Annotated in this window: 105 protein-coding genes and 2 tRNA genes (2 of these 107 running past the window's edge); 77 read left to right on the top strand and 30 right to left on the bottom strand. The window is 73.0% G+C overall.

Features of this window, described 5'->3' with window-relative positions; all coding sequences use genetic code 11:
- The 5 genes from ACFO9I_RS03390 to ACFO9I_RS03370 all read left to right on the top strand — a co-directional run.
- On the top strand, positions 1 to 377 hold the 3' portion of the coding sequence (locus tag ACFO9I_RS03390) for a hypothetical protein (protein ID WP_379177791.1). The gene continues 355 nt to the left of window position 1, outside the view; the window shows 377 of its 732 coding nt (coding positions 356–732); its start codon lies off the left edge, out of view; its stop codon occupies positions 375 to 377.
- 112 nt (positions 378 to 489) lie between these two features.
- Positions 490 to 2,583: a sensor histidine kinase gene (locus ACFO9I_RS03385; protein WP_379177789.1), complete on the top strand. Its 2,094-nt coding sequence runs from the start codon at positions 490 to 492 to the stop codon at positions 2,581 to 2,583.
- A complete protein-coding gene (locus ACFO9I_RS03380) occupies positions 2,580 to 3,230 on the top strand; it encodes a response regulator (protein ID WP_379177787.1) in 651 nt (216 codons plus the stop codon). Before ACFO9I_RS03385 ends, ACFO9I_RS03380 begins: the two co-directional genes overlap by 4 nt.
- Positions 3,231 to 3,250: 20 nt before the next feature.
- Positions 3,251 to 3,964 carry a hydrogen peroxide-dependent heme synthase gene (gene hemQ, locus ACFO9I_RS03375; protein ID WP_379177785.1) on the top strand — a complete coding sequence of 238 codons (714 nt, stop codon included), beginning with the start codon at positions 3,251 to 3,253 and terminating at the stop codon, positions 3,962 to 3,964.
- Between the two features lie 47 nt (positions 3,965 to 4,011).
- On the top strand, positions 4,012 to 4,659 hold the full coding sequence (locus ACFO9I_RS03370; RefSeq protein WP_379177783.1) for a hypothetical protein: 648 nt from the start codon (positions 4,012 to 4,014) through the stop codon (positions 4,657 to 4,659).
- Here ACFO9I_RS03370 and ACFO9I_RS03365 read toward each other — a convergent pair.
- Positions 4,652 to 6,403, bottom strand: coding sequence for an FAD-binding oxidoreductase (locus tag ACFO9I_RS03365; protein ID WP_379177781.1), 1,752 nt, complete (start codon positions 6,401 to 6,403; stop codon positions 4,652 to 4,654). The two genes, ACFO9I_RS03370 and ACFO9I_RS03365, sit on opposite strands and share 8 nt — an antisense overlap.
- Before the next feature lie 138 nt (positions 6,404 to 6,541).
- Between ACFO9I_RS03365 and ACFO9I_RS03360 the strand changes: the two genes are divergently transcribed.
- On the top strand, positions 6,542 to 7,669 hold the full coding sequence (locus tag ACFO9I_RS03360; protein ID WP_379177779.1) for a helix-turn-helix transcriptional regulator: 1,128 nt from the start codon (positions 6,542 to 6,544) through the stop codon (positions 7,667 to 7,669).
- 24 nt (positions 7,670 to 7,693) lie between these two features.
- On the opposite strand, the gene msrB is transcribed toward ACFO9I_RS03360, so the two are convergent.
- A complete protein-coding gene (gene msrB / locus ACFO9I_RS03355; protein ID WP_379177777.1) occupies positions 7,694 to 8,095 on the bottom strand; it encodes a peptide-methionine (R)-S-oxide reductase MsrB in 402 nt (133 codons plus the stop codon).
- Between the two features lie 132 nt (positions 8,096 to 8,227).
- Here msrB and ACFO9I_RS03350 point away from each other — a divergent pair, with 132 nt between their 5' ends.
- From ACFO9I_RS03350 to ACFO9I_RS03340, 3 genes are read left to right on the top strand one after another with little or no spacing between them, the layout of a single operon-like run.
- Positions 8,228 to 9,334 carry a ferredoxin reductase gene (locus tag ACFO9I_RS03350; RefSeq protein WP_379177775.1) on the top strand — a complete coding sequence of 369 codons (1,107 nt, stop codon included), beginning with the start codon at positions 8,228 to 8,230 and terminating at the stop codon, positions 9,332 to 9,334.
- Positions 9,335 to 9,363: 29 nt separating this feature from the next.
- Positions 9,364 to 10,605, top strand: coding sequence for a fatty acid desaturase family protein (locus tag ACFO9I_RS03345; RefSeq protein ID WP_379177773.1), 1,242 nt, complete (start codon positions 9,364 to 9,366; stop codon positions 10,603 to 10,605).
- The gene (locus ACFO9I_RS03340) at positions 10,605 to 11,063 is read left to right on the top strand and encodes a hypothetical protein (protein ID WP_379177771.1); all 459 of its coding nucleotides are present in this window, start codon (positions 10,605 to 10,607) and stop codon (positions 11,061 to 11,063) included. The genes ACFO9I_RS03345 and ACFO9I_RS03340 overlap by 1 nt, the downstream gene beginning before the upstream one ends.
- A 45-nt stretch (positions 11,064 to 11,108) precedes the next feature.
- On the opposite strand, the gene ACFO9I_RS03335 is transcribed toward ACFO9I_RS03340, so the two are convergent.
- A complete protein-coding gene (locus ACFO9I_RS03335; protein ID WP_379177769.1) occupies positions 11,109 to 11,786 on the bottom strand; it encodes a hypothetical protein in 678 nt (225 codons plus the stop codon).
- A gap of 34 nt (positions 11,787 to 11,820) precedes the next feature.
- Here ACFO9I_RS03335 and ACFO9I_RS03330 point away from each other — a divergent pair, with 34 nt between their 5' ends.
- A complete protein-coding gene (locus ACFO9I_RS03330) occupies positions 11,821 to 12,906 on the top strand; it encodes a DNA polymerase domain-containing protein (RefSeq protein WP_379177768.1) in 1,086 nt (361 codons plus the stop codon).
- Positions 12,903 to 13,421, top strand: a complete 519-nt coding sequence (locus ACFO9I_RS03325; protein WP_379177766.1) for a DUF664 domain-containing protein — start codon at positions 12,903 to 12,905, stop codon at positions 13,419 to 13,421. Before ACFO9I_RS03330 ends, ACFO9I_RS03325 begins: the two co-directional genes overlap by 4 nt.
- 6 nt (positions 13,422 to 13,427) lie before the next feature.
- Here ACFO9I_RS03325 and ACFO9I_RS03320 read toward each other — a convergent pair whose 3' ends face one another.
- Positions 13,428 to 13,985: a hypothetical protein gene (locus tag ACFO9I_RS03320; protein ID WP_379177765.1), complete on the bottom strand. Its 558-nt coding sequence runs from the start codon at positions 13,983 to 13,985 to the stop codon at positions 13,428 to 13,430.
- Positions 13,978 to 15,114, bottom strand: a complete 1,137-nt coding sequence (locus ACFO9I_RS03315; RefSeq protein WP_379177763.1) for an ATP-dependent DNA ligase — start codon at positions 15,112 to 15,114, stop codon at positions 13,978 to 13,980. Before ACFO9I_RS03315 ends, ACFO9I_RS03320 begins: the two co-directional genes overlap by 8 nt.
- A gap of 115 nt (positions 15,115 to 15,229) precedes the next feature.
- Here ACFO9I_RS03315 and ACFO9I_RS03310 point away from each other — a divergent pair, with 115 nt between their 5' ends.
- The 7 genes from ACFO9I_RS03310 to ACFO9I_RS03280 all read left to right on the top strand — a co-directional run bounded on the left by ACFO9I_RS03310 (position 15,230) and on the right by ACFO9I_RS03280 (position 21,585).
- Positions 15,230 to 15,652 (top strand): adenylyltransferase/cytidyltransferase family protein, encoded by a 423-nt coding sequence (locus tag ACFO9I_RS03310; protein ID WP_379177761.1) that lies wholly within the window; start codon positions 15,230 to 15,232, stop codon positions 15,650 to 15,652.
- Positions 15,649 to 17,268 carry a class I SAM-dependent methyltransferase gene (locus ACFO9I_RS03305; RefSeq protein WP_379177759.1) on the top strand — a complete coding sequence of 540 codons (1,620 nt, stop codon included), beginning with the start codon at positions 15,649 to 15,651 and terminating at the stop codon, positions 17,266 to 17,268. The genes ACFO9I_RS03310 and ACFO9I_RS03305 overlap by 4 nt, the downstream gene beginning before the upstream one ends.
- Positions 17,265 to 17,519, top strand: a complete 255-nt coding sequence (locus ACFO9I_RS03300) for a DUF6752 domain-containing protein (protein WP_379177757.1) — start codon at positions 17,265 to 17,267, stop codon at positions 17,517 to 17,519. Before ACFO9I_RS03305 ends, ACFO9I_RS03300 begins: the two co-directional genes overlap by 4 nt.
- Before the next feature lie 95 nt (positions 17,520 to 17,614).
- Positions 17,615 to 17,693 (top strand) — tRNA-Gln (locus tag ACFO9I_RS03295).
- Between the two features lies 1 nt (position 17,694).
- On the top strand, positions 17,695 to 19,215 hold the full coding sequence (gene glmU / locus ACFO9I_RS03290) for a bifunctional UDP-N-acetylglucosamine diphosphorylase/glucosamine-1-phosphate N-acetyltransferase GlmU (RefSeq protein ID WP_379177755.1): 1,521 nt from the start codon (positions 17,695 to 17,697) through the stop codon (positions 19,213 to 19,215).
- Positions 19,216 to 19,258: 43 nt separating this feature from the next.
- Positions 19,259 to 20,230, top strand: coding sequence for a ribose-phosphate diphosphokinase (locus ACFO9I_RS03285; protein WP_379177928.1), 972 nt, complete (start codon positions 19,259 to 19,261; stop codon positions 20,228 to 20,230).
- A gap of 5 nt (positions 20,231 to 20,235) precedes the next feature.
- On the top strand, positions 20,236 to 21,585 hold the full coding sequence (locus ACFO9I_RS03280) for a hypothetical protein (protein ID WP_379177753.1): 1,350 nt from the start codon (positions 20,236 to 20,238) through the stop codon (positions 21,583 to 21,585).
- Positions 21,586 to 21,597: 12 nt separating this feature from the next.
- On the opposite strand, the gene pepN is transcribed toward ACFO9I_RS03280, so the two are convergent.
- Positions 21,598 to 24,024 carry an aminopeptidase N gene (pepN, locus tag ACFO9I_RS03275; RefSeq protein ID WP_379177751.1) on the bottom strand — a complete coding sequence of 809 codons (2,427 nt, stop codon included), beginning with the start codon at positions 24,022 to 24,024 and terminating at the stop codon, positions 21,598 to 21,600.
- Between the two features lie 270 nt (positions 24,025 to 24,294).
- Here pepN and ACFO9I_RS03270 point away from each other — a divergent pair, with 270 nt between their 5' ends.
- From ACFO9I_RS03270 to ACFO9I_RS03250, 5 genes are read left to right on the top strand one after another with little or no spacing between them, the layout of a single operon-like run.
- Positions 24,295 to 24,969 carry a 50S ribosomal protein L25/general stress protein Ctc gene (locus ACFO9I_RS03270; protein WP_379177749.1) on the top strand — a complete coding sequence of 225 codons (675 nt, stop codon included), beginning with the start codon at positions 24,295 to 24,297 and terminating at the stop codon, positions 24,967 to 24,969.
- A 54-nt stretch (positions 24,970 to 25,023) separates the two neighbouring features.
- The gene (pth, locus tag ACFO9I_RS03265) at positions 25,024 to 25,617 is read left to right on the top strand and encodes an aminoacyl-tRNA hydrolase (protein WP_379177747.1); all 594 of its coding nucleotides are present in this window, start codon (positions 25,024 to 25,026) and stop codon (positions 25,615 to 25,617) included.
- Between the two features lie 24 nt (positions 25,618 to 25,641).
- Positions 25,642 to 26,421 carry a 3'(2'),5'-bisphosphate nucleotidase CysQ gene (locus tag ACFO9I_RS03260; RefSeq protein WP_379177745.1) on the top strand — a complete coding sequence of 260 codons (780 nt, stop codon included), beginning with the start codon at positions 25,642 to 25,644 and terminating at the stop codon, positions 26,419 to 26,421.
- A gap of 20 nt (positions 26,422 to 26,441) precedes the next feature.
- The gene (locus ACFO9I_RS03255; protein WP_379177743.1) at positions 26,442 to 27,050 is read left to right on the top strand and encodes an HAD family hydrolase; all 609 of its coding nucleotides are present in this window, start codon (positions 26,442 to 26,444) and stop codon (positions 27,048 to 27,050) included.
- A 57-nt stretch (positions 27,051 to 27,107) separates the two neighbouring features.
- Entirely contained in the window at positions 27,108 to 27,821 is a 714-nt protein-coding gene (locus tag ACFO9I_RS03250; RefSeq protein WP_379177741.1) for a lytic murein transglycosylase, read from the top strand.
- Positions 27,822 to 27,876: 55 nt separating this feature from the next.
- Here the strand turns inward: ACFO9I_RS03250 and ACFO9I_RS03245 are convergent, their stop codons facing one another.
- Positions 27,877 to 28,854 carry a type II CAAX prenyl endopeptidase Rce1 family protein gene (locus tag ACFO9I_RS03245; RefSeq protein WP_379177739.1) on the bottom strand — a complete coding sequence of 326 codons (978 nt, stop codon included), beginning with the start codon at positions 28,852 to 28,854 and terminating at the stop codon, positions 27,877 to 27,879.
- A 393-nt stretch (positions 28,855 to 29,247) separates the two neighbouring features.
- On the opposite strand from ACFO9I_RS03245, the gene ACFO9I_RS03240 reads away from it, so the two are divergent.
- From ACFO9I_RS03240 to ACFO9I_RS03170, 15 genes are all read left to right on the top strand, one after another.
- Positions 29,248 to 30,687: an exopolysaccharide biosynthesis polyprenyl glycosylphosphotransferase gene (locus ACFO9I_RS03240; protein WP_379177737.1), complete on the top strand. Its 1,440-nt coding sequence runs from the start codon at positions 29,248 to 29,250 to the stop codon at positions 30,685 to 30,687.
- Entirely contained in the window at positions 30,687 to 31,142 is a 456-nt protein-coding gene (locus ACFO9I_RS03235) for a UDP-N-acetylglucosamine--LPS N-acetylglucosamine transferase (RefSeq protein WP_379177735.1), read from the top strand. The genes ACFO9I_RS03240 and ACFO9I_RS03235 overlap by 1 nt, the downstream gene beginning before the upstream one ends.
- Complete coding sequence (locus ACFO9I_RS03230; RefSeq protein WP_379177733.1) at positions 31,139 to 31,708, top strand: glycosyltransferase; 570 nt, start codon at positions 31,139 to 31,141, stop codon at positions 31,706 to 31,708. The genes ACFO9I_RS03235 and ACFO9I_RS03230 overlap by 4 nt, the downstream gene beginning before the upstream one ends.
- Before the next feature lie 137 nt (positions 31,709 to 31,845).
- Positions 31,846 to 36,450, top strand: coding sequence for a PKD domain-containing protein (locus tag ACFO9I_RS03225; RefSeq protein ID WP_379177731.1), 4,605 nt, complete (start codon positions 31,846 to 31,848; stop codon positions 36,448 to 36,450).
- A 66-nt stretch (positions 36,451 to 36,516) separates the two neighbouring features.
- On the top strand, positions 36,517 to 38,076 hold the full coding sequence (locus ACFO9I_RS03220; protein WP_379177729.1) for a Wzz/FepE/Etk N-terminal domain-containing protein: 1,560 nt from the start codon (positions 36,517 to 36,519) through the stop codon (positions 38,074 to 38,076).
- 20 nt (positions 38,077 to 38,096) lie between these two features.
- The gene (locus ACFO9I_RS03215) at positions 38,097 to 39,836 is read left to right on the top strand and encodes a sulfotransferase (protein ID WP_379177727.1); all 1,740 of its coding nucleotides are present in this window, start codon (positions 38,097 to 38,099) and stop codon (positions 39,834 to 39,836) included.
- A 7-nt stretch (positions 39,837 to 39,843) separates the two neighbouring features.
- Positions 39,844 to 41,301 (top strand): O-antigen ligase family protein, encoded by a 1,458-nt coding sequence (locus ACFO9I_RS03210; protein ID WP_379177725.1) that lies wholly within the window; start codon positions 39,844 to 39,846, stop codon positions 41,299 to 41,301.
- A complete protein-coding gene (locus ACFO9I_RS03205) occupies positions 41,298 to 42,506 on the top strand; it encodes a hypothetical protein (RefSeq protein ID WP_379177723.1) in 1,209 nt (402 codons plus the stop codon). Before ACFO9I_RS03210 ends, ACFO9I_RS03205 begins: the two co-directional genes overlap by 4 nt.
- Positions 42,503 to 43,372, top strand: coding sequence for a beta-1,6-N-acetylglucosaminyltransferase (locus ACFO9I_RS03200; RefSeq protein WP_379177721.1), 870 nt, complete (start codon positions 42,503 to 42,505; stop codon positions 43,370 to 43,372). The genes ACFO9I_RS03205 and ACFO9I_RS03200 overlap by 4 nt, the downstream gene beginning before the upstream one ends.
- Before the next feature lie 34 nt (positions 43,373 to 43,406).
- On the top strand, positions 43,407 to 44,327 hold the full coding sequence (locus tag ACFO9I_RS03195) for a hypothetical protein (RefSeq protein WP_379177719.1): 921 nt from the start codon (positions 43,407 to 43,409) through the stop codon (positions 44,325 to 44,327).
- A complete protein-coding gene (locus ACFO9I_RS03190) occupies positions 44,324 to 45,295 on the top strand; it encodes a sulfotransferase family protein (protein ID WP_379177717.1) in 972 nt (323 codons plus the stop codon). Before ACFO9I_RS03195 ends, ACFO9I_RS03190 begins: the two co-directional genes overlap by 4 nt.
- Before the next feature lie 300 nt (positions 45,296 to 45,595).
- Positions 45,596 to 46,477, top strand: coding sequence for a glycosyl hydrolase (locus ACFO9I_RS03185; protein ID WP_379177715.1), 882 nt, complete (start codon positions 45,596 to 45,598; stop codon positions 46,475 to 46,477).
- Between the two features lie 158 nt (positions 46,478 to 46,635).
- Positions 46,636 to 48,618 carry a phytase gene (locus ACFO9I_RS03180; protein WP_379177713.1) on the top strand — a complete coding sequence of 661 codons (1,983 nt, stop codon included), beginning with the start codon at positions 46,636 to 46,638 and terminating at the stop codon, positions 48,616 to 48,618.
- A gap of 22 nt (positions 48,619 to 48,640) precedes the next feature.
- Entirely contained in the window at positions 48,641 to 49,531 is an 891-nt protein-coding gene (locus ACFO9I_RS03175) for a sulfotransferase domain-containing protein (RefSeq protein ID WP_379177711.1), read from the top strand.
- A gap of 176 nt (positions 49,532 to 49,707) precedes the next feature.
- Complete coding sequence (locus ACFO9I_RS03170) at positions 49,708 to 50,397, top strand: hypothetical protein (protein ID WP_379177709.1); 690 nt, start codon at positions 49,708 to 49,710, stop codon at positions 50,395 to 50,397.
- A 28-nt stretch (positions 50,398 to 50,425) separates the two neighbouring features.
- Here the strand turns inward: ACFO9I_RS03170 and ACFO9I_RS03165 are convergent, their stop codons facing one another.
- The gene (locus ACFO9I_RS03165) at positions 50,426 to 51,355 is read right to left on the bottom strand and encodes a glycosyltransferase family 2 protein (protein ID WP_379177707.1); all 930 of its coding nucleotides are present in this window, start codon (positions 51,353 to 51,355) and stop codon (positions 50,426 to 50,428) included.
- 149 nt (positions 51,356 to 51,504) lie between these two features.
- Here ACFO9I_RS03165 and ACFO9I_RS03160 point away from each other — a divergent pair, with 149 nt between their 5' ends.
- Entirely contained in the window at positions 51,505 to 52,227 is a 723-nt protein-coding gene (locus tag ACFO9I_RS03160; RefSeq protein ID WP_379177705.1) for a LamG domain-containing protein, read from the top strand.
- A gap of 72 nt (positions 52,228 to 52,299) precedes the next feature.
- Complete coding sequence (locus ACFO9I_RS03155) at positions 52,300 to 53,871, top strand: lipopolysaccharide biosynthesis protein (protein ID WP_379177703.1); 1,572 nt, start codon at positions 52,300 to 52,302, stop codon at positions 53,869 to 53,871.
- Positions 53,872 to 53,970: 99 nt separating this feature from the next.
- On the opposite strand, the gene ACFO9I_RS03150 is transcribed toward ACFO9I_RS03155, so the two are convergent.
- The 4 genes from ACFO9I_RS03150 to ACFO9I_RS03135 form a co-directional block, all read right to left on the bottom strand.
- Entirely contained in the window at positions 53,971 to 55,356 is a 1,386-nt protein-coding gene (locus ACFO9I_RS03150; RefSeq protein WP_379177701.1) for an HNH endonuclease signature motif containing protein, read from the bottom strand.
- Positions 55,357 to 55,589: 233 nt separating this feature from the next.
- Complete coding sequence (locus ACFO9I_RS03145) at positions 55,590 to 55,898, bottom strand: hypothetical protein (protein WP_379177699.1); 309 nt, start codon at positions 55,896 to 55,898, stop codon at positions 55,590 to 55,592.
- A complete protein-coding gene (locus ACFO9I_RS03140; protein WP_379177697.1) occupies positions 55,895 to 56,950 on the bottom strand; it encodes a S66 family peptidase in 1,056 nt (351 codons plus the stop codon). The genes ACFO9I_RS03145 and ACFO9I_RS03140 overlap by 4 nt, the downstream gene beginning before the upstream one ends.
- A 91-nt stretch (positions 56,951 to 57,041) precedes the next feature.
- Positions 57,042 to 58,004, bottom strand: coding sequence for a hypothetical protein (locus ACFO9I_RS03135; RefSeq protein ID WP_379177695.1), 963 nt, complete (start codon positions 58,002 to 58,004; stop codon positions 57,042 to 57,044).
- A 161-nt stretch (positions 58,005 to 58,165) separates the two neighbouring features.
- Between ACFO9I_RS03135 and ACFO9I_RS03130 the strand changes: the two genes are divergently transcribed.
- The 5 genes from ACFO9I_RS03130 to ACFO9I_RS03110 all read left to right on the top strand — a co-directional run bounded on the left by ACFO9I_RS03130 (position 58,166) and on the right by ACFO9I_RS03110 (position 65,128).
- Positions 58,166 to 58,897, top strand: a complete 732-nt coding sequence (locus ACFO9I_RS03130; protein WP_379177693.1) for a LamG domain-containing protein — start codon at positions 58,166 to 58,168, stop codon at positions 58,895 to 58,897.
- Positions 58,898 to 58,957: 60 nt separating this feature from the next.
- Positions 58,958 to 59,800, top strand: a complete 843-nt coding sequence (locus tag ACFO9I_RS03125) for a LamG domain-containing protein (RefSeq protein ID WP_379177692.1) — start codon at positions 58,958 to 58,960, stop codon at positions 59,798 to 59,800.
- A gap of 336 nt (positions 59,801 to 60,136) precedes the next feature.
- Positions 60,137 to 63,736 (top strand): transcription-repair coupling factor, encoded by a 3,600-nt coding sequence (gene mfd / locus ACFO9I_RS03120; RefSeq protein ID WP_379177690.1) that lies wholly within the window; start codon positions 60,137 to 60,139, stop codon positions 63,734 to 63,736.
- Between the two features lie 16 nt (positions 63,737 to 63,752).
- Positions 63,753 to 64,436, top strand: coding sequence for a hypothetical protein (locus ACFO9I_RS03115; protein ID WP_379177688.1), 684 nt, complete (start codon positions 63,753 to 63,755; stop codon positions 64,434 to 64,436).
- A gap of 5 nt (positions 64,437 to 64,441) precedes the next feature.
- The gene (locus tag ACFO9I_RS03110; protein ID WP_379177686.1) at positions 64,442 to 65,128 is read left to right on the top strand and encodes a MazG nucleotide pyrophosphohydrolase domain-containing protein; all 687 of its coding nucleotides are present in this window, start codon (positions 64,442 to 64,444) and stop codon (positions 65,126 to 65,128) included.
- Between the two features lie 117 nt (positions 65,129 to 65,245).
- Here ACFO9I_RS03110 and ACFO9I_RS03105 read toward each other — a convergent pair whose 3' ends face one another.
- Positions 65,246 to 66,070: a class I SAM-dependent methyltransferase gene (locus ACFO9I_RS03105; protein ID WP_379177684.1), complete on the bottom strand. Its 825-nt coding sequence runs from the start codon at positions 66,068 to 66,070 to the stop codon at positions 65,246 to 65,248.
- 152 nt (positions 66,071 to 66,222) lie between these two features.
- Here ACFO9I_RS03105 and eno point away from each other — a divergent pair, with 152 nt between their 5' ends.
- From eno to ACFO9I_RS03060, 9 genes are all read left to right on the top strand, one after another.
- Positions 66,223 to 67,500 carry a phosphopyruvate hydratase gene (eno, locus tag ACFO9I_RS03100; protein ID WP_379177682.1) on the top strand — a complete coding sequence of 426 codons (1,278 nt, stop codon included), beginning with the start codon at positions 66,223 to 66,225 and terminating at the stop codon, positions 67,498 to 67,500.
- Between the two features lie 19 nt (positions 67,501 to 67,519).
- Positions 67,520 to 68,107, top strand: coding sequence for an FtsB family cell division protein (locus tag ACFO9I_RS03095; protein WP_379177681.1), 588 nt, complete (start codon positions 67,520 to 67,522; stop codon positions 68,105 to 68,107).
- Positions 68,104 to 68,631, top strand: a complete 528-nt coding sequence (locus ACFO9I_RS03090) for a DUF501 domain-containing protein (RefSeq protein WP_379177679.1) — start codon at positions 68,104 to 68,106, stop codon at positions 68,629 to 68,631. The genes ACFO9I_RS03095 and ACFO9I_RS03090 overlap by 4 nt, the downstream gene beginning before the upstream one ends.
- Positions 68,628 to 69,545 (top strand): exopolyphosphatase, encoded by a 918-nt coding sequence (locus ACFO9I_RS03085; RefSeq protein ID WP_379177677.1) that lies wholly within the window; start codon positions 68,628 to 68,630, stop codon positions 69,543 to 69,545. The genes ACFO9I_RS03090 and ACFO9I_RS03085 overlap by 4 nt, the downstream gene beginning before the upstream one ends.
- A gap of 104 nt (positions 69,546 to 69,649) precedes the next feature.
- Positions 69,650 to 70,054, top strand: coding sequence for a phage holin family protein (locus tag ACFO9I_RS03080; RefSeq protein WP_379177675.1), 405 nt, complete (start codon positions 69,650 to 69,652; stop codon positions 70,052 to 70,054).
- Positions 70,051 to 70,296: a DUF3618 domain-containing protein gene (locus tag ACFO9I_RS03075; protein WP_379177673.1), complete on the top strand. Its 246-nt coding sequence runs from the start codon at positions 70,051 to 70,053 to the stop codon at positions 70,294 to 70,296. The genes ACFO9I_RS03080 and ACFO9I_RS03075 overlap by 4 nt, the downstream gene beginning before the upstream one ends.
- 22 nt (positions 70,297 to 70,318) lie before the next feature.
- A complete protein-coding gene (locus ACFO9I_RS03070) occupies positions 70,319 to 70,627 on the top strand; it encodes a hypothetical protein (protein WP_379177671.1) in 309 nt (102 codons plus the stop codon).
- A gap of 65 nt (positions 70,628 to 70,692) precedes the next feature.
- Positions 70,693 to 71,538, top strand: a complete 846-nt coding sequence (locus ACFO9I_RS03065) for a uracil-DNA glycosylase (RefSeq protein WP_379177669.1) — start codon at positions 70,693 to 70,695, stop codon at positions 71,536 to 71,538.
- Positions 71,539 to 71,548: 10 nt separating this feature from the next.
- Positions 71,549 to 71,625, top strand: a tRNA-Leu gene (locus ACFO9I_RS03060).
- A 3-nt stretch (positions 71,626 to 71,628) separates the two neighbouring features.
- Here the strand turns inward: ACFO9I_RS03060 and ACFO9I_RS03055 are convergent.
- On the bottom strand, positions 71,629 to 72,714 hold the full coding sequence (locus ACFO9I_RS03055; RefSeq protein WP_379177668.1) for a hypothetical protein: 1,086 nt from the start codon (positions 72,712 to 72,714) through the stop codon (positions 71,629 to 71,631).
- A 111-nt stretch (positions 72,715 to 72,825) separates the two neighbouring features.
- Here ACFO9I_RS03055 and ACFO9I_RS03050 point away from each other — a divergent pair, with 111 nt between their 5' ends.
- Positions 72,826 to 73,749, top strand: coding sequence for a Bax inhibitor-1/YccA family membrane protein (locus tag ACFO9I_RS03050; RefSeq protein WP_379177666.1), 924 nt, complete (start codon positions 72,826 to 72,828; stop codon positions 73,747 to 73,749).
- Positions 73,750 to 73,852: 103 nt separating this feature from the next.
- Here ACFO9I_RS03050 and ACFO9I_RS03045 read toward each other — a convergent pair whose 3' ends face one another.
- Positions 73,853 to 74,914, bottom strand: a complete 1,062-nt coding sequence (locus ACFO9I_RS03045; protein WP_379177664.1) for an SGNH/GDSL hydrolase family protein — start codon at positions 74,912 to 74,914, stop codon at positions 73,853 to 73,855.
- 97 nt (positions 74,915 to 75,011) lie between these two features.
- On the opposite strand from ACFO9I_RS03045, the gene ACFO9I_RS03040 reads away from it, so the two are divergent.
- The 6 genes from ACFO9I_RS03040 (at position 75,012) to ACFO9I_RS03015 (ending at position 84,100) form a co-directional block, all read left to right on the top strand.
- Positions 75,012 to 76,439: a cystathionine beta-synthase gene (locus ACFO9I_RS03040; RefSeq protein ID WP_379177662.1), complete on the top strand. Its 1,428-nt coding sequence runs from the start codon at positions 75,012 to 75,014 to the stop codon at positions 76,437 to 76,439.
- A gap of 266 nt (positions 76,440 to 76,705) precedes the next feature.
- Entirely contained in the window at positions 76,706 to 78,142 is a 1,437-nt protein-coding gene (locus ACFO9I_RS03035) for a cytochrome ubiquinol oxidase subunit I (protein ID WP_379177660.1), read from the top strand.
- A 12-nt stretch (positions 78,143 to 78,154) separates the two neighbouring features.
- Positions 78,155 to 79,174: a cytochrome d ubiquinol oxidase subunit II gene (gene cydB / locus ACFO9I_RS03030; RefSeq protein ID WP_379177658.1), complete on the top strand. Its 1,020-nt coding sequence runs from the start codon at positions 78,155 to 78,157 to the stop codon at positions 79,172 to 79,174.
- Positions 79,171 to 82,539: a thiol reductant ABC exporter subunit CydD gene (gene cydD, locus ACFO9I_RS03025; protein ID WP_379177656.1), complete on the top strand. Its 3,369-nt coding sequence runs from the start codon at positions 79,171 to 79,173 to the stop codon at positions 82,537 to 82,539. The genes cydB and cydD overlap by 4 nt, the downstream gene beginning before the upstream one ends.
- A gap of 11 nt (positions 82,540 to 82,550) precedes the next feature.
- On the top strand, positions 82,551 to 83,216 hold the full coding sequence (locus tag ACFO9I_RS03020; RefSeq protein ID WP_379177654.1) for a response regulator: 666 nt from the start codon (positions 82,551 to 82,553) through the stop codon (positions 83,214 to 83,216).
- Between the two features lie 278 nt (positions 83,217 to 83,494).
- Positions 83,495 to 84,100: a hypothetical protein gene (locus ACFO9I_RS03015; RefSeq protein WP_379177652.1), complete on the top strand. Its 606-nt coding sequence runs from the start codon at positions 83,495 to 83,497 to the stop codon at positions 84,098 to 84,100.
- A 100-nt stretch (positions 84,101 to 84,200) separates the two neighbouring features.
- On the opposite strand, the gene ACFO9I_RS03010 is transcribed toward ACFO9I_RS03015, so the two are convergent.
- Both ACFO9I_RS03010 and ACFO9I_RS03005 read right to left on the bottom strand, forming a co-directional pair.
- The gene (locus ACFO9I_RS03010; RefSeq protein WP_379177650.1) at positions 84,201 to 85,796 is read right to left on the bottom strand and encodes a GAF domain-containing protein; all 1,596 of its coding nucleotides are present in this window, start codon (positions 85,794 to 85,796) and stop codon (positions 84,201 to 84,203) included.
- Complete coding sequence (locus ACFO9I_RS03005; RefSeq protein WP_379177648.1) at positions 85,793 to 88,543, bottom strand: GNAT family N-acetyltransferase; 2,751 nt, start codon at positions 88,541 to 88,543, stop codon at positions 85,793 to 85,795. The genes ACFO9I_RS03010 and ACFO9I_RS03005 overlap by 4 nt, the downstream gene beginning before the upstream one ends.
- Positions 88,544 to 88,714: 171 nt before the next feature.
- On the opposite strand from ACFO9I_RS03005, the gene ACFO9I_RS03000 reads away from it, so the two are divergent.
- The gene (locus ACFO9I_RS03000) at positions 88,715 to 89,320 is read left to right on the top strand and encodes an HPP family protein (RefSeq protein WP_379177646.1); all 606 of its coding nucleotides are present in this window, start codon (positions 88,715 to 88,717) and stop codon (positions 89,318 to 89,320) included.
- Between the two features lie 38 nt (positions 89,321 to 89,358).
- Here ACFO9I_RS03000 and ACFO9I_RS02995 read toward each other — a convergent pair whose 3' ends face one another.
- Positions 89,359 to 89,799 (bottom strand): pyridoxamine 5'-phosphate oxidase family protein, encoded by a 441-nt coding sequence (locus ACFO9I_RS02995; protein WP_379177644.1) that lies wholly within the window; start codon positions 89,797 to 89,799, stop codon positions 89,359 to 89,361.
- Between the two features lie 154 nt (positions 89,800 to 89,953).
- On the opposite strand from ACFO9I_RS02995, the gene ACFO9I_RS02990 reads away from it, so the two are divergent.
- Positions 89,954 to 90,889, top strand: coding sequence for a universal stress protein (locus ACFO9I_RS02990; RefSeq protein ID WP_379177643.1), 936 nt, complete (start codon positions 89,954 to 89,956; stop codon positions 90,887 to 90,889).
- 13 nt (positions 90,890 to 90,902) lie between these two features.
- Here ACFO9I_RS02990 and ACFO9I_RS02985 read toward each other — a convergent pair whose 3' ends face one another.
- Together ACFO9I_RS02985 and ACFO9I_RS02980 are read right to left on the bottom strand one after the other, a co-directional pair.
- On the bottom strand, positions 90,903 to 91,349 hold the full coding sequence (locus tag ACFO9I_RS02985) for an HPP family protein (RefSeq protein ID WP_379177641.1): 447 nt from the start codon (positions 91,347 to 91,349) through the stop codon (positions 90,903 to 90,905).
- Positions 91,350 to 91,405: 56 nt separating this feature from the next.
- The gene (locus ACFO9I_RS02980; RefSeq protein ID WP_379177639.1) at positions 91,406 to 91,816 is read right to left on the bottom strand and encodes a YchJ family protein; all 411 of its coding nucleotides are present in this window, start codon (positions 91,814 to 91,816) and stop codon (positions 91,406 to 91,408) included.
- Between the two features lie 58 nt (positions 91,817 to 91,874).
- Between ACFO9I_RS02980 and ACFO9I_RS02975 the strand changes: the two genes are divergently transcribed.
- Together ACFO9I_RS02975 and ACFO9I_RS02970 are read left to right on the top strand one after the other, a co-directional pair.
- On the top strand, positions 91,875 to 93,263 hold the full coding sequence (locus ACFO9I_RS02975; protein ID WP_379177637.1) for a magnesium chelatase: 1,389 nt from the start codon (positions 91,875 to 91,877) through the stop codon (positions 93,261 to 93,263).
- Positions 93,256 to 95,295, top strand: a complete 2,040-nt coding sequence (locus tag ACFO9I_RS02970) for a hypothetical protein (protein ID WP_379177635.1) — start codon at positions 93,256 to 93,258, stop codon at positions 95,293 to 95,295. Before ACFO9I_RS02975 ends, ACFO9I_RS02970 begins: the two co-directional genes overlap by 8 nt.
- Before the next feature lie 108 nt (positions 95,296 to 95,403).
- On the opposite strand, the gene ACFO9I_RS02965 is transcribed toward ACFO9I_RS02970, so the two are convergent.
- The gene (locus ACFO9I_RS02965; RefSeq protein WP_379177633.1) at positions 95,404 to 96,249 is read right to left on the bottom strand and encodes an ABC transporter substrate-binding protein; all 846 of its coding nucleotides are present in this window, start codon (positions 96,247 to 96,249) and stop codon (positions 95,404 to 95,406) included.
- An 84-nt stretch (positions 96,250 to 96,333) separates the two neighbouring features.
- Here ACFO9I_RS02965 and ACFO9I_RS02960 point away from each other — a divergent pair, with 84 nt between their 5' ends.
- The 5 genes from ACFO9I_RS02960 to ACFO9I_RS02940 all read left to right on the top strand — a co-directional run bounded on the left by ACFO9I_RS02960 (position 96,334) and on the right by ACFO9I_RS02940 (position 99,452).
- Positions 96,334 to 97,113 carry a TSUP family transporter gene (locus ACFO9I_RS02960; RefSeq protein ID WP_379177631.1) on the top strand — a complete coding sequence of 260 codons (780 nt, stop codon included), beginning with the start codon at positions 96,334 to 96,336 and terminating at the stop codon, positions 97,111 to 97,113.
- Positions 97,110 to 97,745 carry a YigZ family protein gene (locus tag ACFO9I_RS02955; protein WP_379177629.1) on the top strand — a complete coding sequence of 212 codons (636 nt, stop codon included), beginning with the start codon at positions 97,110 to 97,112 and terminating at the stop codon, positions 97,743 to 97,745. The genes ACFO9I_RS02960 and ACFO9I_RS02955 overlap by 4 nt, the downstream gene beginning before the upstream one ends.
- Positions 97,742 to 98,119: a pyridoxamine 5'-phosphate oxidase gene (locus ACFO9I_RS02950; RefSeq protein WP_379177627.1), complete on the top strand. Its 378-nt coding sequence runs from the start codon at positions 97,742 to 97,744 to the stop codon at positions 98,117 to 98,119. Before ACFO9I_RS02955 ends, ACFO9I_RS02950 begins: the two co-directional genes overlap by 4 nt.
- A gap of 156 nt (positions 98,120 to 98,275) precedes the next feature.
- Positions 98,276 to 98,650 (top strand): PH domain-containing protein, encoded by a 375-nt coding sequence (locus ACFO9I_RS02945; protein ID WP_379177625.1) that lies wholly within the window; start codon positions 98,276 to 98,278, stop codon positions 98,648 to 98,650.
- Positions 98,640 to 99,452: a VOC family protein gene (locus ACFO9I_RS02940; RefSeq protein WP_379177926.1), complete on the top strand. Its 813-nt coding sequence runs from the start codon at positions 98,640 to 98,642 to the stop codon at positions 99,450 to 99,452. Before ACFO9I_RS02945 ends, ACFO9I_RS02940 begins: the two co-directional genes overlap by 11 nt.
- On the opposite strand, the gene ACFO9I_RS02935 is transcribed toward ACFO9I_RS02940, so the two are convergent.
- Positions 99,416 to 100,270: a hypothetical protein gene (locus tag ACFO9I_RS02935; RefSeq protein WP_379177623.1), complete on the bottom strand. Its 855-nt coding sequence runs from the start codon at positions 100,268 to 100,270 to the stop codon at positions 99,416 to 99,418. The two genes, ACFO9I_RS02940 and ACFO9I_RS02935, sit on opposite strands and share 37 nt — an antisense overlap.
- A 114-nt stretch (positions 100,271 to 100,384) precedes the next feature.
- Between ACFO9I_RS02935 and ACFO9I_RS02930 the strand changes: the two genes are divergently transcribed.
- A complete protein-coding gene (locus ACFO9I_RS02930) occupies positions 100,385 to 100,918 on the top strand; it encodes a DinB family protein (RefSeq protein ID WP_379177621.1) in 534 nt (177 codons plus the stop codon).
- Positions 100,915 to 101,412: a GNAT family N-acetyltransferase gene (locus tag ACFO9I_RS02925; protein ID WP_379177619.1), complete on the top strand. Its 498-nt coding sequence runs from the start codon at positions 100,915 to 100,917 to the stop codon at positions 101,410 to 101,412. The genes ACFO9I_RS02930 and ACFO9I_RS02925 overlap by 4 nt, the downstream gene beginning before the upstream one ends.
- Positions 101,413 to 101,466: 54 nt before the next feature.
- Here ACFO9I_RS02925 and ACFO9I_RS02920 read toward each other — a convergent pair whose 3' ends face one another.
- From ACFO9I_RS02920 to msrA, 6 genes are all read right to left on the bottom strand, one after another.
- Positions 101,467 to 102,807 carry an ABC1 kinase family protein gene (locus ACFO9I_RS02920; protein ID WP_379177617.1) on the bottom strand — a complete coding sequence of 447 codons (1,341 nt, stop codon included), beginning with the start codon at positions 102,805 to 102,807 and terminating at the stop codon, positions 101,467 to 101,469.
- Positions 102,808 to 102,878: 71 nt separating this feature from the next.
- Entirely contained in the window at positions 102,879 to 103,277 is a 399-nt protein-coding gene (locus ACFO9I_RS02915) for a hypothetical protein (protein WP_379177615.1), read from the bottom strand.
- A 216-nt stretch (positions 103,278 to 103,493) separates the two neighbouring features.
- Positions 103,494 to 104,582 carry a ScyD/ScyE family protein gene (locus tag ACFO9I_RS02910; protein ID WP_379177613.1) on the bottom strand — a complete coding sequence of 363 codons (1,089 nt, stop codon included), beginning with the start codon at positions 104,580 to 104,582 and terminating at the stop codon, positions 103,494 to 103,496.
- A gap of 172 nt (positions 104,583 to 104,754) precedes the next feature.
- The gene (locus ACFO9I_RS02905; protein WP_379177611.1) at positions 104,755 to 105,114 is read right to left on the bottom strand and encodes a YciI family protein; all 360 of its coding nucleotides are present in this window, start codon (positions 105,112 to 105,114) and stop codon (positions 104,755 to 104,757) included.
- A gap of 130 nt (positions 105,115 to 105,244) precedes the next feature.
- Entirely contained in the window at positions 105,245 to 106,060 is an 816-nt protein-coding gene (locus ACFO9I_RS02900; protein WP_379177609.1) for a hypothetical protein, read from the bottom strand.
- 81 nt (positions 106,061 to 106,141) lie between these two features.
- On the bottom strand, positions 106,142 to 106,786 hold the full coding sequence (gene msrA / locus ACFO9I_RS02895) for a peptide-methionine (S)-S-oxide reductase MsrA (protein ID WP_379177924.1): 645 nt from the start codon (positions 106,784 to 106,786) through the stop codon (positions 106,142 to 106,144).
- Positions 106,787 to 106,920: 134 nt separating this feature from the next.
- On the opposite strand from msrA, the gene ACFO9I_RS02890 reads away from it, so the two are divergent.
- From ACFO9I_RS02890 to ilvA, 4 genes are read left to right on the top strand one after another with little or no spacing between them, the layout of a single operon-like run.
- The gene (locus tag ACFO9I_RS02890; RefSeq protein ID WP_379177607.1) at positions 106,921 to 108,084 is read left to right on the top strand and encodes a cystathionine gamma-synthase; all 1,164 of its coding nucleotides are present in this window, start codon (positions 106,921 to 106,923) and stop codon (positions 108,082 to 108,084) included.
- Positions 108,071 to 109,477: a glutamate mutase L gene (locus tag ACFO9I_RS02885; protein WP_379177605.1), complete on the top strand. Its 1,407-nt coding sequence runs from the start codon at positions 108,071 to 108,073 to the stop codon at positions 109,475 to 109,477. The genes ACFO9I_RS02890 and ACFO9I_RS02885 overlap by 14 nt, the downstream gene beginning before the upstream one ends.
- Before the next feature lie 9 nt (positions 109,478 to 109,486).
- Positions 109,487 to 110,851 (top strand): AI-2E family transporter, encoded by a 1,365-nt coding sequence (locus ACFO9I_RS02880; protein WP_379177603.1) that lies wholly within the window; start codon positions 109,487 to 109,489, stop codon positions 110,849 to 110,851.
- On the top strand, positions 110,844 to 112,058 hold the full coding sequence (ilvA, locus tag ACFO9I_RS02875) for a threonine ammonia-lyase (protein ID WP_379177601.1): 1,215 nt from the start codon (positions 110,844 to 110,846) through the stop codon (positions 112,056 to 112,058). The genes ACFO9I_RS02880 and ilvA overlap by 8 nt, the downstream gene beginning before the upstream one ends.
- A 210-nt stretch (positions 112,059 to 112,268) precedes the next feature.
- Here ilvA and greA read toward each other — a convergent pair whose 3' ends face one another.
- A complete protein-coding gene (gene greA, locus ACFO9I_RS02870; protein ID WP_379177599.1) occupies positions 112,269 to 112,778 on the bottom strand; it encodes a transcription elongation factor GreA in 510 nt (169 codons plus the stop codon).
- Positions 112,779 to 112,964: 186 nt separating this feature from the next.
- Positions 112,965 to 113,372, bottom strand: a complete 408-nt coding sequence (locus ACFO9I_RS02865; RefSeq protein WP_379177597.1) for a DUF4307 domain-containing protein — start codon at positions 113,370 to 113,372, stop codon at positions 112,965 to 112,967.
- Between the two features lie 71 nt (positions 113,373 to 113,443).
- On the opposite strand from ACFO9I_RS02865, the gene mca reads away from it, so the two are divergent.
- Positions 113,444 to 114,132 carry the 5' portion of a mycothiol conjugate amidase Mca gene (gene mca, locus ACFO9I_RS02860; RefSeq protein WP_379177595.1) on the top strand. The gene runs 208 nt beyond the window's last position, so the window shows 689 of its 897 coding nt (coding positions 1–689); it begins with the start codon at positions 113,444 to 113,446; its stop codon lies off the right edge, out of view.

Here is a 114,132-nt window from a genome sequence, read left to right as displayed (position 1 = left end):
CCTTCGCCGGGCTCGCGGGCACCGCCGTCGTCTCGGTGCTGGGCGCCGGTCTCGACACCGAGTTCATGATGGCCTTCGGCCAGGGTGACGGCATCGTCGACGACGCGAACGCGGCGATGTACAACCACTGGATCGGCACCATCCCGTGGCTGTGGGTGCTGGCCGGCCTCGCCGGGCTCGCGCTGTCCTCGGCGGCCCGCCAGGGCGTCGTGCCCCGCTGGATCGGCCGGGTCGGCCTCGTCCTCGGCGGCCTCACCGTCCTGCTGGGCGTCTCGCCGCTGGAGTACATGTCCGGCGTCACCGGCGTCCTGTGGCTGCTGACCACCGCCCTCGGCTTCACCCTGGGCGACCGCCTGCACCGCACCGCCACCCGCTGACCGGTCGTCACCCACGGTCTGCGCAGCGGCAGTCATCGGCATGGTCGACACGACTCGGGCAACCTCGGCCGGTCCGGCCCCCTCGGGGCCGGGCCGGCCCCACAATGTCCCGGTGAGCAGGGACGGTACGACGACAGCTCGGCGCGGCGCGTGGACCGTGCTCGCCCTGCCCCTGGTGACCGCCGCCTGCTTCGTCGCCACCGTCGCGCTGGACCTGGCGACCCCGGCGTCCGGGCCGGGGATCGAGCTGGCTCCGGGCTACGGATGGAGCTATGCGCTGCTCGGGCCGCTCCTGTGCGGCCTCGCCACCGTGATCCTGGTCCGTGACGTGCGCCAGGGCTGGGGCTGGGCGCTGGCGTGGCTCGGCGTCTTCTGGGCCACCGACGGGCTCGCCCAGGCCTACGTGCGCTTCGGCATCCGCGCCGACCACGCCCTGCCGGGGGAGAACCTCGCGCTGTGGAACCTCAACCGGCTCGGGGCGTTCCTGCCGGTCACCGTGGCCGTCCTGCTGATGATCTTCCCGACCGGCCGTTTCCTGGAGGGACGCTGGGGCCGTGTCTGCCAGGCGGGCCTGGCCCTCATGGTGGTCTCGGTGCTGGCGGCGATCCTGGCCCCGAACGGCTCGTCGGCGTCCGACGTGGCGCTCCCTCCCGGCGTCGACCTCGACGCCTACACGCTGCCGCTGCCCGAGCAGGTGGCCGACCGGGCGCTCCCGGTCGTCGTGGCCATCACCATCCTCGGAGTGCTGCTGTCCATGGCCTCGGTCGTGGTGCGCTACCGCAGGTCGCGGGGGCTCGAGCGTGAGCGGATGCGGTGGCTGCTCTGGTCGGTCCTCGTGATGGCGGTCGTGATCAGCCTCGGGGTCGTCGTCGACGTGCAGTCGGTCAACGACGTGGTCGTGTTCGTCCTCGCCGCGCTGCCACCGATCGCGATGACCGTCGGCATCGTCAGTCCCACCGTGGTGCCGGTCCAGGACCTCCTCGGCCGCACCGCCGTCTACGGCGTGCTGTGGCTGGTCCTCGTCCTCGTCGACCTCGCCGTCCTCGCCACGCTCACCGCGGTGCTCGGCGACAGCCTCGACCAGCGCCAGGTCGTGGTGACGGTGCTGCTCCTCACCGCGGTGCTCTACGCCCCGCTGCGCACCCGCCTCTCGGGGTGGGTGCGCCGGCTGCTGCTGGGCGACCGCGACAACCCCTACGACCTGGTGTCGGGCCTGGCCTCCAGCCTCGAGAGCGCCGACGAGGGTCCCGAGCAGCTCGCCGAGGTCGCTCGCGCGGTCGGCGCGGCCTTCGGGGTCGGCTACGTCAGCGTGGAGGTCGACCGCAGCGGCGGGGAGCGGCTCGTGGCGACGTACGGCGACCGGCCGGCCGAGACCCGCACGCTGCCGATCAGCTACCGCGACGTGGAGGTGGGGCGGCTGGTGCTGCCCGCCCGCGGCCTGCGCAGCCGGCTGAGCCGCCGCGACGAGCAGCTGCTCGGCGACCTGGTCCGCCAGGCGGCCACCGCGGCCCGGTCGAGCCGGATGGCCGACGAGCTCCAGGAGAGCCGCGAACGCCTGGTCGTCGCCCGCGAGGAGGAGCGCCGGCGGATCCGCCGCGACCTGCACGACGGCCTGGGCCCGGCACTGAGCGGGGTGGTGTTCCGGCTCGAGTCGGCGCGGCTGCTGGTCGACCGCGACCCGGAGGCCGCCAAGGGCCACCTCGCCGCCACCAGCGAGCACGTCCAGGAGGTGGTCGCGGACGTGCGCCGGCTCGTGCACGACCTGCGACCGCCGGCCCTGGACGACCTCGGCCTGGTCGGCGCCCTGCGCCAGCAGGCCGAGCGGCTCTCCGCCGACGGCCTGGACGCGCGCGTGGAGGCCGACGACCTCGGTGCGCTGCCCGCGGCCGTCGAGGTGGCGGCGTACCGGATCGCGGCCGAGGCCCTCACCAACGTCGCCCGGCACGCGGGTGCGCGCAGCTGCACGGTCCGGCTGGCGCGCGACGGGCGGCACCTGGTCGTGGAGGTCGTCGACGACGGGGCCGGCATCGCCGCCGACGCCCAGGCCGGCGTCGGCCTGCTCTCGCTGCGGGAGCGGGCCGCCGAGCTCGGCGGCCGCAGCGAGGTGACCTGCCCGGAGAGCGGTGGCACGGTGGTGCGGGCCTGGCTCCCGACGAGGGGAACGACGACACGGCCGGCGCCGGTGCCGGCGGGGGAGACGACATGAGCGACACCATCCGCGTCGTGGTCGCCGACGACCACCAGATCGTCCGCGACGGGCTGGTGGCCCTGCTCGGGGCCCTGGACGGCGTCGAGGTCGTGGGCACGGCCGCCGACGGGCGCGACGCCCTGCACGTGGTCGACGAGACCGGCCCCGACGTCGTGGTGATGGACATCCAGATGCCGCAGCTCGACGGGATCGAGGCGACCCGACGGATCACCGCGCGGCAGCCGGACGTGCGGGTGGTCATGCTCACCATGAACGAGGACGACGACACGGTGCTCGCGGCGATCCGTGCGGGTGCCTCGGGCTACCTGCTCAAGGGCTCGGGCGCCGAGGAGGTGCTCAACGCCGTCCGCGCGGCGCACGCGGGCGGCATGGTCTTCGGGGCCAGCCTCGCCGGCCGGGTGGCGGCCCTCTTCGCGGCCGGCCCGAAGCAGGAGCCGGTGGCGTTCCCCGAGCTCACCGACCGCGAGCGCACGGTGCTGGACCTGCTCGCGGCCGGCCGCTCCAACGACGCCATCGCGCGCGAGGTCTTCGTGTCCGGGAAGACCGTGCGCAACATCGTCTCCTCGATCTACACCAAGCTCCACGCACCCGACCGCGCGGCGGCGATCATCAAGGCGCGGGAGGCCGGGTTCGGCCGGTCTTGAGCGCGGGGGACAATGGGGGCATGAACGACAAGCCGGTGTCCAAGGCAGCCCGGGTCCGCGAGATCAACGACTCGATCCGTTACACGATGTGGTCGGTCTTCCGGCTGGCCGACCTGCTGGGCGACGATGCCGACCGGGCCGCCGAGGGAGCCGAGGTCGAGAAGCTGTTCGCCGACCTCGCCGAGTCCGACGTGGTCGTCCGCGGCGTCTACGACGTCAGCGGGCTGCGCGCCGACGCCGACGTGATGGTCTGGTGGCACGCGGCCACCTCCGAGGAGCTGCAGGCCGCCTACCACCGCTTCCGGCGTACGGCGTTCGGCCGCCGCCTCGAGCCGGTCTGGTCGCAGATGGCGCTGCACCGGCCGGCGGAGTTCAACAAGAGCCACGTGCCGGCGTTCCTGGACGACGAGGAGCCGAAGGCGCACGTGTGCGTCTACCCGTTCGTGCGGTCCTACGAGTGGTACCTCCTCGAGGACGCCGAGCGCCGCCGGATGCTCGCCGAGCACGGCCAGATGGCCCGCGGCTACCCCGACGTGCGTGCCAACACGGTGGCCAGCTTCGCGCTCGGCGACTACGAGTGGATCCTCGCCTTCGAGGCCGACGAGCTCTACCGGATCGTCGACCTGATGCGGCACCTGCGCGCCTCCGACGCCCGGCGCCACGTGCGCGAGGAGGTCCCGTTCTACACGGGCTCCCGCGTCGGGATCGCCGAGCTGGTCGAGCGCCTGCCCTGAGCCGCACGTCGCGGAACCGCAGGCCGGCGCCGCGCGTCCCACAGGGCATGAGGCTCGCACCCGTCCTGCTCGCGCTGCTGCTGACGGCCGCCTGCGGCACCGACACCGGCGACGACGGCGGGACGGCCACCGACCCCGGCTCGTCGGCCAGGACCGGCCCGGCCTCCGGCTCCCCGTCGAGCGCCGGCGTCCCCGCCGCCGACCGGCCGGTGACCACCCGCCGCGTCGCCACGGTGATGGACACCGGCCGCCCCGAGCTGTGCCTGGGGCCGGTCGCGGAGTCCTACCCGCCCCAGTGCCGCGGGATCCCGCTGGCCGGCTGGGACTGGTCGCGCCACCCGGGCAGCTACGAGACGGCCGGCGACGTCCGGTGGGGCGGGTACGTCGTCACCGGCACCTTCGACGGGACCACGCTGACGGTGACCCGGGCCGTCCCCGAGGACGACCAGCAGCCGACGGCGACCGACGAGCTGAGCCCCACCGGCGACGCCGGCTCCTTCACCCCCGGGCAGCAGCAGCTGGTGCAGGAGAAGCTGGCGGCGCACCCGGTCCCGGGGACGCTCACGGTCTTCGCCACCCCCATGGCCGTCGTCGTCGAGGTGGTGCACGACGACGGGTCCCTGCAGGCCGCCGCCGACTCGGCGTACGGCGCCGGCGTCGTGCAGGTCCGATCCATGCTGGTGCCGGTCAGTTGAGCGGGTGGTTGGCCAGGAGCACCCCGGTCGGGTCGTACGCGTCGCGCACGCGGCACAGCCGGGCCCAGGCCTCCCCGTCGTAGCCGCTGCTGGCGTCCACCGCCCGCTCGGTGAAGTTGAGCACCCGGCTCGCGACCGACCAGGGCGCCAGGGCGGCGACCACGCGAGCAGCCGCGGCGAGCCCGGCGGCCGCCGCCTCCGGGACCGGGGCGACCGCCACGCAGAACAGCGCGTAGGCGGCCGGGAGGTGGTCGAGCACCCCGCCGCCCGGCGCCGGACGTCCGAGGGCGCCGCCGAGGTGGCGGACCTCGGCGAACAGCAGCGGCGTGGTCGTGCCGGGGCCGACCTCGGCCAGCAGCGCTGCCACCGCCTCCTCGCCGAACCGGCCGAGCATCGCGTGGTCGGAGACCGCGGGAGTGGGGCCCGGAGGGTCCATGTGGATCTCCGGCAGGCCGGCGGCGGGCATCCGGCCGAAGGTGTCCATCTCCGGGGCGAGCGCCCGCAGCGGGGCGAGCAGCTCGACCGCGCGCTCGTCGCCCTCGAGGACGGCGCCGTCGACGACCACCAGCTGGCGGCCGCTCAGGAACGGCGGCAGGTCGGGCAGCGGCGGGAAGCTCATCACCCGCAGCGACGTGGTGACCGACTCGGGCAGGTCGCGCGTCCAGGCGGCCCAGGTGCGCACCACCTCGGGAGCACGCTCGCGGTCCCACAGCAGCATGCCGGCGTAGACGTCGGGGACGGGGAGCAGCCGCAGCTCGATCGCGGTGACGACCCCGAGGTTGCCCCCGCCGCCGCGCAGCGCCCAGAACAGGTCGACGTGGTGCTCCGCGTCGGCGCGCACCAGGGTTCCGTCGGCGGTGACCACCTCGACGGCGGTGAGGCTGTCGGCGGCGAGGCCGTGCCGGCGTGCGTACCACGACAGCCCGCCGCCGAGCACGTAGCCGGCGACCGCGACGTCGGGGGAGCTGCCGTGCATGGCGGCCAGGCCGTACGGCGCCGCCGCGGCCACGACGTCGCGCCACAGGGTCCCGCCCACCACCCGTGCGGTACGTGCCTCGGGATCGATGCTGACACCGGTCATCTCGTGCAGCCGCACGAGCACGACGTCGTCGAGGCCGTGCTCCGCGAGGGGGGCGGCGTTGTGCCCGCTGCTCTGCGGGGCCACCCGCAGGCCGGCCGCGGCGGCGGCGCGGACGACCTCGGCCACCTCCGCCGGGGTGTGCGGCACGGCGACCGCGGCCGGCCGCTGGTCGACGGCGACGTTCCACGGCACCCGGGCGACGTCGTACGCCGGGTCGCCGGGCAGGTGGACGCGGCCGCCGCAGAGGCCGCGAAGGGACTCGGCGGGGGAGCCGGTGGCGCTGTCGAGGGTGGTCTCGAGGGACATGCTGCTTCCTTCTGGGACGGGGTGGATGGAGCTCGTCGTGCCCCCGAGGACGACGAAGAGGCCGGGATCGCCGAGGTCCTCGACCTCGGTCACGGTGATGCGCGGGTGGCCGCCGGTCGCGTCCAGCCGCTCGGTCAGCACGTCGCACACCTCGGCGAGGAGGCGGGCGTCGGTCGTGCGCACCTCGACCTCGACCAGGTCCGCCGGCGTCTGGCCGGCGACGGCCAGCAGCGACTCGAGGTTGGCCAGGCAGAGCGCGAGCTGTGCGGCGGCGTCCCCCTCGTGGAGCAGGCGGCCGCGCTCGTCGACGGGTGCCTGGGCCGGGAACGACCGGGCGGCGGACGGGGTCGTGGTCATGGGGACGAGCCTCCCGGTCCCACCACGGCCGCGACCATCCCGTGCGCGGGGGAACTTCTCGCCCGACACCTCTGGGTGGTCTGAACCACCCAGAAATGTGGGATGTCACGGATCTGCGCGGTCCCGGACACTGGGAGCGTGACGACGGGACTGGCGGCCGAGCGCGTGCGCGGGGACGTCGAGGTGCTGTCCCGGGCAGGACTGGACCTCGAGACGTTCCTCGCCGAGGCGACCGAGTCGGTCGGGCGCGCGGTCCCCTGGGTCGCGGCCTGCCTCGGCACTCACGACCCGGGCACCCGGATGCTGACCAGCGCCCGGAAGTACGGCCACCTGCGGGCGGTCAACAGCCACGACTACGAGTTCGGGCTGCTGGAGTACGGCACGGTCGAGCCGACCACCTTCACCGAGCTCGCCTCCGCGGACCTGCCCGCCGCGAGCGTCGCGCTCGTCCACCACGGGGAGGTCGAGCGATCGGGCCGGATGGCGACGTTCATGCGCCCCCACTTCGGGTTCGGCGACGAGGCCCGGCTGGTCTTCCGCGACGGCGACAAGGCCTGGGGGGCGATGGCGCTCTTCCGCGGCACCGACGACCCGGCCTTCACCCACGAGAACGTCGACTTCCTCGCGTCGCTCTCGACGTACTTCGCGCGCGGGGTGCGGTCGGGCATGCTCGCCCGGCTAGCGGGCGCCCCGGCGGTCGCGCCGAGCGGCCCGGTCGTGGTGATCGTCGGTGCCGACGGGCAGATCCTCCAGATGAGCCTCGGCGCCGAGGAGCGGCTGGCGCAGCTGGTCGGTGGTGACGCCGCCGCGGACCCGATGAGCCCGGTCTCGGCGCTGGTCGGAGCCGCCCGTCGCTACGCGGGTGGTGAGTCGACGGCGCCGCCCCGGGCCCGCATCCGCGCGGTCGACGGCACGTGGCTGGTGATGCACGCCTCCCCGCTCTCGGGCGGCGACGGCCGGGTGGGTGAGGTCGTCGTGACCATCGAGGAGGCCCGGCCGCCGGAGATCGTGGCCCTGGTGGTCGCGGCCTTCGACCTGACCCAGCGCGAGCGAGACGTCACCCAGCTGGTCCTGCAGGGCGTGGACACCAAGGAGATCGCGGCGACGCTGCACCTGTCGGCGTACACGGTCCAGGACCACCTGAAGTCGGTCTTCGACAAGGCCGACGTCCGGTCCCGGCGCGAGCTGATCTCGCGGATCTACTTCGACCAGTACGTCCCGCGGATGGGTGGCGAGCTCAGCCCGTCCGGGTGGTTCGCGGGCTGACGAGGTCTCCGCGGGGGTGCGGAGTCAGGAGTCCTTCGGCTCCAGCGTCAGGCTGATCGAGTTGATGCAGTAGCGGTCCCCGGTGGGGGTGCCGTAGCCGTCGGGGAAGACGTGCCCGAGGTGGGAGCCGCAGTTCGCGCAGCGGACCTCCACCCGCTTCATGCCGTGCGAGCTGTCCTCGAGGTACTCGATCGTGTCACTGATCGGTTGGTAGAACGACGGCCAGCCGCAGCCGGAGTGGAACTTCGTGTCGGACTCGAAGAGCTTGGCCTGGCAGGCCTTGCAGCGGTAGACACCGGTGGTCTCGGTGTCGGTGTACTCACCGGTGAACGCGCGCTCCGTCCCGGCCTGCCGCAGCACGGCGTACTCCTCGGGCGAGAGCTCCTCGCGCCACTGCTCGTCGGTCTTCTCCACCTGGTAGCCCATGCCTCCCACCGTAGGGGCGAGGACAAGAGATGTGTCTTACACAACCGTGACGTTTCACCCCTGCGGACGGTTGACTGGGTCAGAGAACATCTGTTCACTGAAGTCTTCGCAGAATCGTCCGTAGGGGGATGCATGGCGTCAGGCAGCACCATCTCGTGGGACCGCGTCCGCGAGGCCGGCTCGAAGCTCACCACACCGCTTCACCCCGACGACTACCTGAGGCTGCTCAACCCGTTGTGGAGCGCCCGGGAGCTGCGCGGCCGCGTCGAGCGGGTCGTGCCCGAGACCGACGACGCCGCGACCCTGGTGATCCGGCCGGGCTGGGGCTGGCGCTACGACCACCGGCCGGGGCAGTACGTCGGCATCGGCGTGCAGGTCGACGGCAAGTTCCAGTGGCGGTCCTACTCCGTCAGCTCGCCGCCCCGGCGCCGGGGCCGGACCATCTCGATCACCGTCCGTGCCATGCCGGAGGGGCTGCTGTCGGCCCACCTGGTCAAGGGGCTCGAGCCCGGCACGATCGTGCGGCTGGCGCTGCCCGAGGGCGACTTCGTGCTCCCGGACCCGCCGCCGGCCAAGCTGCTCTTCCTGGTCGGCGGGAGTGGCGTCACCCCGGTGATGGCCATGCTGCGCACCCTGGACCGGCGCTCCCGGGCAGACGGCAGGGCGATGCCCGACGTGGTCATGCACTACTCGTCACCGACGCCGGAGCGGATGATCTTCCGCGAGGAGCTGGCCGCGCTCGAGGAGCAGCACGACTCGTTGACCGTGCACCGGCTGCACACCGACCTCGACGGGATGCTCGACCTCGCCCACCCGACGAAGGGGCTCGACGGGATCTGCCCGGACTGGCGCGAGCGCGAGACCTGGGCCTGCGGACCCGGGCCGATGCTCGACGCCATCAGCGCGCACTTCGAGCAGGCGGGCCTCGAGGACCACCTCCACCTCGAGCGGTTCTCGCTCGAGCTCGGCGGGGACGGCGGCGAGGGCGGGACCATCACCTTCCGCAACTCGAGCAAGACCGTGGAGGTGGACGGTGCGACCACCGTCCTCGAGGCCGGAGAGCAGGCCGGCGTCGGCATGCCCTACGGCTGCCGGATGGGCATCTGCCACACCTGCACGCTGACGCTCGTCTCCGGCAAGGTGCGCGACCTGCGCAACGGGGACGAGTTCGGCCAGCCCAACGAGCCCGTGCAGACCTGCGTCACCGCCGCGGTCGGCGACTGCACGCTCGACATCTGATCCCGCACGACCAACGAAGGGGGAGGCCGATGGCCATCTCGGACGTCCAGGAGTACACCCACCTCACCGACGAGGAGGTGGAGCAGATCGGGCGCGAGCTCGACGCGATCCGCGCCGAGGTCGAGGAGTCGCGCGGCGCGTCGGACGCGGCGTACATCAACCGGCTGATCAAGGTGCAGCGCGGCCTCGCCGCGGCCGGCCGCGTGACGCTGGCCGTCGGCACGCAGTCGAGGCGGACCCGCAAGCCCGCGTGGGTCGCGGGGGCGGCCCTGCTCGGCCTGGCCAAGATCCTCGAGAACATGGAGATCGGCCACAACGTCATGCACGGCCAGTGGGACTGGATGAATGACCCGGAGATCCACTCCTCCAACTGGGAGTGGGACACCGCGCAGCCGGCCGAGCAGTGGAAGCACTCGCACAACTACATCCACCACCAGTTCACCAACGTCCTCGGCTACGACAACGACATCGGCTACGGCATCCTGCGGATGGCGCGCGAGCAGAAGTGGCACCCCGCCAACCTCGGCCAGCCGGTCTACAACGCGATGCTGGCCACGCTGTTCCAGTGGGGTGTCGCCCTCCACGACCTCGACATCGAGCGGATCCGCAAGGGCGAGAAGGACCCCAAGGAGATGAAGCGCCAGCTGCGCCAGATCCTCCGCAAGGGGCGCAACCAGGTCCTCAAGGACTACGTCGTCTACCCGGCGCTGTCCGGCCGGCAGTGGAGGACCACGCTCACCGCCAACATGACGGCCAACCTCACCCGCAACCTGTGGTCCTACGTGATCATCTTCTGCGGGCACTTCCCGGACGGCGCGATGCACTTCACCGAGGAGGAGATCGAGGACGAGACCCGCGCGGAGTGGTACCTCCGCCAGATCCTCGGCGCGGCGAACTTCAACGGCGGGCCGATGCTCCACATCCTCTCCGGGAACCTCGGCTTCCAGATCGAGCACCACCTGTTCCCGGACCTGCCGTCCAACCGGTACGCCGAGATCGGCGTCAAGGTCCGCGCCCTGTGCGAGAAGTACGACATCCCCTACACGACCGGGCCGCTGCACCGGCAGTACGGCCAGGCGCTGCGCACGATCATCAAGCTCTCGGTGCCGAACGGTTGGACCGCCAGCAACGACCCGGCCCCACCGGAGCGGCCGGACACCGCCGACGAGCCGTCCCGCGACCGCAAGCGCAGGTCGGACGACGAGCGGCCCCCGCGACGCGCCGAGCTGGGGGCCTGGACGCGCAGCCCGCAGGAGCGGAGGGACGACTGATGGATCCCGCACCCCGGGCGTTCTCCGACCTGCCCCGCGACCCCGAGCTGGGGTTGCCGGTGCCCTTCGCCTGCGGCACCGATGGGTACGGCGGGCGGCGGGACGGCTCCGCGCCCTCGGCCCGCTCGCTGGACGGCCGGCGCGTCACGCAGTGCGCCCTGTCGCGGGTGTGCGGGGTCTGCGGTGCCGGCCTGGGCCGCCCGATCGCGTTCCTCGGCAGCAAGGCGGAGTCCGGCCGCAACGCCTTCCACTTCCCTCCCGCCCACGTGGCGTGCGCCGAGGCGCTGCTGGCGGCGTACGCCGGCATCACGCTGCCCGTGCTCGGTCAGGGCGAGCCGGTGCGGTCCTGGGTGGTGGTGACCACGGCCGGGTTCGAGTTCGTGCGACCCGCCACCGATGACCTCGACCGGCGCCCGACGTTCCAGCCGAACTCCATCCTCAGCGAGTCGTGTGCCTGAGAAGGCGGCCCGTTGCGTTCTCAGGCACACGGCCCCGGTCGGAGCTCAGCGGATCCAGACGCGCTGAGGTCCCAGCGGGGTGAAGCCGGACTCCAGCATCGCGTCGAGGTCCCTGCCGGACGCGTAGTCGGTGAGGGCGCGGCCGGGCTGCAACGCGTGCGCGGCCGCCACCAAATCGTCGTACCGCACCTCGCTGCCCTCGGCGGCCCAGGCGTTGGAGAGCCCGACCACGCCGGAGCACCGGTGGAGCACCGCGCCGCCGACGAGGACGTCCTCGTCGTGACGGGCGAGGACCTGGAACCGGGAACGGTCGAGCACGTCCGGCAGCAGCACGCCGGTGTAGTCGTGGGCGGCGCTCCACTGCGCGAGGGACTCCGCCGTCGTGACCACCGACCAGCCCTCCGGGAGCCCGTCCGGTCGGGCCTCGAGAGCCGGGTGGTGCAGCCAGGTCGCCTCGACGAGCAGGTCGAAGCCGTGCCGCTCCAGGTCGAGGTCGCCGAAGGAGTCGGCCACGGCGCAGTGCTCGTGGGCCTCCACCGCCCGGAGCACGCGCTCCGTGCTGATGCCGGGCTCCACGGACTTCGCGGCGGAGTGCCACGGTGGCGGGGTGCCCAGGGCGGTCCACAGTCCGTCGTCCACCCGGGTCGCGATGCGGTGCAGCGCGAAGACGTCGTCGTACCAGCAGAGGCTCGCGTCGACCGCGGCCCTCAGTCGTGTGTCCACCGGGGCAGTCTGGCGGAAGGCTAGGTTGGGGCTTATGTCGAAAACGCCCGCCGCCGAGGTCGAGGCCGGGGGACGCGTCGTACGCGTCTCGAGCCCGGACCGGGTGATCTACGAAGCCACCGACCGCACGCCCGAGGTCACCAAGCTGATGGTGGCGGAGTACTTCGCCAGCGTCGGTGACGGGCTGATGCGGGCGCTGCGGGACCGGCCGACCGCGCTTGAGAGATGGACCTCCGGGGTGCGCGAGGGCATGCGGCTGGCCACCGGCCCCCAGGACAGGAACGCCGACGCGTTCTACCAGAAGCGGGTGCCCAAGGGGGCGCCCGACTACCTCGAGAGCGTGGAGGTCGCCTTCCCGTCGGGCCGGACCGCCGACGAGATCTGCCCGACCGAGATCGCGGTCCCGGTCTGGTGCGCCCACATGGGCACCCTGACCTTCCACCCCTGGCCGGTCCGCCGGGCCGACGTGGACCGGCCCGACGAGCTGCGCATCGACCTCGACCCGCAGCCCGGCACCACGTTCCGCGACGCCGTGCGGGTCGCCGGCGTGGCCCGCGAGCTGCTCGAGGAGCTCGGCATCCGCGGCTACCCCAAGACCTCGGGCAACCGGGGCGTGCACGTGTTCGTCCGGATCGAGCCGCGCTGGGACTTCACCGACGTCCGGCACGCCGCGATCGGCTTCGGCCGCGCGCTCGAGAAGCGTGACGACGGGGTGACCACGAAGTGGTGGAAGGAGGAGCGCGGCGAGCGCGTCTTCGTCGACTTCAACCAGAACTGCCGCGACCGCACGATCGCGTCGGCCTACTCCCTGCGCCCGATCGCGGGCGCGCCGGTCTCCACGCCGATGACGTGGGAGGAGCTCGCGACGACCACCGACCCGCGGGAGCACAACCTGTTCACGGTGCCGGAGCGGCTGGCCGACGGCGGCGACCCGTGGGCGTCGATCGACGAGGTCCACCACGACCTGACCCCGTTGCTGGAGCTGTGGGAGAGCTCGGACGGCGGGGAGATGAACTACCCGCCCGACTACCCCAAGATGCCGGGCGAGCCGCCGCGGGTGCAGCCGAGCAAGAAGGTCGAGGCGCACTGGGACGCCGACGGGAACCGGGTCGAGCCGTGAGGGCCGAACCGCAGCACGGGCTGGGTGGCGACGCCGCGCACCACGCGGCGTACCTCGACTTCTACCGCGCGACCTGCATCGAGAAGTGCCGGTCGTTGTCCGAGGACGACCTCACCGCCAGCCGGCTCCCCTCGGGCTGGACCCCGCTGGAGCTGCTGCACCACGTCGCGCACATGGAGCGGCGCTGGCTCACCTGGGGCTTCCTCGGCGAGCAGGTCGACGCGCCCTGGGGTGACTCCGGCGGCGCCGGCGACGAGCCCTGGCAGGTGCCGGCCGGCGTCGCGCTGGAGGACGTCGTGGGGATGCTCGAGCGCCAGGGGGCCCGCACCCGGCAGGTGCTGGCCGGGCACGCGCTGGACGAGGTGGCGTCCGCGGACGGCCGCTTCGCCGACGCCGGGCCGGAGGGGCGTCCGGACCTGCGGTGGATCTGCTTCCACGTGCTGCAGGAGTACGCCCGGCACGCCGGCCACCTCGACGTCGCGGTCGAGCTCGCGGGCGGTCCGGTGGGGGAGTGACCCGGCTCAGAAGCCGGTGACGCCCTCGGAGCCGTAGCCCTCGGCCTGCTCGTCGAAGTTCTCGTGCTCGAGCAGGTGCAGCACGGGCACACCGATCTTGCGGCGGGCCTTGGAGGTCCAGTCGACGTGGAAGAACTCGGCCACCACGTGGGGGCGGGTGAGGATGATCGCCTCGCCGGCTTCGACCCGGGAGACCTCGGCGGCCAGCGCGTCGATGGGGGCCTCGCCGCAGACCCGGCCCTCGACGGTGGCGCCGGTGGCGCGCAGGGAGGCGAGGGTCTGGGCGAGGTCGGAACCCGAGCGCTCCTCGCAGTCCTTGCGGACCGCCTCGAGGTCGACGTCGTTCATCGCCATGGTCGGCGAGGTCATCACCTCGCCGCCGGAGAGCGAGCCCATCGCGGACTCGATGCGGGCGGCGGCGTCCTCGAGGGGCAGCAGCACGTGGTAGACGACCGGCTGGTCGAGGCCCTCGTGGAGGGAGCGGACCTGCGCGGCGTCGGCCGGGGTCAGTGCCTGCTCCACGAGCAGGACCACGTGGTAGGCCTCGGTGTTGGTCTCACTCATGGCGATCGCCTCCCGGCATGTCGTTGACACCCAAAATCCTAGCGAGGTCGTAGCTGACCGGCTCCTCGAGCTGCTCGTAGCCGCACGACTCCGGGTCGCGATCGGTGCGCCAGCGCTTGAACTGGGCGGTGTGCCGGAAGCGCCGGCCCTCCATGTGGTCGTACTTCACCTCGAGCACCAGCTCGGGCCGCAGCGGCGTGAACGACAGGTCCTTGCCCGCGCTCCACCGGCTCTGGGTGCCCGGGACACGGTCGGGGTTGGCCACCAGGCCAGGGCCAGGCCCTTGCCACTCGCCCCAGGGGTGCTCCTCGATCGGGCACACCAGCGGCTGCAGCTCCGCGATCAGCTCGGCGCGCCGCTTCTCGGTGAAGCTGGCGCTGACACCGACGTGCTGCAGCTTGCCATCGGCGTACAGCCCCAGCAGCAGGCTGCCGAGCAGCGGCCGCTCGGGGGTGCTCGTCTTGTGCTCGCGGTAGCCGGCGACGACCACGTCGGCCGTGCGCTCGTGCTTGATCTTGAGCATGGTCCGGGCGTTCTGCTGGTACGGCGCGTCCAGCGGCTTGGCGACCACGCCGTCGAGGCCGGCGCCCTCGAAGTGGTGGAACCACTCCTCGGCCTCGCCCGCGTCGGTGGTGGTCCGGGTCAGGTAGCAGGGCCCGTCCAGCCCGGCGAGGGCCTCCTCCATCGCCGCGCGGCGCTCGGCGAACGGCTGGTCGACGTACGACGTGTCGCCCAGCGCGAGGAGGTCGAAGGCGACGAAACCGGCCGGCGTCTTCTCGGCCAGCATGTCGACGCGCGACTTCGCGGGGTGGATGCGCTCCTGGAGGGTCTCGAACTCCAGCCGCTCCCCGCCGTCCCCGGTCGGCAGGGCGACGAAGAGCTCGCCGTCGAGCACGCAGCGGTCCGGCAGCTGCTCGCGCACCGCAGCGACCACCTCCGGGAAGTAGCGGGTCAGCGGCTTGGTGTTGCGGCTGGTCAGCTCGACCTCGTCGCCGTCCTTGAAGACGATGCAGCGGAAGCCGTCCCACTTGGGCTCGAAGCTCAGCCCGCCCACCTTCCCCGGGTCCGGGACGCCCTTGACCGCCTTGGCGAGCATCGGCTGCACAGGAGGCATGACGGGAAGGTCCACGCCGCCGACAGTAACGGTGCCGCGCGCCGCACGGTGGTTGTGGCGCGGGAAGGCGACCACGTGTACTAAAGTGCAGTAAATCAGTTGAGAAACAATCAAGAGAGCGGGGTCGTCCGTGACGGGTCCCACGGTCGGGTACGTGCCCGGGGTCTTCGACCTGTTCCACGTCGGGCACCTCAACCTCCTGCTGCAGGCGCGGCACCACTGCGACGTCCTTGTGGCCGGGGTGGTGTCGGACGAGATGTGCGAGGCGGCCAAGGGTTTCCGCCCCTACGTCCCGCTCGAGGAGCGGCTGGCCATCGTCGACAGCCTGCGCATCGTCGACGCGACGTACGCCGAGACGACGCCCGACAAGCTGGACGCCTGGGAGCAGGTCGGCTTCCAGCGCCTGTTCAAGGGCGACGACTGGCGCGGGACGCCGCGGGGGGTCGCCCTCGAGGAGCGGCTGGCGACCGTCGGCGCCGAGGTCGTCTACTTCCCCTACACCGCCCACACCTCGAGCACCGCGCTGCGGCGGGCCATCGAGCGCGCGTCGTGACCGCGACGACCCACGCCCGCCCCGCCACGGGCGGGCGCGTGACCGACGCCGGGATCCACCTCACGGTGGCCGGCACCGAGCCGCTGCTGCTCATGCTGGACGGTCGCTACGTCTGGTCGTTCTCCCCGGCGCGGGACGGGGTCCCAGTCCGCGGCGGCACCTTCGTGGCCTGGCCGGACGTGCTCCGGCGGTTCCTGCACGGCACGACCGTGGTGCGGGTGAGCGACGTGCGGGGGAGCCGGGTGCTGCTCGAGGACGAGGTGGTCCTCGGCGCCCCTCGCGAGCCCGGTGCGCGGATCGCCGTCGTGGACCCGCAGGGGCTGCCCCTGGCCATCGACAAGGTCGGGCACCTGACCCGGGCCTTCGAGGCCACCGACGCCGCCGTCCGCGACGAGATCCTGGCCGGCACCCAGCGGGTGCTGCGCGACCTGCGCGAGACCTGCGGGGTGGAGGCGTACCTGAACTACGGCGTCCTGCTCGGCGCGGTCCGCGACGGCGCGATGATCGGCCACGACTCCGACACCGACGTCTGCTACCTGAGCCGGCACACCTCGCCCGCCGACATCATCCTCGAGTCGTACCGGATCCAGCGCGCCCTGCGCGAGCTCGGGTGGCGCACCCTGCGGATGTCCGGAGGTGACGTCAAGATCCTGCTCCCGCTGAGCGACGGGCGCGAGTGCCACGTCGACGTCTTCGTGGCCTTCCGGGTCGACGGCGTGTTCTACCAGCTGGGCAACCGCAGCGGGTCCCTCCCGGAGTCGGCGATCCTGCCGGTCTCGACGGTCGAGCTGCACGGCTTCACGTTCCCGGCCCCGGCCGACCCCGAGGCGATGCTGCGCTTCGTCTACGGCCCGGGCTGGCGGGTGCCGGACCCGTCGTTCCGGTACGCCGACCCGGTGGCCGGCATCCGGCGCCTCGACGGCTGGCTGCGGGGCTTCCGCACCGACATGGGCCGGTGGACCGCCCTGCACCAGGCCGGTCTGGCCCAGCAGGTCTCGCGGAAGCCCTCGGACTTCGCGCGCTGGGTGCACGCCGAGCTCCCGGCGCGTGCCCCGATCGCGGACCTGGGCACGGGCACCGGTCGGGACGCCCTGTTCTTCGCCCGTCGTCGTCGGCCGGTCATCGCCTACGACTTCTCCCGGGCCGCCCGCGGGCGGCTCCAGGCCCGGGCGCGGGCCCGGCGCGGGCAGCTGGAGGCGCGGGGCCTGATCCTGGGCGAGCTGCGCAGCGTGCTGGTCACCGCGGCCGAGCTGGCCCGGGACCCGCACCACCTCTACGCGCGCCACCTGCTCGGCTGCCTCGACGCGGCCGCCCGCGAGAACCTCTGGCTGCTGGCCCGCACGGCGCTGCGGGGCGGCGAGAGCCTCTTCCTCGAGTTCAGCGCGCAGCGCGGCACCGCGCTGCCCGACCCGGGGCCGGCCGGGCTGGTCAGCCGGCTCGACGCCGACGCCGTCCACCGCGAGATCGAGGCCGCCGGTGGTGTCGTCGTGCACGCGGAGCTCGGCCCGGGCGAGGACGTCCTCGGCGACCCGGATCCCCACGTGTGCCGGCTGCAGGTCGTGTGGCCGCGTCCCGACGAAGGCCTTCCGAGGCACACCGAGAGGAACACCGCATGAGCACCCCAGCCCTGGCCCGCCTGCGCACGCACGCGGCGTACGCCCGTGACCGCTACCGCCGGCTGCGGCGGCACCGCGCCGGCGTCCGTGACCGGCTCGCCCTCCTCGAGGCGGAGGTGCAGGAGAACCGCCAGCTCAACCGCCGGATCGCCGAGCTCACCGACGTCGTCGCCGAGCTGCTCATCCCGGTGGTCGACCGGGACCGGGAACGCGCGCAGGCGGTCCTGGCGAGGTACCGCAGCGAGCTGTGACCGCACCCGGGAGGTCATGCGGATCGAGGGTCGTAGGCCACGATTCGCATGACGTCCCGGCGGCGTCGTTACGCTGTGGCCGCAAACCGCACCAATCCCCGGTTGGTCTGCCGGCAGGGCCCGCCTGACTTTGAATCAGGACTAGCGACGTAGGTTCGACTCCTACCCGGGGAGCATGGCCAATGCTCGACCCCAGCTCACCGTGATCGTCCTCGCCGCCGGCGGCGGCACCCGGATGAAGTCCAAGACGATGAAGGTGCTGCACCCCCTCGGGGGTCGCAGCATGATCGGACACGTCCTGACCGCGGTCCGCGAGGTCGAGCCGGAGCAGGTCGTGGCCGTCGTGGGCCACCAGCGCGAGCAGGTGGGCCCGCACATCCACGAGCTGATGCCCGAGGCGGTGCTGGCCGTCCAGGAGACCCAGGACGGCACCGGCCACGCCGTCCGGGTCGCGGTCGAGGCCGTCCAGCGCGAGCACGGCGCGGTCACCGGCACCGTCGTCGTGGCGTACGGCGACACCCCGCTGCTGCAGGGGGAGAGCCTGCGCGCGTTCGCCGAGGAGCACGAGGCCGCCCAGCGGGCGGTGAGCATCCTCAGCGGCGTCGTCAACGACCCGTTCGGGTACGGCCGGATCGTCCGCAACACCGAGGGTGACGTGGAGGCCATCGTCGAGGAGAAGGACGCGACGCCCGAGCAGCGCTCGATCCGCGAGATCAACTCCGGGATCCTCGCCTTCGACGCCGAGTTCCTGCTGGAGGCGCTGCCGAGGATCGGCAACGACAACGCCAAGGGCGAGTACTACCTGACCGACGTCGTGCAGATCGCGCGCGACGCCGGGCTGACCGTCGGCGCGCACGTCATCGAGGACGTCCGCCAGACCGAGGGCGCCAACGACCGCGCCCAGCTCGCCGAGCTCGGCCGCGAGCTGAACCGTCGCATCGTGACCCGGTGGATGAAGGACGGGGTCACCGTGATGGACCCGGCTACCACCTGGATCGACGCCGACGTGGTCCTCGCGCCCGACGTCACGGTGCTGCCCGGGACGCAGCTGCTCGGTGCGACGGTCGTCGCCGAGGACGCCGTGGTCGGCCCGGACTGCACCCTCAAGGACTGCGAGGTCGGCGCGGGTGCCCGGGTGGTGCGCACCCACGGCGAGCTCGCGGTGATCGGCGCCGAGGCGAACGTCGGTCCGTTCGCCTACCTGCGGCCGGGCACGCAGCTCGGCGTGGGCGGCAAGATCGGCACCTACGTCGAGACCAAGAACGCCGTGATCGGCGACGGCGCCAAGGTCCCGCACCTGTCCTACGTGGGCGACGCGGAGATCGGGGAGGGCACCAACATCGGCGCCGGCACGATCTTCGCCAACTACGACGGCGTGAACAAGCACCGGACCAAGGTCGGGAAGCACGCACGCACGGGCTCCAACAACACGTTCGTGGCGCCGATCGAGATCGGGGACGGAGCCGGGACCGCCGGCGGCACCGTCGTACGCCGCGACGTCCCGCCGGGCGCCCTCGCGGTCTCCAGCGGACCCCAGCGCAACATCGAGGGCTGGGCGCAGTCCAAGCGGGCCGGGACCGCGCAGGCGGCGGCCGCCGAGGCGGCGAACGCCGGGGGACCGGTGGGTGGACGAGACGTGTCTCACGAGGACGGGTCCGGAGTTGGGCAGACCGGCTCCGGTGAGGAACAATCCTGAGACGCACCTGTCCGGCGATCCAGGAGCTGCCCCCGTGACCGGAATGAAGCGGACCACCGAGAAGAACCTCATGGTCTTCAGTGGAAGGGCTCACCCCGAGCTCGCCCTGGAAGTGGCCTCGCTGCTGGGGACCGGCCTGGTCCCGCAGTCGGCGTACGAGTTCGCTAACTCCGAGATCTACGTCCGCTACGAGGAGTCCGTCCGCGGGTGCGACGCCTTCGTGATCCAGAGCCACACGGCTCCGATCAACGAGTGGATCATGGAGCACCTGATCATGGTCGACGCCCTCAAGCGGGCGAGCGCCAAGCGGATCACCGTGGTCATGCCGTTCTACGGCTACGCCCGCCAGGACAAGAAGCACCGCGGTCGCGAGCCGATCTCGGCCCGCCTGATGGCCGACCTGTTCAAGACCGCCGGCGCCGACCGGCTGATCACGGTCGACCTGCACGCCGACCAGATCCAGGGCTTCTTCGACGGCCCCGTCGACCACCTGATGGCGCTGCCCATCCTCGCCGACTACGTCCGTGAGAAGTACGGCGACCAGCGGCTCGCCGTGGTCTCCCCGGACGCCGGCCGGATCAAGGTCGCCGAGCGCTGGTCGGCCCGCCTCGGCGGTGCCCCGCTGGCCTTCATCCACAAGACCCGCCGTACCGACCGCCCCAACGAGACGGTCGCGAACCGGGTCGTGGGCCAGGTCGAGGGCCGGATCTGCGTGCTGGTCGACGACATGATCGACACCGGCGGCACGATCGTGAAGGCCGCGGAGGCCCTGATGGCCGATGGCGCTGCGGGCGTGATCATCGCCGCGACCCACGCGATCCTCTCCGACCCGGCCGTGGACCGGCTCAAGAACAGTCCGGCCAGCGAGGTCATCGTGACCAACACGCTGCCGATCCCGCCGGAGCGGGAGTTCGACAAGCTCACCACGCTCTCGATCGCCCCGCTGGTCTCGCGCGCGATCCGTGAGGTGTTCGAGGACGGCTCGGTCACCTCCATGTTCGACGGCCACGCCTGAGTCACGTGAGGTCCGAGGGCCAAGGCGACGCGGAGGACGCGGACGCCTCGTGGCCGGCCGGCGTCCTGCACGCCCAGCTGCACCGCGCGGCGATGTCCGAGGACGGCTCGCTGCGCGCCATCACCGGCCTGCTGGTGCTGGCCGACGACGCCCCGACGTCGCTGGAGCCCCGGCTGACCCTCGGCGGCAGTCCGCTGGACGTCACCTGGCGCCGACCCTCGCCGCGCACGGCCGGCCGGTTCGCCGGTGTCGCCGGTGCGGATGGTGCGGGCTTCGTGGCGACCGGTCTCGACCCGGCCGGCGGGCCCGTCGAGCTGTCCGTGCACGACGCGTCGACGGGTGAGCGCGTGGTCCTCGCGAGGCGTCGGGTCCGCAGACCCGGAGCCGCGGCCCAGCGGCTGCTGGCCTCGGTGCGTGAGCGGCTCGCGCAGGAGTCCGCCCGGCCGGCCGACGAGCGCGACCCCGCGGCGTACGACGACCTGCGGGCGCTGCTCGACGAGGTGCCTGCCGGTGCCCGGCAGGACCGGTGGCAGCGGCTGGCCCTCGAGGTCGACGGTGTCTTCCTGCAGCGGGCACGCCGCGCGTTCAGGCAGATGCGCGAGCTCTCCGAGGCGCACGTCGCGGAGGGCACCAGCGACGAGTTCGAGGCCTGGTTCACCGGCTACCGCCGGCTGATCCACCCCCGCACCCTGGGCTACTTCGGCTACTGGACCGCCCTCGACTCCCGCGACGAGGCCTGGGTCTGGGACTCGGTCGGCCGGGCGACCCGGGCGGTGGCCGCGCTCGGCCACGAGGCGTTCGTGGTGTCCGGCACCCTGCTCGGCCTGGCCCGCGAGGGCGGGCTGGTGGCGCACGACGCCGACGTGGACATGGCCGTGCTGCTGCACGCCGACTCGCTCGACGGGCTCGCCGTGGAGTGGGCGCAGCTCCGCGGCCGCCTGGAGGAGGCCGGCATCCTCCAGACCGACTACGTCAACACGGGCAAGCGCCTCTACAAGCTGAGCCTGCCGGGCGGCTTCGGCTGCGACCTGTTCCCGGCCTGGGAGATCGACGGCCGGGTCTCGATCTGGCCGCACACCTTCGAGGTCGACCCGACCAGCGTGCTGCCCCTCGGGAGCCGGGAGGTCTGCGGCGTCGAGGTGCGGGTGCCGCGGGTGCCGGAGGACGTGCTGACCTGCAACTACGGCCCGGACTGGCGAACGCCCGACCCGCTCTTCAAGTTCGACTGGGCCGGCGCCAAGGAGCGCTTCGCGGCCTTCATCGCGCACACCGCGCCCGCGACCGGCGACGCGGTCGACGACGACGAGGACGAGACCGACGACCTGGGCGCGCCCGCCCGGGCCGACCTTCCCTAGCGCGCTCCTGGCTCAGCGGCGCAGGTCGTCGAGGTGATCGTTCCAGAGCCGCGCGAGCACGGTCGGGACCTTGCCCGAGCCGAGCGTCTCCGCCAGCCGGTCGCGCTGGGCGGGGGTGACCTCGAGGGACGGGAAGGCCCGGCCCACGACGAGAGAGAACCCCTGGCCCCGACGCTCGGCCACGCCGGGTGCCTCGGCGAGGTAGGCGTCGACGTACGGCGCGCACAGCGCCACCTGCTCGGGGTCCCACAGCCCGTGGAGCAGCGCCTCGAACATCCGGTTCGACACGTCCGGCTCGAGCGCGGCCGCCCAGGCCGCGGCCTTGGCCTCCCCGGTCGGGCGGGCCGCGAGCGCGCGGGCGGCGCCGAGGTCGCCGGCGAGCGAGCCGTCCCGTGCCCGCTCGGCCTCGATCCCCGCGGCGTCGATCGAGCCGAGGGTGCCCAGCCGGGCGACGACCGACCAGCGCAGCGCCGGGTCGAGCTCGACGCCGGCGTCGATGCGTCCCTCGGCCAGCCACGAGGTGAGCCGGTCCGCGTCGCGGGAGGTGGCGGCCAGTCCGCGGGTGAGCGCGATCGACAGCTGGTCGTCGTCGGTGGCGGCCAGGCCGGCGGCGCACGCGGCGGCCACCGCGTCCACCAGGCCGGGCACCTCGGCCGCGGACGCCGCGCGGCCCAGCACCGGGCCCAGCGTCCGGTCCAGCACGGCGGTGGCCAGCGTGGGGTGCCGCTCGCCGGGCAGGTGCCGGGCCACCAGGTCGACGTACGCCGGCAGCGGCAGCACCCCGGTGCGCACGTCGTCGAAGGCCTGCGCCCACAGCACGGTGCGGACGAGGTCGTCGTCGAGGGTGGACAGGTGGTCGCGCACGAACGCCGTCGTGCCGGCGTCGAGCCGCAGCCGCGCGAAGGTCTCGCCGTGGCTGTTCGGCACCACTGCCAGCCCCGCCCACTCCGGCAGCGGCAGCGGCTCGTCCCCCAGGTCGACCAGCGAGCTGCCGGCCTCGGTGCCGTCGGCGTGGAAGGCGCTGACCCGGAAGCGGTGCGGGCGCACCCCCTCGCGGACCAGCACCGGCACCCCGTCGCCGTCGCGCTCGACGGCGACGGTGTCGAAGCCGGGCCGGCGCAGCCAGAGCTCCGCCCACTCGCGCACGTCGCGGTCGGAGGCGGCGTCGAGCGCGCCCACGAGGTCCTCGAGCGTGGCGTTGCCGAAGCGGTGGGCGGTCAGGTGCGCGTTGACGCCGGCCAGGAAGTCCTCGTCCCCGAGCCAGGTCACCAGCTGCCGGAGGCAGGAGTTGCCCTTGGCGTAGGAGATCGCGTCGAAGTTCGTGAACGCGCTGTCCACGTCGGGCACGTCCTCGGGTCGCGGCGCGACCGGGTGGGTGGAGCGGCGCTCGTCGGCGACGTACGCCGCGGGCTTGCGCTGCGACTCGTGCGCCACGAGGGTGCCCGCGAAGCCGGCCCCCGCCTCGGCGACCCGGTAGCCCATGTAGTCGGCGAAGCTCTCGTTGAGCCAGGTGTCCTCCCACCAGCGCATCGTCACGAGGTTGCCGAACCACATGTGCGCCATCTCGTGGGCGATCACCGTGGCCCGCTTCATGCGCTGGTCGTCGGTCACCCGGCCGCGCGGCAGCAGCTCGTCGCGGTAGGTCACGCACCCGGGCGTCTCCATCGCGCCCCAGTTGTGCCCCGGACCGAACAGCTGGTCGTAGGAGTCGAACGGGTAGGGCTCGTCGAACAGCTCGGCGTAGTGGTCGAAGCAGCTCTCGGTGGTGCGCCTGAGCTCCTCGGCGTCGCGGTCCAGCTCCGCCGCGAGCGACTTCCGGGCGTGCCAGCCGAACGGCAGGCTGCGGTCACCGAGGGCGTGCTCCCAGGTGACCGAGTGCCACGGCCCGGCGCACACGACGAACAGGGAGGGACAGATCCGCGGGGTGGTCGCGAACGTCCACCGGCCGCCGTCCCGCGAGGTCACCCGCCCGTTGGCGATCACGGTCCACCGCGGGTCGGCGGTGACGGCCAGCGTGATGGGGGCCTTGACGTCGGGCTGGTCGAAGCAGGGGAAGACCCGCTGCGCGATGTCGAGGGAGAGGTACGCCGACACGTAGCGCTCGCCGTCGGCGGGGTCGGTGGTGGTGTGCATGCCGTCCCCGTCGGTCACGTAGGGCACCCGCGCCTCGACCACGACCTCGGTCGCCCCGGACAGCCCGGTGAGCGCGATCCGGCGCCCGTCGTACGACGGGTCGGGCACCGGCCCGCCATCGACGAGCAGGCGTACGTCGGTGGCGTCGGTGAGCTCCAGGAACGTCTCCGCGGCCGCGGCGTGGAACCGGATCGTGGTCCGGCAGCCGAACGTGGCGTCGTCCCCGGTCAGGTCCAGGTCGATGTCGTAGGCGACGTCGGAGACGACGGCGGCGCGGGCACGGGCTTCGTCGAGGGTGAGGCTCACGCGCTCACCCTGCCACGGTGCCGACCGCGATTCGCGCTCAGCCCGCGTTCGACCTAGACTGCTGCGGTTGCCTCGGCGAGGGAGCGCTCGCGAACCGGACGCTCCGTGATCGACAGGGCCGGCTGGACCACTGGTGCGCCGCGCTGCTCGAGACCGAGTGCGCGGCGTTTTTCATGGCCGGCCACGTGAGCGGCGGGCAGGGGCGCGGCGCGGGGCAGCCACACAGCTTCAGATCCACCCGAATGTTCGCAGGTCACGAGGAGTAGTCGCATGTCTGCCGAGAAGATCACCGCCGAGTCGCGCACCGAGTTCGGCAAGGGCGCCGCCCGCCGCATCCGCCGCGCGGACAAGGTCCCCGCCGTCATCTACGGGCACGGCAACGAGCCGGTGCACATCACCCTGCCGGGCCACGACACCATGCTGGCCCTCAAGCACGGCGGCGCGAACGCGCTGCTGGAGCTCGACCTGGCGGGCGACACCCACCTGGCGCTGACCAAGCAGGTCCAGATCGACCCGATCACCCGCCACATCGAGCACGTCGACTTCGTCGCCGTCCGCCGCGGTGAGAAGGTCACCGTCGAGATCCCGGTGCACCTGAACGGCGAGGCCGCCCGCGACACGCTGGTCGTCACCGAGAACGCCACCGTCCAGGTCGAGGCCGAGGCGACCCACATCCCCGAGTTCATCGAGGTCGACATCGAGGGCGCCGAGGCCGGCACCCAGATCCACGCCTCCGATCTCGACCTGCCGAAGGGCTCGACCCTGCTGCTCGACCCCGAGGCGCTGATCGTCAACATCACCGAGGCGCCCACCGCCGAGATGGTCGAGGCGGAGCTGGAGGAGGCCGAGGCCGAGGCCGGCATCGAGCGCGAGGAGTCCGACGCCGAGGCCGAGGCTGCCGCCGAGGGCGAGTCCGAGGGCGCCGAGGCTGCCACCGAGGAGTGATCCTCACCGTTGTTTCGTAGAAGGGGCCGGGATTCCTCCCAGGATGACACTGCCATGACAGACACCGAGGTGTGGCTCGTCGTGGGTCTGGGGAATCCCGGCCCTTCCTATGCCGGCCACCGGCACAACGTCGGCTACCTCGTCACCGACGAGCTGGCCAGGCGGATGGGCTCTCCCTTCCGCGCCCACAAGTCCGGCCGCGCCGACGTCGTCGAGGGCCGGCTCGGTGCCCCCGGTACGCCGGGGCCGCGCGTGGTGCTCGCCCGCCCGCGCTGCTACATGAACGAGACCGGAGGCCCGGTCAAGGCGCTCGCGACCTTCTACAAGGTGCCGCCGGAGCGGATCGTCGCGATCCACGACGAGCTCGACATCGCCTTCGGGACGCTGCGCACCAAGCTCGGGGGTGGCGACAACGGCCACAACGGGCTGCGCTCGATGCGCTCCTCGCTGGGCACCGGCGACTTCTACCGGGTCCGGGCCGGGATCGGCCGCCCGCCGGGACGCCAGGACGTCGCCGACTTCGTGCTGTCCAACTACTCGACCGTGGAGCGCAAGGAGCTGCCGTTCCAGGTCGACCTGGCCGCGGACGCCGTCGAGTCGCTCATCACCGAGGGCCTCGAGCGCACCCAGCAGCGTTTCAACTCCTAGGCGGGGCATGGCTAGGGTGTCGCCGTGACTTTCGTACCCGGCACCCCGCCCGCCCAGGCCGCCACCGACGACCACGTCCTCGCCACCTGGCTCGCCACCGTCGCCGGTGAGCGCCTGCTGGAGGTGCGCGGGGAGGGCCTCGAGGGCCGCGAGCTCAAGGACGCCGGTGACCGTGCCGCGCACGAGCTGCTCATGGAGCTGCTCGCGGAGCACCGTCCCGGCGACGCCGTGCTCTCCGAGGAGGGCAAGGACGACAAGGCCCGCCTCGAGGCCGGCCGGGTCTGGATCGTCGACCCGCTGGACGGGACGCGGGAGTTCTCCGAGCCACCGCGCGACGACTGGGCCGTCCACGTCGCCCTCTGGGAGGACGGCGAGCTGACCGCCGGCGCCGTCGCCCAGCCGGCGCTGGGGGAGACCTTCAACACCGGGCAGGTGCCGGTGGTGCCGCGGCGCACCTCCGAGCGCCCGCGCATCGCGGTCTCGCGCACCCGCCCGCCCGCCTTCGTGCAGGCCCTGGCCGAGGAGCTCGACGCCGAGCTGGTGCCGATGGGTTCGGCCGGCGTGAAGATGATGTCGGTCGTCCGCGACGTCACCGACGCCTACGTCCACGCCGGTGGCCAGTACGAGTGGGACTCCGCTGCTCCCGTGGCGGTGGCCGCGGCCGCCGGCCTGTTCACCAGCCGGGTCGACGGCACGCCGCTGCGCTACAACCAGGAGGACGTCTACCTCCCGGACCTCATCGTCTGCCGCCCCGAGCTCGCCGAGCAGATCGTCGCGTTCGTCAAGCGGCACGGCACGGACTGAGCGGCGACCGGGGAGCCGCCGTGATCCGGCACGTCCTGCTCGACGCCGACGGGGTGATGCAGCTGCTCCCCGGCGGCTGGGTGAGCGCGATCGAGCGGCACGTCGGCGCCGGTGCCGACGAGTTCTTCCGGGCCGCGAGCGAGGACGAGCTGGCCTGCCTGCGCGGGGAGGGCGACTTCCTCGTGGTGCTCGCCGGCCACCTCGAGGCCCGTGGCGTGACCATGACGGCCGAGGAGCTGCACCGCGCCGTGTGGCGCTCCGTGGAGGTCCACCCCTCGTCGGTGGCGCTCGTCCACGAGCTGCGCGACGCCGGCCTGGGGGTCCACCTCGGCACCAACCAGGAAGGCCACCGCGCGGCGTACATGCGCACCGAGCTCGGCTACGACGACCTGTTCGACGAGTCCTTCTACTCCTGCGAGCTGGGCGCCGCCAAGCCCGAGGCCGCCTTCTTCTGCCGGGTGCTGGACCGGCTGGGCTCGGCGGCACCCGAGGTGCTCTTCGTCGACGACAACGAGCGCAACGTCGACGCCGCCCGCGAGTGCGGGCTGGCCGCGGAGCACTGGCACCTCGACGACGGGTTCGAGGTGCTCCGGGAGCGCCTGGCCGGGCACGGCCTGTCCACCGCCTGACGACCACCCTGCTGGGGCAGTTGGGGCTGGTGGGACGGAACGGGGATACTTCTCCGCGTGCTCCCGCCCCTGCGTGCGATCGCCGTCCTTGCCGGCGCTCTCGGTGCCCTCACCGCGGGAGCCTTCGCGCTCCAGGCGCACGACCGTGAGGACCGGCTGCCCGACGCCGACCTGACCGCCCAGCGCTACGCGGTCCCGCGGCTCGCCGCCGGCGTCCCGCGCGGACCCCGCCTGCAGCGGGTCGCGGCGGCGACGGGGATCCCCGCGCCGGCAGTACGCGCCTACGCGCGCGCCGAGCTGACGGCGCCGCGCGGCTGCGGTGTCGGGTGGACCACGCTGGCCGGGATCGGCTACGTCGAGTCGCACCACGGCACGCTCGGGGGTCGCAGCCTGCTGGCCGACGGCCACTCCTCCTCGCCGATCCTGGGGCCGGCCCTCGACGGACGTGGTGACTTCGCGGCGATCCGCTCGACCCCGACCTCGAGGGCGCTGCACGGCGACCCGGTGTGGGAGCACGCCGTGGGACCCATGCAGTTCCTGCCCGGGACCTGGCGCCTCTACGCGGCCGACGGCGACGGCGACGGGGACGCCGAGGCGCTGGACCTCGACGACGCGGCCGCGACCGCCGCCCGCTACCTCTGCTCCGGTGGCCGGGACCTGCACACGTCGGTCGGCTGGGAGAAGGCCGTGCTGGCCTACAACCACTCCGGCGCGTACGTCGACGACGTGTACGCCGCCGCTTCGTCGTACGCGACCCGCGCCGACAGGTGACCCTTCGCCGGAGCCGGTCCGCCGAGCCGATCCGCAGTGCTGCCCGGGCACCCTCTCACTCGAGGGACAGACCGCGCACATCCCCCCAGCCTGTCCGGTTGGCGTAGGGGACCAGCACCGCAGCCAGGACGAGGAAGGGGACGGCGAGGTCCAGCTCGCTCACGGCTGCGCTCTGCCACGTGGTCCCGTCCACGAGGCCGCCCACCCGGGCCACGTCGTTGGACAGGCCGTGCATGGCGACGGCCAGGAGCGTGGCCCGTCCGGCGCGGGCCCAGAAGAACGTGATGACGACGGAGATCGCGACGATCTTGGTCGTGAAGGCGCCGAGGTAGGCGAGCGCTCCCCAGAGCCCGTACTCGATGAAGGCGTCGAACTTGACCGGGAAGTGCCACGACGCCCACGCCAGGCCGACCAGGACCGAGGCGGCCAACGGCCCCCGGGTGCGGAGCAGGACCGGCAGTGCGTAGCCGCGCCATCCGTTCTCCTCCAGGAGGGCTCCGGCGTCGAGGAACATCGCGACCGGCAGCAGCGCCAGCATGCTCCAGGAGAGGTGCCAGCTGAAGTCCTGCGGCACGAGGGCGCGGTGCAGCAGGCCGCTCGCCACGTTGCAGAGGCAGAAGACCACGAGCACCGTCACCCAGAGCCGGATGCCTCGTCGCGCCCCGACCTCCGCCGACCACGGTCGGAACAGCCTGCGGACCGCACGCAGAAGCCGACGCCCACCCCGCAGGCGCGCGACGCCCAGCACGGCGAGATCCGGCGCCGCGACCTGACCGAGAGCCAGGGCGACTCCCAGGAGAGCGGCCGGGTAGGCCACCACCACGCGTGCAGCGGTGAGGAGGTCGGAGCCGAAGTCGAGCCCGGCCTCCGACAGCCCGGTGTCGATGGCGGACTCCGCGCCGCTGAGGAGGAACATCGCGCCCAGGAACACCTCGAGCGCGACGGCGATCAACCAGAACGTCAGGACCGGTGACCGCGGCAGGTCATCGCCCGGATGCTCTGCCGGGGCGGCGACCGGTCCGGTGAGACTCACGTCTCGACACTCGTCCCGTCGTGGCGGGATGTCCATCAGGCAGGACCCCGGTGCGACCCCGACTCCCCGCCCCGGACACCTGCTCATCGAGGGGAGGCGTACCCAATTCGGGGGACACGCCCCGACGCCGGGCGGCGGCCGCATCCGCCGGCCGTTACCAATGGCTTGGTCGGCCTGCACGAGGAGCCACGGCCGGTGACCCAGGACCCCAGTGATCATGGGGAATCTCCCGTGCCATGGAGGGGTCCCCAATATCAACGAAAACCCCGTCGTGGAACTACGCGTCGGTCCCCGCGCGGAGCACGCTGTCGACACGTTCAGACCGCAGCAGAGCCCTCTTTCCCCGGGCTCCTCGGTCGATCCGTGACGGACCTACTGGTGGGTGGCTCAGACGTGACGCTCAATGCATTCCTCGACGCTCGGGAGGAGTCGGCCCGCACCGACGAGGAGCGCCGCGGCTCCTTGCAGCACACCGGCCGCTCCCGCCGGGAGGGCGTGGCAGTGCAGGCCGTCCACCTCCTGGCCCGGGTGGTGGCGCCGTTGCTGGCCGGGATCGTGGCCGCGGCCGCCGTCGACGCGGGGATGGTGGTGACCGCCGTGGTGCTGGGTTCCTGGGCCGCGGTGCAGCTGCAGGCACAGGTGGGTGGGCTCCACGCCCCCACCGACCTCACGAACGCCACCCGGCACATGGCCGTGCCGTTCGTGCTCGTCGCGCTCGGCGTCGCAGCCGGCACGCTCCCCGAGCACGCGCTGGCCAAGGCCCTCCTGATCGCCGTCTCCGCGACCGCGCTCCTGTTCCTGGCCTCGCTGGTGCTGCAGCACCGGCGTCGCCCCAGCCGGGTCGTGGTCGTCGGAGACGGACCAGGCGTCGGCCAGTCGGTGGCCCGGTTCGCCCAGTCCGACGGCGTCGACATCGTGCACGCCGCGGTGCTCGGCGGCCGGCTGGACGGCGCCGACGTCCAGTTCGTGCGCGAGACCTTCGGGCTCTCCGCCAGCCAGGGCCTGGACGACATCGCCGAGCGGGTCGAGTGGCTGGGGGCCGACACCGTCGTCGTGCTGCCGTCGGCCGCGGTCGGCTCCGCCGACATCCGCCGCCTCTGCTGGGCCCTCGAGGGCACCGGGACGCGGCTGGCCGTGCACACCGACCTGACCAGCGTGGCGCGGCACCGGATCACCGTGTCCAGCCTGGGCGACTGCATGCTGACCGAGATCCGGCCCAGCCGGGCCCCGATCCACGTGCGCAGCCTGAAGTTCCTCTTCGACCGGGTCGTCGCCGCCGTCCTGCTGGTCCTGCTCGCGCCGCTGCTCGCGCTGCTCGTGCTCGCCATCCGCCTCGACTCGCGCGGCCCGGGGTTCTTCACCCAGGTCCGGGTCGGGCAGGGCGGCCGGCTGTTCAAGGTCTGGAAGCTGCGCACCATGTGCACCGAGGCCGAGGTGCTCAAGTCGGACCTCGGAGAGCAGGACGAGGGCAACGGCGTGCTGTTCAAGGTGCACCGGGACCCGCGGATCACGCGTCTGGGCCGGGTGCTGCGCAAGACCTCCCTCGACGAGCTGCCGCAGCTGATCAACGTGGTCAAGGGCGAGATGTCCCTGGTCGGCCCGCGCCCGGCGCTGCCGCGCGAGGTCGAGCAGTACGACGAGATCGCCCGGCGCCGCCTCGCGGTCCGCCCCGGCATCACCGGCCTGTGGCAGGTCAGCGGTCGCTCGGACCTCGACTGGGACAAGACGGTCGCCCTCGACGTGCACTACACCGACAACATCACGATCGTCGACGACCTGCGGATCTGCCTGCGCACCGTCCGGGCGGTCACCAGCGGCAAGGGAGCCTACTGATGGGGCAGCCGGTCCTGATGGTCAGCACCCAGGGCGGGCACCTGACCCAGCTGCTCGTCCTCGACTCGTGGTGGCGGCACCGCGACCGGCTCTGGGTCTGCCCGGACACGCCCGACGTCGTCGACCGGCTGAGCGGCGAGCGCGTGGTCACGTCGTACTCGCCGACGACCCGCAACCTGCCGAACGCCCTGCGCAACCTCGTGCTCGCGCTGCGGGTGCTGCGCCGCGAACGGCCCGAGATGGTGATCAGCGCCGGGGCCGGGGTCGCGTTCCCGTTCTTCCTGGTCGCCTGGGTGATGCGGATCCCGACGGTGTTCATCGAGGTCTACGACCGCGTGGACTCGCCGACGATGACGGGGCGCCTGTGCGGCCCGTTCACGACCCGGCGCATCGTGCAGTGGGACCAGCAGCTCGACTTCTACCCGGACGCCCATGTGGTGGGGCCGCTGCTGTGAGCAGCCTCGTGGTGGTGATGGTGGGCACCGACCACCATCGCTTCGACCGCCTCGTCGACTGGGTCGACGAGGCAGCCAGGCGGCGCCCGGACGTCCGCTTCGTCGTCCAGCACGGCGCGAGCCGGGCTCCGTCGGTGGCGGAGGGCCACGAGTTCCTGGGGCACCAGAAGCTCCTCGAGCTGCTCGCGGGCGCCGCGGCCGCGGTCTGCCACGGCGGGCCGGGCACCATCATGGACGCCCGTAGCGCCGGCCACGTGCCGCTGTGCGTGCCCCGGGACCCGGCGCGCGGCGAGCACGTCGACGGACACCAGCAGCGTTTCGCGGCGCTGGCCGAGCAGGCCGGGGTGGTGACGCGCATCAGCTCCCTGGAGCAGCTGGAGTCCGTCCTCGACGAGCTCCTCGCCGTCGACGACGCGACCCGCCCGCGGACCCTGCCGACCAGCCCGGCCACGGAGGCCGCGCGCGCCCGGCTCGCGCGCGAGCTCGACGAGCTGGTGGCGCCGCGGCCCGCCGGGTCGTGGTGGGGCCGCTGGGCACGGCCGTCCGGCCGCCCCTTCCACGGATGACCCGAAGCGGCCGCAGGACGGTGCCCAATTTTGGGGGAGGTCCCTCAGTGCTGGGGTCTCGCGGGGCCGCCCGGTGCCAGCATCGCAAGCGGCTCCGGCTGGGGCCCCCGTCGTCTACTCCGGGTTTGGGGATCATTGTGTCGAACACCTTCACAGCGCTCGGGCTGCGGCGTCGCCGCGCCCTGTCCGTCCTGGTCAGCCTCGCGGTCAGCGTGCTGGCCAGCCTCACGATGGTCGCGGGGACGACCTCGACGGCGAACGCTGCGGGCGAGACGCTCAGCCAGGTGGCTGCGGTGAGCACCCAGGGCAACCGGGCCAGCCACCGGGTGACCATCCCGAGCAGCGTGCGGGCCGGCGACAGCCTCGTCGTCTTCCTGACCTGGAACTCCGCCACGACGGCCACCGGCCCCGGGGCCGGGTGGACCCAGTTGCAGACGTGGGCGGGCACCAAGTTCAGCGGCCGGGCGTGGACCCGGGTCGCGACCAGCTCGGACCCCGGGGCGACCGTCACGGTCACGACCAGCGCCTCGGCGAAGTCCGTGATGACGCTGTCGGCCTACCGCAGCTCGGGCGGACGCGCGGAGGCGACCGCCTCGGCCGTCGCCGGCTCCAACACCTCCAGCACCAGCCACACCACGCCGACGGTGCCGGTCACGGGCGACACCTCGTGGCTGGTCAACGCCTGGGGCGAGAAGTCGGGCTCGGCCACGACCTGGACGCTGCCGGCGGGCACGACCTCGCGCAGCACGGCCACCACGACCGGCACCGGCAAGGTGAGCATGGTCGTCGGCGACTCCAACGGCGCCGTGCCCGCGGGCACCGCCGCCGGGCGGACGGCCACGACCAGCACGTCGGTCGGTCGCGACGTGCGCTTCTCCGTCGTGGTGACCCCGGGCACCGCCGGGTCGAACACGCCACCCACCGCGTCGTTCACGGCCGCCTGCGCACTGCTGGTCTGCGGCTTCGACGCCAGCGGCTCGAGCGACGCCGACAACAACACCCTCACCTACGGCTGGGACTTCGGGGACGGCCAGACCGGCACCGGCGTCTCGCCCTCCCACACCTACGCGAGCGCGGGCACCCGGACGGTGACGCTGACCGTCAGCGACGGCACGGACACCGACGTGACGACCCGCTCGGTCACGACGTCCACGCAGAGCCCGGGCACCCAGCCCAGGCCCAACCACACGACGCTGGTCCCCGAGACCCCGAACACCACGATGCCGCGGATCAGCAGCGGTGAGATCTGGGACATCGAGGTCGTGGGCAACCGCGCCTTCGTCGCCGGTGGCTTCACGTCGCTGCAGAACCGCACGAGCACGAACACGAACACCGTCAACCAGGCCTACCTCGCGGCGTACAACCTGAACACCGGCCTGATCGACACGACGTTCCGGCCCACCTTCGACGGCGGCGTCAACGCCGTGGAGGCCTCGCCGGACGGCACCAAGCTGTACGTCGGCGGCACGTTCAACACCGTCAACGGCGTCACCAAGCGCAAGATCGCGTCCCTGAACCTCACCACGGGCGCCCCGGTGGCCGGTTTCACCGCCAACGCCGGCGCGCTGGTGAACTCGCTGGCCGCCAGCAACACCACGCTCTACGCGGGCGGCCGGTTCACCACGATCAACGGGCAGACCATGGTCGGCCTGGCCGCCGTGAACGGCGCCACCGGGGCCCTGGACCTCGGCTTCGACAACCAGCTCTCCGGCGGCATCGGCACCAACGGCACGCTGACCGTGCAGCAGCTCAAGCTCACCCACGACGGCTCCAAGCTGCTGGTGGTGCACACCGCGCGCAAGATCGACGGCCAGGACCGCTACGGCGTCGGCCTGATCGACACCGCGACCAAGCAGCTGCTGCCCTGGCGCACGCGGCTGTGGGAGGACAACCTCCAGTACGTCGGCGGCATCCAGCGCATCTACGGCGGCGACATCGCCCCGGACGACTCCTACTTCGTCGTCTCGAGCGGATCTGGCGGTGACCGGCCGCCGATCAACGACACCGCGGTCGCGTTCTCCATCAACGGTGGCGACAACATGCAGCCGCGCTGGATCTCGCGCGCGTTCGACAGCGTGTACTCGGTGGCGATCACCGAGAAGGCGGTCTACATCGGCGGCCACTTCCAGTGGAACGAGTCGCCGACCGCTCCCGACCCGTGGCCGGGCCTGGACAACGTCGGCTACGGCACCGGCCAGGGGCTGGCGGCGTACGCCCTCGGCGACGCGGTCGTCCGCCGCGACCACCTCGGCGCCCTCGACCCGGCGACCGGCAAGGCGCTCGAGTGGCACCCCGGCTCCAACTCCTACGAGGGGAACAAGGCCCTCGAGGCCACCTCGCGCGGCCTGCTGAGCGGCGGCGACGCCGGGATCCAGGGTGGCGCGAGCGTGGGCCGGGTCGCCTTCTTCGACCTCAACCAGCTGCCCGCCGCCAGCAACCCGGACACGACCATCACCACCCCGATCCAGGGGCGGGTCGTCCCGACCGGGCAGCAGTTCGTGGTCGAGGGGGCGGCGACGTCCACCGGCACCATCGCCCGGGTGCAGGTGGAGGTCCAGAGCGGCAGCCAGTACCTCCAGGACAACCTGACCACCTGGAGCTCCACCTTCAACACCATCGACGCGCCGCTGGGCACGCGGTCGGGCAACAGCACCCCGTGGTCGCTGCCGCTCACCGTGGCGACCGCTCGTGAGATGACGGTCCGGGCCCGCGCGGTCACCACGGGTGGCACCCAGGACCCGGTGAAGGCGACCAAGAAGATCGAGTCGTTCAGCTTCGACGACCTGCCGCCCAACACCAACATCACCGGTCCCGGCGGGACGCTGCAGACCTCGACGTCGTTCGTGCTGCGTGGCAGTGCCACGGACGACAAGGGCGTCGACTCGGTCTCGCTGTACGTCCGCGACGCCAACGACCAGTACCTCACCGCCAACGGCGACCTCTCCTCGGACTACACGACCTTCCGGATCGACGTGGACAACCCCGGGGCGGTCAGCACGACCTGGCAGTACGAGCTCAACCTGCCTCACGAGGGCGACTGGAAGATCGGCGCGATGGCCCGCGACAACGGCGGGCAGAACGACACCCGGTGGGCGGTGGCCAGCTACACGGTCTCCTCGACCGGCAAGGCGCCGACCGTGACGATCGCACAGCCGGTGTCGGTCACCCCGCCGACCACGTCGCCGACGCTGACCATGACGCCGGGTGGCCGGGTCACGTTCACCGGCACCGCCACCGACGACGAGGCGCTGGCCACCGTCGAGGTGAGCCTGCGCAACAGCACGACGCGCGAGAACCTCGCCTCCGACGGCACCTGGGGCTCCGACGTGATCGCGGGCTGGTACAAGATCTCGCCGGCCAACCTGAGCGCGGCCTCCTACAACTGGAGCTACACGATGCCGGCCGACCTGGTGCCCGGCACCTACACCTTCCAGGTGCGGGCCACGGACAAGCTCGACCTGACGACGTCGTCGAGTCTCCAGGGCCGGATCACCATCAACGTGGCCGTGCCCGGTGACGCCGCCCCGAACGGGCTGCTCGACACGACCGGCACTGTCACCTCGGGCGTCCGGCACCTCGACCTCACCGGGACCGCGACGGACGACAAGGGCGTCAAGGCCGTGCGGGTGGCCGTCTACGAGAACGACAGCGACCTCTACCTGAAGGCGGACGGCACGCTCGCGCCGGGCTTCCGGACGATCAACGCGACCCTGGCCTCGCCGAACGCGACGAGCACCACCTGGACGCTTCCGCTGGACCTGCCCGCCAACGGCAGCTACGGCATCACGGCGTACGCCGTGGACACCGCCGACCAGCTCGACCCGTCGACCACGGGCGCGACCGCGCTCTACAACGTCTACCCGGGTGACGCGGCACCGGCGCTGCTGCCGAACCTGTCGTCGCCCACCGAGGGCACGGCCTTCACCGACTCCCGGATCTTCGTGAGCGGCCGGGCCGAGGACGACCTGTCCATCGCCAGGGTCGAGGTGTCGATCGTGAACTCTGCCGGGCAGTTCATGAGCAGCAACGGCACCTTCAGCACCACCGAGCGCTACATCGCGGCGTTCCTCAACAGCCCGGGCTCACCCGGCTCGAACTACTCCTACACGACGCCGATCATCCCGGACGGGGCCTACAAGGTCCGGGTCCGGCCAGTGGACAACCACGGGCAGTACCCGACTCCGTCGGAGGTCAACGTCACCGTCTCCTCGCCCGCCGGCAACAACCCGCCGGTGGCCGCCGCGACGGTCAGCTGCACCCAGAACGTCTGCACCTTCGACGGCCGGGGCAGCACCGACGAGAACAAGCCGACGCTGACCTACTCCTGGGCTTTCGGGAACGGGCGGACCGGCACCGGCGCGCTGCCGACGTTCACCTACACCGGTGCGGGCACGTTCACCCCGACCCTGACGGTGCGGGACGAGTACGGCCTCACCTCGACGGTGACCATGGCACCGCTGACCATCACCGAGCCGTCCGGCAACACCGCGCCGACCGCGGTGATCTCGCCGCCCACGTGCGTCGGCCTGGTCTGCAACTTCAGCGGCGCCACGTCCACCGACCCGAACACCGGCGACGCGATCACCTACCTGTGGAGCTTCGGCGACGGCGGGGCCACGAGCACCGCGGCCAGCCCGTCGAAGACCTACGCGGCCGGTGGCACCTACACCGTGACGCTCACGGTGACCGACGGCTGGGGCAGGTCCTCGACCGTGACGCGGTCGGTGACGGTCTCGCCATGAGCTCCTGGAGCGCGGTCGACACGACGGCCGCCACCACACCATCAGTAACGAGGGGGAACGCCCACCATGGTTGAACCGACAGCTGCCTACGCACGAGATCTCGGGGACTACGTGGCGCTGGTGCGTCGTCGCTGGACCTGGGTCGTGGGCTGCGTGCTCGCGGGCCTGGCCCTGGCCTCCCTCTACCTGGCCACCGCCTCGGCGACGTACGTGTCGACGGCGAAGGTGCTGGTGGAGGACACCGGCCCCGCCGCGACCGCGGAGGGCGCCCGGACCAACGACAGCATCAACCTCGACACCGAGGCGCAGCTGGTGAAGTCCGAGACGGTCGCTTCGCGAGCCAAGGACATGCTCAACACCGAGCTGTCGCCGGTGGCGCTGTCGCGCCACGTCGGCGTCACCGTGCCGGCGAACACCACGATCATGTCGATCTCCTTCACCGGCCCGACGGCCGCCGAGGCGCAGCGGGGGGCGGAGACCTTCGCCGAGGCCTACCTCGCCGAGCGGCAGGAGTCGGCGCAGAACAAGATCGACGCGCACGTCGACCGGCTCAACGCGCAGATCGAGAAGACCACCCAGAGCATCCAGGACACCAACGTGGCCCTGGGCAAGCTGATCGGGGCCAAGGAGACCTCGGACCGCGCCTTCCTGCTGGCCCGGCGGGCCACGCTCAGCAACCAGCTGACGTCGTACAACGCCGAGCTGGCGCCGCTGGTCGGCACCGAGGTCGACGCCGGCAAGGTGATCGTCGACGCCCAGAAGCCCGGCCGCCCGACCGACCCGAACGCCATGCTCATCCTGCCCGCCGGCCTGATGGCGGGGCTGCTGGCCGGGCTGGCCCTGGCCGTGTGGCGGGAGCGCCGCGACAAGCGCCTGCACAACGGCGCCGAGGTCGAGCGGCTCTTCGGCCTCGCACCGCTCTCGACGCTCGTGGCGGAGGGTCGGGGCGGCGAGGCCCGCATCGACCACGACGTGCGGGCGCTCTACCACTCGCTGCGGGCCAACGGCCCGGAGGGACGAGAGGTGGCGCTGCTCGTCGGGCCCGACGACCCGGAGACCGCGGAGCGGCTGGCCTACTCGCTGGCGGTCGTCGCGGCCCGGTCGGGGGCGCCGACGGCCTACGTCACCCGCCCGCACTCGCCCGTCGTGCTCGACCGGCGCCGGGCGACCGCGAGCAAGACCGGCACGCTGCGGCTCCCCGACTACGAGGAGCTCGGCATCGTCGTCGACGGCGAGTTCCACTCGGCGAACCTGCGCGAGCAGCTGGCCGAGCTGGGCACCAAGCGCGACTTCGTGATCCTCGGCCTGCCCAACGACGACCCGGGTCTGGACGTGCCGATCCTCGGCCGGTACGTCGACGTCGCGGTCGTGGTGGTCCGCCTCGGCGTCACCCGGCGCGACACCCTGGGCGCGGTCCTCGCCGACCTGACGAGGTCGGGCGTGGACCAGGTCTCCCTCGTCACCGTCGACCTGGGCCGCCGCCGGATGCGGCGCGGTGCCGTGTCCGCCGACGAGGTGTTCGTCGACCCCTCCGAGCGCGCACGCGCGCTGGCCGCGCAGGACGAGGACGACGGCGAGCAGGGTGCCGGTCGCCAGCGGTCCCTCCGGGCCCGACGGCAACGATGAGTGCCGGAGGAGGGCCGGCGGTGGACTCGGGGCGACTGGTGTTCGTCGCCGGGCTCCACCGCAGCGGCACGACCCCCCTCGCGCGGCTGCTCTCCGCGCACCCGGAGATCAGCGGCTTCCACGACACCGGTGTGAAGGAGGACGAGGGGCAGCACCTGCAGCAGGTCTACCCGGCCGCCCGCCAGTACGGCGGCGCCGGCCGGTTCGCCTTCGACCCGCGCTCGCACCTGACCGAGGACTCGCCCCTGGCCACCCCGGAGAACGCCCGGCTGCTGCTGGCGCAGTGGTCCCCGCACTGGGACCTCGACCGGCGCCTGCTGCTGGAGAAGTCACCGCCGAACCTGGTGATGACCCGCTTCCTGCAGGCGCTCTACCCCGAGGCCCGCTTCGTGGTCGTGGTCCGGCACCCCGTCGTGGTCGCCCTGTCCACCCGCAAGTGGTCCGGCCCGACGCACGGCCTGGACGACCTGCTCCGGCACTGGGTCCGGGCGCACGACACGTTCCTCGCCGACCTCGGCCACCTCAAGCACGTGCACGTCGTGCGCTACGAGGAGCTCGTCGCGGACCCGGCGACCACGCTGGCGGGGGTGGCCGACTTCCTGGGACTCGCACAGCCGATCGATGCGGGATCGCTCGACGGTCGGCGCAGCGACGGCTACCTGCGGACCTGGACCGAGCTCACCGGCTCCCGGTCCCCGATCACCCGCCGCCGGGTCGACCGGTTGCGGCGCCGGTACGCCGCGGACGTGGCCAGGTTCGGCTACGACTTCGACGACCTGACGCAGCTCGGTGCGTTCCCGGACCCGCACGGCGGCGTCGGGGCCGACCCCGCGGGGCGGCTGCAGGTGCTCTACGTCGGGGGCATGCCGCGCAGCGGGTCGACGCTCACCGACCTGATGCTGCACCAGCTCCCCGGCCACGTCGGTGTGGGCGAGCTGTTCTACCTGTGGCGCAACGGCCTGGCGCACGACGGGTTGTGCGCCTGCTCGCAGCCGTTCTCCGGCTGCCCGTTCTGGTCCGAGGTGGGCCGGGTCGCGTTCGGCGGCTGGGAGTCCGTCGACGCCGAGCACGTGATGCGGCTGCAGGAGCAGGTCGACCGCACCTCGCGGATCCCGTGGCTGCTCTCGCCGTGGCGCCCGAGGGTCTTCGCCGCCGAGCTCGAGGAGTACGCCGGGATCCTGCGTCGTCTCTACGCCGCCATCGTGACGGTGTCCGGCCAGCAGGTGGTCGTCGACTCCTCGAAGCGTCCGTCGCTGGCCTACGTCCTGCGCTCCATGCCCGACGTGGACCTCGCGGTCGCCCACGTGGTGCGCGACCCACGGGGAGTGGCATTCTCGTTCGCCAAGCACGTGGCCCTGCCCGCGGGAGCCGCACTGCGCTCGGAGATGCCGCGCAGCACCACCCGCAAGGTCAGCCGCCGCTGGGTCTCCGTCAACGCGCTGATCGCGGGGCTGCGCCGGGTCGGCGTTCCGGTGGTGCGCGTGCGCTACGAGGACCTGGTCGCGGCGCCGGACCGAGAGCTGCGCCGGGTGCTGGCCCTCACCGGGCAGGACGCCCCCGAAAGCACGTTCGACTACGTCACCCCCGAGGGCATCACGGTGCCCCGGACCCACGTGGTCGCGGGCGGACGGATCCGGCTCGCCAGCGGCACCATGCCACTGCGGCTGGACGAGCAGTGGCAGCGCGACATGCCGTCCCGGTCACGTCGCCTGGTCGAGGTCATGACCGCCCCGGTGCGGTGGAAGTACGGCTACTCGTGAGCCGGCCATGACGATCCTCCAGCTGCGCGGCAGACGACCGCAGGCCCAGGCGTGGGTCCGCGACCCGCTGGCGTCCGACGTGGACAACCGGCTGGTCGTCCGGGCGCCGGCCGAGCCGCCGAAGAGCCGCGCGTCGACGCGGACCTGGCCGGTCCAGCGGCGCGTGCGCAGGCTGCCGGTGGGCTGGCCGATCGCCGCCGCCGTGGCCGGCTGGCCGGTCTGGTGGGCGCTCGGCGTCACCAACCTCGTCTTCCCGGTGGCCGCCGTGCCGCTGGTCTGGCAGATGACGCGGCGGGGGCGGGTCCGGGTCCCCCCGTTCTTCTGGGTGTGGATGCTGTTCCTGGTGCTGGTTCTCGTCAGCGGGCTGACGATCGACGTCGACATGGCCGGCGCGGCCACGTCCGCGGGGTCGGGCCGCTACTTCTCCTTCGGCTTCCGCTGGCTCAACTACGTCGCGGTCACGGTGATGCTGCTCTACCTGGGCAACACCACCGAGCAGGAGCTGCCCCGGCGCCGGGTCATCTACTGGTTCAGCGCGCTTGCGATGTCGTGCATCGTGCTCGGCACGCTCTCCATCGCCGCCCCGGGCTTCGGCTTCACCACCCCGGCCTCCCACGTGCTCCCCGGTGCCGTGATGGACGAGGGCTCCGCGGTCGTGAAGCTCTCCCAGCTGCAGCCGGTCCTCGGCGACGCCTCGCCGCGACCGTCGGCGCCGTTCCCGTTCACCAACGCCTGGGGCAACAACCTCTCGCTGCTGCTGGTGTGGCTCGTGGTGGGGCTGGGCGTCCTCGGCGGCAAGCCGCGGCGTCTGCTGCTGTACGGCGTGCTGGCGCTCGCCGCGGTCCCGATCATCTACTCGCTCAACCGCGGCATGTGGCTCGGCATCGGCGTGGCCCTGGTCGTCGTGGCCGTCCGGCTCGGCCTGCACGGCCGGGTCAAGATCCTCGCCGGGCTGGTGCTCGCGCTGACCCTCGGGGCGTTCGCCTTCGCCGGGTCGCCGCTCGAGTCGATGGTGAACGCGCGCTTCGAGACCGGGCACAGCAACGAGATCCGGGCCTCCCTGCTCCAGACCTCCATCGACGCCGCCTCGCAGTCACCCCTGGTCGGCTTCGGCAGCACCCGCAAGACGCTGGGGAGCGACGAGTCGATCGCCATCGGGCCGTCGCCGGCGTGCCCGCGGTGCGGGGCGCGCAACATCGGCAGCACCGGCCAGCTCACCCTGCTGCTCGTCTCCCAGGGCTTCCTCGGGGTGCTGCTGTACGCCGGCTTCCTGGTGCTGTGCATCGGGCGCTACCTGCGGGACCACTCCGCCCTCGGCATAGCGGGCACGCTGGTGGTCCTCATGGAGCTGGTGTACGCCGGCTTCTACTCGGCGCTGACGATGCCGCTGGCCATCGCCTTCCTCTCCATCGGCCTGCTGTGGCGCAACGACGAGCTGCGCCGGGCCGCGAGGCGGCAGTCATGAGGGCGCCGACGCAGGGTCGCACCGACCGCGGCACCGCGGCGGTGGAGCTCCTCGGCGCGCTCTACCCCCCGCCGCTGCGGGTCCGGGTCGCGGTCGCGGGCGGCGACGACGTACGCGCCGCCTGGACGGCGGTCCCGTCGACGTCGAGCCCCCGGCTGCTGCTGCCGGCGGTGGGCGGGGCGGCCGCGAGCCGCGCCGTGCGCCGCCAGCTGACCGGGCACCGGATGCGCACCCGCGTGGCCCGGACCGGGCTGTCGCTCGCGGCGGGGTCCGGCGCGCTCGCGCGGGTGCCGCAGCTGCGGGTCGTGGTCGAGGGGCCCGCCGATGCCCCCAGCATCGAGGACCCGTTGCGGGCGGCGCTGGGCGTCGAGGAGTTGCGGCTGACGATGCCCATCGGCCCGGCGCGCTCCAACCGCAAGCCGGTGCTGCAGGTGACCGACACTGCCGGCGACGTGCTCGCCTTCGCGAAGGTGGGCCACAACCCGCTCACCCGGCTGCTGGTGCAGCAGGAGGGCGTCACGCTGGGCTGCCTGGCGCGGGTGCCGCTGCAGGTCGTGCGGACACCTCGGGTCCTCGCGACCGAGACGTGGGCCGGGTTCGAGGTGCTCGTGCTCGAGCCGCTCGACGTGCCGGCGCGTCGGCTGACCGGTGACCCGGGCCGGCGGCGCCTCGTGGAGGTGGTGCGCGAGGTCGCGGCCATAGGCGGCCGCACCCTCGTCGACTGGCGGACACACCCCTACCGGACCGAGCTGCTCGCCCGGATCGAGCGGTGCGGCGACCTCGCCGTACCCCTGCGGCGGGAGCTGGAGCGGACGGTGGCGCGGCTGCCGGTGGCGACCGGCTGCTGGCACGGCGACCTCAACTCCGGCAACGTGGCGCTGCTGCCGGGGGAGTGCCCGGTGTGGGACTGGGAGCGCTTCGAGACCGGGGTCCCCGTGGGCTTCGACCTGCTGCACCACGACCTGCACGAGGCGATCACCGTGCACGGTGTCGCGCCCGAGGACGCGGCCCGGCGCCTGGTGGGGACGGCCGCCCGGACGCTGGCACCGCTGGGCGTGCTGCCGGCGACCGCGGACGCCGTCGCGCGCGCCTACCTCGTCACCCTCGCCTGCCGCTACCTCGTCGACAACCAGTCCGCGGCCGGCGCGAGTCTGGGCCGGGTGCAGGAGTGGCTGCTGCCGACGCTGGAGGAGGTGCGGCCGTGACGGCGGGACCGGTGGTCGTCGCAGTGCTCTCGCACCGCGACCCGCGGCTGCTCCAGCGCCTGGTCGCCCGGATCCTCGAGGGCGACCGGACCGTCGCGCTGGTCCACCACGACCCGCGCGGGGAGCCGCACGGGCTGGTGCCGCACGACCGGCTGGTGCTGGTGCCGGACGCGGGCCCCTGCGACTGGGGCCGGATGAACCTCGCCGAGGCGATGCTGCGCTGCCTGCGCGCCGGACTGGACGCGGTACCCGAGCTCGAGTGGCTGCTGCTGGTCTCCGGCCAGGACTACCCGGCGCAGCACCTGCGGCGCACGGAGGCGGACCTGGCGGGCCAGGACGCCGACGCCCTGCTGCGCTGGTTCCCCGTGCCCGAGGACCCGAGCGGCGACGTGCACCCGTGGCAGGCGCGGTGCCGCCGCCGCTACCTGCACCGGATGCGGATCCCCGGCGACCGCCGGTCGGTCCCGTTCCCGCGCCGGCACCCGTTCCGGCAGGGGACCGGGCTGTACGTCGGCGACATGTGGGCCAACCTGCGCGCCCCGGCGGTGCACCACGTGCTGGAGCAGCGCGAGCGGCTGGGCCGCGTCGAGTCGTACCTCTCGCGCTGCTCGGTGCCCGACGAGGCGCTGCTGCCCACGCTGCTGCTCAACGACGCCGACCACCTGCGCGTCCTCCCCGAGCGCCGCCGCTACATCCGGTGGGTCGAGGGGCGGCCGAACCCGGAGCTGCTGACCCTCGACGACGTGGCGGCCATGGAGGGCTCCGGTGACTGGTTCGCGCGCAAGGTGGACAGCGTGCGCACGCCCGAGGTCCTCGACCTCCTGGACGAGAAGGCACGGGACGATGCCGGGCGGACGGCGCGGTGAGGGGCGCCGCCGGTGGCCCCTGGTGGGGGTCCTGGTGGCTGTCCTCCTGATGGCGACCCTGGCCGGCTGCAACCTCCCGGGCACGGGCGGTGGGTCCGGCCGGACGCCCGCCCCGGTCGTGAGCGACCCCGCGGCCTGGTCGCGCCTGCCCCCGACGGTCTTCGGCAGCAACGTGTGGCGGGCGCCGGGGGAGGACCGGGCGACGGCCCTGGCGCGCATCGACGCGGCGTACGGGCCGGTCGGCCTCCTGCGCATCTTCGGCTCGTGGCCGCCACCGACGTGGACGGACCTGACGGCGGAGACCGGCGCAAGGCCGCTGGTGATCTCGTTCCGGATCCCTCCGGACGTGGTCCTCTCCGGATCGGCGGACGCCCGGCTGACGGCGTGGTTCCGCTCGGCCCCCACCGACCGCGACATCTACTGGGTCTACTTCCACGAGCCCGAGGACCAGTCCGAGAAGGGCTGGTTCACCCCCGAGCAGTTCGCGGCCGCGTGGAGCCATGTCGCGGAGCTCGCCGCGGCCGTCGACAACCCGCGGCTGCACGCCACGATGGTGCTCATGTGCTGGACCGCCGACGAGCGGTCCGGACGTGACTGGCGCAGCTACGTCCCCACCAGCGGCGTGGAGGTGCTGGCCTGGGACTGCTACGCCAAGGGGCACGACGCCGCCACCTACGCCGACCCCTCCTCGCTGCTGGACCCCGCGCGCTCCGCCTCCGCGCTGGCGGGCGCCACCTGGGCGATCGCCGAGATCGGTGCGCGGGTCGCCCCCGGCGCCGACGGATCCGACCGGGCCCGGTGGCTCGAGGAGGTGGGGCGCTACGCCGAGGACCACCACGCCCGGTTCGTCACCTACTTCGACGCGCCCGTCGGCGGTGACTTCCGGTTGCGGGACGAGCCCTCGGTCCGGGCGTGGGCGGCACTGGTCCGACGTACCGACGGGGAGGCACCGTGAGTGAGACCGACGTGACCGAGCCGGGCCGGCGGGCGGCCGTCGCGCGCCCCCGCGTGCTGCTGATCGTGGGCTCCGGCCGCAGCGGGTCGACGCTGTTCGAGCGGGCCCTCGGCGGGGTGCCGGGCGTGGCGGCGCTCGGCGAGATCGTGCACATGTGGGACCGGGCCGTCCGGGACGACGAGCTCTGCGGCTGCGGGCTGCCGTTCGGCGACTGCCCGTTCTGGTCCGCGGTGGGGATGCGCGCCTTCCACGGCTGGGACCGGGTGGCCGTGGACGAGCTGGTGCGGGCCCGCCAGGAGGTCGTCCGCACCCGCCACGTGCCGCAGCTGCTGGCCACCAGCCCGTCGGCGCACTGGCGCGCGCAGCGCGACACCCTGGCCCGCGACCTCGGTGCGGTGCTCTCGGCGGCGAGCAGGGAGTCGGGGGCGCAACTGCTGGTCGACTCCAGCAAGATGCCCGCGTACGCCGCGCTGCTGATGCGCGCCGACGTCGACCTGCGCTGCGTCGAGGTCGTCCGCGACCCGCGCGGGGTGGCCTACTCGCTGCGCAAGTCGGTCCAGCGCCCCGAGGTCACCGACGGCGTCGACCTGATGCACCGGACCGGGGTGGCGCAGTCCGCGCTGTGGTGGTCGGCCTTCGACGTCGTCACCGGGCTCCTGCGTGCCGTCGGCCGGGTGCCGTTCACCACCGTCCGCTACGAGGACTTCGTGGCCGATCCGTCGGGGACCGTCGCGCGGGTGCTGGACTTCGCCGGACTGCCCGCCGGCGCGGACAGCCTCCGGCACATCGACGGTGACCGGCTCGTGCTCGGCACCAACCACCAGGTCGCCGGCAACCCGGTGCGGTTCCGGACCGGTGAGGTCCAGGTCCGCGTCGACGAGGAGTGGCGCCGCGAGCTCTCGATCCGGGAGCAGCGCACCGTGACCTTCCTCACGGCCGGGCTGCGGAATCGCCACCGATACCGCTGAGCGGTTACGGTCGATGTTCGCCGAGACCCCGGCCCCGATCGTCTGAAGGCACTCCGACCGCCCTCCCCGGGCCGTCACGTCCCCCAGAAGGGCTACTCCGGGCGACTTCCCATGGCCCTGTCGGGCCATCCCCCATATGGCACAGACGGGTTGGTCATGCCGCACCACCTTGGGTAGGTTCCGGGGTCTGCGCGGGGAGCGCCAGAACTACATATCGAGTTCAGGAGTAGCCGCAACCTCATGCGACTTTCTAGCCTCCGGGTCACCACCCGGGTCTCCGCACTGATTCTGACCGCAGCGATGGCCACCACGGCCTTCGCCTCCGGCTCGTTCGCGAGCACGGCCGACCAGAGCGCAGCCACGAAGTCCACGGCCACGGCCACCACCGACGACACGAAGACCAAGTTCGGTGGCACCATCTACGAGAACGCCGGCGAGAGCTACGAGCAGGCCTACCAGCGGGTGACCAACGCGTACGGCGGTTCGCTGGACGCCATCCGCTACTTCTTCCCGGGCCTGCCGTCGTCCTGGTCGAAGCTCAACCAGAAGGTGCACAACACCCCGCTGGTGGTCTCCTTCCGGGCCGACCCGGCCGCTGTGCTCGCGGGCAAGTACGACGCCCAGCTCAAGCAGTGGTTCGCCGACGCCCCGACCGACCACCGCACCAACTGGAGCTACTGGCACGAGCCGGAGAACGACTCGGTCGACAAGGCCAAGTACAAGGCCGCCTGGCAGCACATCGACAAGCTGGCGAACGCTGCGAACAACCCGCGCCTGAAGTCCACGCTGATCCTGATGTGCTGGAGCCTCAACCCGCACTCCGGCCGCAACTGGCAGGACTGGTACCCGGGCGACAGCACCATCGACGTGCTCGGCTTCGACTGCTACAACACCGGTCGCAAGAGCGGTGTCTACCGCGACCCGCAGAACATCCTGCAGCCGGCTGCGGACGCCGCGGCGAAGGTGGGCAAGCCGTGGGGCATCGCCGAGTTCGGCAGCACCGTGATCGGCTCCGACGGCGGTGAGCAGGGCCGCGCCACGTGGCTGAAGGGCATGGCGAACTACGCGCGGAACAACGGCGCCACGTTCGCGACGTACTTCGACAGCTACGTCGGCTTCGACTACCGGCTCCACGACACCACGTCGAAGACCGCCTGGAAGGACGTCGTCCAGAACTACTGATCTCTCCCTCCCCACCAAGCAGGTGCGCGCCCGGGCGGAGCCCGGGCGCGCACGTGTGTGCTCACCAAGTTGGGGGATTGCCCCCCAGCCCGGCCGCCCGACCGGGCGGGCGCACCTACGTTGGAGCCTTCGGCCGGTGACGCGTAGGGGAGGCATGCATGCGGGCGACGCTCGTCGTGGCTCTGCTCGTCCTCGTCGGCCTGCTCGCGCCCGCGGCCGTCCCCGGGGAGCGGGGAGCCGGCCGGGCGGAGGCGGCGACCTCCACCGTCTCGTACGTCGCGGACAGCGCGGCGAGCCGGAACACCTCGTCGCCGTGGATCGTGGTCCCCTCGTCGGTCCAGCCGGGTGACCGTCTGGTCCTCCTGCTCTCGCTGGCCGCCGCGGACCGCACCGTCTCCTCGCCGACGCGCGGGACCTGGTCGCTCGACGGGGACCGCTCCGCCCGGACCATGCGGACGCTCGTCTGGTCCAAGGTCGCCGTCGCGGGAGACGCCGGCGCGCGGGTCGACGTCCCGCTGAGCGCGTCGACCAAGGGCACGATCCAGCTGGCGGCGTACCGCGGCGTGGACCCCGGCCCGCTCACCGTGGTCTCCAGCGCGGCCACCACCACCTCGACCGTCCGGCGCACGCCGGTGGTCTCCGCGCCGCAGGACGCCTGGGTGGCGTCGTACTGGGCCGGCAAGTCCGCGTCCGCGAGCTCCTGGACACCGCCCGCCGGGGTCGCCCCGCGGGGTGCCGCGGCCAACTCCGGGTCCGGCCGGATCGTCAGCCTGCTCGCCGACACCGGCGGCCCGGCCGCGGCGGGCAGCTACGGCGACCTGGCGGCCACCTCGAGTGCCAGCACGACGGCAGCCACGACGTGGTCGGTGGTGCTGCCGCCCTCGACCGGCAACCAGCCGCCGGTCGCCCGGTTCACCAGCACCTGCGGCGGGCTGGGCTGCTCGTTCGACGCCTCCACCTCCTCCGACGCGGAGGGGGCCGTCGCGTCGTACGACTGGGACTTCGGCGACGGCACCACCGGTGTCGGTGCCGCTCCTGACCACGACTACCCGGCGCCCGGCAGCTACGACGTCGTCCTCACCGTGACCGACGGCGATGGTGCGACCGCGTCGGTGACCCACGCCGTGACCGTCTCCGACGGACCGGTGGTCGTCGGGCAGGTGGCACCCGTCGCGGAGACCGAGCCGGTCCTCCACACGGGCGACGCCGCGGACGACCCGGCGATCTGGGTGGACCCGGCCGACCCGGCGGCCTCGCTGGTGATCGGCAACGACAAGCAGGGGGCTCTCGAGGTCTACGACCTGACCGGGGCCCGGGTGCAGCGGATCACCACCTCGACGTCGTTCTGGGGCAACGTGGACGTGCGGCAGGGCGTGACCGTCGGCAGCCGCACCCTCGACGTCGTGATCGCCTACAACAACGGGCTGCGCCCCTTCGCCGTCAACGCCGCCACCCACCTCCTCGAGCCCGTGGGCGGCGGCACCGGGTCGATCCCGACCAACGGGGGCGAGGGGGTCTGTGCCTACCACAGCGCGGTCTCCGGCGACCTCTACGCGTTCGTGATCACCCGGGGCGGTCGGGTGCGGGAGTACCGGATCGGCGACGGCGACGGCGACGGGCTGCTGCAGGGCACGCTGGTGCGCGAGTTCGAGGTCGGCTCGGAAGCGGAGGGCTGCGTGGCCGACGACGCCACCGGTCGGCTCTACGTCTCCGAGGAGGACGTCGCCCTGTGGCAGTACGGCGCGGAGCCCGGTGACGGGAGCGCCCGGGTGATGGTCGACGCGGTGCGGCCCGACGGCCACCTCGCCTACGACATCGAGGGGCTCGCCCTGGCCGAGACCGGGGCCTCCTCGGGCTACCTGATCGCCTCGGCGCAGAACGGCGCGGACCCGAACAACTCCTACTTCGCCGTCTACGACCGCGAGAGCAGCGCCTACCTCGGCTCCTTCGACGTCGTGACCGGTGCCAGCGCCGACGGCTGCGAGCGCACCGACGGGGTGGCGGCGTACGCCGGGCCGCTCGGGCCCGCCTTCCCGGCCGGGCTCTTCGTGTGCCAGGACAACGGCAACACCACCCCGGGTGCGGGGAACCAGGACTTCAAGCTCGTCCGACTCGACCAGATCATCGTGCCGGCCCCGTGAGCCGGCCAGTGGGGGAGAACCAGTGACCGACCTGATGACCCGTAACGAGCACAGCAGCGCGGCTCTCCTGGCCCGGCGCCAGGCCCGCCGGCTCTCCGACGCGACCCTGGAGATCACCGCACCCCTGCGGATGACCCCGGACTTCCTCATCGTGGGTGCCCAGCGCTGCGGCACCACCTCGATGTTCAAGACGCTGATGCAGCACCCCGACGTGGTGCGGCCGTTCCTGCGCAAGGGCGTGCACTACTTCGACAAGTCCTACGACCGCGGCGAGCGGTGGTACCGCGGCCACTTCCCGCTGGTCGCGACCGGCTGGGCGAAGGGCCGCGGGCGGCCGGTCATCACCGGGGAGTCCAGCCCGTACTACATGTTCCACCCGCTCGCCCGGCAACGGCTGGCCGCCGACCTGCCCGGCGTGAAGCTGGTCGTGCTGCTGCGCGACCCGGTCGTGCGGGCCTACTCCGGGCACAGCCACGAGAAGGCGCGCGGCTTCGAGGACCTCGACTTCGAGCAGGCGCTGGCGGCCGAGCCCGGCCGGATCGCGGGCGAGCGGGAGCGGCTGATGGCCGAGCCCGGCTACGACAGCTTCCACTGGCAGCACCACGCCTACGTGACGCGCGGGCAGTACATCGAGCAGCTGCGCGCGCTGGAGCACCTCGTCGGCCGGGAACGGCTGTGCGTGGTGGACAGCGGCGACTTCTTCGTCGACCCCGAGCCGGTCTTCGACGAGGTGCGCCGCTTCCTCGGGCTCGCTCCGTGCCGCGACATCGTGTTCGAGCAGCACAACGCGCGCCAGCGCTCGCCGCTCTCCGACGAGCTGCGGCTGCGGCTCGAGGAGCACTACGCGCCGTACGACGAGGAGCTGGCCCGCTGGTGGGGCCGCACGCCCTCCTGGCGGCGCGTCCGGGACTAGATGCCGCGGCCGAACCTGGGACTGCCGAGACATGGCTCCCGTGCACGAGTGGAGGCAGTTGGCGCCGGTGTACGTCTCGATCCGTTGAACGAAGTGGAAGGCGGCACGAACTGCCTTCTCTCGTCCGCCGTGGCGCGCTGCCGGGGTGGCGGGCACCTGGGGCACGATCTGGGGGCATGAGCATCTCCTGCGGAAGACCGGGTGTCGTGTCCTGGGCCCTCGTCTGCGCTCTGGTCGGCGGGCTGATGGCCGGATGTGCCGGGCACGATGGCGCGCCCCTCGAGGGAACACATGGTCCGGTCGACGCCATCTGCGCGCAATGGTGGTTCCACCCGAGCGAAACCCCGAGGGAGAACCGGCAGCGGCTTCGCGAGATTGCCCGTGGGTACACGTCGTCGCAGACCTTCGGAGAGCTCATGGAGTCCGCGCACAAGCAGTGCCCCGACCAGTTCACCGCCTACGACCGCGAGGTCGCCCGCGCGGACGCGGCCGCACAAACGGGGCAGGCCGGCAAGACCGGCAAGACCGGCGAAGAGGCAGATGGCGGAAGGGACAGCGCTCAGGCGCGCGGCGACGCGGAAACGGCCGAGTACTTGGACCGCCGTGGAGTCACCGAGGAGATGGTGGTGACGCTGGGACGCATCGCCGACGCGACTGGATACGGCCTGTCCCCGGGAACGCCGCTGTCGTACGAGCAGGCGCAGCTGTTCGCCGCGGCAATCGTCACCGTGTGTGACGACGTGGCGGATGGCAACACCACGTGGGCCGACCAGACGCGGCGGGACCAGCTCGATGGGGCGCCAACGGCGGCGGCACGCCAGATGAACACCTACTTGCGCGTACAGTTCTGTCGCTCGGTGCGCTGACGAAGCGCCGATCAGCAGGGCTCCAGCTTCAGATGCCGCGGCCGAACCTGTTGGCCACGTGGAGCACGCGGTCGGCGCTCATCACGCCGCTGAGCACCACGAGGGTGGCCAGCGCGCGGCGCTCGAGGGGGTTGCCCCGCACCGTGGTCCGCCACTGCGACCACGCCTGCGACCGCATGCCGCGGGCGGCCAGCGAGAACGCCTGCTGGCCGTGGATGCGCGCCGCGCCGTGCGGGTCGTCGGCGATCTCCGGGTGCTTGTCGAGCAGGTAGGTCAGGGCCTCGTCGATCGTGTCCCAGCGCCGGGTGAAGAACGAGCCCGGGTGCCAGAGCACCTCCACCATCGGCTCGGTCACGCAGGCGATGTCGGTGTGCCGGGCGACCCGGAGCAGCCAGTCGTAGTCCTCGGCGTACCCGCCGGGGATCGTCTCGTCCACCGGGCCGGCGGCGTCGACGACGGACCGCTCGACCAGGTAGCTCGACGGGTGCGCCGCGGTGACCCGGTCCCGCACCAGGTCGGCGTGGCGCAGCAGCGGGGTCGCGAGGCTGCGGTGCCGCACCTTGTCGCCGTAGTGGATGCGGATGCCGGTGACGGACGCGCCCGCGCCGGCCGCCTGCATGGCCGCGGTCTGGGCGCGCAGCTTGGCGGGCAGCCACAGGTCGTCGTCGTCGCAGAACGCCACCAGCGGGTGGGTGCCCAGCGCGATGCCGGTGTTGCGGGCACCCGGCAACCCCGGTGTGCGCGCGTTCGTGGTCACGCGCACCGAGCGGTGGGTGCCGCTGCGCTCGAGGTCCCCGACCGGCTCGGCCTGGTCGAACACCGCGATCACCTCGATCGGGCCGTCGTAGTCCTGCGCGAGCACCGCGTCGACCGCCTTGGCCAGCAGCTCCGGGCGGTTCCGGGTGGCGATGACGGCGGTGACACCGGCGTTCGGGCCGGCGGTCGGGCTGGGGGACACGTCGTCTCCTCGGGTCGAAGTGGCGACTCATGTTAGGTACGCGTCGGCCGTCCGGATGGGCGTGCAGGGCACCTATCCCCGATATGGCTGATGCCGCTCCGACCGATGCCAACTGTGATGGGCGGACACACACATGCTCGGGAGGGTTCATGAACCGTCTGACACGGGGGATCGTCGGTCCGGCCGCGGTCGTACTCGCACTGCTGGTGCAGGGAGCGGCGTCGGCCGAGGTGGTCGCCGACTGGCAGATGAACGAGGGCAGCAAGCCGACAGCGATGTCCGACTCGTCGGGGAACGGGCTGAACGGGAACATCGGGGACAAGGTCATGGTCGGCATCGACCTCGGTGGGGGCAACAGGGCCTACAACTTCCCCGGACCGTCGTTCGGGTACGACCCGGGGCGGCTCGTCACGGTGCCCGACAGCTCGAAGCTGGATCCCGGCACCGGGGCCTACGCCGTGACCATCCGGTTCAAGACGGCGGCCTCGGAGCCGAACATCGTGCAGAAGGGCCAGTCCGGGCAGTCGGGCGGCTACTGGAAGCTGGTGCTGCACAGCGGCTGGCCGCGCTGCCACTTCCGCGACGGCGCCGGGCACACCAAGGCCATCGGCTTCGTCGACGGCCCGACCTCGCTCAAGGCGAACGACAACACCTGGCACGTCGTGCGGTGCGAGCGCACCTCCACCGGCGTCCGGATCACGATGGACCCGGGCCAGCCCGACTCGGCCACCAAGTTCATCAGGGGGACGATCGGCAACATCGACAACAAGCGGCCGTTCTCGATCGGTGGCAAGGTCGACTGCGCCTCGGCCGACGTCGGCTGTGACTATTTCAGGGGACAGATCGACTGGGTTCGGGTCGAACGCCCCTGACCTCGATGAGGATGGTTCCGGCCGTGCGCCGTGCACGGCCGGGACCGATCCCATCGTGAGGGGGGCATCCGGGTGACGAGCGTGGAGCCCGCGCAGGCGGGCCCGGACGGGCGTACGTCGGACCTGCGCAGGTTGGCGCGGGGCAGCAGCCTGAACCTGGCCGGCAGCGTCGTCGCGGCGGCACTCAACCTGGTGCTGCCCGTGATCATCACGCGCAGCCTGGCCAAGGACGACGCCGGACTCTTCTTCCAGGCGACCGCGCTGTTCACCATCCTGCTCAACGTCGGCACGATCGGCGCCGACACCGGCGTCCTGCGCTCGCTGCCGCGCGCGCTGGTCCTCGACCGCAGGCCCGACCTGCGCCGCTACCTGGTGCTGGCCGTCGTCCCGGCGGCCGTCTTCAGCGTGCTGCTGAGCGTGGCGCTGCTGCTCCTAGCCGACCCGCTCAGCCGGCTCATCACCGGCGACGGGGCTCATGCTGCGGCCTTCCACGACGTTCTCCTCGTCATGCTGCCCTGGGTGCCGGTCGCGGTCGTCTACGCGATCACGATGTCGGCGAGCCGGGGTCTGGACTCCATCCGGCCCCTGGTGTTCGTCGAGAAGATCGGACGCAACGCCCTCGAGACCGGCGCGGCCGGGACCGCGGCCGTCGTGTCCGGTTCGGTGGCGATGGTCGTGATGGCCTGGGCGGCGCCGTACCTCGCCATGCTGGTCGTGGTCGCCGCCTGGGTGTTGCGCCGGCTGCGCAGGATCGACGCCCGCCGGGGCGACCGCGCGAGCGCCGCCACCCCGTGGGCGGCGCTGGGCCGGGAGTTCTGGGGCTTCTCCGCGCCGCGGGCCGCCTCGCGCGTCTTCACGGTGGCGCTGCAGCGCGTCGACGTGCTGGTGGTCGGTGCCCTGCGCGGGCCCGCCGACGCTGCGGTGTACGCCGCGGCCACCCGGTTCCTCGTGCTCGGGCTGATGTTCGTGCAGGCGATCCAGCAGGTGATGACGCCCAAGATCAGCGAGTTCCTGGCACTCGGTGAGAACGCCCGCGCCGAGACCGTCTACCGCACGACCACCGCGTGGCTGACCCTGGTGTCGTGGCCGATCTACCTGATGGCCATGCAGTTCTCGCCGCTGCTGCTGAGCATCTTCGGCCCCGGCTACGAGCGCGGCGCCGTCGCGGCGGGCATCCTCTGTGCGGCGATGCTGGTGGCCACGGCCTGCGGTCCGGTCGACTCGATGCTGCTCATGGGTGGACGCAGCGGCCTGAGCCTGATGAACACCGGCCTCGCGCTGGCCACCAACGTGGGCCTCGACCTCCTGCTGGTGCCGCACCTGGGGATCACCGGCGCCGCGCTCGGCTGGGCGGCCGCCATCCTCGTCAACAACCTGCTGCCGCTGTGGCAGGTCAACCGGCACCTCTCCATGCACCCGCTGGGGGAGGGGACCAAGGCGGCGCTCGTGATCTGCCTGGTCAGCTTCGGCGTCGTGGTCGGCACGGTGCGCGCGCTCCTCGGCGTCGACCTCGTGGCCTTCCTGGTCGCTGGCGCGCTCGGCACCCTCACCTACCTGGCCCTCGCGCGGCGCAGCGCCGATGCGCTCGAGCTCGCGGCGCTGGGGTCGGTGCTCAAGCGGCGGCGCCGGTCGTCCGCGTCGTAGGTCGCGGCTCAGCTCCCGGTGGTGGAGCAGGGCAGCACGGCAGGCCTGATCGCCCGGTGGGTGCCGGGTGGTCGGGCCTGCGGGTGCTGTCCGGTGTGGCTAGTTGGTGTCGAGGCGGATGGTGCCGTGGGGGGTGACGAGATAGCTGCGGCCGTGGGGGCCGTGCCATTCGTAGGTGCCGTCGCGTCTGCGTCGGTAGCGCCAGCGGCCACTGGTCTTGCAGCGGTGATGTCGCCGGCAGAGTGGGGCGAGCCGGTCGGGTGCGGTCTGGCCCGGTGGTCCGCCGTCGTCGATCGGGACGTAGGGCTCGATGTGGTCGAGGTCGGATCGTCTGGCGTCGATCTGGCACCAGGGGAAGACGCAGTGGCCGTCGCGGAGGATGACCAGCTCGGCCATCCACGGGGGCGGGTCGTGCTGGTCGACCGCGGCGGTGGTGGCGAGGTCGATGACGGGCTGGACGGTCACGCGGGAGCGGCCGACCCAGTCCTTGATCAGGTCGAGGGTCGCGGGGCCGAGCCGCTCGATCGTGCCGGTCACCGTCCCGCTCGTGGCGGCGCCGGGCTCGGTGGTGGGGCAGCTGGTGGCGAGGTCGGCCAGGGAGAGGTGGAGGTAGAGCCGGGTCCTGGGCGGCCGTGGCTTGGCCGGCACGGCTGTGGCCTGGTCGGTGGCCTGTCCGGGGTTCTGGTCGGTGACGGAGAGGAGGTTGAGGGTGGCCTGTTGGGCGGCGATGACGCCGAGGGCCATGGCCTTGCGGATCTCGAGGTCGTCCTGGTCGCCCATGGCCTTGAGCTGGGCGGCCTGGTCGCAGACCAGGTCGTGGAAGGCGGTCAGGTCGAGGGTGTCGCCGGCGACGTCGAGGTAGCTGGTGCCGTCGAACCGGCCGGGGTGGTCGTGCCGCAGGGTGACGTGCCACCCGTTGCGGCCCTTCTTCTCCTTCTGGGCGATCAGGTCGGGGTCGAACGTGGCGATCGCGTGCGCCACGGTGGTCTCGACCGCCTTCCACCCGCACGAGGACAACCGCGGGGCGAGCTGCTCGTCCACGTACGCGGCTCCGGTCTTGGAGAGCCGGTGGGTGGCCTGGGCGACCTGCCGGGCCCGGTACGGCTCCACCGCCAGGGCCTGCACGTGTCGCCAGATCCGGGGCAGCCGGAACTGCAGGTCCAGCGCGTCGGCGATCAGCGCCATACCTGCTTGGGTGGAGATCCCCAGCGTCGCGGCGACCGGCTCCGGGGCGAACGCCGCCACCGCCGGCGTGCCATCACCGCCCAGGGACTCGTCGGTCAGCAGGACACTCGGGCCGCCCCAGGTCGCCACCCCGGTGTCGACGGTGGCGGGGTGCAGCACCGCCCACTGCAGGGCCAGCCGGAGCTTGCCGCGCTCCTCGGCACGGGCGCCCTGCCGGCGGATCTCGAGGAGCTCGAGCACGCCGTCCGCGTCGAGGTCGTCGACCTCGACCGGATCCCAGTTGGCGTCTGTTTCGAACATGTGTCCATGGTCTCATTGACCACCGACACTCACCCCCCGGAAACGGCTCGATCCGGGGGTCCGGGGGAAATCCGAAGGTAAAACTTTCGGGCGGCATTCCGCCCGGCGCGCCGAAAGCGCCGCGACCCCCAAGCCGGGAGGCGTGCCCGATCCCGGCGTACCCCCGTCGCTGCCGAACGCCGCAACCAGAGGCGGCCCGCAAGCCGGAAGTGAAGCTCGGTCCCCGGCGTACCTCAGTCGATGCACTGCGACCACTGCTGGGCGGTCCAGGCCCCGTTGTCGCGCTGCCACATGTCGAGCGACATCACGACCCGGTCCCTGCGGTTGAGCAGGTTGACGGTCATCTTGTCCGCGCGCCCGTCGACGACCTTCAGCGAGCGCACCCGAGGGTCGACGTCGTGGAGAAGCTCCTGCTTGAGCGCGGCCCTCGTCGCCGCGTCGGCGACGGGTTCGTAGTGGCTGGTGCAGTCGCCCCCACCGGAGCTGCTCGCACACCCGAGCGGGAGCGGCAGCAGGGCCGCCACGGCCCAGGCGCGCCTCACGAGTAGTCGGCCCAGAGCCGCTGCTCGGTGCCGTCGACGGTGAGCGTGCCGCCGTACGGGAGGATCCACTGCGGGCGGGTGTGCCCGAAGGGGACGCCGGTCACCACCACGGCGTCGGGGTTGTAGCGGTGCACCGTCTCGATCGCGACGTCGCGCTGCTCGGCGCGGTGGGCGGCGCGCTGCTGGGGCGTCGGGCGCACCTCGAAGTCGGAGGTGGGCGGGCGGGCCACCAGGACTGCGTCCACGGCGGCGAGCAGCCCGCGCTCGCCGAGCGAGCGGGCGATCCAGCCGAACTCGCGCGCGGGGATCAGGTCCTCGGAGGTCTCCAGGAGCAGGACCCCGCCGTCGAGCACCGCGGGGTCCGTCGGGAACCGGCCGGCGGTCAGCACCCACTGCAGCACCTCGATGCAGCCGCCCCAGGTGCGACCCGTCACCGACCGCTGCGGGCCGGCCCACGTCCACGGCTCGGTCGTTTCCCGGTCGCCGTACTCGGTGAGCGCCAGGGGGTCGTGCCAGTCCTTGCCGATGTCCTCGGACTCCCCGGGCTCGGTGATCTCGAGCCGCTCGCCGGTGAGCAGGGCCGCGCGCAGCGACCGGGCGTGCACGTCGTCGACCGCGGGCCCGGGACCGAGGTGGACCTGGGTGGAGCCGCCGTAGAAGCCGGCGACGCCCTGGGTCCACAGCCAGCTGAGCAGGTTCGTGTTGTCGCTGTAGCCCAGGAACGGCTTGGGGTCCGCCCGGACGGCGTCGGCGTCGAGGTGGGGTACGACGGTGATCTGGTCCTCGCCCCCCATCGTCGCCAGCACCGCCCGGATCTCCGGGTCGGCGAAGGCGGCGTTGAGGTCGTCGGCGCGTTCGCGCGCCGAGGCGCCGAGCTTGCGCGTGGTGGGGTACTCCACCGGCACGAGTCCGGTGAGCTCCGCCAGCCGCTCCATGGCCTGCTCGTGCACCGCGGGCGCGAACCCGGGCGCGGCGAACGAGGGCGACAGCACCGCCACCTTGTCGCCGGCGCTCGCCTTGGGCGGCTGCACCGGCTCTGCCTGCGTGGACACTCGGACCTCCTCGACGGGCCGCCGACGCTGTTCGCCGGCCCGGGCCCCAGTCATACCGGGCCGGGCGACGGGGCGTCGAGCAGGTTTCGGGTCAGCGCAGGTAGCCGTACCGCATCAGCCCGGGCCAGCTGATCGCCGAGACGGTGCGCCGCTGGTCGGCCGGGAGCCCCGAGCGCCAGCCCTCGTCGGGGCGCATCGGGATGACGCCGGTCTGCAGGCGCATCGGGTTGCCCCACACGCTGTGGTCCGCGGCCAGCACGACCTCCGTGTCGCCGCGGAACGGCATCTGGTCCTCGGGGATGTCGAGGCCGAGGAAGTCCGAGACCTCCCGGGTCCGGGCCCGGGGTGCCGCGACGAAGTCCTCGTAGCGCAGCTGCAGGCGCGGGGTGCCGGTGCGGCCGATCGTCTCGAACAGCGCGTTGTCGACCAGCCAGGCCGCGGCCGTCCTGCTCGGCGCGCGGCGCAGCATCTCGCGGCCGGCCTTGTCGCTGCGCGTCACGTGCTTGGTCCACGAGTAGGCGACGCCGTGGCTGCGCCTGACCAGGTGCAGCACCGAGAGGTCCACGCCGGGGGTACGCCGGGCGAGGAGCGCCACCTCGGGCTGCTTGGAGTTGTCGACGATGACCGCGCCGCCGCTCTCGGAGGTGATGGCGGCATACAGCGGGGCCAGCAGGCCGACGTACTCGTCCACGTCCTCGGCGGTCCTCCCCAGCGGCTTGACCAGCAGCTCGGGGATCCGGCCGTTGCGGGTGACCCGGCGCCGCAGGTCGTTGGCCCCCACGGCGTCGACCTGGTCCCACCCGCCGTACGCCCGCTTGCCCACGCCGGTCCAGAACGGACACTCCAGGAACGGCTCGCCGCAGCCGCAGGGGCGGTTGCGCAGCACGCCGTACGTCCACACCCAGCACAGCTCGCCCACCGAGAAGCACCCCGGCAGGCTGCCGAGGACGCGCGAGACCAGCGTGCTGCCGCTGCGGCCCGTGGCCCCGATGAAGCACACGCGCGAGACGATGTCGTTCCCGTCCTCGACCATGTCGTTCCCGTCCTCGACCATGGCGACCATCGTGCCCGCGGGCGCCGAGGGTCCAGACCGACCCGGCAGCAGATCACCAATGTCGGGGATCGATCCCTTCCGTGGGCCCGCGCGCGCCCGTCCGGGACTTTGATGGGCCCCAGCGGCACCTCGCCGCGTCCACCAACGGGAAAGAGCATCAGATGCGCCTGCTACGGGGAGCGTTCGTCGGCACGGTGGTTGCCGGCCTCACATGGTTCATGCCGGCCCACGCGTCGGCGTCGACCGTCGGCGACTGGCAGATGAACGAGACGACAGGGAGCACCCTGATGGTCGACTCGTCGGGCAACGGCCTCGACGGGAGGATCGGCCCGGACGTGGTCCTCCACGAGGCGACGCCGAACGGCGGCTGGGGCTACCGCTTCAAGGGCGACTGGTGGGTCGTGAACCCCAACCGCCTGGTCACCTGGGCCGACGACGACCGGCTCGATCCCGGCACCCAGCCGTACGCCGTCACCATCCGGATGAAGACCGGGGCCCTGGACCCGAACATCATCCAGAAGGGCCAGGACAACCAGACCGGGGGCTACTTCAAGCTCGCGATGAAGAAGGGCTGGCCGCGCTGCCACTTCGAGGACGCGAACCGGGTCTCCCGTGCGATCGGCTTCGTCAACGACCCGCGGCCCGAGACCAAGATCTCGGACGGCCAGTGGCACACCATCCGCTGCGAGAAGACCGCCACCGGGGTGCGCCTGACGATCAACTACGGCGAGCCGAACGCGATCAGCAAGTTCATCAGGGGCACGCTCGGGCCGATCAACAACAACAAGGAGCTGTTCCTCGGCGGGAAGCTCTACTGCGACGGCACCACGGTCACCTGCGACTACTACGCCGGAGCGGTCGACTGGGTCCGCATCGAGCGGCCCGGGCTCTAGAGGTCGCCCATGACGGATCAGCAGCGACGAAGCCGAGGGCGTCCCCGGGCCCGACGGTGGTTGACCAGGGGAGGAGCGTCGGCGCTGGCCGCGGCGCTCCTTCTCACGGGCTGCGAGAGCGAGGGGGCCGGCACGGTCGCGCCCGAGAAGGTCGAGCCGCCCGCCGACGCCCCGACCGCCGGCCCGCGCATCGACCTGCGCCACCGGGCGCTGATGCTGCGGTTCCACGAGGCCCGCGGTCATCGCGGACGGATCGACGAGTTCGTCAACTCCGGGGTGGCGCCGCTGAAGATCGAGGCGGTCACCTTCGGTCCGGGCACCGTGGAGGCCAGCCGGTCCCCGCGGGGGCAGGCGGTCCGGTTCCCGGCGTACTCCGCCGCGGGCGTCAAGTACGCCATCATCAAGGTCTCCAACGTCGGTGGTTACGACACGCTCCGGCCCAACCAGGCCGACTTCACCTTCGGTGCGGACTTCAACCTCGACCGGGTCTCGGACGGCTCGTCGTCGGACAACGGCGACAACCTGGTGCAGCGGGGGCTCTTCGAGAGCCCGAGCCAGTACAAGATCCAGGTGGACCACGGCGTGGTCACGTGTGCGATCCGCGGGATGGGCGGCCAGGTGGAGCTCAAGGCGCACTCACCCGTGCAGCCGGGCAGCTGGTACCGCGTGCGCTGCACCCGACGGGGGGACGGCGTCAGGCTGGCGGTGGCCCCGCTTGGCCCGGACGGGGTGACGGACTGGGAGGTGGTCCGCAGGAGCGGTCCGATCGGACCCGTCATCGGGCCGCAGGACACGCCCCTGTCCATCGGCGGCAAGCTCGGTCAGGACGGATCGCTGTTCCCGGCCTCGACCGACCAGTTCAACGGCCGGGTCACCCGCGTCTTCTACCGGATCCTGCACTGACTGTGGCGGGGGCCGAACTCATCTTGGGGAAACGGCTCGGTGGCCATTGACCCCGACCCGTGGCCCGGAGAGTCTGGAACGCGGGGCCTCGTGCCCCTCCGCGAGCGGCTCACCAGTCGCCCAGGCCGACGGGACGCGCTGATCAGGGGAGGGAGATCGTGGTGTTCGTCCTCTGGCGACCCCCCGCGCGGGAGCCGACGCCACGCCTCGTGCCTGGCCACCGGTGCGGCCCGGCCCGGTCGTTCGGGCGGCTGGTGAGTCTCGCGACGTAGACTGGGACGCCTCACCCCCTGTCCCTCCCGACCGGGGGCAGTCGTGCTGTCCCAGGAGTGAAACGTGCCTCTCACCGGCCTCGCCGACGCCGTCCTTGCCGAACCCGTCCTGGCCGAGGCGCTCGAGGACGCCCGGGGCGGTGCCCTGCGGGCGCTGGACCTCACCGGCCCCGAGGCGCTGCGCCCGTTCGTGGTCGCCGGACTGGTCCGCGCCGGCCGCACCGTGCTGGCCGTGACGGCGACCGCCCGCGAGGCCGAGGACCTGGTGACGTCGCTGGGGGACCTGGTCGACCCGGCCACGATCGGCTACTACCCCAGCTGGGAGACGCTCCCGCACGAGCGGCTGAGCCCGCGCAGCGACACGGTCGGCCGACGGCTCGCCGTGCTGCGGCGGCTGTGCCACCCCGGCACCGACGTCTCCAACGGTCCGCTGCAGGTCGTCGTGGCGCCGGTCCGCTCGATCCTGCAGCCGCAGGTCAAGGGCCTCGGCGACCTCGAGCCCGTCGAGCTCGCTCCCGGTGACACGGCGCCGCTCGACGACGTCGTACGCCGCCTCGCGGACGCGGCGTACTCCCGCGTCGACCTCGTCGAGAAGCGCGGCGAGTTCGCGGTCCGGGGCGGCATCGTCGACGTGTTCCCGCCCACCGAGGAGCACCCGCTGCGCGTGGAGTTCTGGGGCGACGACGTCGAGGAGATCCGCAGCTTCTCCGTCGCCGACCAGCGCACCCTGGACAAGGTCGAGCGGCTGTGGGCGCCGCCGTGCCGGGAGCTGCTGCTCACCGAGGACGTACGCCGTCGGGCGGCCGAGCTGGGGGAGGCGCACCCGCAGCTGGTCGAGCTCACCGACAAGATCGCCGCGGGGATCGCGGTCGAGGGCATGGAGTCGCTGGCGCCGGTGCTCGTCGACGAGATGGAGCTGCTGGTCGACCTGATGCCCGCCGACACCCACGTGCTGGTGCTCGACCCCGAGCGGGCCCGCAGCCGGGCCCACGACCTGGTCGCAACCAGCGAGGAGTTCCTCGGCGCGAGCTGGGCCGCGGCCGCCGGCGGCGGGACGGCGCCCATCGACCTCGGCGCCGCGTCGTACCGCTCGATCGCGGACGTGCGCGAGCACGCCCTGGACCAGCACAAGCCGTGGTGGACGATGAGCCCCTTCGGCATCGCCGACGACGGCGGCACCCCGGGGGGCGAGCCGCTGCGCGACGAGCTCGGCGAGGTCGTCAGCGTCGACGTGGACGTCCTCGCCGGCGCGGTGCCCAGCCGGATGCTGCCCGCCACCCCGGTCGACGCCTACCGCGGTGACGTGGACCGCGCGCTCGGCGACATCAAGCGCTGGCTCGACGAGGGTCGCCGCGTCGCGGTGGTCCACCCCGGGCACGGCCCGGCCCAGCGCATGGTCGAGGTCCTCGGCGAGCGCGATGTGCCCGCCCGGCTGGTGGAGCCCGACGACCTGACCCTCGACGCCCACGTGGTCACCGTGACCTGCGGCGCCCTCTCGCAGGGCTTCGTCGACGACGCCGCCCGTCTGGTGCTGCTCACCGGCGAGGACATCTCGGGCCAGAAGTCCTCGACCCGCGACATGCGCAGGATGCCGGCGCGGCGCAAGCGTCAGATCGACCCGCTGGAGCTCAAGGCCGGCGACTACGTCGTGCACGAGCAGCACGGCGTCGGCCGCTTCGTGGAGATGAAGCAGCGCGAGGCCGGCGGCGCGGTGCGCGAGTACCTCGTCCTGGAGTACGGCGCCTCCAAGCGCGGCGGCCCGCCGGACCGGCTCTACGTCCCGGCCGACGCGCTGGACCAGGTCACCCGCTACGTCGGCGGTGAGCAGCCGTCCCTGGACCGGCTCGGCGGCGCCGACTGGGCCAAGCGCAAGGGCAGGGCCCGCAAGGCGGTCCGCGAGATCGCCGCCGAGCTGATCAAGCTGTACGCCGCCCGCCAGGCGACCCAGGGCTACGCCTTCGGGCCGGACAGCCCGTGGCAGCGCGAGCTGGAGGACGCCTTCCCCTTCCAGGAGACCCCCGACCAGCTGAGCACCGTCGACGAGGTCAAGGCCGACATGCGCCGGACCGTCCCGATGGACCGGCTGATCTGTGGCGACGTCGGCTACGGCAAGACCGAGATCGCGGTGCGGGCGGCGTTCAAGGCGGTGCAGGAGGGCAAGCAGGTCGCGGTCCTGGTGCCCACCACGCTGCTGGTCACCCAGCACCTCTCGACCTTCACCGAGCGGATGAGCGGCTTCCCGGTCGTGCTCAAGGGGCTCTCGCGCTTCCAGACCGACAAGGAGGCCAGGGAGGTCGTCGCCGGCCTCGCCGACGGGACCATCGACGTGGTGGTGGGCACCCACCGGCTGCTGAACCCCGACATCCGGATGAAGGACCTCGGCCTGATCATCGTCGACGAGGAGCAGCGCTTCGGTGTCGAGCACAAGGAGCAGATGAAGCGGCTGCGCACGTCGGTCGACGTGCTGTCGATGTCGGCGACGCCGATCCCGCGCACCCTGGAGATGGCGATCACCGGCATCCGCGAGATGTCGACGATCACCACCCCGCCGGAGGAGCGGCACCCGGTGCTCACCTACGTGGGGGCCTACGAGGACCGGCAGGTGATCGCGGCGATCCGTCGCGAGCTGCTCCGCGAGGGGCAGGTGTTCTACATCCACAACCGGGTCAACTCCATCGAGAAGGCCGCTGCCCGGATCAAGGAGCTGGTGCCCGAGGCCCGGGTCGCCACCGCGCACGGCCAGATGAACGAGCGCCAGCTCGAGCAGGTGATGCTGGACTTCTGGGAGAAGCGCTTCGACGTGCTGGTGTGCACCACGCTCGTCGAGTCGGGTCTCGACGTCTCCAACGCGAACACCATGATCATCGAGCGGGCCGACACCCTCGGCCTCTCCCAGCTGCACCAGCTGCGCGGCCGGGTCGGGCGCTCCCGTGAGCGTGCCTACGCCTACTTCCTCTACCCGGCGGAGAAGCCGCTCACAGAGACCGCGCACGAGCGGCTCGCGACGCTGGCCCAGCACTCCGACCTCGGTGGCGGCATGGCGATCGCGATGAAGGACCTCGAGATCCGTGGTGCGGGCAACCTGCTCGGTGGCGAGCAGTCCGGCCACATCGCCGACGTCGGGTTCGACCTCTACGTCCGGCTCGTGGGCGAGGCCGTGCACGAGTTCCGCGGTGACAAGGAGCCCGAGCTCAACGAGGTCCGCATCGAGCTCCCGATCGACGCGCACCTGCCCCACGACTACATCCCGAGCGAGCGGCTGCGCCTCGAGATGTACAAGCGGCTCGCGGAGGTCCGCTCCGACGACGACGTCGACCTGATCAACGAGGAGCTCCTCGACCGGTACGGCGAGCCGCCGCAGGAGGTGTCCTCGCTGCTGCTGGTGGCGCGGTTCCGGGCCCGGGCCCGCCAGGCCGGGGTCGGCGAGGTCACGATCGCGGGCAAGAACGTGCGGTTCGCGCCGGTCTCCCTGCCGGACTCGCGCGTCGTGCGCCTCAACCGGATGTACCCCAGGTCGATCGTGAAGACCCAGGTCGACACGATCCTGGTGCCGCGTCCGCAGACCGCCGTGGTCGGGGGGAGGCCGATCGCGGGCGTCGCCCTGCTTGAATGGGCCCGCGGTGTGATCGACGCCATCATCGATCCGCCGAACGAGAAGCCCTGACGGAGGAGAAGTCGTCGTGACCAAGACCCTGGCTGGCCTGGCTGCCGTGTCCCTGCTGCTCACCGGTGCGCTGTCCGGGTGCGGCGTCGCGGGGACCGACTTCCATCCCGGTGTGGCCGCCCGCGTCGGTGACGACACGGTCAGCGTCTCGAGGGTCGACACGGTCGCCAGCGACTACTGCGGGGCGATCGAGAAGCAGCTGGTCGGCCAGGGCCAGGTCGTGCCGCTGCGCTACCTGCGCGGCTACGTCGCCGGCCAGCTCGCGCTGGTCGCCGCCGCCCGCCAGCTCGGCGAGCAGTACGACGTCGGGCCGGGCGCGCAGTACGACCAGAAGGTCGCCCAGCTCGAGTCGGCCGTCGCCGACCTCCCGCAGGACCAGCAGGACGCCGTGGTCGAGATCGAGGCATCCACGACCTACATCGCCACCGTGCTCCAGGCGGTGGGGGAGCAGGTGCTGGGGTCCCAGGGTGGCAAGAAGTCGGCCGCCGGCAAGGCCGGCGAGAAGGCGTTCACGTCGTGGCTCGACGAGCACGGTGTCGAGGTGGACCCGCAGTTCGGCGTCGCGATCGAGGACGGCAAGGCCGTCCAGACCGACACCAGCGTCTCCTACGCGCTGGGTGACACGGCCGTGCAGGGCGACGCGAAGACCCCGGACACGGCGTACGCCGCCGGCCTCCCCGACTCGCAGCGCTGCGGCTGACCGCCATGGCAGCGCCGACAGCTGGGGAGCCCGACCCCCGGAAGCCCGCGTCGGAGGAGCCGCTGCTGGAGTTCCGCGAGGTGATGCGGCGGCTGCGGGCGGAGTGCGGGTGGAAGCGCGAGCAGACCCACCGCTCGCTGGCGCGCTACCTGGTCGAGGAGCTGCACGAGACCCTCGAGGCGCTCGACACGTGGGAGGCGACCGGCGACGGCGACCACCTGTGCGAGGAGCTCGGCGACCTGCTGCTGCAGGTCTACTTCCACGCCGTGGTCGCCGAGGAGGCGGGCAGCTTCAGCCTCGACGACGTGGCCCGCGGGATCACAGAGAAGATGTACCGCCGCAACCCGCACGTCTTCGCGCCCGAGGGCGCGCCCCGGGCACCCGCCGGCGACGCCGCCGCGGTCAACGACGCCTGGCAGGCCATCAAGGCGCAGGAGAAGGAGCGCGAGTCGGTCACCGACGGGCTGCCCGCCTCCCTTCCGGCGCTGCTCTGGGCCGACAAGGTCCTCGACCGGCTCGGCCGCGAGGGCCCGGGATCCTCCCCGGACCCTGACTCCCCGGCGGCCCAGATCGTCGCGCGGCCACCCTCCGACGACCTCGGGGACCGGCTGCTCGCGCTGGTGGCCGAGGCCAACCTCGCCGGCATCGACCCCGAGCAGGCGCTGCGGGACGCCGTCCGTCGCCTCATCTGAGCAACGTCGAGTCGGCGCAAGCTCGCCGCGAAAAGGCGTCGAGTCGGCGCAAGCTCGCCGCGAAAAGGCGTCGAGTCGGCGCAAGCTCGTCGGGCTTGCGCTGAGTCGAGGCGCAGGTCAGGCCTCCGGCGCGAGCGCGACGGTGTAGCGGATCGCGACGTCCAGCGATCCTCCGGCGTCCTCGAGGATCCCCGTGACCCGCTCGAGGACCTCGGCATGCGCCTCCTCGGGGACGCGCATCCACAGCCCGCGCATGGCGGTGCCGAGCGACCACACCCGCCACTGCTCGGTGTCGGTGAACGGCACGGCGTACGTCACCACCTCGGTGCGCACCCCGCTCAGCCCGGCCGCGCGGAACAGCCCCTCGACGGCGCCGTCGTCGGCGTACACCTCGGGCATCGTGGTCGGTCCCGGGCCGGGCGCCGGTGCGGCGTACTCCGCGAAGAGGTCCTCGAGCGAGCGCCAGGTCGGCGGCCACGGACGGAACGTCGCGACGCCCACCCGGCTTCCGGGCGCCAGCAGGCCGGACCAGCGGCGCAGGGCCGCGACGGGGTCGGGGAGGAAGAACAGCACCAGGGAGGCGGCGACGAGGTCGTACGCCGGCAGCGGCGGCCGCGGGTCGGTCGCGTCCCCGAGCCCGACCGACACCTGCCGCAGACCGCGGTCCGCGACCTCGCGGCCCAGCAGCTCGACCATGGCGGGGGAGACGTCGAGCGCATCCACGTGACCGCCGGGGCCGACCCGCTCGGCCAGCCGCAGGGTGGCCGCCCCGCGGCCGGCGCCGATGTCGAGGGCCCGCTCGCCCGGGCGGGGTGCGAGCAGGTCGACGAGACCGGCCGCGATGGGACCGAAGAACGGCACCCCGGACTGGTCGTAGGCCGGGGCGACGGTGTCGAACATGGCGGCGGTCCGGGCCACCGCCTCCTGGGGCTGCAGGGACATGGGCTCACGATCCGCCTGTCGACGCAGGCGCGCAACCGTGGTTACTGCCCAGTCCTCGGCCCGGGCGAGAGGGGTTCGCGGAGCAGCGGGCCGGCGGGACTAGGCTGAGCCGCGGCCCAGCCGAATCCTCCGACCATCCCCAGGAGCTACCCGTGGCATCCATCGAAGCTGTCGGCGCCCGCGAGATCCTCGACTCGCGCGGCAACCCCACCGTCGAGGTCGAGGTGCTGCTCGACGACGGCTCGTTCGCGCGCGCCGCCGTGCCCAGCGGCGCGTCCACCGGCGCCTTCGAGGCCGTCGAGCTTCGCGACGGCGGCGACCGCTACCTCGGCAAGGGTGTCGAGAAGGCGGTGACCGGCGTGATCCAGAAGATCGCCCCGGCCATCGAGGGCCTCGCCGCCGACGACCAGCGGCTCGTCGACCAGACCATGCTCGAGCTCGACGGGACCCCCAACAAGGCCGACCTCGGCGCCAACGCCATCCTCGGCGTCTCGCTGGCCGTCGCCCGCGCGGCCGCCGACTCGGCCGGCCTGCCGCTCTACCGGTACGTCGGGGGTCCCAACGCCCACCTGCTGCCGGTGCCGATGATGAACATCCTCAACGGTGGGTCGCACGCCGACTCCAACGTCGACATCCAGGAGTTCATGATCGCGCCGATCGGCGCGCCCACGTTCCGCGAGGCGCTGCGCACCGGCGCGGAGGTCTACCACGCGCTGAAGTCGGTGCTGAAGAAGAAGGGCCTGGCCACCGGGCTCGGCGACGAGGGCGGTTTCGCCCCCGACCTCGACTCCAACCGGGCCGCGCTCGACCTGATCGCCGAGGCCGTCGGTGCCGCCGGCCTCGAGCTCGGCAAGGACATCGCGCTCGCGCTCGACGTCGCGGCCAGCGAGTTCTGCTCCGACGGCTCCTACACGTTCGAGGGCGTGCAGAAGTCCGCCGCCGAGATGACCGCCTACTACGGCGAGCTCGTCGCGGCGTACCCGATCGTCTCCATCGAGGACCCACTCGACGAGGACGACTGGGACGGGTGGAAGACCATCACCGACCAGCTCGGCGGCAAGACCCAGCTCGTCGGCGACGACCTGTTCGTCACCAACGTCGAGCGCCTCTCCCGCGGCATCGCCGGGGGCCAGGCCAACGCGCTGCTGGTGAAGGTCAACCAGATCGGCTCGCTGACCGAGACCCTCGACTCCGTCGAGCTCGCGCACCGCAACGGCTACCGCTGCATGATGAGCCACCGTTCCGGCGAGACCGAGGACACCACGATCGCCGACCTCGCCGTCGCCACCAACTGCGGCCAGATCAAGACCGGTGCGCCGGCGCGTTCGGAGCGGGTGGCGAAGTACAACCAGCTGCTGCGCATCGAGGACGAGCTCGGCGACGCGGCGCGCTACGCCGGCGCGGCCGCGTTCCCGCGTTTCCAGGGCTGATCGGGGGAAGATCGTCCCCATGGCCGACAACCGACGCACGCCCCCGCGCGGCTCACGCCCGCGGGGACGCACCGGGCCCGGTCGCACGACCGGGTCCGGGCGAGGTGGCCGACCCCCGCAGCCGCCGACGGCGCAGGGCGCCGCGGGCGGGGGCCGGCCGCGGCGGCCGCGGTTCACCGGCCGGGCCGCGATCCTGGTGCTGGTGCTGGCCGTGCTCGCGATCTCCTACGCCTCCTCGATGCGCGCCTACCTCCAGCAGCGGGCGCACATCTCGGACCTCAAGACCCAGATCGCGCAGCGTGAGGCCAACATCGACGAGCTCGAGCGCGAGAAGCGTCGCTGGCACGACCCGGCGTACGTCCAAGCGCAGGCCCGCGAGCGGTTCGGCTACCTGATGCCGGGCGAGACGTCGTACGTCGTGCTCGGCGAGGACGGCAAGCCGCTGGAGAGCCAGAGCACGCTGACCGACCCGTCCACGGTGAACAAGAAGGAGCCCACCGCCTGGTGGACCACCGAGTGGAAGTCGGTGCAGCTGGCGGGCAACCCGCCGAAGCCGGAGGCGCCTCCGGCGGACGAGATCGACGGCTCGGAGGAGACCAAGAAGTGAGCGACCCCGTCACCGCGAGCGACATCGCGGCGATCGCAGCCCAGCTGGGCCGGGAACCACGGGGGATCCACGAGGTCGGCCACCGCTGCCCGTGCGGCAACCCCGACGTCGTGACGACCGAGCCGCGGCTGCCCAACGGCACGCCGTTCCCGACGACGTACTACCTCACCTGCCCGCGCGCGGCGTCGCGGATCGGGACCCTCGAGGGCTCCGGGCTGATGAAGGAGATGGAGGCCCGGCTCGGCGAGGACCCCGAGCTGGCGGCGGCGTACGCCGACGCGCACCGGCGCTACCTCGAGGCGCGGTCGGAGATCGGCCGTCAGGCGGGGCTGGACGTGCCCGAGATCGAAGGCATCTCCGCCGGCGGCATGCCCGACCGGGTCAAGTGCCTGCACGTGCTCGCCGGCCAGGCGCTGGCCCAGGGGCGTGGGGTGAACCCGCTCGGAGACGAGGTGCTCGACGCCCTCGGCGAGTGGTGGTCGGCGGGTCCCTGCGTCGGGACCGACGCGGCCCCGGCGGAGTGACCACCGTCGCCGCGGTCGACTGCGGCACCAACACCATCAAGCTGCTCATCGGCGACGTGGTCGAGGGCGACCTCGTCGACGTGGTCCGGGAGACCCGGATGGTCCGGCTCGGGCAGGGCGTCGACCGGACCGGCAGGCTCGCCGAGGAGGCGCTGGCGCGGGCGTTCGCGGCCCTCGACGAGTACGCCGCGACGATCCGAGCGCACGACGTGTCCCGGATCCGTTTCTGCGCGACCTCCGCGACCCGCGACGCGGCCAACGGCGACGTCTTCGCCGAGGGGGTGCGCGACCGCCTCGGAGTCTCACCGGAGGTCGTCACCGGGGTCGAGGAGGCCGCGCTGGCCTTCGACGGGGCGGTGCGCCACCTGCGTACGCCGCCGAGCGAGCCGGTCCTGGTCGTCGACATCGGCGGCGGGTCGACCGAGCTGGTCCTGGGTTCCTCCGGGACGCCGGACGCCGCGCACTCCATGGACATCGGGTCGGTGCGGCTGCACGAGCGCCACCTGCACTCCGACCCGCCGACGCAGGCCGAGGTGGCCGCGTGCGTCGCGGACGTCGACGCCCACCTCGACGCGAGCCCGGTCGACGTGGCCCGGGCCGCCACCGTGGTCGGGGTGGCCGGCACCGTCCTCACGGTGGTCGCGGGCGCGCTCGAGCTGCCGACGTACGACCGCGACGCGATCGACCAGGCCGTGGTGCCGGTCGCCGACGTGCACCGGGTGGCCGACCGCCTGGTCGGGATGCCGGTGGCCGACCGGCTCGCGCTCGGCTACATGCACCCAGGCCGGGCCGACGTCATCGACGCCGGCGCGCTGATCCTCTCCCGGGTCCTCGCCCGCACCTCCGTGGCCACCGTGGTCGCCTCGGAGGCCGACATCCTCGACGGGATCGCCTGGTCCTTGGTGGACGGATAGTCCGGCACGTTTCGTCACATCCACCCCACCCGCCGGGGCAAGAACGTGCCGGACTATCCGTGGGGAGCGGGATTGGGGTGCGGCCGAGTGGGCACGGAACCCTCATGGACGAACCCACGACTCGACCCTCGGACGAGCCGATCGGCGCGCTGGTGCACCGGCTGTCCGAACAGATCCCCGACCTGGTCCGCAGCGAGCTGCGGCTGGCCCAGGCAGAGCTGACCGAGAAGGGCAAGAAGGCGGGCGCCGGCGTCGGCCTGTTCAGCGTCGCCGGGCTGCTGGGCTTCTTCGCGCTCGCGACGCTCGTCACGACCGCGATCCTCGCCCTCGCGCTGGCCGTGCCGGCGTGGCTGTCCGCGCTGATCGTGGCGGTCGTGCTGCTGGCCGCCGCCGGTGTCGCGGCGCTGGTGGGCAAGAAGGAGGTCCAGCAGGCGACCCCGCCCGCACCGGAACGGACCATCGCGAGCGTCCGCGAGGACGTCGCCGCCGTCAAGGGAGGCCACGCATGAGCACCAACGGCACCAGCCCCGAGCAGATCGAGGCCGAGATCGCCCGCCAGCGCGAGGAGCTGGCCGCCACCGTCACGCAGCTGCAGTCGAAGCTCGACGTGAAGACCCGCGCCCAGCACCGGGCGCGCGAGCTGCGCGACCGCGCCACGACCGACTCCGGTCGCCCCCGCCCCGAAGTGGTGGCCGTGGCCGTCGCCGTCGTGGCCCTCACCGGCGTGCTCGTGTGGCGCCGTACCCGCTGACACCGACCGACAGGAGAACCCCATGGGCAAGCTGACCCTCATCGCCGCCGGTGCCGCCGGCTACGTCCTCGGCGCCCGCGCCGGCCGCGAGCGCTACGAGCAGATCGCCGACGGCGCAGCACGCGTGATGGGCAACCCGCGCGTGCAGTCCGCCAAGCAGCAGGCGCAGGACGTGGTCGCCGAGCAGGCGGTGGCGGCCAAGGACGCCGTCGTCGAGAAGGCGAAGGAGACCGCGTCGACAGCCGCGGACAAGGTACGCCGCGGCGACGGCGGCGCGCACAGCACCGGCCAGTCGTGGCCGGCCGACACCGCGGCGCCGCCGGCCTCCTGAGCGGCCGTCCGGGCAGCCCTCCGGGCAGTCCTCCCGGCAGGCGGCCGGTCGGGCACGATGGGCGCGTGACCGACCGGCTGCCGCACCCCGTCACGGGGGAGCTCTTCGACTCGCCCGTGCCACCGGGCACGGGCTGGCCCGAGGACCCCGCCCCCGCCGGCACGCCCGTCGCCCGCACCCGCGGGGGCGTGCGCAGGCTCGCCGCCGTCGGCGACCTCGACGAGCTCGAGGCCAGGGTCTCGGTCTGCTCAGCCTGCCCGCGGCTGGTCGCGTGGCGCGAGCAGGTCGCCCACGGCAAGCGGGCGGCGTACGCCGCGGAGCCCTACTGGGGCCGGCCGATCGCGGGGTGGGGCGACCCGGAGCCCAGGCTCCTCGTGGTCGGCCTGGCGCCGGCCGCGAACGGCGGGAACCGGACCGGCCGGATCTTCACCGGCGACCGCTCGGGCGACTGGCTCTTCGCCTCCCTGCACCGGGTCGGCCTGGCGACGCAGGCCACCAGCACCCACGCCGGCGACGGCCAGCGGCTGGTCGGCACCCGGATGGTCGCGGCGGTGCGGTGCGCCCCGCCGCTGAACAAGCCGACCACCGAGGAGCGGGACACCTGCGCGCCCTGGCTGGACGCCGAGCTGCGCCTGGTGTCCGGGTCGGTGCGGGTGGTCGTCGCGCTGGGCTCCTTCGGCTGGGCGGCAGCGCTGGCGGCGTACTCGCGGCTGGGTTGGCAGGTGCCGCGCCCGCGCCCACGGTTCGGCCACGGGGCCGAGGCCGTGCTCACCGGTCCCGACCACGAGGTGGTCCTGGTGGGCAGCTACCACCCGAGCCAGCAGAACACCTTCACCGGGCGGCTGACCGAGGAGATGCTGGACGACGTGCTCGGCCGGGCCGCGGACGCTGCGAGAATCCCCCGGACATGACGTCCCGCCGGCCCCCGTATCCCAATCGGCAGAGGAAGTCGCCTTAAAAGCGACCGAGTGTGGGTTCGAGTCCCACCGGGGGCACCACCGTCAGGTCGCGGCCACCGAGGTGGCGGCGGCCTGCGCCCGCCGGTACGCCATCACCGGCTGCCAGCGGTCGTGCAGCGTGGTGATCAAGCTGATCAGGGCCAGGAAGAAGACCGTGTTCCACGGGCTGCTGTCCGCCCCCGCGAGCCAGCGGGCCACCGCCACGATCCCGACGTTGACCAGCAGCCGGGCGAGGAACGCCAACCCTGTCGACTCGATGCTGCGGGCCCGCCGCGCGGCCGCGAGCGTGATCGCGGCGTTGAGCACCACGAAGGCGCCGATCGCGACGAACAGCTCGAGGTTGCTGGCGTGGATGCCCGGCAGCGTCTGGGCGTAGATGACCGAGATCAGGCCGAGGAGCACCACCTTCTCGACGGTGACCCAGGAGACGACCTTGCCCGACTCGGCCCGCCACGCGGCCTGCTCGGCGGCGGTGTCGATGGCCTCCGGGAGCGGGTCGGCCGTGAACCGCAGGCTCCAGTCGGGCTCGGGCAGCCGGGGGCGTACGACGAACCACAGGACGGCCGCCAGCAGCAGGATCAGCGAGATCAGCAGCGGCCACGCCCAGTCGTAGTCCCGCAACGTGTCGGTGACGTCGAGCTGCGCGACGTGCAGCCAGTACTCCTGCGGCAGCTTGATGAAGATCCAGATCAGCGCGGCCACGACCACCCAGTGCCGCAGCGAGACCCGCTTGGTCTGCCAGCGCGTCCGCCACCCCTCGTAGGCGATGAAGAAGTACTCGAAGGTGTTGGGGAAGATCAGCAGCAGCGCGCGCACCTGGCTCAGCTCGAACGCCACCACGCCCACCAGCCGGTAGAAGTACAGGAACCGGCCCACGTCGTACGCCGGCAGGTTGACCCAGTTGCGCAGCGTGGCCAGGTAGGCGATGGCGAGGTAGTAGACGTCCATCGCCTTGTCGTAGCCCTGGTAGCCCGGCGGGTCGTAGCCGAACATCTGGAAGATCGTCTGGTCCACCCCGTCGAGGACCAGGCACCCCACCACCGCGGGCAACGGGTAGCGCGGGATCAGCAGGGGCAGCAGGAACCGGGCGCCGACGACGGCGACGAAGACGTAGTCGACACCACTCATGGTCGGAGTGTGGCGGTGGCGGGGGCGGTCGCGCAGGGTCCTACGTCACTTGTGGGAACCCCTGAGGCCACTGGGACGTTGGAACCGGTGGACCCTCCTAGGATGGGTCCAGTGAGACGAGCCGTCAGGGAGACGGTCGCCCCGGCCTCCAAGGAGGAGACCATGCAGAGCAACAACCCGGTGTTCCGGCGCTCGGAGGAGTTCAACCGCCCCGGCGCGAACGCCTACGGCAACCAGACCTACGCCGGGAACGGCACCGCCTACCCGGGCTACGGCCAGCAGGGCTACACCGACCCGTCGACGTGGGGCACCGGCACGCCCGGCGCGCCCACCACCACCTCGGCACCGATGACGGTGGACTCGGTCGTACAGAAGACCGCGTTCGCGCTTGGCACGGTCATCGTGTTCGCGCTGGCGACGTGGATCATGACGCCCGCGATCGACACCACCACCACGGCCGAGGACCTCGGTGGCCTCTACGCCGCCGTCACGATCGGCGCCCTCGGTGCCTTCGTGCTGTCGATGGTGAACTCCTTCAAGCGCGTGATCAGCCCGGCCCTGGTGCTGGCGTTCTGCGCGCTCGAGGGCATCGCGCTGGGTGGCATCAGCAAGGTCTTCGACGCCCAGTTCGGTGACAGCGTCGTGTCGGGTGCGGTGATCGGCACCTTCGCGGCCTTCGCGGGCACGCTCGCGGCGTACAAGGTGTTCGACATCAAGGTCGGCAACAAGTTCCGCATGATGGTGATGGCCGCCGTGTTCGGCATGGTCGGCCTGAGCCTGATGGAGCTGGTTCTCGGCATGTTCGGCGCCCAGCTGGGCCTGTTCGGGTTCGGCGGCCTCGGCCTGCTGACCGCGATCGCCGGCCTGGTCCTCGGTGTGTTCATGCTGGTGCTGGACTTCGACTTCGTCGAGCAGGGCGTGGCCAACCGGATCCCCGAGCGGGAGTCGTGGCGCGCGGCCTTCGCGATGACCGTGAGCCTGGTCTGGATCTACACCAACCTGCTGCGCCTGCTGGCGATCTTCAGCCAGGACTGACCCACGCACTCCGGCCCCGCAACGGTCGGTGCAGGAACGAAGGCCCCGGACACCTGTCCGGGGCCTTCGTCACGTCACCACCGTCGAGCAGACCGCCGTCGGGTCACGACGCGGGCGGACCGGGCACCGTCCGGTCGGCGCCCTCCGGCTCGCTGTCGTGGTCGTCGTGGACCTCGGGAGCCTCGCCGGGCGTCTCCGGGTGGCGCCGGCGGTGGCGCAGCTCGACCCAGAGGCCGCGCACACCGCGGCGTGAGCCGCCCACCTCGGTGCCGTCGAGCTCGGTGCCCGGGTTGTTGACCGCCTGCACGGCCGCCGCGACGATCGGCAGCACGCCCTCGCCGCGGAACGCCTCGGGCTGCGCCTCGTCCTCCGGGATCAGGTCCAGCGCGGCCAGCGTGGAGGGCAGCAGCACCGTCACCAGCGACCGGTAGCCGTCGGCGGATGGGTGGAACTGGTCCGGCCCGAACAGGATCGCGGGCGCGGCGGCGAACTCGGGCCCCAGGATCGAGCCGAGCGAGACCGTGCGGCCCCCCTCCTCGACCACGGCGATGGTCTGCGCGGCGGCGAGCCGCCGGGACCAGGCACGGGCGACCTGCTTGAGCGGGGGAGCGATCGGCTTGATCGTCCCGAGGTCCGGGCAGGTGCCCACGACCACGGCCACGCCGGCCTCGCGGAGCCGGCGTACTCCCTCGGAGAGCTGGCGCACCGAGTGGGAGGGGAGCACCGTGTGGGTGACGTCGTTGGCGCCGATCAGGATCACCGCCACGTCCGGCTCGATCGGCAGCGCCCGCTCGATCTGGGCCGCGAGGTCGGAGGTCTGGGCACCGACGACGGCGAACTCACGCAGGTGCACCCGCCGGTCGGCCCGCTCGGCGAGACCGCTGGCCAGCAGCGCGCCCGGGGTCTCCTCGACCCGGTCGACGCCGTACCCCGCCGCGCTCGAGTCGCCGAGCAGGGCCACCTTGATCGCCGGCCCGGGGCGGCCGCGGCCGTACCAGCCGGTGGCGTCCGGCGGCGGCTCCTCGCGGATCACGCCGATGGTGCGCCGGGCCAGCTTCGCCTCGAGAGTCAGCACGCCGAAGAGCCCGGCGCCGAGCGCGGACAGGCCGCCACCACCGAAGGCGGCGGCGGACGCGAGCTTGCGAGCGGCACCGGCTTTCCCCACGCCCTCACCTTACGGAAGCGACCGAGACGGGGTTCCGCGGGCGGCGCGACGTGCCGGTTATTGGGGGGTTGGCCACACCGCGCAATAGATTGGCCGGATGCAGTACGTGAACTCTCTCCTCGACCTCATCGGCAACACCCCGCTGCTGAGGCTCTCGCGGTCCCTCGCCACCCCCGACGGACCCTCGTTCGACGACTCCTCCGACCAGCCCGGCAAGGGCCCGCTGGTGCTGGCCAAGGTTGAGTACCTCAACCCCGGTGGCTCCGTGAAGGACCGCATCGCGACCCGCATGATCGAGGCCGCGGAGGCGTCCGGCGCGCTGCAGCCCGGCGGCACGATCGTGGAGCCGACGTCCGGCAACACCGGCGTCGGCCTGGCGATGGTGGCCCAACGACGAGGCTACAAGTGCATCTTCGTCTGCCCTGACAAGGTCAGCGAGGACAAGCGCAACGTGCTCAAGGCGTACGGCGCCGAGGTCGTCGTCTGCCCCACGGCGGTCGCCCCCGAGCACCCGGACTCCTACTACAACGTCTCCGACCGGCTCGCCTCGCAGCCGGGCGCCTGGAAGCCCGACCAGTACTCCAACCCGAACAACCCCCGCTCGCACTACGAGACCACCGGGCCGGAGATCTGGGCGCAGACCGAGGGGCGGATCACCCACTTCGTCTGCGGCGTCGGCACCGGCGGCACGATCAGCGGCATCGGGCGCTACCTCAAGGAGCAGAACCCTGACGTCAAGATCATCGGCGCCGACCCGGCCGGCTCGGTCTACTCCGGCGGCTCCGGCCGGCCCTACCTCGTCGAGGGGGTGGGCGAGGACTTCTGGCCCGAGACCTACGACCGGACCGTCGCGGACCGGATCATCGAGGTCTCCGACGCCGACTCGTTCGCGTTCACGCGCCGGCTCGCCCGCGAGGAGGCGCTGCTGGTCGGCGGCTCGTCCGGCATGGCGGCGTACGCCGCGAAGCAGCTCGCGCTGGAGCTGGCCGGCACCCCCGAGGGCGAGAACGCCGTGATCGTGGTGCTGCTGCCCGACTCCGGCCGCGGCTACCTCACCAAGGTGTTCAACGACGAGTGGCTGGCGCAGTACGGCTTCCCGGTCGAGGGGACCGAGGGCGACGAGCAGACCGTCGGCGACGTGCTGCGCGGCAAGGACGGCCGGCTGCCCGACCTGGTCCACACCCACCCCGCGGAGACGATCGCCGAGGCGGTGCACATCCTGCAGGAGTACGGCGTCTCGCAGATGCCGGTCGTCCGCGCGGAGCCCCCGATCGTGGCCGCCGAGGTGGCGGGCTCGGTCTCCGAGCGCGCCCTGCTCGACGCGCTCTTCGCCGGCACCGCCAAGCTGACCGACCCGGTCGAGGAGCACATGTCGGCCGCGCTGCCGACGATCGGCTCCTCCGAGCCCGCGAGCGCCGCGGTGAAGATGCTGGAGTCCGCCGACGCGGTGCTCGTCCACGAGGACGGCAAGCCGGTCGGCGTGCTCACCCGCCAGGACCTGCTGGCGTTCCTCGCCCGCACCTGACCGGAGGTCGAGTCGGCGCAACCTCGCGCGAAATACCCGTCGAGTCGGCGCAAGCTCGTCAGCACCTGACGAGCTTGCGCCGACTCGACGCTTTTCGGGCCTGCACTTGCGCCGACTCGACGTTGTCACCCGGTCACACGGGACCTTGGTCCTCCGAGGACGTTGCCTCGGTCCCGCCTGATGGTTGCCTCCGGCCGGTCCGGGGCGTCCGGTGAGTCTCTTAACGTCGAGACATCTCACCCGTGCGTCCCGGCCCAGGAGTCTTCGTGGATCCCCTCGACATCGCCCGCTGGCAGTTCGGCATCGTCACCGTCTACCACTTCCTCTTCGTGCCGATCACGATCGGCCTCTCGGCGATCGTGGCGGGCTACGAGACGGCGTGGGTGCGCACCCGCAACCCGCACTGGCTGCGGCTGACGAAGTTCTTCGGCAAGCTCTTCCTGATCAACTTCGCCATCGGTGTGGTGACCGGCATCGTGCAGGAGTTCCAGTTCGGGATGAACTGGAGCGACTACTCGCGGTTCGTCGGCGACATCTTCGGGGCGCCACTGGCCATCGAGGGCCTGCTGGCCTTCTTCCTCGAGTCCACGTTCCTGGGGCTGTGGATCTTCGGCTGGGACCGGCTCTCGCCGCGCCTGCACGCGAGCTGCATCTGGATCGTGCACGTCGGCACGCTGCTCTCGGCGTACTTCATCCTCGCGGCCAACTCCTGGATGCAGCACCCGGTCGGCTACGAGTTCAACCCCGACACCGGCCGTGCCGAGCTGCACGACTTCGCGGCCGTGCTGTTCAACAAGGTCCAGCTGGTGACCTTCCCGCACGTCGTGCTCTCGGCCTACCTCACCGGCGCCGCGTTCGTGGTCGGCGTGGCCTTCTGGTCGATGATGCGCCGCGGCCTGGGCGACGACGACCGGAGCATGTACCGCCGGGCCGTCCGCACCGGCGCTGCGGTGGCCCTGGTGGCCGGTCTCGGCGTCGCGGTCACCGGTGACATCCAGGGCAAGATCATGACCGAGGTCCAGCCGATGAAGATGGCGGCGGCCGAGGCGCTCTACGACACCGAGGACACGGCGGGCTTCTCGCTCGTCACGATCGGCAGCCTCAGCGGCGACGAGGAGAAGTTCGCGATCAAGGTGCCCGGCCTGCTGTCCTTCCTCGCGACCGGCCACACCGACGGCACGGTCGAGGGCATCAACCAGCTGCGCGCGGAGTACCAGAAGACGTACGGCGAGGACCCGGGCGCGACGTACTACTCGCCGGGTGACTACACCCCGGTCATCCCGGTCACCTACTGGAGCTTCCGGCTGATGATCGGCCTGGGCCTGCTGGCCGCGGCCGGCGCCGCGCTGATCCTCTGGGTGACCCGCAAGGGCCGGGTGCCGTCCGGCCGCGCCTGGGTGTGGCTGGCCGTCGCCATGCCGCTGCTCCCGGTCGCGGCGAACTCCTTCGGCTGGATCTTCACCGAGATGGGCCGGCAGCCGTGGGCGGTCTTCGGGCTGATGACGACGTCCAGCGCCGTCTCCCCGGGGGTCGGGGCCGGCACGGTGCTGACCTCGCTGATCGCCTACACGCTCGTCTACGCGGTGCTCGCCGTGGTCGAGGTGGGCCTGGTCCTCAAGTACGTCCGGGCCGGGGCAGAGCCCACGCCCGAGGACACCGGACCGACGGACACCCCCGACCGCCCGCTGGCGTTCGCCTACTGAGGAGGGACGACCATGGAGCTCACCACCGTCTGGTTCTGCCTGATCGCCGTCCTCTGGATCGGCTACTTCTGCCTCGAGGGCTTCGACTTCGGCGTCGGGATGCTGCTGCCGATCCTGGCCTCCGACGACCGCGAGCGCCGGGTGCTGATCAACACGATCGGCCCGGTGTGGGACGGCAACGAGGTCTGGCTGCTGGTCGCCGGCGGCGCCACGTTCGCGGCGTTCCCGGAGTGGTACGCCACGCTGTTCAGCGGGTTCTACCTGCCGCTGCTGCTGATCCTGCTGGCGCTGATCGTCCGCGGCGTCGCGTTCGAGTACCGCGCCAAGCGCCCCGAGGCCGCGTGGCGGGCCCGCTGGGACCTGGCCATCATCATCGGCTCCTACGTGCCGGCGGTGCTGTGGGGCGTCGCGTTCGCCAACATCCTGCGCGGGGTGCCGATCGACGCCGACCTGGAGTACACGGGCGGCTTCTTCAACCTGCTGAACCCCTACGCGCTGCTCGGCGGGCTCACCACCGCGCTGCTGTTCCTGACCCACGGGGCGATGTTCGTGGCGCTCAAGACCGACGGCCGGATCCGGCACGAGGCGCGCAGCCTGGCGGCACGCTTCGGCGTGCTGGCCGCCGCGGTGGCGGTGGCGTTCCTCTTCTGGACCCAGGTCGACACCGGCAACCTCGGCTCCGGGCTGCTGTTCGTCGCCGCAGCAGCGGCGCTGGTGGCGAGCCTGGTGGCCATCGGTGCGGCCAGGGAGGGCTGGGGCTTCGCAGGCACGTTCGTGACGATCGCGCTTGCGGTGGCCGGGCTGTTCGTCGCGCTGTTCCCCGACGTGATGCCCTCGTCGCTGGCCGACGGGACCAGCCTGACGACTACCAACGCCGCCGCCACGGCGTACACGCTCAAGATCATGACGGTCGTCGCCGTGGTCTTCACGCCGCTGGTGCTGGCCTACCAGGGCTGGACGTACTGGGTGTTCCGGCGCCGGATCGCGGTGCACCACATCCCGGAGACACCCGCGCAGGTGCCGGCTCGGTGAGGCCCGGCGACCCGCGCGTACGCCGCCAGCTGCGGCCGGCGCGTCGCGAGCTGTCCGGGGTGGTGGCCGGCGGCGCCCTCGGCAGCCTGCTGGTGATCGCCCAGGCCTGGGTGGTCACCGGCCTGGTCGTGGCCGCCGTTCACGACCCGCTGGACCGCGCCGAGCTCGGGCGCTGGGCATTGGCCACGGTGGCCGTGCTCGCGGCCCGGGCAGCGACCGGGTGGGGCGTGGACCTGCTCGCCGCCCGGGCGGCCGCCGTCGTCGGCAACGACCTGCGCCGCCGGCTGGTGCGGGCGGTCCTGCGCCGGGCAGGCACGACCGAGGCGTCGGGGGAGCTCTCGGTCCTCGCCACCCGCGGCGTCAGCGCCGCCGAGCCCTACCTCACCCGCTACCTGCCCGCCCTCGTGCTCGCCGCCTTCCTCCCGGCGCTCACTGTGGTCGCGATCGCCACCCAGGACCTGCTGAGCGCGCTGATCGTGGCGTGCACCCTGCCGCTGGTCCCGGTCTTCGGGGCCCTCGTGGGCCTCGCCACCCGCGACCGCGCCGAGTCGCAGTGGCGGGCCCTGGCCTCCCTGTCCGGGCACTTCCTCGACGTCGTGCGCGGGCTGCCCACCTTGGTGGCGTTCCGTCGCGCCGAGGCGCAGTCGGGCACCATCCGCGCGGTCACCGACCGCTACCGCCGGGCCAGCCTGGGCACGCTCCGGCTGGCCTTCGCGTCCTCGGCCGTGCTGGAGCTGGTCGCCACCCTCTCGGTCGCGCTGGTGGCCGTGGTGGTGGGCGTCCGGCTCGCCGCCGGGGGCCTCGGGCTGCACACGGCCCTGCTGGTGCTGCTGCTGGCTCCCGAGGCGTACTGGCCGCTGCGGCGGGTCGGCGCCGAGTTCCACGCCTCAGCCGAGGGTGTCGCCACCTTCGAGGCGGTCAGCGCGCTGGTGGACGGGACCCCGGACGAGCCCGGCACCGCTGCCGCCGGTCCACTCGAGGTCAGGGACCTGACCGTCGTGCACCCCGGGCGGGTCACCCCCGCCCTCACCGCCTTCGGCGCCGACCTGCCCCAGCGGGGCGTCACGTTGCTGACCGGGCCGTCGGGCTGCGGCAAGACCACGCTCCTCTCGGTACTCGCCGGGCTGGTCCCGCCGACGAGCGGCACCGTGTGCGCCGGTGGCCTGCCGGTCGGGGGCGACGCATGGCGCCGCCGGGTCGCCTGGCTGCCGCAGCGGCCGGTCTTCGTCACCGGCAGCATCGCCGACAACCTGCGCCTCGCCGCTCCCGGGGCGACCGACGACCGGCTGTGGGACGCCCTGCGCCGGGTCGCCCTCGAGGAGCGGATCCGCTGCCTGCCCCGCCGCCTGGACGAGACCGTCGGTGAGGACGGCGCGGGCCTGTCGGCGGGGGAGCGGGCCCGGCTCGCCCTCGCGCGGGTGGTGCTCGCCGAGCGGCCCTGGGTGCTGCTGGACGAGCCGACCGCCCACCTCGACGAGCTGACCGAGCAGGTCATCGTGGACACCGTGGCCGAGCTCGGCCGCACCAGCAGCGTCGTCGTGGTCAGCCACCGGCCGGCGATGGCCGAGGTGGCCGACCGCGTCCTGGTCCTGACCCCGCCCCCCGTGCCCGACCGTCCCGTTGCGACCCCAGCGCCCACCGGCTCGCGGGCAGCGAGTGCGCCGAGCCCCGTCGCCGACCCGGAGCCCCCTGCCCCGGCGGCGTCGAGTCGTGCGCTGCTGGGCAGCACCGTGGTGGGCGCTCTCGCGTCCGCCTCCGGCGTCGCGCTCACCGCCACGGCGGGCTGGCTGATCGTGCAGGCCTCGACCCGGCCGCCGGTGCTGACCCTGCTCGTCGCGGTCGTGGCGGTGCGCGCCTTCGGGCTGGCCCGGCCGGTGCTCCGGTACGTCGAGCGGATCCGCTCCCACGACGTCGCCCTGCGGCTGCTGGCGCAGCGCCGGGTGCAGGTGTACGACGCCCTCGTTCCGCTCACCCCCGGCCGTCTCGGCCGTCGTCGCGGTGACCTGCTGGCGTCCGTGGTGGACGACGTCGACAGCGTCGTCGACCGCGAGCTGCGGGTCCGGATGCCGGTGCGCGGCTTCGTCCTCGTGGCCCTCGCGGCCACGGTCCTCGCGACCGTCCTGCTCCCGGTGGCGGGCCTGGTCGTCGGTGCCACCTGCCTGGTCGGCGGCGCCACGGCGTACCTGCTCGCCCGCACCGGCGCCGGCCGGGCCGAGCGGGACGCCGTGGACCGTCGGGCGCTGCTCTCCGAGCGGGTCGTCGAGGTCACCCAGGTCGCCCCCGAGCTCGCGATGTGGCAGGCGGAGGCGGCCGCGACCGGGACCGTCGTGGCCGCCAGCGAGGGCCTGACCTCGGCCGCGGCCCGGGCCGCCGGCTGGTCGGCCGCCGCGCGGGCGGTCGTGCTGCTCGCCGTGGGTCTCGGCGTCGCGGCCACCGCGGTGCTCGGTGCCCCCGCGGCCGCCGACGGCGTGCTCACCGCTCCGCTCCTCGCGCTGCTGGTGCTGCTCCCGCTGGCCCTCGGCGACGTCGCGCTGCCGCTGGCCGACTCCGGTGCGCTGGCCGCCCGCACCGCGGCGGCCGAGCGCCGGCTCGGCGACCTCGAGGCGATGGCCCCGGCGGTGACCGGGCCGGTGGCGCCCCTCCCGGCCACCCCCGCGCACGGGGTCGACGTGGTCGGGGTGCTCGCCGGCTGGGGGGACACACCCGCGCTGCGCAACCTCTCGCTCGCGCTCGCCGACGGGGAGCGGGTCGCGGTGGTCGGCCCGTCCGGCTCCGGCAAGAGCACGCTCGCCGCGCTGCTGCTGCGCTTCGTCGACCCCTGGCGCGGGACGGTCGCGCTGGGCGGCGTACCCCTGCGCCACCTCGCGCTGGACGACGTACGCCGTCAGGTCGGTCTCGTCGACGACGACCCGCACGTCTTCGCCACCACGCTGGTGGAGAACGTGCGGCTGGCCCGGCCCGGTGCCGGTGACGACGAGGTCGAGGGCGCCCTCCGGCAGGCGCGCCTGGGGCCCTGGCTCGACGGCCTCCCGGACGGCCTGCACACCTGGGTCGGCGACGGCAAGGCTGCGGTCTCCGGCGGCGAACGGGCGCGGATCGGCCTGGCGCGCTCGCTGCTCGCCGACCAGCCGGTGCTCGTGCTCGACGAGCCGACGGCCCACCTCGACCACGCCACCGCCGAGGAGCTCGCGCGGGAGGTGCTGGCCGATGCGCGCGCCGGTGGACCCGTGGCGCGGAGCGTGGTCTGGATCACGCATGGCACTGTGGGACTCGACCGTGTCGACCGGGTCCTGGACATCACCGAGTGCGGGGACACGGCGACGGCTCTCCCCGGCAGACTGAGGACAGGTGGCACGTGGACGTAGACAATGAGGACATGACCGAAACCGGACCCATCCGCGTGTACCTCCTGGACGACCACGAAGTGGTGCGTCAGGGGCTGCGCTTCCTGCTCGAGGCCGCCGGCGACATCGAGGTGGTCGGGGAGTCCGGGTCCGCCGAGGACGCGGCGCACCGCATCCCCGCGCTGCGACCGCACGTCGCCGTGCTCGACGCCCGGCTGCCGGACGGCTCCGGGATCGAGGTGTGCCGCTCGATCCGTGCGGTCGACCCGTCGATCAACGCGCTGATCCTCACGTCGTACGACGACGACGAGGCGCTGTTCGCGGCGATCATGGCCGGGGCGGCCGGCTACGTGCTCAAGGAGATCAAGGCATCGGACCTGATCAGCGCGGTGCGCCACGTCGCGGGCGGGAACTCGCTGATCGACCCCACCCTGACCTCACGGGTGCTCGAGCGGGTGCGCAACGGCCCCGCGACCGCGCCCGAGCTCGCCGAGCTGACCGACCAGGAGCTCAAGCTGCTCGGCTTCATCGCCGAGGGGCTGACCAACCGCCAGATCGGCGAGCGGATGTACCTCGCCGAGAAGACGGTGAAGAACTACGTCTCCAGCATCCTGGCCAAGCTCGGCCTCGAGCGCCGGACCCAGGCCGCCGTGCTCGCCGCCAAGCTCCTGGACCCGGCTCCGGACTCGACGCGGTAGCCCACGCGCCCTCGTGGGCGGTGAGTGGGCCACCGTTTCCTTGAGCTGATCGGTGGCCTGCTGACCGCTGGCTCTCGGGTGGTCGGCCGGGCGGTGCGGGGCCACTGTCTCCGCGCGCCGGTCGGTGGCCTGCTCGCCGCCCACGCCCCGGTCCGCCCCCGGTCTCAGGTCCCCCCGACGGGTGACCATGGGCAGGCCACCGGGTGACGTAGCGCTCTGCCGTGGGGACCGGCCGCGGCGGGATCCTCGGGGGGACGATCCGATCCCAGGAGGCCCTCATGAGCGTGATCCACCACCGCCGGCACGTGGCCGGCGACACCCCGGCGATGACGTCCGCCGCGGACATCCAGGCACCGGGTCGACGCCAGGCGCTCGCCGCCCGTCGCACGGTCGCCACCCTGCGCATCGCGTTCGGCTTCACGTTCCTGTGGGCGTTCTTCGACAAGCTCCTGGCCCTCGGCTACCACACCGGGTACGACCAGCAGGGCAACCTCGACCGCTTCGGTGACGCCGCGTGGATCCACGGGGGCAGCCCGACCGAGGGCTTCTTGAAGTTCGGGGCCGACGGTCCGTTCGAGGGCTTCTACCACTCCATCGCGGGCGCCGCCTGGGCCGACTGGCTGTTCATGCTCGGCCTGCTCGGGGTCGGTGTGGCGCTGACCCTGGGCGCCGGGATGCGGATCGGAGCGGCGGCCGGGGCCGTGATGTACGTGATGATGTGGACCGTCGTGCTGCCCCCGGAGAACAACCCCCTCATCGACGAGCACGTCCTCGGCGCGATCACCGTCGTGGCACTTGCCCTGCTGAACGCCGGCGACACCTGGGGGCTGGGCCGCTGGTGGTCGCGGACCGAGCTGGTCCGCAAGCACTCCGTCCTGCGCTGAGATCCAGCGGTACGACGCCACGGCCACCCGCGCACGCGGGTGGCCGTCGGCACGCCAGGGACCCGGTCGAGCCCAGGTCGAGCCCAGGGCCCCGACGAGCTCATCGAGCGGCCAGTGGGACCCGCCACTCCAGGACGGTGCCCCGAGGCTCGTGGGGCCGGACCTCGAGCTCGCCGCCCAGGTCGCCCGCGCGGTCCCGGACGTTGCGCAGGCCGCTCTCGGCCACCTCGTGGCCCAACCCGACGCCGTCGTCCTCGACGACGAGCCGCAGCTCGTTGTCCGCGACGTGCAGCGCGACGGCGGCCGATCCTGCGCGGGCGTGCCGGACGACGTTGGAGACCGCCTCGCGCACCACCGGCAGCAGCTGCTCGCGCACCTGGTCCGGCACAGCGGTGTCGACCGGCCCGCTGGTGCGGACCGCGGGGGTGAACCCCAGCGCGGGGGCGTACTCCCGCACGACCGCGCGCAGCTCGGCCCGCAGCGAGCCGGCCGTGTGGTGCTGGAGCTCGAAGATGGTCCCGCGGATGTCGCGGATGGTCAGGTCGAGGTCGGACACCGCCTGCTCCAGACGGCTCGCGAGCTCCGGGTTCTCCGCGACCATCGCGGTGCCCTGCAGCCGCAGCCCGGTGGCGAAGAGCCGCTGGATGACGGTGTCGTGGAGGTCGCGGGCGATCCGCTCACGGTCGGAGATCACCGCCAGCTCCTCGCGCTCGGCGTACGCCGTGACCCGGTCCAGCGCGAGCGCCGCCTGGTCGGCGAACGACGCCAGCAGCTCGCGCTCGTCCACGTGCGCGGGGAGAGGGTCCCCCTCGACGAGGGTGACGAGCACCGCCGAGGCGGACAGGTGCGCCCGGAGCGGGATCGCCGTCGCGGTGAGCCCCTCGGACCGCAGCTCGACGATCTCCTGCCCCCGGTCGAGCTCCATCAGCATGGCGACCCGCTCGAGGACCCGCTGCACGCGCGCGTCGCTCGGGTCGGTCGTCGTGGTGGTGGCGCCGTCCCGCGTGATCACGGCGGTCGCGAGCGCGCCCGACACCGACGCGACCGTCCGGGTCACCCAGTGGAGAGCGCTCGCCGTGTCGATCGGGGGTTCCAGGGCGTCGGCCAGCTCGGCCGAGGCCTCGAGCCACTGGCGGTGCCGCTCGCTGCGCCCGTAGGCGCGGGCGTTCTCGATCACGAAGCCGGCCGCGGTCGCGAGGCCGCGGACCAGGAGCTCGTCGCGCTGGGTGAACCCCGTGCCGCCGGCCTTCTCGGTCAGGTAGAGGTTGCCGAACACCGTGCCCCGGATCCGGACCGGTACGCCCAGGAACGAGGACATCGGGGGATGACCCGGTGGGAAGCCGAAGGACTCGGGGTGGGCGGTGAGGTCCTCGAGCCGGATCACCTCCGGGTGCTCGATCAGCAGGCCGAGGATGCCGCGCCCGTGGGGCAGGTCACCGATCCGGGCGCGCTGCTGCTCGTCCAGGCCGGTCGTGATGAACTCGACCAGGCCCCGGCCGTCGGGGCCGACGACGCCCAGCGCGCCGTACCGGGCGCCGGTCAGCTCGCTGGCCGCCTCGACGATGCGGGTGAGCACCGCGTGCAGGTCGAGGTCGGAGGAGATCGCGACCACGGCCTCGAGGAGGGCCTGGGCGGCACCGGGCAGCCCGGCGTCGTCCTCGGAGGGTAGCGGGAGGTCCACGACGGGCGCCGTCATCGGGGGCTCCTCAGCTGCCGGGGGACCCCGGCGTCGACCAGCGGGCCGGTGGCCAGGCGGGCCTTGATGTCGACCAGCACGCAGCCGTCGGGGCCGGCGACGACCGGGTTCAGGTCGAGCTCGGCGAGCTGCGGCACGTCGACGGCGAGGGCGCCCAGCGAGGTGAGCAGGTCCACCAGCCCCTCGACGTCCGCCGCCGGTCCACCCCGGTAGCCCTCCAGCAGCGGCCAGATGCGCAGCGAGCGCAGCGCCCGGGCGGCGTCGGACCGGCTCACCGGCGGCACCAGGAACGCCCGGTCGTCCCACAGGTCAGTGGCGACGCCGCCGGCCGCGACCATGACCAGCGGCCCGAACCCCGGGTCGCGCACGATGCCGAGCGCCACCTCCACGCCGGACACGACGGGCTGGACGAGGACGGGCACGTCGTCGTGGCCCAGCTGGGACTCGAAGTCCCGGGCCGCCCCCAGCACCTCGAACGCCGACTGCAGGCCCACCCGGACGAGTCCGCGGTCGGTCTTGTGGACGACCCGCTGGTCGGCGACCTTCACCGCGACGGGGAAGCCGGTCCGCCCGGCGGCGGTCGAGGCGGCGAGGGGGCTGTGCACCAGCGTGCCGAGCGGGTGCAGCCCGTAGGGACCCAGCAGGTCGTCGACCTGCTCGACCGAGAGCCAGCCGTCATCGGTCGCGGTCGTGGCGACCAGGTCGTCGGCCACCCACCGTGCGTGCGCGGCCACCTGCTCGTCGGTCGACACCGGCTCGTCGCGCGGGACGCGCAGCCACGCGGCGTACGCGCTCGTGTGGCTGAGCGCCCGGACGGCGGAGGTCGCCGAGTCCAGGACGGTGATGCCCGGCAGGTCGGCGCGGCGAGCGTCGAGACCGCCCATGGGCACCAGCAGCAGGGGCTTGCCGGGGTGGGCCGCGCGGCAGCGGGCCAGCGCCGCGAGCACCGGCCCCGGGTCGGTGACGTTGGTGCGGACCAGCAGCACCAGCACCGCGTCCACCTCGTCGGAGTCCAGCAGCGCCGTGGTGATCGCGGCGACGGCCTCCGCGTCGGCCCCGGCACCGGCGTCCACCGGGTTGCCGTCGCCGGCGGTCCCGGTGACGTGGCGCGCGATCAGCCCGCGCAGCGGTGCCGACAGCTCGGGGACGACGAGGCCGCAACGGTCCGCCTCGTCGGCGGCGAGCACGCCGAGGCCCCCGGCGTTGCTGACGACCGCGACCCGGGGTCCCTCGGGGAGCCCCTGCTCGGCCAGCAGCAGCGCGGTCTCGGCCATCTCCTCGGCGCTGCGGCAGCCGATCACACCGGCCTGCGCGAACAGCGCGTCGACCCCCACACCGGGCGTCGTCGCCGCGGCCGTGTGCGAGGCCCCGGCACGCCGGCCGCCCGCCGAGCGGCCACCCACGACCGCCAGCAGCGGCTTGTGCTCGGCGAAGCGCCGAGCGACGCGGGCGAACTTGGGGGCGTTGCCGAAGGACTCCAGGTAGAGCGCGGCCGCGGCCACCCGCGGGTCGTCGCGCCAGGCGGCCAGCAGGTCGTTGCCCGAGACGTCCGCCTTGTTGCCCAGCGAGACGAAGCTGCCGATGCCCAGGCCGAGATCCCGGGCCACGTCGATGAGGGCGATGCCGACCCCGCCGGACTGCGAGGCGATCGCCAGCCCGCCGGGCGGGGGCACCTCGGGGCTGAAGGTGGCGTTGAGCCGCACGTCGGGGTGGTTGGACATCAGCCCCAGGCAGTTGGGTCCGACCAGCCGCATGCTGTGGTCGCGCGCCACCCGCAGCACCTCGCGCTGGATGCCGGCGCCGACGCGGCCCAGCTCCTCGAAGCCGGAGGAGATGACCACCGCCGCAGAGACGCCGGCCGTGGCGGCGTCCTGGATCGTGGCGGGCACCCGCTCGGCGGGGACGGCCACGACGAGCAGGTCGACGTGCCAGGGGACCTCGGTGACGCTGCGGTACGCCGGCACGCCGTCGACCTCGGTCGCCTGGGGGTGCACGACGCACAGGTCGCCGGCGTACCCGCCGGCCACGATCGACCGCAGCACCGCCGCCCCGACGCCGCTCCCGTCGCGGCGCACGCCGGTGACGGCGACCGTCCGCGGGTAGAGCAGGGGCGCCAGCGAGTGCGCCTCGGAGACCGCCTCGCGCTCGTCGGCGGCCGTCACCGCGCGGGCCGAGGCGGTGGTGCCCATCTGCACGTGCACGGTGCCCATCTCGGTGTGCCGGGCGATCTCGAAACCGGCGTCGAGGAAGACGTGCAGCATGCCGGTGTTCTCCAGGAGGACCTCGGCCACGAAGCGGCGTACGCCCTGGTTGCGGGCCGCGGCCGCGAGGTGCTCCAGCAGCAGGCTGCCGACGCCGCGTCCGCGCAGCGCGTCGGCGACCAGGAAGGCCACCTCGGCCTCGTCGGGCCCGACCCGCTCGGCGGTCGCGAGCGCCACGATGCGGTCCCGGACCGTGGCCACCAGGCAGGCGACGGTGTCGGCGCCGCCGCCGTCGAACAGGTGGGCGACGTAGTCGTGCCCCGCCCGCCGGCTGGTGGCGAAGAAGCGCATCCGCAGGCTGACGTCGGAGGCCTCCTCGTGGAGGGCCTCCAGGCCGGGGCGGTCCTCGGGCCGCACCGCCCGGACGACGGCGACGGTGCCGTCGGCGAGCAGCACGTCGGCCGCCGGCGGGCCGGCCACGGGGCCGGTCCGGGTGAGCCCGCCCGCCCGCGCACGCGAGGGCCGAGACGCAGGGTGCACGGTCATGCCGCGATCCTGCGTGTTCGGGGCTGGGGTGCCACAGGGCCGTTGTGCCCCGCCTGCGGGGGCCGTCGGCCCTGCCGGGAGCGGGCCCCGGGCCGCTGTCCTTGGAGCGGGGCAGGAGCCGGAGCGGGACCTCCGGGGAGCGACTGTCGCCGACGGACCGGAGGAGGCCCGATGTTGGTGCGTGAGCTGATGAGCAGCCCGGCGGTCACGGTGCCCCCGGACGCATCGGTCAAGGAGGCGGCCCGGCTGCTCACCGAGCACGGCATCACGGCCCTGCCGGTGGTGGACGAGCAGGGAGTCCTGGTCGGCGTGGTGAGCGAGGCCGACGTCCTGCGCGACAGCGTGCTGCCCGACCCCCGGGCGCACGAGCGCCCCGCGCACGTCTCGTCCGGCGTCGTGGGTGCCCGGGTCGCGGACGCGATGAGCCACTTCCCGCTCAGCGTCCGCTCCGACGCCGACGTGGCGGTCGCCGCCGAGCTGATGGGCGGCACCGCCGTGAAGAGCCTGCCCGTCGTCGACCGGGGCGTCGTGGTCGGCGTGCTCAGCCGGCGCGACATCGTGGCGGTGCTGGCGCGCAGCGACGCGCGCATCGAGGCCGAGGTCGACGAGCTGCTGCGGTCGGCCGGTCTCGAGGCGCAGGTCGACGTGACCGACGGGGTGGTCGTCCTCGACGGACCCGACGAGCCGCACCAGCAGGAGACGGCCCGGGTCCTGGCCAGCACGGTGCAGGGCGTGGTCGGCGTGCGCTTCGGGCCGCGGCCGGCGTCCCGCGCCTGACCGCCGCCCGACCCGACCCGGCACTCCGGGCGCCGCTCCTAGAGCGTGCGTCCCACCGGCATCCGGGAGAGCGGGTCCCACCCGGCACCGACGCGGCGGCCGGACAGCTCGGTCCAGCGCAGCCGCAGGTAGAGGGTGCGCGACCCGCCGGCCCACGGCCGGGGGCTCCACACCTCGCGGATGTGGTCGAGCTCCTCGATGTCGGTGACGAACTCGCCGCGCCCGCGGGCGACCACGCTCCAGCCGCGCTGGTTCTCGTGGTCGAACTGGTCGACCTCGAAGGCCAGCGTGGTGCCGCGGCCGTAGCTGCCCAGCAGGCTGTAGGGCGAGGTGCGCACGACGATCGCGTCGTCCACGACCGAGTAGTTGACCGGGACGATGTGCGGTCCGTTCGGCGTGGAGATCGCGATCCGGCCCGCCACGCCGGCGCGCAGGAGCCGCTCGCACTCCTCGCGTTCCATGTCGATGATCTCGTGCACGGAGCATTCCTCTCGCCTCGTCCCTCCACCCCCCATCGTCCGGTCGGCGGTGCGGGGGCGGTCAGGGTCGATGGTCCCCTCGCCCCGGCCCGTTGCGCCCTCCCCGATGGCCCACGCGTGCGCGAGCGTGGAACCGGCCGGAGGGGCCCTCGACATGCGGAGCGTGACACTGATGGAGACCAGCACCCACGACGCCGGGGTCCCCGCCGGGACCGTGGTCGTCGGGTACGACGGGTCGCAGTCGGCCGGGCAGGCCCTGGACTGGGCGGTGGAGCAGGCCACGCTCGAGCGCCGTCCGCTGACGGTCGTGCACGCCCTCGGGCCGCTCGGCACCAGCGGGACCGCGTGGCTCGACCAGGCGGGCGTGAACCAGCGCGACATCATCGACGCGATGCGCACCGACGGGCAGGTGCTGCTCGACGCGGCGCGGGAGCGGGTGCTGCGCCGGTCCCCGGGGCTGGAGATCCGCGAGGTGCTGCGCCTCGTCGACCCGCGCGAGGCGCTGCTCGACCTGTCCGAGCAGGCCGCGATGGTCGTGCTCGGGTCGCGGGGCCGCGGGCCGGTCCGCAGCCTGGTGCTCGGGTCGGTCAGCGTCGGGGTCTCGCGGCACGCGTCGTGCCCGGTCGTGATCCTGCGCCCGCACAAGGTGGGCGCCGTACGCCGCGGCGTGCTGGTGGGCGCCGACGGCACCGACCGGTGCCACGCGACGCTGGAGTTCGCCTACCGCCAGGCGTCGCTGCGCCGCCTCCCGCTGACCGTCATGCACTGCTTCTGGGACGCCGCGGGCGCCACGTCGGGCGCCCACCTGATCCCGGCGGACGCCGAGGGGTACGACGACCAGCGGCTGCTGCTGGCCGAGTCCCTCAGCGGGATGACCGAGAAGTTCCCCGACGTCAACGTCCGCACCGAGCTGGCCCGCGGCCTGGCCGACGACTGCCTGGTGCGCGCCTCGGCGCAGATGGACCTGGTGGTCGTGGGGTTCCACCCCTCCGGGAAGGTGTCCGGGATGGTCTACGGCTCCGTGGCGTCGACCGTGCTCGAGCACGCGTCGTGCGTCGTGGCGGTCGTGCCCGAGCCGGAGCCGTCCTGACCGGACCCTGCGCTCAGGGCCGGTCGCCGCGCAGGTGCCGGCCGGCCACCATCGCGACGATGTCGCTCCACGTGACCACGCCGACCACCCGGCCGTCGTCGTCGACCACCGGGAGCGCGTCGACCAGCTCGAGGACCATCACCTGCGCCGCGTTCCGGACCGGCTCCGCCTGGTGCACCCGGGGCTGCTGCGGCCGGACGTGGTCGGCGACCCGGCGCGAGCGACGGCCGGTGGTGCCGAGCAGGGCGAGCACCTGCTCGGCCGACAGCAGCCCGCGGCAGGTGCGGTCGGGGTCGACCACCACGAGGTGGCGCAGCGCGGTGCGCAGGAAGGTGTCGAGCGCGACCGAGAGGTCCGCGTCGGACCGGATGGCCACGATCCTGCGGGACATGATGTCGGCGACCAGGGTCTCCCCGGCCGTGGGTCCGGGGTCGGCCGCCGGGCGCAGCTGCTCGATCACAGCCCCACCGTGGCGCCTGTCCACCGCCGGCGGTCAGGGCCCAAGGTCACCTCGGCTCAGCCGACCTTCCCGTCCACGTAGACCCAGCGGCCGGCCCGCCGCTGGAAACGGCTGTCCTCGTGCAGGACCCCCTCGCCTGCCGGCGTCTCGTAGTGGGCCTCGAACTCGACCGTGCCGCGCTCGTCCTCCGGCCCTCCCGCGGTCCCGCCGAGGATGCGCAGCCCGGTCCAGGTCGTCGCCGGGTCGAGCCTGAGGTCGTCCGGCCGGGTCCGCGGGTGCCAGGTGCGGAAGAGGTGGTCGGTGTCGGCGACGGCGTACGCCGAGTAGCGCGAGCGCATCAGCTCCTCGGCCGTGACCGCCTGGGCGGCGCCCCGGTGCAGGCGGCCGCAGCACGCGTCGTACGCCGCGGGCTCGCCGCTGGGGGCGGGCGCGCCGCAGGGACAGGGCTTCTGGAGGGAGGCAGCCACCTGCGCACGTTAACCTGCGCGTCACCTGCCCGGTTGTGCGCGTGAGTAGCGTCGAAGCGTGACCTCTGCTCCCACGATCACCACCGTCGGCGAACTCAAGGCATCCGGGCACCAGCTGAAGACGCTGCGCCAGGAGATCCGCGACAACCTGCTCGCGGCCCTGCGGGAGGGGCGTGACCCGTGGCCGGGACTGCACGGCTTCGAGGACACCGTCATCCCGCAGCTCGAACGCGCGCTCATCGCGGGCCACGACGTCGTGCTCCTCGGCGAGCGCGGCCAGGGCAAGACCCGCCTGCTGCGGACCATGGTCGGGCTGCTCGACGAGTGGACCCCGGTCATCGACGGCAGCGAGCTGGGCGAGCACCCCTACGAGCCGGTGACCGTGACCAGCCGCCGGCGCGTCGAGACGCTCGGCGACGAGCTGCCGGTGGCCTGGCGCCACCGCGACGAGAGGTACGCCGAGAAGCTGGCGACCCCGGACACCTCGGTGGCCGACCTGATCGGTGACGTGGACCCGATGAAGGTGGCCGAGGGGCGCTCGCTGGGTGACCCCGAGACGATCCACTTCGGGCTGATCCCGCGCAGCCACCGCGGCATCGTCGCGATCAACGAGCTGCCCGACCTCGCCGAGCGGATCCAGGTGGCGATGCTCAACGTGATGGAGGAGCGCGACATCCAGATCCGCGGCTACGTGCTGCGGCTGCCGCTCGACGTGCTGGTGGTCGCGAGCGCGAACCCTGAGGACTACACCAACCGGGGCCGGATCATCACCCCGCTCAAGGACCGGTTCGGCGCCGAGATCCGCACCCACTACCCGACCGAGATCGAGGACGAGGTCGCGGTCATCCGCCAGGAGGCCCACCTGGTCGCCGACGTGCCCGACCACCTCGTGGAGATCCTGGCCCGCTTCACCCGCGCGCTGCGCGACTCCAGCGCGGTCGACCAGCGCTCGGGCGTCTCCGCGCGCTTCGCGATCGCCGGGGCCGAGACGATCGCCGCCGCCGCGCTGCACCGGGCGACCTCGCAGGGCGAGGACGACGCGGTGGCGCGGGTCGTCGACCTCGAGACCGCGGTCGACGTGCTCGGCGGCAAGATCGAGTTCGAGTCCGGCGAGGAGGGGCGCGAGCACGAGATCCTCACCCACCTGCTGCGCACCGCCACCGCCGAGACGGTCCGGCACCACTTCCGCGGCATCGACTTCGCCGTCCTCGTCCAGGCGATCGAGAACGGCTCCCTGGTCACCACCGGCGAGCAGGTGACGGCCCGGGACTTCCTCACCGGGCTGCCGGTGCTGGGGGAGTCGGAGCTCTACGACGACGTCTGCGACCGGCTGGGCGCGACCAACGACGGCCAGCGCGCCGGCGCGATCGAGCTGGCCCTGGAGGGTCTCTACCTGGCCCGCAAGGTCAGCAAGGAGACCGGAGGCGGCGAGACCGTCTATGGCTAGACCGACCCACGGCCACCGCTCCCGCTACGGCCGGTACGCCGGCGGGCCGGACCCGCTGGCGCCACCGGTCGACCTCGCGGAGGCACTGGACGCGATCGGCCAGGACGTGATGGCCGGCTACTCCCCGGAGCGCGCGATGCGGGAGTTCCTGCGCCGCGGCGGCCGGGACCAGACCGGCCTGGACGACCTGGCCCGGCGGGTGGCCGAGCGCCGCCGGGACCTGCTGCAGCGCCACAACCTCGACGGCACCCTGCAGGAGGTCCGCGAGCTGCTGGACCACGCGCTGCTGGAGGAGCGCAAGCAGCTGGTCCGCGACGTCGACATGGACGACGCGGACCGGGCCTTCCGCGAGATGCAGCTGGAGAACCTCCCCGCGTCGACGGCGGCGGCCGTCAGCGAGCTGTCGGACTACGACTGGTCCTCGCGGGAGGCGCGCGAGGACTACGAGAAGATCAAGGACCTGCTCGGCCGCGAGATGCTCGACCAGCGGTTCGCCGGCATGAAGCAGGCCCTCGAGAACGCCACCGACGAGGATCGGGCGGCGATCAACGAGATGCTGCAGGACCTCAACGAGCTGCTCGACGCGCACCGCCGCGGCGAGGACACCGACGAGCAGTTCCGCGAGTTCATGGACAAGCACGGCGACTTCTTCCCCGAGAATCCGCAGGACATCGACGAGCTGCTCGACTCGCTGGCCCAGCGGGCCGCGGCCGCCCAGCGGATGCGCAACTCGATGACCCAGGAGCAGCGCGACGAGCTCGACGCGCTCGCGGCGCAGGCCTTCGGGTCGCCCGAGCTGATGAGCTCGCTGTCCCAGCTCGACGCCAACCTCCAGGCGCTGCGGCCGGGCGAGGACTGGGGCGGCTCGGAGCGCTTCGACGGCGAGCAGGGGCTGGGCCTCGGCGACGGCACCGGCGTGCTCCAGGACCTCGCGGACCTCGACGAGCTGTCCGAGCAGCTCTCGCAGTCCTACGGCGGCGCCCGGATGGACGACCTCGACCTCGACAAGCTCACCCGCCAGCTGGGGGACGCGGCGGCCGTCGACGCCCGCACCCTGCAACAGCTCGAGCAGGCGCTGCGCGACACCGGCTACCTCAAGCGCGGCTCCGACGGTCAGTACCGCCTGAGCCCCAAGGCGATGCGCCAGCTCGGCAAGGCACTGCTGCGGGACGTGGCCCAGCGGATGTCGGGGCGGCAGGGCCAGCGCGACCTGCGTCAGGCCGGGGCCGCGGGCGAGCTCTCGGGGGCCACCCGCGAGTGGGCGTTCGGTGACACCGAGCCGTGGGACGTGACGCGCACGGTGACCAACGCGGTGCGCCGTACCGTCGCCGAGGGCGGGTCGGCCCGCGGCGGGGTGCGGCTGGAGATCGGCGACGTGGAGGTCTCCGAGACCGAGGCGCGGACCCAGGCAGCGGTGGCGCTGCTGGTCGACACGTCGTTCTCGATGGCGATGGACGGGCGGTGGGTGCCGATGAAGCGCACCGCGCTCGCGCTGCACACGCTGATCCGCTCGCGCTTCCGCGGCGACCACCTGCAGCTGATCGGCTTCGGCCGGCACGCCGAGGTGATGGAGATCGAGCAGCTCACCGCGCTGGACGCGATGTGGGACAAGGGCACCAATCTGCACCACGCGCTGCTGCTCGCGAACCGGCACTTCCGCAAGCACCCCAGCGCCCAGCCGGTGCTGCTGATCGTCACCGACGGCGAACCGACGTCGCACCTCGAACCCGACGGGGAGGTCTACTTCTCCTACCCGCCGCACCCGCTCACCGTGGCGTACGCCGTCAAGGAGCTCGACAACGCCGGGCGGCTCGGCGCGCAGACGACGTTCTTCCGGCTCGGCGAGGACCCCGGCCTGGCCAGGTTCATCGACTCGATGGCCAGGCGGGTGGACGGCCGGGTGGTCGCGCCGGAGCTCGACGACCTCGGCGCGGCGGTGGTCGGGTCCTACCTCGGCTCCCGCGGCCCGGGCCCGGGCGCCGGGGGCTACGGCGACTGGTTCGGCGGCCGGGGGTCCTGGGTGGGCGACTGACCCCCGCGTCGAGCTGGGCCGGATTCATGGTTGAGTTGGGCCTCGTTCGATTGTGAGTTGGGCCTGGTTCCGGAATTCGGCCCAACTCACAGCCGAATCCGGCCCAACTCAACGGTGCAGGATCGCCGCCAGCTCCTCGACCCCGTCGACGAGGCGGGTGCCAGGGCGGGCCCAGGAGGCGTTCGCGTCGACCGGGTGCACGGGGACGCCGTCGGGCAGCACGCCCGAGGCGACGAGCTCGTCCGCGAGCCGGGTCGCGCCGGCCAGGTCGAAGCCGCACGGCGCGACCACGACGACGTCGGGCGCGGCCGCGTGCACGGCCTCCCAGGTGACCCGCTCCGACTTCGCGCCGGCCCGGCCGAGCAGCGGCTCGCCCCCGGCGGCCTCGATCATCTCGGGCACCCAGTGGCCGGGCGCGAACGGCGGGTCGGTCCACTCCAGCAGCATCACGCGCGGCCGGGGGAGGCCGGCCACGCGGCGGCGTACGGCGTCGAGGCGGGCCCGCAGCGAGTCGACGAGGGCGGCCGCCTCCGCCCCGTGCCCGGTCGCCTGCCCCAGGGTGAGGATCGAGGCGTTCACCTCGTCGATGGTGTGCGGGTCGATGGTGAGCACCTCGGCCCTGCACCCGAGATGGGCCAGCGCGTCGTCGACCACCGACACGTCGACCGCGCACACCGCGCAGAGGTCCTGGGTGACCACGAGGTCGGCGTCGAGCCCGGCCAGGGCACCCTCGTCGAGGTGGTAGAGGTCCTCGCCACGCGACATCGCCGTCGCCACGAACGCGTCGATCTCGGCAGGCGTGAGCCCCTCGGGCATCGCCGAGGTGGACACGATCCGGCGGGTGCGCGCCTCGGCCGGATGGTCGCACTCGAACGTCACGCCGACCACGTCCGGGCCCGCACCGATCGCGAACAGGATCTCGGTGGTCGACGGGAGCAGGGAGACGATGCGCACGGCACCACCCTAGGCAGCGGGGTCGTGCGGTCCAGGGTGCGCCCGGCCGCGCCCTGGACCGCACGACGCACATACGATCGCGCGGTGGCCGACCCCTCCGTGACCGTGACCGTCCTGCTCGGGCTGGCGGGCCTCGCGGCGGGGTTCGTCGACGCGGTGGTCGGCGGGGGAGGGCTGGTCCAGCTGCCCGCCCTGCTCCTCGGGCTGCCCGGCGCCGCCCCCGTGCAGGTGCTGGCGACCAACAAGCTCGCGTCGATCTGCGGCACCACGGTCAGCAGCGCGACGTACTACCGCCGGGTGCGGCCCGACCCGAGGACCTTCGGGCCGCTGATGCTGCTGGCGTTCACCGGCTCGGTGCTCGGGGCGCTGGTGGCCACCCACATCCCGGCCGACGTGTTCGACCCGCTGGTCCTGGTGGCGCTGGTGGTCGTGGGCGCCTACGTGCTGCTCCGCCCCGCCCTGGGGGAGCAGACGGCGCTGCGCTTCTCCGGCCACCGGCACACGATCGCGGCGATGCTCACCGGGCTGGCTGTCGGGTTCTACGACGGCGCGCTCGGGCCGGGCACCGGCAGCTTCTTCGTGTTCACGCTCGTCGGGCTGCTCGGCTACAGCTTCCTCGAGGCCTCCGCCAAGGCCCGGCTGGCCAACTGGGCCACCAACGCGGCGGCGCTCTGCGTCTTCGTCCCGCAGGGCGCCGTGCTGTGGAAGGTCGGGCTGGTCATGGGGGTGTGCAACCTGGCGGGCGGCTACCTCGGGGCGCGTACGGCGGTCTCCCGCGGCACCCGCTTCGTCCGGGTCTTCTTCATCGTCGTCGTCTCGGCCTTCATCATCCGGATCGGTGGCGGGATCGTGGGGGTGTGGTGAGCTCCTACCTCACGGTCGCCGGCGACGGGCAGGCCGAGATCGAGGTGAAGCGGTCACGGTTCCTGTGCACGCTCGCCCGGGTCGAGGACGAGGCGGCCGCCCGGGCGGTCGTGGACGGGCTGCGCAAGCGGCACTGGGACGCCCGGCACCACTGCTCCGCGTTCGTCCTCGGCCCCGACGGCGCCGTCGAGCGCTCCAGCGACGACGGCGAGCCGGCCGGGACCGCCGGGGCCCCGATGCTCGAGGTGCTCCGCGGTCGCGGGGTGAGCGACGTGGTCGCGGTGGTCACCCGCTGGTTCGGCGGCACCCTGCTCGGTGCCGGGGGCCTGGTCCGGGCGTACGGCGACGCGGTGCGGGCCGGGCTCGACGCCACCGGGACGCTGCGCCGTGACCTGGTGCGCGAGCTGGCCCTGGAGGTCGGCCACGCCGACGCCGGTCGCGTCGAGAGCGAGCTGCGCAGCCGGGGCGTGACGGTGCTCGACACGGCGTACGCCGCCCAGGTCAGGCTGCTCCTCGGCGTGCCCCCTGCCCAGGTCGAGCGCCTGCACGCCCTCGTCGCCGAGCTCACCGGCGGCACCGCAGCCGCCGTGCCCGCCGGCGAGCGCTGGGTCGACGTACGCTCGGCACCATGAGCATCCCGGTGGACGTGGCCGACCTGGCCAGGGCACTGACCGACTTCGGAGCCGGCTACCTGCTGACCGCCTCGCCCGAGGGGCGGGTCAAGGCCGTGACCGTCGAGCCCGAGGTGGTCGGCGGTGCGCTGGTCGTGCCCGGGCCGGGCCGCGGGTCCTGCGGCAACGTGGCCGCCAACGCCGCCGTCACCGTGCTGTTCCCGCCCGTCGAGGCCCGCGGGTTCACGCTGCTGGTCGACGGCACGGCCGAGGTCGACGGCGAGGACGTCCGGGTCACCCCGTCCCACGCCGTCCTGCACCGCCCGGCGTCGCACGCCGACGGCCCGCCCGCTCCCGGTGGGTGCGGGCACGACTGTCACCCGGTCGGTTCCTGACCGGTCGCCGACCGGCACGCACACGGACCGGCAGCTCGCGGCACCAGCAGTCGTCCTCCCGCGTGAGTGGGGCCAGGAGCTCGCGAGCTCCCGGTCCCCGTGCTGGGCGTGTCAGTCGCCCCCGTGCCCGGGCACGAGGATCTACGCTCGTCGGCCATGATCGACTTCCAGAACGGCACCTTCGTCAAGCTGAGTCCCAGCAACCCGCAGGACCTGATGGCCGAGATCGGCCCGATGCTCGTGGCCGGCGAGCAGGTGTTCCTGAGCTTCAAGGGCATCCGGGACTCCGTCGTCTTCACGAACAAGCGGCTGATCTCCTTGAACGTGCAGGGCCTGACCGGCAAGAAGCGGGACTACACCTCGTTGCCGTACTCGAAGATCCAGGCGTTCAGCGTGGAGACCGCCGGCACCTTCGACCTCGACGCCGAGCTCGAGCTCTGGTTCAGCGGGCTGGGCCGGGTGCGGCTCGAGTTCAAGGGCGGCGTCGACATCCGCTCGCTCGGACGCCTCATCGGTGACCATGTCCTCTGAGGTGCGCGACGAGCGCCTGCTCGTCGCGCCGTTCTGGATCAGCGCGTTCCTCGACCTCGCGCCCGCGGAGCACGAGCGGGGAGTCGCGTTCTGGCAGGGCGTGACCGGCTACGGCCTCTCCGAGCCGCGCGGCGAGCACGACGAGTTCGCGACGCTGGTGCCGCCGGCCGGTGACGACTTCCTGCGCGTGCAGCGGCTCGGTGACGGTCCCTCCCGCATCCACCTCGACCTGCACGTCACCGACCCGGTCGCGGCGGCGGACCGCGCCGAGGGACTGGGCGCGCGGGTGCTGGACCGCCCCGAGCACGGGTACGTCGTGCTCTCGTCCCCCGGCGGCCTGGTGTTCTGCTTCGTCCGCCACCGCGCATCCACCCGCCCGCGCCCGACGACCTGGCCCGGCGGGCACGCGTCGTACGTCGACCAGGTCTGCCTGGACATCCCGGCCTCGGTCCACGAGCGGGAGTGCGCGTTCTGGAGCGCCGTGACCGGGCTGCGCCACGACGCGGACGGCGAGCACGACGAGTTCTCCCGGCTGAGGGGCGAGGACCGTCCGGCGCTCCAGCTCCTGCTGCAGCGGCTCGACGAGCAGGACGGCCCGGTGCGGGCGCACCTGGACCTCGCGACCACCGACCGGGTCGCGGAGACCGCTCGGCACGTGGCCCTGGGTGCACGCGCGGTCCACGACTTCGGGCGCGGCTGGACGCTGATGGCCGCGCCCGCGGGTCCGGCGTACTGCATCACCGACCGCAGGCCCGACCTCGTGCCTCAGACCGGGTCGCACCCGCCGCCGGAGAGGCGGTAGCCGGGCGTCGTCACGTCCACCCGCGCGCTCCAGGTCGCGGTCCCGTCCGACCAGCGGAACACCGCGACGACGCCTCCGGGCAGCGACGCGAACAGCCTCGCGGCGTCCGCCCCCCGCAGGCACACGGCGAGGTCGCCCAGCGACCCCGGTGGGGCGGGACGCGCCATCTGCTCGATCGACCGGTCGAACGGCCAGGTGGCCATCGGATAGGGATTGGCGGCGTCGGGCCGGCTGAGGACGAGCCCGATCTCGTCCGGCACCCACGGCTCGGGTCGGGACACCAGCCCGTCGCCGTACGACGCGGGGTCGGCCAGGCGGGTGGCCGCGCGCCAGAGCCGGTCGAAGCGGGGTGACTCCTGCGACCCGGAGATCACGCGGCCCTGGCCGAGGAAGAACGCGACCGACCGGCCGGACGGCGAGACGGCGCCCTCACCGAACGTGCCCGGCGCCGCGTCGAGGATCCCGAGCCTGGCCAGCGACCCCAGCGCCCGCTGCAGCGCGGCGTCGGAGACCTGCCAGGTCACGAACCCGTCCCGCCTGGCCAGCACCGAGGTGTCGCTCACCCGCACGATCCGGCCGTCGGCGGACAGGCTGAGCTGCGCACTGACGTACCCCTGGTGGATCGAGATCCGGACCAGGGTGCCGTCGGCGCCCGGGGCGAAGCCGTGCCAGGAGTCCGACCCGCCCGGGGCGACCGGCGACGGGGTGACCAGCGACGGCGTGGGCGGCGGGGTGTCCGGCCCGGTGGACGACAGGCCGGCCACCGGTCCGGTCGTCCCGAGCAGCAGGGCCAGCAGCCACGCCCAGATTCCCCCCATGGAGCGATTGTGCGGGCCGACGGGTGTGGCCGTCCCGGAAACCGTGGTTCGCGCCGCGCCCGCCGGCCGACAAAGTCGGTGGTCGACATGGAGGCCGAGCCCTAGCGTGGCCCCATGTCCACCACCCCAGCCGCCCCCGACCGGGTCGACCCACCCCTGGCGGGTGACGAGAAGGCCACCCTGCTGGGCTTCCTCGACCACCACCGGGACACCCTCCGGCTGAAGACCGCCGGGCTCACCGTTGACCAGCTGAACGCCACGCACGCCCCGTCGACCATGACGCTCGGGGGCATGCTCAAGCACCTGGCCTTCGTCGAGCACTGGTGGTTCGACTGCGTCTTCCGCGGCCAGGAGTACGCCGAGCCGTGGGCCTCCGTGGACTGGCGCACCGACCCGGACTGGGACTGGCACAGTGCCGCCGGCGACAGCCCCGAGGAGCTGCGGGCGATGTTCGATGCCGCCTGCGCCGCCTCCGACGAGGTCCTCGCGGCGGTGGGGGACTGGGGGACCCTCTCCCAGCGGGCCGGCCGCACCGGCGAACGGTTCAGCATGCGCTGGATCGTGACCCACATGGTCGAGGAGTACGCCCGCCACAACGGCCATGCCGACCTGATCCGCGAGTCGATCGACGGGAGCACCGGAGAGTGAGCGAGGCGACGATCCGCCCCGCCACCGACGAGGACTGGCCACGGATCTGGCCGTTCTTCCACGCCACCGTGCAGGCGGGGGAGACCTACGCCTACCCGGCCGACCTCACCCTCGAGACCGGGCGCGGCTGGTGGATGGAGCGGCCCCCGGGCGAGACCGTGGTGCTCGAGGACGCCGGCGAGGTCCTCGGCAGCGCCAAGATGGGCCCCAACCGGCCCGGCCACGGCGACCACATCGGCACGGCGTCGTTCATGGTCGCGCCGGAGGCCCGCGGTCGGGGCGTCGGCCGTGCGCTCGGCGAGCACGTCGTGCAGTGGCACCGCGGCCGGGGGTTCCGCGGGATCCAGTTCAACGCGGTCGTGGAGACCAACACCGCCGCGGTGCGGCTCTGGCAGTCGCTCGGCTTCGAGATCGTCGGGACCGTCCCGGGCGCCTTCCGCTCACCCGCGCACGGGTACGTCGGCCTGCACGTGATGTTCCTGCCGCTCGCCTGACCCCGCCGCGACGTCGTACGACCTGGTCGCCGGGACGTATGACGTCCGGCCCGGTCAGTGCTCGGGCGCGGCGAAGCCCGGCAGGTACTCCTCCAGGATCGCCCGGAACGGGGCCTCCGCCTCGAGCTGGCTGAGCAGGCCGACGCCGCCGAGCCAGGTGCGGTGGATGAGGAGGTACGCCGGCGGCAGGTTCAGCTTCATCGCCACGGTGTACGACGGCTCCCGGGGGTCGTTGATGCGCGCGAACTGGGTGCGCATCCACTCCCGCGAGAAGCGGAACCGCTCGACCTGGGTGGGCTCGACGAACGGGCCGAGGTACTCCAGCAGGAGGTCGGGGTCGACCTTCATGTTCGGCTTGATGAAGCCCTCGCGGCGCAGGCCGTCGACCAGCTCGTCCTTGTCCTCGGTGGCGGCGACCCGGATCAGCCGGCCCATCGCCTCGGGCAGACCTTCGCTGGGGAGCCGGGCGACCGCCCCGAAGTCGAGGACACCGAGGCGTCCCGGCTCGCCGCCCGGGCCGGGGAGGATGCGGAAGTTGCCGGGGTGCGGGTCGGCGTGGAGCATGCCGGTGCGCGCCGGACCGGAGAACAGGAACCGCACCAGCAGCTCGCCGTAGTGGTCACGCTCCTCCTGGGTGCCCTCGGCGATGATCGTCGCCAGCGACGCCGGGCTCTCCATCCACTCGGTGACGAGCACGGTGTGGCCGACCGCGACCACCGCAGGGACCACGATGTCGGGGTCGTCGGCGACGGCCTCGTGGAAGGCGGTCTGCGCCTGCGCCTCGAGGTGGTAGTCGAGCTCGTCCTCGGCGCGGGCCTGCAACTCGGCGACCAGCGGCTTGATCTCGACCCCGGGCACCAGCGTGCCGACGGTGCGCGCGAGCCGGGCCAGCTGCCGGAGGTCGGCGCGCAGCGCCTCGCCGGCGCCGGGGTACTGCACCTTGACCGCGACCTCGCGGCCGTCGTGCCAGCGTCCCTTGTGGACCTGCCCGATGGAGGCGGCCGCCGCGGGGCCGCCGTCGAGCCAGACCAGCCGGTCGCGCCAGTCCGGTCCGAGGTCGTCCTCGAGGATCTCGCGCACCGTCTGGGTCGGCATCGGGGGCGCCGAGTCCTGCAGCCGGGTGAGCTGGTCGCGGTAGGGGCCCGCGACCTCGTCGGGGAGTGCGGCCTCGAGCACCGAGAGCGCCTGGCCGAACTTCATCGCCCCGCCCTTGAGCTCGCCGAGCGTGCGGAACAGCTGCTCGGCGGTGCGCTGCTGCACTTCGCTCATCACCGCCTCGGCGGGCTTGCCGCCGAGCCGCTTGCCGAGGCCGAGCGCGCTGCGGCCCGCGTAGCCCAGGGGCAACGCGGCAAGCCTGGCCGTACGTTTGGCCGCGTTGCGCGGGAGCTCGGTCATCGCCTCGATGGTATCGGCCGGTTGGTGATCCGGCCCCCGAGCCGGTGTCAGGGACGACGCCGCCCCCGGCGTCAGTGGACCGTGACGGTGATGGTCGTGCTCGAGGTCGCGATGTCGGGGTCCCGCGGGTCGCCGACGACGCGGAGCAGCCGTTCGCCCTTCATCTGCAAGATGATGCGCAGGTTGTAGCGGTTGTCGCGGTTGGTCTCCATGACCGCGCCCTGCAGCTGGACCCAGTGTCCGTCGCGGAAGGTCTTCACGCGCACCGTCGCGGGCACCCGGATGCCGCCGGACCACACCGCGCCGTACAGGCGGAAGGTCTGCCCGGAGGCGGGGGTGTAGTCGGTCGCGTGGACGGTGACCCGGCTCGGTGCGAGGTCGGTGGCCGCGGCCGGCGCGACGGCCGCGAACGTGGTGGCGGAGGCGATGGCGCCGACGAGGGCGGTGGAGCGGCGAGCAGTGAGGTCCATGGGGGTCTCCCGGACGGGGAAGGGTGCGACCCCTGGCTCGGACGGGTCGCGTGGATGTCACCTCCCACGCTCCGTCCGGGGCCGGCGGCTGTCACGGGTACACCGGCCCCCGCCGGGCGTCGAAGGACCCCTCACCGGACGTGCCAGGGCCCCCGCCCCTCCTGCCGGAAGCTGCCCGGCAGGGAGGGGACGAGGGCCCCGTGCTCGTGCGTGGTGTCAGCGGATGTAGCGAACCACCTTGCCGTCGGGCGCGCCGTTCTCCGGCGGCAGCGCGTCCTTGGTCGCGTAGACGCTGCCGTTCGCGATCTCGACCGCGGCCGGCAGGTTCGCCTTGGCGAAGGTCCAGACCTTGGACGAGCCGGCCCGGACGCCGACGATCTTGTTGGCGAACAGCTCGGCGATGCGCAGACCGCCCTTGGCCGTCACGGCGAGCCCGGTCGGGGTGGACAGGCCGCTGAGGATCTCGGTCTGGTGGCCGTTCCACCTGTTGATCCGGTGCACCGCGCCGAGCGGGAGCTGCTCACCGAGGCCGCCGCCGAGCGTGGTCACCAGCAGCTTGCCGTCGTGGCCCATCTCGACGTCGGTCGGCACCGACTCGCCGTAGTAGGTGAGTCCGACGACGCAGTCGGGGGCGCCGAGCGCCTGGGCGAGCTCAGCGGTGATCTCCACCGGCACCGCCGGGGTGACGGCCACCGTGCGGATCTTGCCCGAGCGGGACACGGCGAGCACGGCGTTCATGCCGGCGTCCGCGACGTAGATCGTCCGGTGCGTCTGCAGCGTCGCGTAGGGGTGCGAGTCCAGCTGGCCCTCGTAGACCGGCGGCCCGAACTGGTCAGTGGGCCAGTCCGCCGCGCACTCGTCGCTGATGTCGCGCACGCCGTAGGTGATCGAGCCGTCGGGGTTGTTGGCGTTCTCGAAGGCCCGGATGTGGGCCAGGACCGCGGCCTTGCCGCCCGGACGCAGCACCTTGAGCCAAGAGTCGGTGTTGGTCTCGCCCGAGCCCTCGGTCTCGGTGAACACCACCCGGCCGTGCCGGACCGACACGCCGCCCACCTCGTTGCCGCCGGAGGCGTAGACGGTGCTCGCCTTCCCGCCCTGGACCTTGCTGAGCTGGCCGGTGAAGTTCTGGCTGACATAGATGCTCTTGCCCTCGACGGCCAGCGTGAGCGGGGCGACGAGACCGCGAGCCAGGACGACCTTGCCGGCCGTTCTCGCCGACGTGTCCGCGGCCGACGGGAGCGCCGACAGGGCGCCGGCCGTGACAGCCGCGACGGCCGCGACTGCGATCAGGCGGGGTGTGCGCATGGGCTTTCCTCCGTGAATGGGGATGGTGCAGCCCAGCCTTCGCGGCTCCGACCGCGAGCGCATGCCCCATTTTCAGGTACTTCTCAGAAAAGTCGTGCGCGTGCGGCCTCGCGGTGCCACGAGCCCGCATCGGCCGCGACGTCCGGCCTGTCGCCGACCGGTCAGGACCTCGTCACCGGGGCGCGGGCCCCTGCTTGAAGCGGCGCACCTCCTGGGGCCAGCCGCACGCCTCCGCGATCTTGCCGGCCCACATCCTGGCCTCCTCCTCGTCGGCCACGTCCACGATGGTCAGTCCGCCCAGCCACTCCTTGGTCTCGACGTAGGGACCGTCGGTGAACGTCAACGAGCCGCTGGTCGCGTCGGCGCTGAAGGCCTCCTCGACCTCTTCCACGAGGCCGCCGGCGAAGACGTAAGCCCCGGCCGCCCTGATCTCCTCGACGACCGCCTTGGCCAGTGGCCCGCGCCCGCGGAACCACTCCTCGGAGTGGTCGCCCACCCACTGCTGGTTGAAGTAGATGAGGTACTCGGCCACGTCTGCCCCCTTCGCTCGGGCGGGCCCGGTGCCCGCCTCCACCTACGCTACGAACGGCTCGGGGCGGATACGACACCCTCGGCCCGGAAATGTCACGCGGTGCTGGGTGGCACGGTAGCCGTGGGGCTGATCAGCGAGCGGGGCCGTGTCGTACCTGCAGCACCACACGTTCCAGGACAGGGGCGAAGCCGAGCGACCTCAGGGCTGCGGTCGGTCCGGGGCCGGAGCCGAGGGCGAGGACGTGCTCGGCGGTGCGCGACGCCCCGCCGCACCCGGCGGCGAAGGCGGCGTCGGAGTAGGTCGTGCCCTCGGCGGGCTGGAAGGCCAGCCCCATCCGCGTCATGCCCTGGACCCGGGGTGTCCGCGAGCACATGGCCACGGGTTCGTCGCCCACCTCCCAGATGACCACGGCCCCGTCGCGGAGCGGGTGGTCGACGACGAACTCGACGTGGCTGGAGTCGTCGGGATGACGCTGCGCGAAGAGGTCGAACCACGACCTCAGCAGCGGCAGGTCGCCGGCATCGGCCACCCGTGGGGCGCCTGCCGGCTGCGCGGGCTCTCGGAGGGCGACGAGGCGGAGCAGGGTCCTCGTGGCGACCGTGCGCACGGCTCCTCCCCGCGCCCGCCACGCCTCGTCCAGCGCGTCCACGTCGCTCGCCTGGACGGCCACGCTGGTGGCACCCGCGAGCTCATGGGCGAGGTCGGCCACGGCAGCGGCGCCCAGGGGTGAGCACAGGACGGGGTGGTCGGGGATGTCCACGAAGGCGCCGCCCGTCTCGCCCCCCTCCGCCCACCACCCGAAGCGGGCGCCGGGGGCGGGGTCGGGCAGCTGCGCCCAGAAGCTCGCCTCCGTCAGCAGGGCGTTGTTGGCCACGGGGTCGGAGACCAGGAACGGCCCGGCTCCCGCCAGGAAGCGTGCGGCGTCCGACGTCGTCACCCAGGTCACGCCCCAGACTCCCACGACGAGGGCCCCGTCAGCGGGCGCGCCGCAGCCCCCGGCGGGGCCCGCTGCGGGTCGGGCTCCGGGTCAGGCGGTCTCGGGGAACTTCACGCCGGTGTTCGCGTGGCAGCGGTAGCCGTGCGGGTTCTTCGCGAGGTACTGCTGGTGCACGTCTTCGGCGTAGTAGTACGTCGGGGCCTCACGGATCTCCGTGGTGATCTCGCCGAGGCGACGCCGGCGCAGCTCGTCGCCGTACACCTTCGTCAGGTCACGGGCGACCTGCTCCTGCTCGGGGGTCGTGTAGTAGATCGCCGAGCGGTACTGCGTGCCGACGTCGTTGCCCTGGCGCATCCCCTGGGTGGGGTCGTGCACCTCGAAGAACGTCTTCACCAGGTCGGCGTAGGACACCTGCGCGGGGTCGTAGACGACCCGCACGGCCTCGGTGTGGTTGGTGCGCCCGGTGCAGACCTCCTCGTACGACGGGTTCGGCGTCGTGCCGCCGGCGTACCCGACCGAGGTCGACCACACGCCCGGCACCTGCCAGTAGACCTCCTCGGCGCCCCAGAAGCAGCCGAGCCCGAAGAGGGCGACCTCGTAGCCGGCGGGTGCATCGTCGGTCACCAGCGGCGTGCCGAGCACCAGGTGCTTGTCGGCGAGGTGGAAGAACCGCTCGCTGCGGCCGGGCAGGGCCTGGTCGGGGGAGACGAGCTCGGACTTGTGACGGCTGAAGATGGACACGGGTCCTCCTGTCGGGAGCCTCGGGGCTTTCACCAGTCTGCAACAACGACGGGGGCCCGGTCGTTCCCGCCCGGGGCGACGTCACCACCTCGTAAGACTCCGGCCGGCCCGGTGGATAGCGTGGCCCCATGAGCGAGCAGCAGCACAGGAGCAAGTCCGGCTTCGAGACGCGTGCGATCCACGCCGGCTACGAGCCCGACCCGATGACCGGCGCGGTGATCCCGCCCATCTACGCGACCTCGACGTACAAGCAGGACGGCGTCGGCGGCCTGCGCGGCGGCTACGAGTACAGCCGCTCGGCGAACCCCACCCGCACCGCCCTCGAGGGCGCGATCGCGGCGCTGGAGGAGGGGGAGCGCGGCTTCGCGTTCGCCTCCGGGCTCGCTGCCGAGGACACGCTGGTCCGCTCGGTGTGCCGGCCCGGTGACCACGCGGTCATCCCCGACGACGCCTACGGCGGCACGTTCCGCCTGTTCGACAAGGTCGAGAAGGTCTGGGGCCTCGAGCACAGCCCGGCGCCGGTCTCCGACGTCGACGCCGTGCGCGCGGCGATCCGCCCCGGCGAGACGAAGCTGGTCTGGGTCGAGACGCCCACCAACCCGCTGCTCAACATCGGTGACATCGAGGCGCTCGCCGCGGTCGCCCACGACGCCGGCGCGCTGCTGGTCGTCGACAACACGTTCGCCTCGCCGTACCTCCAGCAGCCGCTCACCCTGGGCGCCGACGTGGTGCTGCACTCCACCACGAAGTACTGCGGCGGCCACTCCGACGTGGTCGGTGGTGCGCTGGTCGTCCGTGACCTCGAGCTCGCCGACAAGGTGACCTTCCACCAGAACGCCATGGGCGCGGTGCCCGGCCCGTTCGACTGCTTCCTGACCCACCGCGGCCTGAAGACCCTCGGGGTCCGCATGGACCGGCACTGCGACAACGCCGAGAAGGTCGTCGAGTTCCTCACCGGCCACCCGTCGGTGAGCACGGTGATCTACCCCGGCCTCGAGGAGCACCCCGGCCACGCGGTCGCCGCGAAGCAGATGAAGCGGTTCGGCGGCATGGTCTCCTTCCGGGTCAGCGGCGGCGAGGCCCAGGCGCTCGCGGTCTGCGAGAAGGCCGAGGTCTTCACCCTGGGCGAGTCGCTCGGGGGCGTCGAGTCCCTCATCGAGCACCCGGGCCGGATGACCCACGCCAGCGTCGCCGGCACCGACCTCGAGGTCCCCGCGGACCTGGTCCGGCTCAGCGTGGGCATCGAGACCGCCGACGACCTGATCGCCGACCTCGACCGTGCCCTCGGCTGACCCGGGGCCGGGGACCGCGGTCTGCGTCGACTTCGGCTCCACCTTCACCAAGGCGGCGCTGGTCGACCTGGCCGAGGGCCGCATCCTCGCGTCGGCGTCGCACCCCACGACGCTGCCCGCGACGGACGGGACCGGCGACGTGCTGGACGGGTACGACGCCTGCCTGGCCTCGCTGGTCGCCGCGGACCCGCGCGCGGCCGACGCCGAGGTGCTGGCCTGCTCGAGCGCGGGCGGTGGCCTGCGGATCGCCGTGGTCGGCAACGAGGAGCTGGTCACCGCCGAGGCGGGGCGCCGGGTCGCCCTGTCCAGCGGCGGCAAGGTCGTCGACGTGATCGCCGCCGCGGGTCGTGCGGGTGACAGTGCGCCCTACCGCACCCTGAGCCGCACGACCCGGCCGGACGTGGTGCTGCTGACCGGCGGGACCGACGGCGGGAACGCCGAGGTGCTGCTCCGGGCGACGCGCGACCTGGTGGCGTCGGGCTGGCGCGGGCCGGTCGTGGTGGCCGGCAACGTGGACGCCCGGGACGAGGTGGGGGAGATCCTGGGTGCGGTCCCGCACGTGATCGCCGACAACGTGGTCCCGAGGATCGGGGTGCTGGCTCCCGACTCCGCGCGGTCGGCCATCCGCGAGATGTTCCTGTCGCACGTGATCGGCGGCAAGCACCTGAGCAGCCGCGCGGACTTCACCGCCATGGTCCGCGGGGCCACCCCGGACGTGGTGCTCACCGGCGTCGAGCTGCTCGCCCGCGGCCTCGACGACGCGCACCCGGGCGTCGGGGACGTGGTCGTGGTCGACGTCGGCGGCGCCACCACCGACGTCCACTCGGTCGTCGAGGTCGACCCCGAGGACGCCGGCCTGGCCCGCGAGGTGGTGGCGACCACGCCGGTCACCCGCACGGTCGAGGGCGACCTCGGCATGCGCTGGTCCGCGGTCACCACCGTCGCCGAGGCGGGGCTCGACGAGCTGGCGGACACGGCGGCGCTGCGGCAGGCCGACCCCGGCTTCCTGCCCGAGGACGACGCGGGGTGCGACGCCGACGAGGCCATCGCCCGGGCGGCGGTGGGTCTGGCCCTGCGCCGCCACGCCGGCCGCTCCCGCGTCGTGGTCAGCCCCGAGGGTCGGGTGGTGGAGCGCAGCGGCAAGGACCTCCGTGAGGTCGACCTGCTCGTCGGCTCGGGGGGCGTGCTGCGCAACGGGCGTCCCGGCGTCGCCGAGCGGGTGCTCGGCGACAGCGTCGGCGCCGGGCTCGAGGGTGGCTGGCAGCTGCCCGAGCGGGCGCGCGTGGTGGTCGACACCGACTACGTGCTCGCGGCCGCCGGGCTGCTCGCGGAGCGGCATCCGGAGGCGGCGTACCGGCTGGTGCTGCGCGTGCTCGACCACCCGGGTGGATAGCCTGTCGCGGTGAGCAACGAGGCTGACGGCCCGGGCCGCCACGACCCCGCCGGACAGGCGGGCCAGGGCGCGGACGCCGGTGGGGGCGAGGGGCGGCGGCGGCTGCCGATCATCGGGCTGCGCTCACGCGCCGAGGAGGACGAGGGCATCGCCCAGCGGCTGGCCCACCAGTGGGCGCAGCTGCGTGACGAGCGCCGTGCCGAGCCGGTCCCGGTCACCCCCGGCACGTCGAACTTCAGCCGCGCCCAGGTGCCGTGGGGACTCGACCTGGCGGCCGCCTGGGGCTGGCGTTTCCTGGTCATCGTGGCGGCGGGGTACGTCGTCTTCTGGGCGATCGGGTTCTTCGCGGTCGTCGTGCTGCCCGTGGTCGTCGCGCTGCTCATCACCGCCCTGGTCAGCCCGGTCGTGGCCGGGCTGCACCGGCTCGGGCTGCCGCGTGGGCTCGCCTCGATCCTCGTGGTGATCAGCGGCATCGCGTTCGTCGCGGCGCTGCTCACCTTCGCCGGCCAGCAGGTGGCCAACGGCGCCAACGACCTGGCCGACCAGACCGTCAAGGGGCTCGACGAGGTCAAGCACTGGCTCAAGACCGGGCCGCTGCACGCCACCGACTCCCAGATCAACGACTACATCAGCCGCGCCCAGAAGGCGATCACCCCCTCCACCGACGGCGGCTCGATCCTGGGCCGGGTGACCGAGGTCGGCACCGCGCTGGGCCACGTGCTCGCCGGCTTCTTCATCGTGCTGTTCTCGACGTACTTCTTCCTCGCCGACGGCGAGCGGATCTGGGCGTGGATGGTGCGGCTCGCGCCGCGCGCCGGCCGCCAGCACGTCGACACCTCCGGCCGGGTCGCGTGGATCTCGCTGACCCAGTTCGTGCGGGCCACCGTCATCGTCGCGGCCACCGACGCGATCGGCATCATGATCGTCGCGGCGGTCCTCGGCGTGCCCTTCGTGCTCGCGATCGGCGTGCTGGTGTTCCTCGGCGCGTTCATCCCGATGGTCGGCGCGACGGTCGCCGGCACCGTGGCCATCCTGGTCGCCCTGGTCGACCAGGGGCCGATCACGGCGCTGTTCATGCTGGGTGGCGTGATCCTGGTCCAGCAGATCGAGGGACACGTCCTGCAGCCGTTCCTGATGGGCCGGTGGGTCTCGGTGCACCCCCTCGGTGTCATCATCGCCATCGGCTGCGGCGTCCTGGTGGCCGGCATCCCCGGCGCGCTGGTCGCCGTGCCCCTGGCCGCCGCGGTCAACGCGGTGGTCCAGCACCTCGCGAGCTACACCGCCCCCGGCGACGACGCCGAGGAAGAGCTGGACGAGGACTATGCGGAGATGGGCGAGGAGCCCCCGAACGAGGAGGCCCTGGAACATGAGTGACGTCCCCACGGTGACGCTGGACGACATCCTGGCGGCGCGCCGGACCCTGGAGGGGGTGTCGGTCTACACCCCGATGGAGGAGTCGCGCTGGCTCTCCGCCTTCGCCGGCGGACCGGTCAGCCTGAAGTGCGAGAACCTCCAGCGCACCGGGTCGTTCAAGGCCCGCGGTGCCTACGTGCGGATCTCCCGGCTCTCCGAGGAGGAGCGCGCGCACGGCGTCGTGGCGGCCTCCGCGGGCAACCACGCGCAGGGCGTCGCGCTGGCCGCCCAGCTGCTCGGCATCAAGTCGACGGTCTTCATGCCCGAGGGCGCCCCGATCCCCAAGGAGAAGGCGACGCGGGGGTACGGCGCGGACGTCATCTTCCACGGCCGCTACCTCGAGAACGCCCTCGAGGCGGCCCACGAGTTCGCCGCCGAGACCGGCGCGGTGCTGATCCACCCCTTCGACCACGTCGACATCGTCGCCGGGCAGGGCACGGTCGGGCTCGAGATCCTCGAGCAGGTGCCGGAGGTGCAGACCGTCCTGGTGCCGACCGGCGGCGGGGGACTGCTGGCGGGGGTCGCGATCGCGGTGAAGTCGCTGCGGCCCGACGTCCGCGTCATCGGCGTGCAGGCCAAAGGCGCCGCGGCGTACCCCGACTCGCTGGCGCAGGGGCACCCCGTGCCGCTGGAGTCGATGACGACGATGGCCGACGGCATCGCGGTCGGCCGGCCGGGCGACATCACCTTCGCCGCGGTCCGCGACCACGTCGACGAGATCCTCACCGTCTCCGAGGACTCGATGTCCCGGGCCCTGCTGGCGCTGCTGGAGCGGGCCAAGATGGTCGTCGAGCCGGCCGGCGCCGCCGCGGTGGCCGCGATGCTCGACCGGCCCACGGAGTTCACCACGCCCACGGTGGCCCTGCTCTCGGGCGGCAACATCGACCCGCTGCTGCTCGGCAAGGTGATCCGGCACGGCATGGCCGCCGCCGGCCGCTACCTCAACCTCCGGGTCTGCATCCCCGACGTCCCGGGCGGCCTGGCCACCCTGCTCACCGAGGTCAGCGCCGCCGGCGCCAACGTCCTCGAGGTCGTCCACGAGCGCATCTCACCCTCGCTGCACCTCGACGAGGTGGAGGTCCACCTCCAGCTCGAGACCCGCGGCGAGCCGCACGCCGAGCAGGTCACCTCCCGCCTGCGCGAGCACGGCTACCGCGTCTTCCATTGACTCAAGGAAGGATAGTCCGGCACGTTCTGGCCATCAGATCCACGAATTCGTGCCGGACTATCCCTCCAGAACGCCGGAGGCCACGTCGAGTCGGCGCAAGTGCACGCCCGAAATGGCATCGAGTCGGCGCAGGCTCGCACGAGCTTGCGCCGACTCGACCCGTATCTCGCACGAGCTTGCGCCGACTCGACCAAGCGGTCGGTGGGTGGGTCAGCCGGTGTAGGGCTCCGCACCCACGATGACGACCTCGAGGGTCTTGCCGTTGGGGGCCTCGTAGGAGACGGTGTCGCCGACCTTGGCGCCGATGATGGCCGAGCCGAGGGGGGACTGGGGGGAGTAGACCTTCAGGCCCTCCACGGAGTCCTCGATCTCGCGGGCGCCGAGCAGGAACGTCTCGGCCTCGTCGTCGTCGTCGCCGACGAACTTGTAGGTGACCTTCATGCCGGGGGAGACGGTGCCGTCGTCCTCGGGGGTCTCGCCGACCTCGGCGCGCTGGAGCATGTCCTCGAGCTGGCGGATCCGGCCCTCGACCTTGCCCTGCTCGTCGCGGGCGGCGTGGTAGCCGCCGTTCTCCTTGAGGTCACCCTCGTCGCGCGCAGCGCTGATGCGGGCGATGACCTCCTGGCGCACGGGGCCCTTGAGGTTCTCCAGCTCGGCCTTGAGCTTGTCGTAGGCCTCCTGGGTCAGCCAGATCGTGCCCTGCTCGGTGGACTGCGTCATGGGTACTCCTCCTGGGAATACTCGAGGGTGGCGGATCGACCGCCGCATCGTCGGTGCTGCTGGGCCGGTCAGGTGGCCGGGGGCCGCCCTCGACGGGGCCGACCCCAGGCGTGCGAGCCCGCGTCTGGACCCGTCCCCGGAACAGTCAGAACGATCAGTTTAACAAGTCGGGGCCGACGACGCAGGTCAGCGCGGTCTGGGCTGTCCCGGGGCGGTGCACCCGATCAGCTCCACCGAGGTCGCCCGGCGCTCGGTCCGCACCGTCTCCTCCAGCGGCTGGTCGGCACCGTACTCCGGTGTGAACGACAGCTCGCCGACCACGGTGTGGTCCTCGGCGAAGGCCCGCAGCAGGCAGCTCGCCTCCACGTCGGCGTCCTTGAGGCGGACCTCCACCTTCGCCGTCGCCTCGTGCTCGCCCTCGACGGAGTAGCCGACCATCTCGGAGTCGACGGCCGGCGTCGAGTGCTCCCACGCGGTCCAGCCGAGCCAGCCGAGGAACGCCGCGGCGACCACCACGCTGAGCGCGATCACCGCGCGTCGGCGCCAGGGGGCGGGCGCGCCGTACCGGTCGCCGAGGGTGTCCTGCGTGGTCACGCCCACATGCTCGCACCCGGGGGGTGGCCTCCGCGGACCGGGCCGCGGTCTCCCCGCCTACGATGAGACCCATGCCGCACGCCCTTCGCACCGGCCCGCGCGCCGGGCTCCGTCTCATGCACGTGCACGCCCACCCCGACGACGAGTCGAGCAAGGGCGCCGCGACGACCGCGAGGTACGTCGCCGAGGGCGTCGACGTGCACGTCGCCACCTGCACCGGCGGCGAGCGGGGCTCGATCCTCAACCCGAAGATGGACCGCCCCGACATCCTCGAGAACATCAGCGAGGTCCGGCGCGAGGAGATGGACCGCGCCCGCGACATCCTCGGAATCCGCCAGGACTGGCTCGGCTTCGTGGACTCCGGCTGGCCGGAGGGCGACCCCAAGCCCCCGCTGCCCGAGGGCTGCTTCGCGCTGGTGCCCCTGGAGGAGGCGGCCGCGCCGCTGGTGCGGCTGATCCGCGAGTTCAAGCCGCACGTCATGACGACGTACGACGAGCGCGGGGGCTACCCGCACCCCGACCACGTGATGTGCCACAAGATCTCCGTGGCGGCGTTCGAGGCGGCCGGCGACCCGGAGCGCTACCCCGACCTCGGTGAGCCCTGGCAGCCGCTGAAGCTCTACTACCACCACTCCTTCAACCGCCCGCGGATGCAGGCGCTGCACGACGCGATGCTCGCGCACGGGCTGGAGTCGCCCTGGGAGGAGCGGCTCAAGGAGTGGAAGCCGGAGCCCGAGTGGGACGCCCGCATCACCACGCG

The sequence above is a fragment of the Nocardioides sp. GCM10023255 genome (assembly GCF_042653125.1).
Classification (GTDB): domain Bacteria; phylum Actinomycetota; class Actinomycetes; order Propionibacteriales; family Nocardioidaceae; genus Nocardioides.
The sequence above is the reverse complement of the archived record's forward strand: the minus strand, read 5'-3'. Positions and strand labels throughout refer to the sequence as shown.

Excerpts from the sequence above, each read along its gene's own strand:
- ACFO9I_RS03380 (WP_379177787.1), top strand. The coding sequence starts at position 2,580 with ATGAGCGACACCATCCGCGTCGTGGTCGCCGACGACCACCAGATCGTC.
- hemQ (WP_379177785.1), top strand. The coding sequence starts at position 3,251 with ATGAACGACAAGCCGGTGTCCAAGGCAGCCCGGGTCCGCGAGATCAAC.
- ACFO9I_RS03370 (WP_379177783.1), top strand. The coding sequence starts at position 4,012 with ATGAGGCTCGCACCCGTCCTGCTCGCGCTGCTGCTGACGGCCGCCTGC.
- ACFO9I_RS03365 (WP_379177781.1), bottom strand. The coding sequence starts at position 6,403 with ATGACCACGACCCCGTCCGCCGCCCGGTCGTTCCCGGCCCAGGCACCC.
- msrB (WP_379177777.1), bottom strand. The coding sequence starts at position 8,095 with ATGGGCTACCAGGTGGAGAAGACCGACGAGCAGTGGCGCGAGGAGCTC.
- ACFO9I_RS03350 (WP_379177775.1), top strand. The coding sequence starts at position 8,228 with ATGGCGTCAGGCAGCACCATCTCGTGGGACCGCGTCCGCGAGGCCGGC.
- ACFO9I_RS03345 (WP_379177773.1), top strand. The coding sequence starts at position 9,364 with ATGGCCATCTCGGACGTCCAGGAGTACACCCACCTCACCGACGAGGAG.
- ACFO9I_RS03340 (WP_379177771.1), top strand. The coding sequence starts at position 10,605 with ATGGATCCCGCACCCCGGGCGTTCTCCGACCTGCCCCGCGACCCCGAG.
- ACFO9I_RS03330 (WP_379177768.1), top strand. The coding sequence starts at position 11,821 with ATGTCGAAAACGCCCGCCGCCGAGGTCGAGGCCGGGGGACGCGTCGTA.
- ACFO9I_RS03320 (WP_379177765.1), bottom strand. The coding sequence starts at position 13,985 with ATGAGTGAGACCAACACCGAGGCCTACCACGTGGTCCTGCTCGTGGAG.
- ACFO9I_RS03300 (WP_379177757.1), top strand. The coding sequence starts at position 17,265 with ATGAGCACCCCAGCCCTGGCCCGCCTGCGCACGCACGCGGCGTACGCC.
- glmU (WP_379177755.1), top strand. The coding sequence starts at position 17,695 with ATGGCCAATGCTCGACCCCAGCTCACCGTGATCGTCCTCGCCGCCGGC.
- ACFO9I_RS03285 (WP_379177928.1), top strand. The coding sequence starts at position 19,259 with ATGAAGCGGACCACCGAGAAGAACCTCATGGTCTTCAGTGGAAGGGCT.
- ACFO9I_RS03270 (WP_379177749.1), top strand. The coding sequence starts at position 24,295 with ATGTCTGCCGAGAAGATCACCGCCGAGTCGCGCACCGAGTTCGGCAAG.
- pth (WP_379177747.1), top strand. The coding sequence starts at position 25,024 with ATGACAGACACCGAGGTGTGGCTCGTCGTGGGTCTGGGGAATCCCGGC.
- ACFO9I_RS03235 (WP_379177735.1), top strand. The coding sequence starts at position 30,687 with ATGGGGCAGCCGGTCCTGATGGTCAGCACCCAGGGCGGGCACCTGACC.
- ACFO9I_RS03220 (WP_379177729.1), top strand. The coding sequence starts at position 36,517 with ATGGTTGAACCGACAGCTGCCTACGCACGAGATCTCGGGGACTACGTG.
- ACFO9I_RS03210 (WP_379177725.1), top strand. The coding sequence starts at position 39,844 with ATGACGATCCTCCAGCTGCGCGGCAGACGACCGCAGGCCCAGGCGTGG.
- ACFO9I_RS03205 (WP_379177723.1), top strand. The coding sequence starts at position 41,298 with ATGAGGGCGCCGACGCAGGGTCGCACCGACCGCGGCACCGCGGCGGTG.
- ACFO9I_RS03185 (WP_379177715.1), top strand. The coding sequence starts at position 45,596 with ATGGCCACCACGGCCTTCGCCTCCGGCTCGTTCGCGAGCACGGCCGAC.
- ACFO9I_RS03180 (WP_379177713.1), top strand. The coding sequence starts at position 46,636 with ATGCGGGCGACGCTCGTCGTGGCTCTGCTCGTCCTCGTCGGCCTGCTC.
- ACFO9I_RS03170 (WP_379177709.1), top strand. The coding sequence starts at position 49,708 with ATGAGCATCTCCTGCGGAAGACCGGGTGTCGTGTCCTGGGCCCTCGTC.
- ACFO9I_RS03160 (WP_379177705.1), top strand. The coding sequence starts at position 51,505 with ATGAACCGTCTGACACGGGGGATCGTCGGTCCGGCCGCGGTCGTACTC.
- ACFO9I_RS03150 (WP_379177701.1), bottom strand. The coding sequence starts at position 55,356 with ATGTTCGAAACAGACGCCAACTGGGATCCGGTCGAGGTCGACGACCTC.
- ACFO9I_RS03135 (WP_379177695.1), bottom strand. The coding sequence starts at position 58,004 with ATGGTCGAGGACGGGAACGACATGGTCGAGGACGGGAACGACATCGTC.
- ACFO9I_RS03130 (WP_379177693.1), top strand. The coding sequence starts at position 58,166 with ATGCGCCTGCTACGGGGAGCGTTCGTCGGCACGGTGGTTGCCGGCCTC.
- ACFO9I_RS03110 (WP_379177686.1), top strand. The coding sequence starts at position 64,442 with ATGGCAGCGCCGACAGCTGGGGAGCCCGACCCCCGGAAGCCCGCGTCG.
- ACFO9I_RS03105 (WP_379177684.1), bottom strand. The coding sequence starts at position 66,070 with ATGTCCCTGCAGCCCCAGGAGGCGGTGGCCCGGACCGCCGCCATGTTC.
- ACFO9I_RS03095 (WP_379177681.1), top strand. The coding sequence starts at position 67,520 with ATGGCCGACAACCGACGCACGCCCCCGCGCGGCTCACGCCCGCGGGGA.
- ACFO9I_RS03080 (WP_379177675.1), top strand. The coding sequence starts at position 69,650 with ATGGACGAACCCACGACTCGACCCTCGGACGAGCCGATCGGCGCGCTG.
- ACFO9I_RS03075 (WP_379177673.1), top strand. The coding sequence starts at position 70,051 with ATGAGCACCAACGGCACCAGCCCCGAGCAGATCGAGGCCGAGATCGCC.
- ACFO9I_RS03070 (WP_379177671.1), top strand. The coding sequence starts at position 70,319 with ATGGGCAAGCTGACCCTCATCGCCGCCGGTGCCGCCGGCTACGTCCTC.
- ACFO9I_RS03055 (WP_379177668.1), bottom strand. The coding sequence starts at position 72,714 with ATGAGTGGTGTCGACTACGTCTTCGTCGCCGTCGTCGGCGCCCGGTTC.
- ACFO9I_RS03040 (WP_379177662.1), top strand. The coding sequence starts at position 75,012 with ATGCAGTACGTGAACTCTCTCCTCGACCTCATCGGCAACACCCCGCTG.
- cydB (WP_379177658.1), top strand. The coding sequence starts at position 78,155 with ATGGAGCTCACCACCGTCTGGTTCTGCCTGATCGCCGTCCTCTGGATC.
- ACFO9I_RS03020 (WP_379177654.1), top strand. The coding sequence starts at position 82,551 with ATGACCGAAACCGGACCCATCCGCGTGTACCTCCTGGACGACCACGAA.
- ACFO9I_RS03015 (WP_379177652.1), top strand. The coding sequence starts at position 83,495 with ATGAGCGTGATCCACCACCGCCGGCACGTGGCCGGCGACACCCCGGCG.
- ACFO9I_RS03010 (WP_379177650.1), bottom strand. The coding sequence starts at position 85,796 with ATGACGGCGCCCGTCGTGGACCTCCCGCTACCCTCCGAGGACGACGCC.
- ACFO9I_RS03005 (WP_379177648.1), bottom strand. The coding sequence starts at position 88,543 with ATGACCGTGCACCCTGCGTCTCGGCCCTCGCGTGCGCGGGCGGGCGGG.
- ACFO9I_RS03000 (WP_379177646.1), top strand. The coding sequence starts at position 88,715 with ATGTTGGTGCGTGAGCTGATGAGCAGCCCGGCGGTCACGGTGCCCCCG.
- ACFO9I_RS02990 (WP_379177643.1), top strand. The coding sequence starts at position 89,954 with ATGCGGAGCGTGACACTGATGGAGACCAGCACCCACGACGCCGGGGTC.
- ACFO9I_RS02970 (WP_379177635.1), top strand. The coding sequence starts at position 93,256 with ATGGCTAGACCGACCCACGGCCACCGCTCCCGCTACGGCCGGTACGCC.
- ACFO9I_RS02950 (WP_379177627.1), top strand. The coding sequence starts at position 97,742 with ATGAGCATCCCGGTGGACGTGGCCGACCTGGCCAGGGCACTGACCGAC.
- ACFO9I_RS02945 (WP_379177625.1), top strand. The coding sequence starts at position 98,276 with ATGATCGACTTCCAGAACGGCACCTTCGTCAAGCTGAGTCCCAGCAAC.
- ACFO9I_RS02940 (WP_379177926.1), top strand. The coding sequence starts at position 98,640 with ATGTCCTCTGAGGTGCGCGACGAGCGCCTGCTCGTCGCGCCGTTCTGG.
- ACFO9I_RS02935 (WP_379177623.1), bottom strand. The coding sequence starts at position 100,270 with ATGGGGGGAATCTGGGCGTGGCTGCTGGCCCTGCTGCTCGGGACGACC.
- ACFO9I_RS02930 (WP_379177621.1), top strand. The coding sequence starts at position 100,385 with ATGTCCACCACCCCAGCCGCCCCCGACCGGGTCGACCCACCCCTGGCG.
- ACFO9I_RS02920 (WP_379177617.1), bottom strand. The coding sequence starts at position 102,807 with ATGACCGAGCTCCCGCGCAACGCGGCCAAACGTACGGCCAGGCTTGCC.
- ACFO9I_RS02915 (WP_379177615.1), bottom strand. The coding sequence starts at position 103,277 with ATGGACCTCACTGCTCGCCGCTCCACCGCCCTCGTCGGCGCCATCGCC.
- ACFO9I_RS02910 (WP_379177613.1), bottom strand. The coding sequence starts at position 104,582 with ATGCGCACACCCCGCCTGATCGCAGTCGCGGCCGTCGCGGCTGTCACG.
- ACFO9I_RS02890 (WP_379177607.1), top strand. The coding sequence starts at position 106,921 with ATGAGCGAGCAGCAGCACAGGAGCAAGTCCGGCTTCGAGACGCGTGCG.
- ilvA (WP_379177601.1), top strand. The coding sequence starts at position 110,844 with ATGAGTGACGTCCCCACGGTGACGCTGGACGACATCCTGGCGGCGCGC.
- greA (WP_379177599.1), bottom strand. The coding sequence starts at position 112,778 with ATGACGCAGTCCACCGAGCAGGGCACGATCTGGCTGACCCAGGAGGCC.